This is a genomic window from Halorubrum sp. C191 (genome assembly GCF_002727095.1).
GTDB lineage: Archaea > Halobacteriota > Halobacteria > Halobacteriales > Haloferacaceae > Halorubrum > Halorubrum ezzemoulense.
In genome coordinates, this window is sequence record NZ_NHNZ01000025.1 from 54,887 (window position 1) to 165,613 (window position 110,727).

Below are 110,727 nucleotides of genomic sequence, written 5' to 3' on the forward strand. Positions count from 1 at the left end.
TCGGAGACGACCAGGTCGCCGTCCGCGAGCGCCGGTCGAACTGTCTCCGAGAGGTGGTTCGCGTGGTCGGCGGTGTAGAGGAACAGCTCCGCGAGCGGGTCGGCCTCCGAGTCGCCCATCGATCGGGCCACCGCCTCTCCGTACCAGCTGTCGGTCGGTTCTCGGGTGAACGTCGCGTCGGGGTACACGTCTTGGAGCGCCTCCCAGACCGTCGTCTTGCCGCTCCCGTCGAGCCCCTCCAGCGTGATCAGCATGGTGGCGTTCCGCCGCGGCGAGGAATAAACGGCGCGGGTCCGGTCCAGGGACCGGCCCTTCTCCCTCGCGTGCGGCGTTCGCATGCCTTTTTAGTGACCCCTCCGCGAACGGCCGCCATGAACGTGGACTCACGCACCGCCGTCGGCTCACCGGCTCGCCGCGGGCCCGGGAGGCGCGAATGGTAGCCGTCGCCGTCTCACTCTCGCGGGTCGCGGCCGCGCTGTTTCTGGTCGTCCTGAACGGCTTCTTCGTCGCCTCGGAGTTCGCGTTCGTCAGGATCCGTGCCACCTCGGTCGAACAGCTGGTCGAGGAGGGGCAGGCGGGCGCGGAGACGCTCGGGGAGGTGATGACGAACCTCGACGACTACCTCGCGGCGACCCAGCTCGGGATCACGCTCGCGTCGCTCGGTCTCGGGTGGATCGGCGAGCCGGCGGTCGCGGCGCTCATCGAGCCGGTCCTCGGCCCGCTCCTGCCGGAGGGGTTGGTCCACCTCGTCGCGTTCGCGGTCGGGTTCTCGTTCATCACCTTCCTCCACGTCGTCTTCGGCGAACTGGCGCCGAAGACGATCGCGATCGCGCAGGCGGAGCGGATCTCGCTGTTGCTCGCGCCGCCGATGAAGCTGGCGTACCTGATCTTCTCGCCCGGCATCGCGGTGTTCAACGGCACCGCGAACGCCTTCACGAGCCTGATCGGGGTCCCGCCCGCCTCCGAGAGCGACGAGACCCTCGAAGAGCGCGAGATCCGTCGCGTGCTGGCCCGCGCCGGCGAGGCCGGGCACGTCGACGAGTCCGAGGTGGCGATGATCGAGGGCGTCTTCGAGCTCGACGACACCGCGGCCCGCGAGCTGATGGTTCCGCGTCCCGACGTGGTCTCGCTGCCGGCGGACGCGTCGCTGGCGGCGATTCGCGAGACGATCTTCGAGGCCGGCCACACGCGGTATCCCGTCGTCGATCGCGACGACGCCGACCGCGTCGTCGGCTTCGTGGACGCGAAGGACGTGCTGCGCGCGACCGCCGAGGGCGACGACGGCGCCACCGCGGGCGGCCTCGCCCGAGAGATCCTCGTCGTCCCGGAGACGACGAGCGCGAGCGACCTCCTCGTCCAGTTCCGCGACGAGCGCCGACAGGTGGCGGCGGTGATCGACGAGTGGGGCGCCTTCGAGGGGATCGCGACGGTCGAGGACGTCGCCGAGGCGCTCGTCGGCGATCTCCGCGACGAGTTCGACGTGGCCGACGACCGCCACACGATCCGGCGGACCGGTGACGGGGCGCACGAGGCCGACGGGTCGGTCGCCCTCTCCGACGTCAACGACGCGCTGGGGACCGACCTCAGCGGCGACGGCTACGAGACGCTCGGCGGGTTCGTCCTCGATCGGATCGGGCGCTCGCCCGAAATCGGCGACGTCGCCGCAGCGGCGGGATTCTCCTTCGAAGTCACCGCCGTCGACGGCGCGCGCATCTCGACGGTCCGGGTGGAGCGACGCGACGATGAGGAGGATGCGGACGCCGCGACCGGCGCGGACCCGGACGACGACGCCGCGTAACGACGTGACGCACGCCGCAGGGCGACGCGACACACGCCGCGAGACGGCGTTCCGGGAACGGCCGCGACGACGCGAGCGTTTTTCACGCGCGGCCGCGACGATGGCCGTATGTTCGAACGGATCTGCGTGCCCACCGACGGCAGCGACGCGGCCGCGGCGGCCTTCGACCACATCCTCGCGATCGCCGCCGACCACGGCGCGACGGTCCAAGTGCTCCACGTCGCGGACACCACCCGCGACAGCGTGACGCGGATCGGCGGCGACGTGGTCGACGTGTTAGAGCGTGAGGGGGAATCGATTGTCGAGGAGGCGGCCGCCCGCGCCGCCGACCGCGGCGTCGACGCGGAGACGGCGGTCCGGCAGGGTGGGGTCCCGGAGACGGTCACCGCGTACGCCGAGGAGGTCGACGCCGACCTCGTCGCGATGTCGACGCGGGGGCGGCAGGGGGTCGAACACCTTGTCGGGAGCACCACCGAGCGCGCCGTCCGCCAGTCGCCGGTACCGGTGTTGGCCCTCCGTCCGGGCGACGAAACGGTCCCGTACCCGTACGAGGACATCCTGGTGCCGACCGACGGGAGCCCCGCAGCGACCGCCGCGCTCGACCGAGCCCTGCCGGTCGCGGAGCGAGCGGGCGCGACCGTCCACGTCCTCTCGGTCGTCGACACCGGCGACGTGGGCATCGGAGACCACGTCGACACCCTCTCCGAGTACGCCGACGACGCGGTCGCCGAGGGCGTCGAGCGCGTCGAGGCCGCCGGACTGGACGCGGTCGGCGCGATCGAGGTCGCCACCTCCGCCGCCCGCGGGATCCGGGCGTACGTCGACGACCCCGGGGTCGACCTCGTGGCGATGGGGACCCACGGCCGGACCGGCGTGGGGCAATACCTGCTGGGGAGCGTCGCCGAACGGACCCTGCGGAGCGCGCCCGTTCCGGTGTTGACGGTCCCGGTTCCCGACGAGGAGTGATCCGGGCGCTCGGGTCCGTTTCGGTCGCCTCTGCGCCGGATTTCGGGGGCGCGTCTGACGCCGCGGTAGGTTTACGGGCCTTCCACGCGATACGGATCGCATGAAAGTGTTGGTAGCCGGGGGGACCGGCTTTATCGGCTCGCACCTCTGTCGCGCGCTCGCGGACGACGGTCACGCGGTGACCGCGCTCTCTCGCTCGCCCGACGGGACGGCGGACGGGGTGACGGGCGCCAGCGGAGACGTGACCGACTACGACTCGATCGCGTCGACCGTCGACGGCCACGACGCGGTCGTGAACTTGGTCGCGCTCTCGCCCCTGTTCGAACCCGAGGGCGGCAACCGTATGCACGACCGGATCCACCGCGGCGGCACGGAGAACCTCGTCCGCGCCGCCGAGGACGGCGGCGTCGACGGGTTCGTCCAGCTGAGCGCGCTCGGCGCGGACCCGAACGGCGATACGGCCTACATCCGCGCCAAGGGCGAGGCGGAGGAAATCGTCCGCGACAGCGACCTCGACTGGACAATCTTCCGCCCCTCCGTCGTCTTCGGCGAGGGCGGCGAGTTCGTCTCGTTCACCAAGCGCCTGAAGGGGATGTTCGCGCCGGGCGTCCCGCTGTACCCCCTCCCGGGCGGCGGGAAGACCCGGTTCCAGCCGATCCACGTGGAGGACCTCGTCCCGATGATCGCCGCCGCGGTGACCGACGACGAGCACGTCGGCGAGACCTACGAGATCGGCGGCCCGGAGGTGCTCACGCTCCGGCAGGTCACGGACCTCGTCTACGACGCCGAAAAGAAGGGCGTCACGATCGTCCCGCTCCCCATGCCGCTCGCGAAGGTCGGGCTCTCCGTGTTGGGCGCGGTCCCCGGGTTCCCGATGGGGCCGGACCAGTATCGGTCGCTGAAGTTCGACAACACGACCGCCGACAGCGACGTCGGCGCGTTCGGCGTCGACGCCGCGGACCTGACCACGCTCGGGGAGCACCTCGGGGTCAGATGACGCGGAGCGCGAACATGTCAACTGTCATAATCTCAACGCTGGTAACGCCAACCGAAGGCTTATATACGAGATCACGCTCTGTTCAGTTCAAACGCGGAGGGAGCACACGATGAAACTCGCAATGATCGGATTCGGCCAGGCGGGGGGTAAAGTAGTTGACAAGTTCTTGGAGTACGACAAGCGGACGGGCTCCGAGATCGTTCGAGCGGCCGCCGCCGTCAACACGGCGAAGGCGGACCTCATGGGGCTCGAACACATCTCCGAGGACCAGCGCGTCCTCATCGGCCAGTCGCGCGTGAAGGGCCACGGCGTCGGCGCGGACAACGAGCTCGGCGCGGAGATCGCGGAGGAGGACATCGACGAGGTTCAGGGCGCGATCGACTCGATCCCGGTCCACGAGGTCGACGCGTTCCTCGTCGTCGCCGGTCTCGGCGGCGGGACGGGCTCCGGCGGCGCACCGGTGCTCGCGAAGCACCTCAAGCGGATCTACACCGAGCCCGTCTACGGGCTCGGCATCCTGCCGGGCAGCGACGAGGGTGGTATCTACACCCTCAACGCGGCCCGGTCGTTCCAGACGTTCGTCCGCGAGGTGGACAACCTCATGGTGTTCGACAACGACGCCTGGCGGAAGACGGGCGAGTCCGTTCAGGGCGGCTACGAGGAGATCAACGAGGAGATCGTCCGTCGGTTCGGCATCCTCTTCGGCGCCGGCGAGATCCAGCAGGGCCAAGAGGTCGCCGAGAGCGTCGTCGACTCCTCCGAGATCATTAACACGCTCTCGGGCGGCGGCGTCTCCACGGTCGGCTACGCGGAGGAGGAGGTCGAGGAGCGCTCCTCGGGCGGCCTGCTCTCGCGGCTGCGCGACGACGGCGACGACGACGAGCTCGACAGCGCGCACACCACGAACCGGATCACCAGCCTCGTCCGCAAGGCGGCGCTCGGCCGGCTCACGCTCCCCTGCGAGATCGAGGGCGCGGAGCGCGCGCTGCTCGTGCTCGCGGGTCCGCCCGAGTACCTCAACCGGAAGGGCATCGAGCGCGGGCGGAAGTGGCTCGAAGAGCAGACCGGTTCGATGGAGGTCCGCGGCGGGGACTACCCGTACCGCGGCGCCGGCTTCGTCGCGACCGTCATCCTGCTCGCGGGGGTCACGAACGTCCCGCGGATCAAGGAGCTCCAGCAGGTCGCCATCGAGGCGCAGGACAACTTAGACGAGATCCGCGAGGAGAGCGACGACAACCTCGACGAGCTCGTCAGCGACGACAGCGACGAGCTGGAATCCCTGTTCTGAGGCGCGCCGCTCCCCGCGATGGAGGTCATCGTTCCCTTTTCGACCGACCGCCCGAAGTCGCGGCTCTCTAGCGTTCTTGCCCCCGAGGAGCGCGTGGCATTTGCGCGGGCGATGCTCGACGACGTGCTCGACGCCGTCGCCGGCGCCGGCGGTGAGCCGCGCGTGCTGGCGACCGACGCGGTCGACCTCGACCGGCCGGTCACCGTCGACGACCGCCCGCTGACGGACGCGGTCAACGGGGCGCTCGACACGCGACTGGGAGCCGACGACGAGTCCGACAGCCCGCCCGAGCCGACCGCCGTCGTGATGGCGGACCTCGCGCTCGCCACGCCGGCGACGCTCGACCGGCTCTTCGCGGCCGGCCGCGACGCCGACGTGGCCGTCGCCCCGGGTCGCGGCGGCGGCACGAACGCGTTCGTCGCCTCCCACCCCGAGTTCCGCGTGGACTACCACGGCGCGTCGTACCTCGACCACCGCGAGATCGCGGCCGCGGTCGGCGCGGCGTTCGAGACGGTCGATTCGCACCGGCTCGGCACCGACGTCGACGAGCCGGCCGATCTCGCGGAGGTCCTGATCCACGGCGAGGGGCGCGCGGCGACGTGGCTCCGCGAGGCCGGCTTCGCGCTCGACGCGTCCGAGGGTCGCGTGAGCGTCGTCCGAGAGTGAGCGCCGTCGAAATTGGTCGTGCGACCGAAGGGGGCGCCAACGTAACCACTCGCGGTGTCGCCGGGGGATCCGCAACCGCGATCCTTTTTAAACATCGACCGCGAGTGACGCCCGTGTTCGCCGGGGCCGACGAGTACGGAGTCGACGTCGCGGTCGACGAGCGGGCGGTCGAGCGACTGCTCTCCGTCAGCCCGGGCGACGTCGACGCGGCCGACCGGCTCACCTTCGCGCGCAACGTCTTCATTCCCCTCACCACCGCGTGTCGGTACACCTGTACGTACTGTACCTACTACGACGCGCCCGGGGAGGCGTCGCTGCTGTCGCCCGAGGAGGTGCGCGAGCAGTGCCGCGTCGGCGCCGACGCGGGCTGTACGGAGGCGCTGTTTACCTTCGGCGACGAGCCGGACGACCGGTACACCGAGGTCCACGAGACGCTCGCCGAGTGGGGGTTCGACTCGATCCACGAGTACCTCCACCGGGCCTGCGAGATCGCCTTGGAGGAGGGGCTGCTCCCGCACTCGAACCCCGGCGACCTGACGGAGTCGCAGTTCGCCGCCCTCCGCGAGGTGAACGCGTCCATGGGCGTCATGCTGGAGACGACCGCCGACGTGGACGCGCACAGCGGCGGGCGACGGAAGACGCCCGGCCAGCGGCTCAACACGATCCGCGCTGCGGGTCGACAGAGGGTTCCGTTCACGACCGGCATCTTGGTCGGGATCGGCGAGGACTGGCGCGACCGTGCCGAGAGCCTGCTCGCGATCCGTAAGCTCCACGAGCGACACGGCCACGTCCAGGAGGTGATAGTACAGAACGTCGTCCCCAACGAGCGTTCGGACTTCCCGAAGCCCGACCTCGCGACGATGCGCCGCGTCGTCGCGATGGCGCGCGCGGCGCTCCCGCCGGAGGTGTCCGTTCAGGTACCGCCGAACCTCTCGCCGGCGGCGGACCTCGTCGACTGCGGGATCGACGACCTCGGCGGCGTCTCGCCGGTGACGGACGACTACATCAACCCGGCGTACGAGTGGCCCGACCTCCGCGGGCTCGAGGCGGTCGCCGACGCCGGCGGCGTCCCGCTCCGCGAGCGGCTCCCGACGTACGCCCGCTACCTCCCGGACGACGTTCGCCCCGCGGGCGTCGAGCCGGCGCCCGAACCGGACGGTCGCGAGGCGTGGATCCCGCCCGCGGTCCGCGAGCGGATCGCGGCGGACGACGTCCACGGTCGACGGCTGCGCGCGGTCGCCCGTGGCGACGGACCGCTCGCGGTACGGAGCGACTGACGCGGTCTCCCGCCGGCGACCGCTGCCCCGTGCGAGCGACCGGTTTCCCACGCGGCCGTCCGTCCACCGGACGTAAACAACCGCGCCGCCAGTAGCTTCTTTATATATCCTCGTGAAAGGGCGGGTGATGCTTCTCTTACAGCTCGACGCGGTCACAACCGCGGTCGACGTCGCGGCGATAGCGACCTCGGTGGTCGGGTTCGTCGCCGGGTTCCTGGCCGTGCTGCTGCTCGGCAAGTACGTCGTCATTCCGGGGCTCCGACGGATCGTCAGGTCGCGCGGCTTCGACGAGGCGGTTGTGAGCCTCGGGACGAACGTGCTCAACGCCGTGGTCTGGGTGGCGGCGATCGCCATCGGCTTCGCCGTCGCCGGCTACGGCGGCTTCCTCTCGGCGTTCGCGGTGTTCGGCGGCGCCATCGCGCTCGCGGTCGGCTTCGCGGCGCAGGACCTCCTCGGCAACTTCGTCGCCGGCGTGTTCATCCTGAAGGACAAGCCGTTCGAGGTCGGCGACTGGATACAGTGGGGCGACATGTCCGGCCGCGTCGAGGAGATCGATCTCCGCGTCTCGCGGGTCCGGACCTTCGACAACGAACTGGTCACCGTCCCGAACGGTGATCTCGCGAACAGCGCGGTGACGAACCCCGTCGCCTACGACACGCTCCGCCAGAAGTTCGTCTTCGGGATCGGCTACGACGACGACATCGAGACGGCGACCGACATCATCATCGAGAAGGCCGAGGCCCACGAGGAGATCCTCGACGACCCGGGCGTCTCGGTCCGGCTCGTCGAGCTCGGCGACTCCGCCGTCGGGCTCCAGTCGCGCTGGTGGATCGCGGACCCCGACCGCGGCGACTTCGTCCGCGTGCGCTCCGAGTACGTCACCGCGGTGAAGGAGGCGTTCGACGACGCCGGGATTGACATGCCGTACGTCCACCGGCAGCTCACCGGCAGCGTCGAAGTGATCGAGGACGTCGCCGACGAGTAGGCTCCCGATCCGCCCGCGGCCCTATCCGACCTCTTCCTCCACCTCGCCCGCGTCGGGGCGGTACTGCCGGCTGACGGCCTGCCACCGGTTCGACCGGAACCGGTAGCCGTTCAGTCCGGCGGGGACGAGCTTCTCCGCGACCAGCGCCGCGTAGAGGCCGCCGACGCCGAGCGGCGTGACGAGCCCGACCAGCGCGACGGGAAGCGCGAAGACGTACAGTCCCACCATCGACGCGAGGAAGGGCCAGCGCGTGTCGCCCGCGCCGCGGAGCGACCCCGTGATCGAGCCGTCGACGCCGAGTGGCACCGCGCTCACCGCGGCGGCGACGACGAACGCCGCGGTCGCGCTCACCGCGGCCGGATCGTCGACGAACACGCCGGCGATCGGGCCGGCGGCGGCGATCACCGCGGCCGACGCGAGGACGTAGACGACCGCCGACAGCGCGATCACGTCGCGGCCGTACGCGGTCGCGAGCGACTCCTCGCCCGCGCCGAGCCGCTGGCCGACGAGCGTGCTCGCGGCGATCGAGAACCCCCAGCTGAAGCTGCCGAGCAGCGCTCTGACCCGGCGGCCGACCTCCAGGGCGGCGACCGTCGCGGAGCCGAACGACGACGCGATCCACAGGAGCGGGAAGACCACGATCCCCTCGGCGACGCGCCGCGCGATGAGCGGCGCGGAGACGCGGAGCAGCTGCCGGGTCAGTCCGCGGTCGAACCACGGCCCGGAGCGCCCGACCGGGACCGGCGAGGCGCCGCGGCCGAAGTACGACCGCCCGGACATCCCCCACGCGAGGACGAGCCCGACGGCGGCGATGGAGACCGCGGTACCGAGCCCGGCGCCGAACACGCCCATGCCGGCCCCGAGGACGAGCCACGTCGTGAGGAGGACGTTCAACAGCGCGCCGCCGGCTCGCGCGACCATCGGAGTGACCGTGTCGCCGACGCCGGCGTACGTCCGGCTCGCGATCATGTTGAAGAACTCGAAGGCGAGCGCGGGCGCCGTGACGACGAGGTAGGTCGTCCCGGCGGACAGCGCCGCGCCGTCGCCGCCCACGAGCGCGACCAGTCGCTCCGCGCCGAGGACGTACCCCGCGACGATCGGCGCGACGAGCAGCGCGGCCACGATCAGCGACTGCTTGACGACGAGCCCCGCCCGCCCGCGCTCGTCGCCGCCGTAGTTCTGCGAGACGAGCGAGACGGTGCCGCCGGCGAGCCCGATGGAGACGAACTTCGCGAGCTGCCAGAACGCGAACGCGTACCCGAGCCCGGCGACCGCGGAGACGCCGACCGCGTAGCCGATCACCGCGAGGTCGACGGTGTTCTTCGACATGATCGCGAACCCAGTCACGATCCGGGGCCACGCGAGCCCCATCGTCTCGTCGAGCCGCGACCGGTCGATGACGCCGGCCCGGTCGAGCGCGCCCGCCACCGCCTCCGCGACGCGAGCGACGATCCGCCGGAGCCGGGGGAACATGGAACTATCGTAGGGGCCGGGCGGGCTTGTGTCTGTCCGTCGCGGGTGGGGACGCGGTCGGAGCGCAACCGTTTTCACCGACTCGCGGCCGATGATTACGCATGAATATCACTAAGTGGCGAACATACCTCGTCACCGCGGTGAGCCGGTCCGCGGGGCGGTCGACCCCCGAGGTCGTCGCGGCCGCGCTCGCCGGCGGCGTCGATGTCGTCCAGCTCAGAGACAAGGCGGCCACCGACCGCGAGCGGTACGAGACGGGGCTCCGGCTCCGGGAGCTGACCGCGGCGGCCGGCGTCCCCCTGCTCGTGAACGACCGGATCGACCTCGCCGCCGCGATAGACGCGGACGGGGTTCACCTCGGGCAGACGGACCTCCCGGTGTCGGTCGCCCGCGAGCGGCTGGGAGAAGGCGCCGTCGTCGGCGTGTCGGCCTCGACGGTGGAGCAGGCGCGCGAGGCCGAGGCCGCTGGGGCCGACTACCTCGGCGTCGGCGCCGTCTACGGCACCGACTCGAAGGACGTCTCCGGCGACCGCGACGGGATCGGGACGGAGCGGATCGCCGCGGTCGCCGACGCGGTCGACCTCCCGGTGATCGGGATCGGCGGCGTCGACGCGGGGAACGCCGCGCCGGTGGTCGAGGCGGGGGCGACCGGCGTGGCGGCGCTGTCGGCTATCACGGCCGCCGAGGACCCGGAAGCGGCGACCGCGGCGCTGCGGGCGGCGGTCGCGGAGTGAGTCGACCCGCTCAGTCCTCGCGCTCGAACTCGGGCGCGAACAGCCGCGCGGACATGGGGGCGGGGTCGCCCCCGGTGACGTTGTACGCGGAGAAGTCTGTCACGCCCGCCTCGCGGAGCAGGTCCTCGTCGTAGAAGCTGTTGCCCGTACACTCAGCGGGGTCGCGCGCGAGGATCTCGAGGACGGCGTCGGAGACGACCTCGGGGGTGCGCCAGTCGTCCTCCGTCCCGAGCCCGAAGTAGCGCGTCGCGCGGGTGTCGATCGTCGTCACCGGCCAGAAGGTGTTACAGCCCACGTCGTCGCTCGCCAGCTCCTCGGCGAGCGAGAGCGTGATGAACGACATACCGAGCTTCGACCACGCGTACGGCGCCTTCCCCGGTGAGCGGTCGGTCACGATCGGCGGCGAGTTCGACAGCAGCCACGCCTCGTCGAGCCCCGCGAGGTGGTCGGCGAACGCGTGCGCGACGAGGTGGGTCCCGCGGACGTTCACGTCGGTCAGGAGGTCGAACCGGTCGGCCGGGAGGTCCGCGACGTTCGCCAGCTGGATCGCGCTCGCGTTGTTGATGACGATGTCGACCTCGCCGAAGCGGTCGATCGCCTCCTCGACGACCGCCTCGACGCGGTCCTCGTCGCGGAGGTCGAGTTCGAGCGCGAGCGCCTCCGGCCCGCGCTCGCGCACCTCCCGGGCCGTCTGCTCGATCGACCCCGCCAGCTCGGAGTCGTCGTCGTCCGTCGTCTTGCCGGTCGAGACGACGTTACAGCCGCGGTCAGCGAGCGCGAGCGCGATCTGTTTGCCGATGCCGCGCGTCGTTCCGGTGATGAACGCCGTCGAGTCCGAGAGATCGGGGTCCGCGAGTGCCATACCCCCCGTTCGACCGACCGCGTGTTAAACCACGGCGTAATCGGTCCCACCCGCCGACACCAGCCGACCGCCGGCGTCAGTCGAACGCCGCGCCGCTAATGCCCGAACCGCGCCTCGCTAGTCGTCCAGCGAGGCGACGGCGGTGCGCTCCGCGCCGATCCGACGGTCGAGGAAGTCGTCGAGCAGTTCCAGCGAGCGGATCTTCTGGTCGATGTCGCCCGAGCCGTGGCCCTCCTCGCCGAGCTCCTCGTACTCGTAGTCGTCGCCCTCCTCGAAGCCGGCCTCGTCGAGCGCGTCGCGGAGGATCCGCGCCTGCGAGACGGGCACCCGCGGGTCGTTGACACCGTGGACGATTAGGAGGGGCGCGCCGACGTTCTCGACGTAGTTCACCGGGCTGCGCTCCCGGTAGGTCGCCTCGTTCTCGTCCGGCTCGCCGAGGTTCTTCACCATGAGCTCCGTCCGGAAGTGGGGCATGGTGTTCTCGTACATGTCGAACAGGTCGCTCACGCCGACCCACGCGATCCCGGCGGCGTACAGGTCCGGGTACTGGACCATCTGCCAGTTGGCGGAGTAGCCGCCGTAGGAGCCGCCGTAGACGGCGACGCGGTCCTCGTCGAGCCAATCGTACTCGTCGAGGACGTGCTCGGCGCCCGTCGCCACGTCGCCCTGCTCGGCGCCGCCCCAGTCGTCGTACAGCTCCTCGACGAACTCGCGGCCGCGCCCCGTGGAGCCGCGGTAGTTCACCTGAAGCACGGAGTAGCCGCGCGAGAGCAGGAACTGGACGCGGTAGCTGAACCGCCGCATGTCGTGGTGTCGCGGCCCCCCGTGCGGATTGACGACCAGTGGCGAGGGTCGGCGACCGGAGTCGAACAGCAGCCCCTCGATCTCGAACTCCTCGTAGGGGTCGTGGTCGACCGCCCGCGCCGGCGTCTCGGGGACCCCGTCGGAGACGAACGAGACCGTCTCGGGCTCGACGAAGTCGTCGGGGTCGAACGGGCCGTACTCCGCGTCGAACACCGTCTCGGCGTCGTCGGTGGCGAGATCGTACGCCACCAGCTCCGGCCGCCGGCTCGACGTGGTCCGGTACGCGAGGAGGCGGTCGTCGGCCAGCCGGCCCTCAGTGACGCTCGCGACGCCCGCGGGGAAGTCGAGTTCTTCGCTCTCGCCCGTGTCGGCATCGTAGACGACGGGCACCGTCACCGCCCCGCGCGTCCGGCTCACGACGAACCGGTCGCCGCCCTCGAGGAAGTGGCTCGGCGACTCCTCGAACTCGCCCTCGCCGAACCACGTCACCGTCGCGTCCTCGACGCCGTCGGCGAGGTCGACGATCCCGGCCCGCCCGAGGTCGGTGGTGTTGTCGACGACGAGCAGGCGGTCACCGTCAGGACCCCAGTCCGCCGGCGCGGCCTCGGCGCCGACATCGCCGATCTCCAGGTTCACGGCGTTCGACCCGTCGCCGTCGGCGACGTACACGTCGCTGTTCTCGTAGGCGTCGGTCTCGTTCGTGGTGTACGCGATCCGGTCGCCGTCGGGGGAGAGTTCGCCGGCTGCGACCGCACGCTCGTAGTCGGTGAGCTTCGTCGTCTCGGCGGTCGACACGTCGTGGCGGTAGAGGTTCATCTGCCCGTCGCGGCTGGAGCCGAGCAGGAGCGTCTCGCCGTCCTCGCCCACGTCGTGGAGCCGGATCTGGCCGTCCATCTCGACGACGGGCTCGCTCTCGCCGTCGAGCGACATCGCCCACACGTCGTGCTGCTCGTCGCCGCCCTCGTCGCGGTGGTAGAAGAGCCGGTCGCCGCTCGGGTCCCACTCGAAGCCGGCGCGGACGGAGCGCGGCACGTCGCCGTCGCTGAGCTGCTCCAACGAGCCGTCGGCGGGGTTGAGGAGGTGAAGCTCGTTGCGGCCGGTGACGTCGTAGTAGAGGGCGACCGTCTCGCCGTCCGGGGACACGCGCGGGCTCGCGATCGTCGGCAGCGAGGCGAGTTCGCGCAGTACGTCGGTCTCGTCTGTGTCAGACATCCGTGAAGTAACGGTGGCGGAACCCTATTCAACGTTTCCCGTCCCCGAGCCCGCGCCGCGTCCGAGCCCGGCCGACAGGCCCATGCGACGGGAACTCGTAACAGAGCTAACCCATGGCTCCCGGCGAGGACGCGCCGCTTCCGAGGGCTCCCAGCCCGGATGCGGTTCGGTCGATCTCTCGGTCCGACGACGCTCCCGACGAGCCGGGCACCGTCGTCTGGCACCGAGACGATCTGCGGATCGCGGACAACCCCGCGCTCGCGGCGGCCGCGGCGGACGCCGACCGGATCCTCCCGCTGTTCGTCTTCGACCCCGGCTTCTACGACGAGCGCGGCGCAGCCTGCGACGCCCGGATCGAGTTCCTTCACGACTGCCTGCGGGACCTCGACCGCCAGTACCGCGACGTGGGCGGGGCGGGGCTGACGTACGGCCACGGCGACCCGCTGGACGTGCTCGCCCGGTTCGTCGACGCCGGCTGGGAGGTCGTCGCGAGCGCGACGGCGAGCGGGCGGTACGGCCGCCGGCGCGACGAGCGCGCCCGCGAGCGGCTCGGCGTCCGCTTCGTCGCGGGCGACGGGCTCGTCCGCGACGCGGACCGACCCCGCGAGGACTGGAGCGACCGCGTCGAGTCCTGGTTCGCCGCCGACCCGTTCGACTGGGACCCCCGGTCGGTCGCGGTTGAGCGCGTCGAGACGGGCGTCGACCCGGACCGGGTGAGCGACGCCTGCGGAGTCGCCCCGACGAAGACGCGCGTCCCGACGGGCGGACGCGGTCCGGCGAAAGATCGACTCCGCGCGTTCGCGGAGCGGATCGCCGAGTATCCGGGGTCGATATCCTCGCCGGTCGACGCCCGCGAGGGGACGAGCGGCCTCTCGGCGTACCTCCGGTTCGGCTGCCTGTCGGTCCGCGAGGTCCACCGCCACGTCGACGAGCGCGCGCCGGACGGGCGCGGGAAGTCGATGTACGTCTCGCGGCTGTTCTGGAACCGCCACTACACGCAGAAGCTGCTCGACTGGCCGGGGTGGCTCGACCGCGCAGTGAACCCGGTGTACGAGGGGTTCAACGGCGACCGCCACGATCCGGACCTCGTCGCGGCGTGGAAGCGCGGCGAGACGGGGTTCCCCATGGTCGACGCGAGCATGCGCTGCCTGCGCGAGACGGGGTGGCTGAACTTCCGGATGCGGGCGCTGTGCGCGTCGTTCTACTTTCACATCCTCCAACAGCCGTGGCGGATCGGCGCCGACCACTTCTACGAGCACCTGATCGACGGCGACCCCGCGATCAACTACACCCAGTGGCAGTCGCAGTGCGGGCTGGTCGGCCGCCCGGGACTGCGCTTGTACGATCCCCGCAAGCAGGTCCGCGATCAGGACCCCGACGGCGAGTTCGTCGGGCGGTGGGTCCCCGAGCTCGACCCGCTCCCCGCCGCGCACCTCGACGCCCCCGAGAAGACGCCGCTCGCGGTCCAGCGCGAGGTCGGGATCGAGATCGGCGAGGCGTACCCGTACCCCGTCGTCGACTACGAGGCGGCCCGGGAGGAGTTCCGCGAGCGCTACGGCGCGGTCCACGGCGCGGCCGCGGCCCGCCTCGGCGACGAAGAGATCGCGCGACGCGCGTCGCTGTCGGGGGGTGTCGGGGCCGCGCGGTCGATCGCGGCCGACCACGGCGAGCCGGCCGAGGCGGACGGGGACGACGCCGACGCGACCTCGCAGACCGGCCTCGACGAGTTCGGGTGAACGCGAGAGGCGAGTCGGCGGTGGAAAGGTTCATACGGCCGTGAGCCGTATTGTGACGCATGAACCAAAACGTCGGTGCGATGGACAAGCGCGTCAGGACTGCGGTCGGTGCCGTCGCCGGTGCCGCCTCGTTAGCCACCCTCGCGGGCTCCGGGCCCCTCCCCGCGGTCGCGGCCCCGGTGCTCGGCGTCGTCGCCCTCGCGATGCTCGCGACCGCCGCGACCGGGACCTGCGGCCTCTACTCCGTGCTCGGCGTCGACACCTGCCCCGCCGACGCCGGCGGACCGCGCTGAGCCGCCGTCGCGGCCGGATCCGGAATTCGGCCGGTAACACCCTTTCGAAACCGGTTTTCTCCCTCGTTCGACGGCAGTCTCAAGTGCGCGGAATGCGTATATATGGCATGATCGACAGTGACCGGAATCGACGGCGTCTCGCGGCGGAGCACGCTCCCGCGCCAACCCGGGTGACCGTCGCGTGAGCGACGACTCGACGGTCTTGGTGATCGGCGGCGGCGCGACGGGAACGGGCATCGCTCGGGACCTCGCCATGCGCGGCGTCGACGCGACGCTCGTCGACCGCGGCGGCCTGGGTAGCGGCACCTCCGGTCGGTCGCACGGCCTCCTCCACAGCGGGGCCCGCTACGCGGAGGCCGACGCCGAGGGGGCCGAGGAGTGTATCGTCGAGAACCGGACGCTCCGCGATATCGCCGGGGCGTGCGTCCGCGAAACGGGCGGCCTGTTCGTCCGGCTCGACGGCGACGACCCCGACTACTTCGAGGAGAAGATCGCGGCCTGCGAGGCGATCGGCATCGAGACCGAACGGCTCGACGGCGACGCCGCCAGCGAGGCGGTGCCGGGCCTCGCCGACGAGGTCCAAGAGGCGTTCCGCGTGCCCGACGGCGTCATCTATCCGTCCCGGTTGGTTGCCGCCAACGCCGCTGACGCCGAGCGCCGCGGCGCGACCGTCCACCCGCACGCGCCGGTCGAGGACGTGACGGTCCGCGACGGCGCGGTCGAGTCCGTCCGCGTCGGCGGCGCGGTCGATGCGACCCTGACCCCGGACATCGTCGTCAACGCCACCGGTGCGTGGGCCGACTCGATCGCCGAGATGGCCGGCGTCGAGGTCGGAATGGCCCCGAGCCGGGGCGTGATGGTCTCGGTGGAGTACGACGGAGCGCCGCCCGTGCTGAACCGGTGTCGCGACCCCGACGACGGTGACATCGTCGTGCCCCACGACGGCGAGGTCGTGCTGGGGACGACGAGCGTGCCGGTCTCTGACCCCGACGACTACGAGACGGAAGACTGGGAGATCGAGCGCTCCGTCGAGGAGTGCGCCGCGATGCTCCCCGCGGTCGCCGACGCGACGACGGTCCGGACGTGGTGGGGCGTCCGCCCCCTCTACTCGCCCGACGAGGCGGGGTCGGACCGCCGCGGGATCTCGCGCGGGTTCACGCTGCTCGACCACGACCGCGACGGCGCGGCCGGGCTGTACAGCGTCGTGGGCGGCAAGCTGACCACCTACCGCCAGATGGCCGAGACGACCGTCGACGAGGTCTGCGACCGCCTCGGCGTCGACGCCGCCTGCGAGACGGCGACGGAGCCGCTGGCCCACGCTGACGATCCGGACCGACTGGATGAGCTGGTCGAGGCGTACGGCGGCGCGAACCCCACCGACGTGGACGTGGTCGACGCGCCGGCGGACGACTGATCCACGCCGGAGGTAGTCCCCGACGCCGCACGGGTTCGAGGCTGAACCGCGGGATTGAGGCGGCGGGCGCGCGTCCGATCGGTATGCCAGTCGCGACGGTCGGCGAGACGGCGACGCACGAAGTAACGATCACCGAGGAGACGATCGAGGCGTTCGCGGCCCTCTCGGGCGACAAGAACCCGATCCACCTCGACGACGAGTACGCCGCCGACACGATGTTCGGCGGCCGCGTCGCGCACGGAATCATCTCGGCCGCGGTCGTCTCCGCGGCGCTCGCGCGGCTCTCCGGCGACATCGTCTACCTCTCGCAGGAACTGTCGTTCGAGAAGCCGGTGTACCCGGGGGAGACGGTCGAAGCGAGCGTCAGCGTCATCGACGACATCGGCGGCGACCGGGTCGCGGTCGAGACGACCGCGACCGTCCCCGAGCGCGACGAGCGCGTCCTCTCCGGCGAGGCGACGGTGCTGTCCGTCCCGCACGGAGAGAGCGACTGACCGACGGAGGCGGACGCTCGGCCGAGCCATTTTGTAAATGACGACGCGTCGAAGCGGTGGCGCGTGCCTCCGAGCGGGCGCCGGAGGCGGCCGCGAGGAGCGGGCGAGGGAGTCGCGAACGCCCGGAGGGCGTGAGCGACGAGGCTGGGGAGGCGTGAGGTGCTGTGCGGGGCGGGAACTCAAAGGGGCAGCCGCGACGTAACAGTGTAAGTAATCGAATCGCCCGTCTCGGACGGAACCGCACAGAGATCAGTCGAGCCCCCTGTCTTGCGAGTTCTGGAGAACCGTGAGACGCTCCGCTGTTTACAAGCGGTCAGCCTCGCCACCGGATCACTGTCGCGGACCACGTGTACCCCGTCCCGGCCGCGAGCAGGCAGCCGAGGTCGCCCGGTTCGAGGCGCTCGGTCTCGGCGCCACGCTCCAGCGCGAGCGCCTGGTCGACGCTCTGGACGTGGCCGAACTCGTCGAGGTAGTAGCCGTCGCTCCTTGGATCGAGGCCGAGCTCGTCGAGGACCCGCTCGTGGAACGACCGCTTCATATGGGTGAGCGCGACGAAGTCGAGGTCGTCGCGGTCGAACCCGGACCGTTCGAGGGCCGTGTCGGCGACCGAGAGGTACGCGGGCAGCGAGACGGGCCCGAGCCGCTCTTTCATCCCGTCCGGGTCGGGCACGTCGAGGGTGTGAAGCCCCTCGCGCACGGTCTCCTCGCTCGGCGGGCGCTTCGACCCGCCCGCCGGCATCACCACGTCGCCGGCGAACGAGCCGTCGGTCTGGGCCGCGCTGGCGCGGACGGTCGCCCGCGCTCGACCGTCGAAGCGATCGGCCTCGTCGTTGACCGATCCGCCGTCGGTCGCCTCGACGACGAACGCGCTCGCGCCGCTGCCGAAGTTGAACATGAAGGAGCTGTCCTCGTTGCCGTAGTCGACGAGGTCCTCCTCGCGGCTCGCGGCGACGAGCAGCGCGGTGTCGATCGGCTCGGTCTCCAGCTGGGCGGTCACCTGTCGGAGCGCGATCGGCGCGCCCGCACACAGCGTGTAGCTCTCGGTCGCGTACGCGTTCGTCGCCCCGAGTCGGTCGGTGATCGCCGCCGCGGCCGACCAGACGACGTGGTCCTTGTACTCGGATCCGTGGTAGACGACCACGTCGAGGTCGGCCGGATCGACGTCGGCGTCCGCGAGCGCGCGCTCGGCGGCCGTCACCGACATGTCGGTCGCGTGGTCGTCGTCCGGCGGACAGACGTGCTTCTCACGGACGCCCATCTTCTCGACGACGACCTCCTCCGGGATGCCGCTCTCGGCCGCGATGGCCTCGCCGGTGATCGTCTCGTCCGGGACGTACGTCCCCAGTCCGGTGATCGAGACGGTCATCCGTCTCCTCCGCGCCGCGTTCGGTCCGGTTCGCCGCGCCGCGTTCGGTTCGCTCCGTCGTATCGCGTGATATCGGTCATGTGTCGTGTGTCTACGTCGCGGTCCGTCGCGGGACGTGCGACGGAGGCCGCGGAGCCGCGGGCCCGCGACGCTACCGGAGGTAGCGCCGCAGGTGGTCCGGGAGCCGCTTCCCGACGGTGCCGCCGAGCCGGTCGCGTAGCGTCCCGAGGATGCCGTTCGGGACGAACAGCACGAACAGCACGAAGATGATCCCGAGGTACAGCGGGGCGCGCCCGTCGACCGCGGTGTTGACGAACAGCTCCACGCTGATCCCGAACAGATCCGCTTCGAGGACGCTCGCCGGGAGCTCCTCGCGCAGCAGCGTCGCGATCCCGCCGCTCTCGGTCGAGAGCACGTCCTCTAACCCCTGCGTGAACAGGGTCCCGTACACCGGCCCCGCGAGGGTGCCGAACCCGCCGACGATCGTCGTGATCAGCGCGTCGGCGGTGACGAGGAAGTAGAACGTCCCGTCGGGCGCGACGGAGCGCGAGTAGGCGGCGAAGATCCCGCCGGCGACCGCGCCGAAGAAGCCGCTGATGGCGAACGCGGCCAGCTTGAACCGGTAGGTCGCGTAGCCGACGGCCCGGGCGCGCTCCTCGTTCTCGCGGATCGCGATCATCACGCGTCCGAACGGCGAGTGGATGATCCGCTGCATCGCGAAGTAGCAGACGACCACTACGATCCCGAGCGCGTAGTACGAGACCACGGTCGCCGACAGGTCGATCCCGAGGCCGAGCAGGTTCTCGACGCTCTCGCCCGTGAGCCGCCCCACGTCGAGGCTCAGCGCGTCGACGAAGGGGACGCCGATGGCGAGCGCGTCGCCGCTCACCGTCGCGCCCTCGGTCGGGTTCGTCGAGACGTACCCCCACGAGCGGATCAGCTCGTAGATCACCTGCGCGAACCCGAGCGTGATCATCGCGAAGTAGACGCCCGTGAGCCGGAACGACACCGACCCGATGACGAGCGCGAGCAGGCCGGCCACCACCGCGCCGAGCAGGAGCGTGATCATGAACGGCGTCCCGCCCGGGATCCCCGGCACCTGCCCGTTCGCGGCGAGGACGACGAAGTAGCCGCCGGTCCCGAAGAAGGCGGCGTGCCCGAACGAGAGGTAGCCGGTGTAGCCGCTGACGAAGTCGAAGCTCATCGCGAACAGCCCCATGTACAGCACCACGACCATGAACGTGATCGCGGGGAGGAACGTCTCCGCGAGCGGCGCCGCCGGCGTCGCGAGCAGCGCCTCGTAGCCGAGCGGATACAGCAGGAACCCGACGATCACGGCCGCGTGAACCGCGTGGTCTCGCAGGTACTCGCGGAGGCCGCCGGTTGCCTTCGACGGCGGAACCGGATCCGTCTCGTCGACGGGAGCGTCCGATTCGTCGACGTGAGCGCCGGAACCGTCGACCGGTGCGCCCGCGTCGCCGACCGACCCGTCGGAGTCCGCCGGGGCGTCCGCGTCGACACCGGAGTCGGGGTCGCTAATGGCCTCCCACCTCCTCGACGCCGTAGAGCCCCTGCGGGCGGAGTATCAGCATCACCACGAGCAGGAGGAAGATGGTCACCTCGGAGAGGCCGGGAAAAGTGACGATCCCGGTGGTGAACAACCACGTCGTCACCGAGTCGGCGATCCCGACGATACCCGCCGCGACGAGCGTCCCGGTGAAGCTCCCGAGCCCGCCGATGATCACGACGACGAACGCGTACAGCAGCACGTCGATGCTCAGGAGGACGCTGGGGCCCCAGATCGGGTCCCACATCAGCAGGACGCCGCCGACCGCGGCGAGGCCGGTCCCGACGCCGAAGACGACGGTGAACGCCTGCCGCACGTCGACGCCGAGCGCCTGGACCATCTCGGTGTCCTCGCTGCCGGCCCGGATGTAGAGGCCGTACAGCGTCTTCGTCAGGAACGCCCAGACGGCGACGGCGACGACCGCGCCGATAGCGACCTCGAAGAGGTACAGCCGCCTGACGCCGACGCCGAGCAGCTCGGTCCGCCCGAGCAGCACGTCGGGCGCGGTGCCCATCGGTGCCTGCCACTGCGGGTTCGGCTGGATCCCCCGGAGCGTCAAGACGATCCGGGCGACCTCCTCGATGATGAGCGAGACGCCGAAGGTCAACAGGATCTGGTAGGTAGGCGTCCGGTCGTAGATCGGCCGGATGAGCGTCACCTCCATCGCGCTGCCGGCCGCGGTGGTGACCGCGAACACGAGCGCCAGCGCGACGAAGAAGACGAGGATCGTCGCGACCGTCCCGGTGTTCGCCCCGACGAGCAGGACGAGCACCAAGCCGCCGAGGTACGCGCCGACCATCGCGATCGCGCCGTGCGCGAAGTTGAGCACGCCCATCAGCCCGAAGACAAGCGTCAGGCCGACCGCGATGGTGAAGTACACCGCGCCCTTGCCGATCCCCTCGGCGAGCACGCGAGTGGCCGTCTGGAGGCCGTCGACCGCGCCGCCGGTCGCGAGCAGCGCGCCCGGGTCGACGAGCGGGGCGACCTGCGCGGCGGTCCCCGCGAGCGGTCCGAGGCTCATGCGGTCAGGTACCTCCGGATCCGTTCGTCCTCGCTCGTGACGCCGGCGGTCTCTCCCTCCTCGACCACGACGCCGTGGTCGATGAGGTAGAAGCGGTCGGCCAGATCCATCGCCAGCCGGAAGTTCTGCTCGACGAGGACCATCGTCGTGTCCGCGGAGGCCGCGCGCAGCGCCTCCACCACGTCCTCGACGATCTGTGGCGCGAGCCCCTCGCTCGGCTCGTCGACGAGCAGCAGGTCGTTGTCGCCGAGCATCCCTCGGGCGATCGCGAGCATCTGCTGTTGCCCGCCGCTCAGGTCGCCCGCCTCCTTGTCGGCGAAGCGGTCGAGCGCCGGGAACAGCTCGTACGCCCCCGCGATCCGAGCGCCGGGATCGGCGGCCGAGTGGGCGGCGACGCGGAGGTTCTCCTCGACCGTGAGATGCGAGAATACGCGTCGTTCCTCCGGCACCCACCCCATGCCGCGGGCGGCGATCTCGTGGGGCTCCATCCCCGTCACGTCCGTCCCGTCGAACCGGACCGTCCCCTCGCGGGGCGGCGTGAGCCCGAGCGCGGTGCGGAGCGTGGTCGTCTTCCCGACGCCGTTCCGGCCGACGAGGGCGACGATCTCGCCCGCCTCGACCGACAGCGACAACCCCTGAAGGATGTGGCTCTCGCCGTAGTAGGTGTGGACGCCGTCGAGTTCGAGCGTCGTCACCGCGACTCACCCCCGGCGCGCACGCGTCGGCCGCCGTCGGCGGCCGCGTCGCCGTCCGAGCGCCCTCCCTCGTCGGCGGAGCGCTCTCGTCCGTCGGCGGATCCCTCGCGGCCGTACCCGCCGAGGTACGCCTCCTGAACGTCCTCGTCGCCGCGAACGTCCTCGGGCGGCCCGTCGGCGATCAGCTCGCCGCGGTGGAGGACGGCGATACGGTCGGAGATGTCCATCACCACCTCCATGTTGTGTTCGATGAGCATCACCGAGTGATCCTCGGCCACGTCCTCGATCAGCGCGACGACCTCGTCGACGCCCTCGCTCGACACGCCGGCGGTCGGCTCGTCGAGCAGGAGCAGATCCGGGTCGCCGGCGAGCGCGACCCCGATCTCGAGGCTACGCTTCTCGCCGTGACTCAGGTTCTGCGTGACGGTCTCGGCCTCCTCGGCCAGCCCGATCCGTTCGAGGATCGCGGTCGCCTCCGCGTAGTGGTCCTCGAAGTCGGTCACGTTGCGCCACAGCTTCCACGAGTCGTTCCCGCGGCTCGCCTGCGCGGCGACGCGGACGTTCTCCAGCACCGACAGCGTCGGGAAGAGGTTCGTGATCTGGTACGACCGGTGGATCCCCGCGAGCGCCGTCTCGTCCGGCGAGGCCGTCGTGATGTCGATCGCGGAGCCGGTCCCGTCGGCACCGGCGGAGGCCGCCCCCGCGTCTCTGCCGCCCGATGGGGCGAACCGGATGCTCCCGTCGGAGGGCTCCAACACGCCCGTGAGCAGGTTGAAGAACGTCGTCTTCCCCGCGCCGTTTGGGCCGATGATCGAGCAGAGCTCGCCGGTCTCCAACGCGAAGTCGACGCCGTCGACGGCGGTGATGCCGCCGAAGCGCTTCGTGAGCCCCTCGGTCTCCAGCAGCATTACAGCGAGCAGCTCGCGTCCTCTTCGGGGACCATCACGTCCTCGGCGTCGAGCCGTTCGAGGGGCTGGCCGGGCATGATCGGCGCGCCCCAGGTGTCGGCGTACTCGTCGCTGGTCGGGACCGGCCACGCGACCGTCATCTGCGAGGCGGCCTGGTTGTTGTGTTCCTGGAAGGTGTACCCGTCCGCGCCCTTCGGCGTTTCAGCGACGGTCATGCCGCGCAGCGCCTCGGCGATGTCGGCGCCGTCCGTGGAGCCGGTCTCCGAGACGGCCTGCGAGAGCGCCGAGGCGGCGGTGAACGTCCCGGCGCTGAACAGGTCCGGCACGATGCCGTACGCGTCGATGTGTAGCTGCCGGAACTCCTCGTTGATCGAGTTCTCGTACTGGTTCCAGTGGTACCGGCTGGTGAACGGTCCGAGCCCGGCGTCCTTGATATCCTGCTCGGTGAAGCCCTCGCCCAGCGCCGACTCGATGGTCCCGCCGATGAGTTGCGTCGTCAGCAGGGCGGCGAACCCGCCGAACACCTGGACGTCGTAGGAGATCGCGGAGGTGAGGAACTGCGGCAGCGTGGACGCGGTGAAGCCGCCGACGACGCCCGTCGCGCCGTCCGACATCGCCTGTTCGAAGAGCCCGTCGAACTCGGAGTACCCGACCTCGACGAAGCGGGGTTCCAAGACCTCCACCCCGTTGTTCTCCAATACCTGAGTGTAGTTTTCCGCGACGCTCTGCCCGAACGCGTTGTCGGACGCGAACACCGCGACCGTGTCGATGTCGAAGTTCTCGGCGACGTACGTGCCGCCCGCCCGCGCGTCCATCGCGGTGTGCTCGCTCGCGCGGAACGCCATCGGGTGACAGAACTCGTCGCTCACCGTGATGCCGGCGTCGGCCGCCGGCCCGATCAGGTAGGGGATGTCCGTCTCGTCGACGACGGTGTTGATGAGCCGGCGCGCGCTGTCGGAGGAGGTCCCGCCGAACAGGATGTCGACCTCCTCTTCCAAGACGAGGTCGGTCGCGACGCTCTGGGCCGTATCCGGACTGAAGCCGGTGTCCTCGACGATGATCTCGTAGGTCGGGCCGCCCTCGGGCTCGACCGTGTACGTGCCCGGCGTCGCCTCCTCGACGGGGTCGAGGTCGTGCTTGTACGCCAACCCGGAGTAGAACCCGCGGAGGCTGATCTGCCCGTAGTACTTGAGGTCGCCGGAGGTCGGCTGGAGCGCCCCGATCCGGACCGTCTCGCCGGAGAGGTCGCCGCCGTCTCCGCCGTCGCCCCCGTCCGAGCCGTCCCCGCCGTCGGAGCCATCTCCCCCGTCTCCGCCGGAACAGCCGGCCAGCCCGGTGATTCCGGCCGCGCCGACCGCGGCGCCGGTTCGTCGCAGATACGCTCGCCGTGTGTGTTCGTCTCGCATACAGTGTTCGACACCGGACACCAGCATGAAGGGCCGAGTTAAGATGTTAACAGACCGCGGGGTGTCGAGGGAATACGCCGAAAACGGGCACCGAAACCGCGGTTTCCGAACGACGAGCCGTCGGTCCGACGACCGCGGCGCCTCGGTCGTGTCGCCGCGTCCCCGGTCTACTCCAGCCCGTCGAGCGCGGCGACGACGCTGCGGAGCAACTTCTTCTCGCCGCGGCGCATGTTCTTCGAGACGGCCGCGGTCGAGACGTCGAACTCGTCCGCGAGCGTCGACAGCGTCGCCTCGCGGGGCGACTCGAAGTAGCCCGCGTCGGCGGCCGTCTCGATGGTCTCGCGCTCGACGTCGGTCAGGTCGCGGCACGCGTCCAGCATCGTCGAGGCCGCGTTCGCGTTCCGCATCGTGTCGAACAGCGCCTCCATCGAGAGCTCGGACCGGTCCTCGACGACGAACTCGTTGCCCTTCTCTAAGTCGTGGAGCGCCGCTTCCGTCGTCGCCTCGTCGTCGAACCCGACCTGCCAGCGCTCGGACCCGTCCTCGATCAGGAACGGGCCCGTGATGTAGCCGCCGTGGTCGGTTATCGTCGACATCGCGTTCGTCTCCTCGATGACGGTCCGGATGATCGCCGTCCCGTCCTGCTTCGAGAACAGCCGGTACTCGGCCATGTTCTCGTGGTCGCGGAGGGCGGTGAGCCCCTCGCCGAGCTCGTAGCGGTCCGGCGACTCGACGAGCAGCCGCGTCTCCAGCTGCTCCGCCGCGGTGTCCAGCTGCCAGTGCATAGCGGAGAAGGAGACGTCGTGGTCCGCGGAGGTGTCGATGAACGGGCAGTCGAACTGCTCCATATCCATCGTGACGTCGAGCATGACACGACCTTATCCCCCGCGTATATAACGGTTGTTCCTGTGGAACGCTCAGTGAAGACTCAAAACCTTGTTTGGCACGCCATAACAGCCGTCGCCCCCGGTGTCTCGGTCGACCTCGTCACTGCGTACGCGCGACCCCTCGCAGACGCAGATTGCGCCCGAGGAGCCTGAAACGCTGTTTGATCGCGACCCCTCTGTCACCGATCGGGTCGCCGACCGACCGATCGTCTTCGGGACACGTCGGGCGAACACGGACAGTCGGGGCCCCACGGCCGATGCGCGAGGGTGTGAACGCCTTCCTTGAGGCGCTTGGCATCAGCTTCCGACGGGACGCACGAAGCCGCGGTCCACGGATCAACAAGCTCGACGGTCAACTTGATCGCGAGCAGAAGCCCCGCGGCGAGTACTACGATGATTCCTGAACGACCGGGTGGGTCGTGATCAGGGGGTACTGACAGTGTAGCTCGCCCGATACAGTGTCCCGTCGTAGACGACCATTGCCTCACTACCCGACAGGTCAACGAGATCAACCGATTCGGGGTCGCTATCAGAGGCGAACAGGCGCACAACGAGCGTCCGGTACGCCGATGACGCGTCGTCGATCGGCTGATCGTGGCCGTACTCTTGATCGATTGCCGCCTGAAGAATATCGTGTTGGCGGTCGGTGAGCGTCGACGCTTCGAGTTTTACGGCGTCCGTCCGAGACCGCGTAAGGACATCGGATACATAGGCCTCTTCTGAGGTGGCGACCGTCGAGCCTTCGAGTCTGTAGCTGTGTAAGCGCGTCTCGGTCGCCTCGCCGGTAACTGAGAGCCGGAGCTGTCCGTCTCCGTAGCGGACGGTATCATACTCGGGAGTCGGAACGACCAGCGACTCCGTTGGTCCGCTTGGTGTCGCCGGATAGACCAGTCCCCCATCGCCGGAGACGCGTCCCTCGGTCCGGGAGAGTCTCCGCCAGAGTTCGTTTATGAGACCGGTTCGGAGGGCGCTTCGATCAACCGCCGGGAGGGCATCGAAAGAGACCGTCTCATCGTCGTCGACCGAGGTCGTCGCCGGGACTGTCGCCTCGAATTCGATCGGATAGGCCATCGCCGGCGTATGCCCCGTCGTTTCGTGAGTGAGTTCGTAGAACGCTCCGTCCTGCTGGACGATCTCTCCTTCGGCAACCAGCGTGTCGGCAGCGGTATAGGACGCCGATCCGTCGTCGAGTACACGCCGAACAAGGGTGTGTCCGTACGGGCCGAGCGCACGAACTGTCACCGGCGTGGTGGTCCGCTCGGCGACGGTCGAGGGGGTCTGGGCGCGCAATGACAGCGATCCGATCTTGTCGTGCGCGGGCCCGAATATCGGTCTCACACACCCCGCGGTCGCGATGAGTCCGCTGGTCGCAAGGAGGGCACGACGTGTGGAGGACATACACCGGTTGTCTACTCCGAGTTTCAAAAAAAATTGTTACTGCTCACTCCGAGCGAGGCGCTCTCCGCCCGCCAGCCCCGCTCCGAGCCGATCTCCTCGCCTCGCCTACTCGCCGAACCGCTCTTTCAGCGCCGCGCGGTCGATCTTCGACGGGCCGGAGGTCGGCATCTCGTCGACGAACGCCAGCGCCTTCGGGACCGCGTACCGGGCGACCCGCGAGGCGAGGTGCGACTCCACGTCGTCGAGCGAGAGCGACTCGTCGCCGACGAGTATCGCCTTCCCGACCGTCCCCCAGCGCTCGCTCGGAACGCCGATCACGACCGCCTCCTCGATCCGCGGGTGGTCGGTGAGCGCGTCCTCGACGCGGGGCGGGTAGACGTTCTCGCCGCCCGAGACGAACATGTTCTTCTTGCGCCCCTCGATGTGGTAGTAGCCGTCCTCGTCGACGCGCGCGAGGTCGCCGGTCGACACCCAGTCGCCGAACGTCTCGGCCGTCTCCTCCGGTTCGTCCCAGTATCGGTCCGCGGCGGCCGGCCCGGCGAGCTCCAGTTCGCCGACGGTGCCGTCGGGCACGGGACCGTCCTCGTCGACGACGCGCGCGTCGACCGCGAGCGCCGGGACGCCGACGCTCCCGGTCTTCTCCGGCGGGAAGTCGTCGGGCATCGCGAAGTTGTTCGGTCCGCATTCGGTGAGGCCGTACCCCTGCGATATCTCGACGCCGCGGTCCCGCCACGCGGCGATGACGCTCTCGCGGCAAGGGCCCCCGCCGCTCTTCACGAAGCGGAGCGAGGAGAGGTCTGTGGCGTCCCACTCGTCGTGGCGGGCCATCATCCGCAACACCGCCGGGACCGCGACGAGCGTCGTCGCCGACTCGCGCTCGACGTCGCGCAGGACGCGGCCGGGGTCGACCTCCGGGCTCAGGAGGATCCGCCCCCCCATCTGGAAGAAGGGGACCGTCAGCACGTTCCAGCCGCCGGTGTGGAACATCGGGAACACCATCGGCGTCACGTCGTCCTCGCGGAGCCCCCACGCGGTGATCGTGTTGAACGCGTTCCAGCGGATCGCGCCGTGACTGATTACCGTCTCCTTCGGCGTGCCCGTCGAGCCCCCGGTGTGTAAGAGGAGGTGCGGGTCCGCGAGCGACACGTCGGCGGTTTCGACGGGCGAGCCGTCCCCGGGCAGATCCCGCGTGTACGGGCGCCACGCGTCGTCGCCGTCGGTCGGGATCGAGCGGACCGCGGGCTCGACGTCCGCCCGCTCTAACGCGTCGATGACGTCGCCGCCGAACGGGGCCTCGACGAGGAGCAACTCGGGGTCGACGGTGCCCAACACCGCGGCGAGGTCGCGCTCCGCGAGGCGGTGGGAGAGCGGCGCCAGCACCGACCCGGTCTTCCCGGTCGCGAAGTACAGGTCGACGAGCTCGACGCGGTTCCGGGAGACGACGGCGACGCGGTCGCCCGCCTCGACGCCGGCGTCGCGGAGGAAGCGCGCGGTCCGGTTGGCGCGCTCGTCCAGCTCCGCGTAGGTGTACTCGGCGTTCGCGGCCGTGTCGGTGACGGCGACGCGGTCCGGCGAGAGCCGCGCGCGGCGGGCCGACAGCGAGCCGACCCAGTCGTACCCCCGGTCGCCGTGCGGGTGCGGTCGCGGGTCGGACTCGGCGCCGACCTCCTCCGTACGGTCGTCTCCCCGCGGATCGTTTCCGGTCGCCATCTCAGGCGACCCCGCCGAGGAAGGCCCGGATTCGGTCGTTGACGCGCTCGCGCTCCTCGACGAAGAAGAGGTGCGGCCCGCCGTCGAACAGGTCGACCTCCGCGTGCGGGAGACGCTCGGCGAGCAGCTCCGCGTTCTCGACCGGCAGCACGCGGTCCGCCGTCCCGTGGAGGACGAGCGCCGGGACGGACAGGTCGCCGATCCGGTCGCTCGCGTCGAACGCCGCCACCGCGGCCGCCTGCGCCTCGCGGCCGGTCGGGGTCGCGTCGCCCGTCAGCCGCCAGTCGACGATCCGGTCGACGAGTTCGGGCTCGCGGTCGTAGAAGCCGTCGGAGACCGCCGGCTCCATCAGGTAGCGGATCCGTTCGCGGGCGTCGGCGTCCTCGGGCGCGGAGAAGATGTGCTCTTGCACCTCGGGCGGGGTCGGTGCCGCGTCGTCGCCCCCGGGAGAGGTACACAGCAGCGTCAGCGAGGCGACCCGGTCGTCGGAGAGGGCCAACTCCTGCGCGATCATCCCGCCCATCGACGCGCCGCAAACGTGGGCCGCCTCTACGCCGCGGTCGTCGAGGACCGCGGCCGCGTCGGCCGCCATCTCGGCGACGGTGTACGGCCCGTCCGGCACGTCCGAGTCTCCGGTCCCGCGGTTGTCCGGCCGGAGCACCTCGTAGTCGTCGGCCAGCGCCTCGGCGAGCCACCGCCACATCCACCGGCCGTACCCGAGCCCTTCGAGCAGCAGCACGGTCGGTTCCCCGGGATCCCCGTCGACGGCGTAGTCTATCGTCACGCCGTCCCGTGTCACGGTTGGCATACTCGGATCGACCACGCCGTCCCTCATCAACCCGGGCGTTAACGTTTCAACCGTCTCCCGGTCGGACCGGCGCGAGCGACGCGGTACACACTCAAGTCCCTCCCGGGCGACCGCCCCGCATGGACGACGCCGCCTTCCTCTTCGTCTCGGCCGACGCCGCGCTGATCGCCGATCTGGCGTGGCAGGTTCACCGCGAGGGCCACGACGTGAAGTACTACGTCGAGGCCGAAAGCGACCAGTAGATCGGCGACGGGTTCGTCCCGAAGACTGACGACTGGCGCGCCGAGGTCGACTGGGCCGACGTGACCGTCTTCGACGACATCTGGGTCGGTTCCGGCGTCGGTACGTGCGAACCCGCCTAGGAACGACGCGAACAGGGGGAGGCCGTCGTCGGCGGGACGCCGAACACCGACCGCCTCGAAGAGGACCGCGGCTACGCGACGGAGGTGCTCGAAGACCACGGCGTCAACACGGTCGAACACCACGTGTTCCGCGAGTTCGACGCCGGTATCCAGCAGGTCCAACGGAACCCCGGATCTTACGTGATCAAACCGCTCGGCGAGGTACAAAACGTCAAGCGCCTGCTGTACGTCGGCGACGAGGACGACGGGGGCGACGTGGTCGACGTCCTCCGCGCGTACAAGGAGGCGTGGGGGAACCGGATGTAGGGGTTCCAGCTCCAGCGGAAGGTCGAGGGCGCCGAGGTGGCGATCTGCGGCTTCTTCGACGGGAACGAGTTTGTCGACCGCGTCAACTTCAACTTCGAGCACAAGAAGCTGTTCCCGGGGAACATCGGGCCCTCGACCGACGAGATGGGGGCCTCGATGTTCTGGGCGGGACGGAACAGGCTCTTTCGAGAGACGTTCGGGAAGCTCGAAGGGTGGCTCGCCGACGAGGGGTACGTCGGGAGCATCGACATCAACTGTATCGTCAACGAGACGGGGATCTACCCGCTGGAGTTCACGCCGCGGTTCGGATACCCGACGATCGCCCTCCAGGAGGAGTCGATCGAGTCGTCGACGGCCGAGTTCTTCCACGACCTCGCGCACGGCGACAAGCCCGAGCCCGACCTCCACGACGGCTACCAGATCGCCGTGCGAGTCGTGCTGCCGCCGTTCCCGTTCGACGACGAGCAGACGTACGACGAGAACTCGCGGAACGCCGCCGTCGTCTTCGACGCCGCGGACAGAGCGGGGATCCACATCGAGGACGCGAAGCGGGTCGACGGCCAGTGGCGTGTCGCCGGCGAGAGCGGGATGCCGATCGTCGTCACCGGGAAGGGAGAGACGATGGGGGCGGCGCGCAAACGGGCGTACGGGCGCATCGACGACGTCGTGATGCCGAAATGTACTACCGCGACGACATCGGCGAGCGCTGGATCGACGGCGACGGCGACCGGCTTCAGGCGTGGGGGTACCTCGGCCCGTGACGCGCGGGTCGGTCCGACCGGCACCCGAGACGGGGCCGCGAGGCTCCACGAGTTTTTAACGGTCCGGCGCAACTACACGTGGTATGCCGAAGTACTCGACGGGCGGCGGCGGCGGCGGCGACGACGGCGACGCGTGCGAGCTCTGCGGGCGCGAGACCGCGGACCTCCGCAAGGCGACGGTCGCCGGCGCCAAGCTGCTCGTGTGTTCGAACTGCCGCCCCCACGACGACGCCGGCAACGCCCCCAGCGACCGCGGCGGTCCGAGCGGCGGGTCGCGGGGCGGGAGCCCCGGCGGCGCCGGCTCCGAGTCGCAGCCGACGGAGAGCCGGAACAAGGAGCTCGCCCGGAAACAGGCGAAGATGTACGACTCCGCGACCGGCGACTCGAAGCGCTGGGAGGAGGAGGGGACGAGCTACGAGTCGGACCGGCTGCCGTACCTCGTCTCCGGCTACGGGGACGTCGTCACCGAGGCGCGGCAGGACGCCGGGCTGACGGTCGAGGAGGTCGCGGCCGAGTTGGAAGTCGACGAGGACGACCTCCTCGCGGTCGAGGACGGCCGGGCCGCGACCGCCAACGTCGGCGGCTCTGTCGTGCGCGCGCTCGAAGAGCGATTCGGGATCGACGTCGTCGACGAGTGACTCTGACCGAGACGCGCGGATGAAGGCGATCAAAGACAGCGTCCACGGGCACGTCCGGCTCGGCGACCTCGCCGCCGAGCTGGTCGACACCCCCGCGTTCCAGCGGCTGCGACACATCAAGCAGCTCTCCACGGTCCGGCTCGTCTACCCCTCCGCGAACCACACGCGGTTCGAACACAGCCTCGGCGTCTACCACCTCGCGGGCCGCGCGGTCGATGGACTCGGCGTCGACGGCGACACCGCCGCGCACGTCCGCGCCGCGGCGATGCTCCACGACGTGGGACACGGCCCGTACGGGCACCAGACCGAGGGGATCATCCGGCGCGCGACCGGCCGCGACCACGACGACGTGGGGTGGCTGCTCACCGACGCCGACCGCGAGGTCTGTCAGGTCCTCGAACGCAACGGGCTCGACCCTGAGCGCGTCGCCGGCCTCATCGACGGCGCGGGCGCGCTCGGCCCCCTCGTCTCGGGCGAGCTCGACGTGGACCGCATGGACTACCTCGTGCGCGACGCCCACCACACGGGCGTCCCGTACGGCACCGTCGACACCGGCCGGCTCGTCACGGAGCTCCGGCTGGTCGGCGGGGACGGGGCCGGCGGGTCGGCCGACCTCGTCTCGGACCCGGGCCACGCTGTCGACCTCGTCTTGGACGAGGGGAACGTTGCGACCGCGGAGAGTTTGCTCGTCGCGCGCTCGCTGATGAACGCCGTCGTCTACCGCCACCACGTCTCCCGCGTGGCGGGCGCGATGCTGGAGCGCGCCTGCGAGCGCTACCTCGGCCGGACCGACACCGACGCGGCGGCGTTCCGCCGGATGGCGGACCACGACCTCCTCGTCGAACTCCGCGAGCGCGTGCCGGCGCTCGGCGAGCGCATCGAGCGGCGCGACCTCTACAAGCGGGCGGTGTGGGCGGGGATCGACGAAGTGCCGGCTGGCACGGTCGACGCGGGGCGCGCCGAGGAGCGGACCGCCGAACGCGAGATCGCGGACGCCGCGGGGGTCGACCGCGACGCGGTGATCGTGGACATTCCCTCGCGACCGACCCTCAAGGAGTCCGGCTCCGCCGTCGTCGTCGACGGCGTCCCGCAGCGGTTGGAGGACGCCTCCGAACTCGTCACCGGGCTCCGCGCCGCCGAGCGCCGCCGCTGGACGCTCGGCGTCTACTGTCCCGCGGAACGCGTCGACCCGGTCGCGACCGCGGCGCGGGAAGTATTGGGACTGCGCGCGACGGAGCGGCCCGCTCCCTGACCCCCGCCGACGGCGACGCCCCGGGGCTCGGGCGCCGCGGCGTGCTCTCGCTTCCGCCGCGACCGCGCGCTCAGTTTCGCCGCCCCTGATCGCACACCGCGGGCGTCACTCTTCGTTCGGTCCCGGAACCGCCAACACGGGTCGGTCGGCGTTCAACACGAGCGCCTGCGTCGTGCTGCCGAAGACCACCTTGCCGGCCGGACTCCGCTTGCGCCCGGACACGCAGATGAGGTCTGCGTCGATGTCGGTCGCGGCCGCGAGGATCTCCTCGCCCGGATCGCCGCTGGCCTCGTAGTGGACGCAGTTCACGCCGGCGTCCTCCAGAATCTCCCGGGCGCGCCGCACGGTCCCGATCTGGTGGACCGACGCGCCTTCCGGGTTGTCTCGGAACACGTGACAGAGGTGCGCGGTCACCTCGTCGGGATCGCCCGGGAGGTCGATCACCGCCTCGGCCTGTGCGATCGCTCGCGGCTCGTCGTCGAGTCCGATGCCGAGCAACACGTCGTACATACGCGGCACTTCGCACGGTCGCCTCATAAACCGTGCCACGGATTCGCGGCTGACGGGAGCCGACCGGCGGCTTCCGGCGCCGCCGCGGCGGGAGCGACACTCACAGCCTTTTACCGGTTGCCGCCGAAGCCGGACGCATGATCACGGTCAAGGACACCGTCCACGACCACATCGAGATCGACGGTGTCGCCGCGGACCTCGTCGACACCCCCGCCCTCCAGCGGCTCCGCCACGTCAAACAGCTCGGCACGGTCCAGCTCGTCTACCCCTCCGCGAACCACACGCGGTTCGAACACAGCCTCGGCGTCTACCACCTCGCGAGCCGCGCGCTCGACCACCTCGGGATCGAGGGGAAGCGCGCCGACCGCATCGAGGCGGCGGCGATGCTCCACGACGTGGGGCACGGCCCGTTCAGCCACAACCTCGAATCGCTCACCCACCGCCGGACCGGGAAGTACCACGACGACGTCGACGAGCTGCTCGCGACCGGCGCGGTCGGCGAGGTGCTGCGCGACCACGACCTCGACCCGGACCGGATCGCCGACATCGTCGCCGGCGAGGGGCCCTACGCCGGGCTCGTCTCGGGCGAGCTCGACGTGGACCGCATGGACTACCTCGTGCGCGACGCCTACCACACCGGCGTCCCGTACGGCACGATCGACACCGAGCGGTTCGTCCGTGAGCTGACGTTCGTCGAGCGCGGCGAGGTCGCGGACGGCGGGGAGAGCGCCGCCACCGACGGCGACACCCCGGACCGCCGCGGCCCGGAGCTCGTCTTGGACGAGGGGAACGTCCAGACCGCCGAGAGCCTGCTCCTCGCCCGCGCGCTGATGAACCCGGTCGTCTACACCCATCACGTCGCGCGGATATCGAAGGCGATGCTGCGTCGGGCCGCGAGCGAACTCCTCGACGCGACCGCGACGACGGCGGCCGAGCTGCGCCGGATGGACGACCACGACTTCCTCGCCGCGATCCGCGACTGCCCGGGGACCGCGGAGCTCTCCCGGCGGTACGACGAGCGCGACCTGTACAAGCTGGCGGTGTGGGCCGAGTACGACGACGTGCCGGAGCGGGTCCACGAGGCGGACCGCGCGGCCGAGACGGCGCTCGAACGCGAGATCGCCGCGGAGGCAGGCGTCGCCCGCGACCACGTGATCCTCGACGTGCCCCCCGAGCCGACAATGCGGGAGTCGACCGCGCGCGTCACCGTCAACGGCGAGATCCGGCGGCTGGAGCGCCAGTCGCCGCTCGTCTCCGCGCTCCGGACCGCCCAGCGCAACCAGTGGCGCCTCGGGGTGTACGCCCCGGCACCGGCCACCGACCGCGTCGGCCGCGCGGCCGCGGACGTGCTCGGCCTCGACCCGGACGGGCTCGTGACCGAGGTGCGCGGCGCGATGCCGACGACGCTCGACGAGTTCGAGTGAGGTTTATGCCGTCGCCGACCGATCCGCCGGCGTGACCGACGACCACCGCGAGAACCGCCGGCTCTGGAACGAGTGGAGCGACGCGTTCCAGGCGCTGTGGAACGCCGACACGGACGAGTCCGGAGTTCCGCCGGTCCCGACGCCCTTCGACCCGGACAGCCACGCGGCGGCCGGCTCGGAGTTCCCGCCGCCGATAGCGGGCGCGGACGTCGTCGAACTCGGCTGCGGCGGCGGCCAGGGGAGCGTGGGGACGGCGCTGGCGGGCGCCGACCGCGTGGTCGGCGTCGACATCGCCGAGGGGCAGCTCGATCACGCGCGCCGGCTCCGCGACTACTACGGCGTCGACGCCCGGTTCCTCCAGGGTGACGTGACCCGGATCCCGCTCGCAGACGACGCGTTCGACGCGGCGTTCTCCGAGGCGGCGTTCCAACTCGTCGCGGACCTCGACGCCGCGGTGCGCGAGGCGCGTCGCGTCCTCCGGCCGGGCGGCGCGTTCTACCTGTCGGTGATGCACCCGTTCCGGGAGCTGATCGACCCGGAAACCGGAACGATCGACAGGGGGTATCACGCGCCGCCGCGGCGGGAGATCGAGATCGACGAGTCGTACGATGCCGACCTCGTCGCCTTCGACCGGTCGGTCTCCGAGCTCCACCGCGCCCTCGTTGACGCGGGGTTCGACGTCGAGCGCGTTGTGGAGCCGGAGCCCGCGGGCGGCGAGACGACAAGCGAGGGCGACGCCGCGTCGGCCGCCGAGCCACGGGCGCTCCTCCCGGACACGCTCGGGTTCTGGGCGCGGCTCGACGCGCCCTGACGCCCCTCCTCGGAGGTGCCGCCGCTCGGTGCCGCTCCCACGACGTTTTCCCCGCGGCGCGACGAGCCTCCGGTATGTATCTTGAAGGGACGATCCTCGTCGGCCCCGACTTCGAGCCGGTCGAGGGCCGGGTCGTCGTCGCGGACGGCGAGGTCGTCCGGGTCGAGGAGGCGACCGTCGAGAGCGACGACGTGATCCTCCCGGCGTTCGTCAACGCGCACACCCACATCGGCGACTCGATCGCCAAGGAGGCGGGCGCGGGCCTCTCACTCGACGAGCTGGTCGTGCCGCCGGACGGGCTGAAACACCGGCTCCTCCGGGCGGCCGACCGCGGGCAGAAGGTGGCCGCGATGGCGCGCACGCTGCGGTACATGGAGTCGACCGGCACGGGGACGTTCCTCGAGTTCCGCGAGGGGGGCGTCGACGGCGTCGCCGCGCTCCGCGACGCGGTCGCCGGAGCGGGCGTTCCGTTCGGCGAGCGGGCGATCGACCCGGTGGTCTTCGGGCGCGACGACCCCGACGTGCTCTCCGTCGCTGACGGGTACGGCGCCTCCGGCGCCCGCGACGCCGACTTCGACGCGGTCCGGACGGCGACGCGGGACGCAGGCAAGCCCTTCGGGATCCACGCCGGGGAGCGCGACGCCGACGACATCAACGCCGCGATGGACTTAGCGCCCGACTTCCTCGTCCACATGGTCCACGCCGAGCCGATCCACCTCGAACGGCTCGACGACCGCGGGACGCCGGTCGTCGTCTGCCCCCGGTCGAACCTCGTCACCAACGTCGGCGTGCCGCCGATCCGCGAGCTGAGCGAGCGAACGACCGTCGCCCTCGGCACGGACAACGTGATGACCGACTCGCCCTCGATGTTCCGCGAGATGGAGTTCGCGGCGAAGCTGTCCGACCTCCCGGCCCGAGCGATACTGCGCATGGCGACGGCCAACGGCGCGGAGATAGCCGGGGTGGACCGCGGCGTGATAGAGCCCGGTGCCGACGCCTACCTGCTCGTCCTCGACGGCGACTCCGACAACCTCAGCGGCGCGCGCGACCTCGTCCGCGCGGTCGTCAGGCGGGCCGGACAGGCAGACGTCTCGCGGGTCGTCATCGGCGGCAGGCAGGTCGTCCCCCGCGACGACTGAATCGCGCTCTCGCGTTCCGCCGCGACTCCTCGCTCGCTCCGCTCCCGGTCCGATTCCGCACCGCGCCGACGGGATGAAATGGCTTCCGAGCGTACGACCGCGCGATGACGACGCTCTCGTTGCTCGCCGGACTCGCGCTTGGACCGATCGTCGGTCTCGTCGCGACGCTCGCGATGGATCAGGTGATGCCTCGGCTCCCCGAGGGGACGACGGCCCCGAAGGTCGCCGCCGGCGTGCTCACGGACACGCCGGTCGACGACGCGCCCGAGCGGCTGGCGACGTGGGTCCACTACGTCGCCGGCGGCGGCTCCGGCCTGCTGTTCGTCGGGCTGGCGGCCGCGACCGGGTCGCTGCTCGGTCTCGGTCCCCTCGTGGCCGTCGCGGTCGCCGGGGTCGTCCAGCTCGCGCTGATGGTCGGCTTCTTCGCGCTCGTCCCGCTGCCGCGCGCGTCGGGGCTCCCGCGTCAGCGGCTCGGTCGGGTCCGGCGCGACTGGGTCGTCTCCGCGGCGGCGTACGTCGTCGTCGCCGCCGCGATCGTCGGGGTCGCGACCGGGATCTGAGCGGCGGTCGCCGGCGGTGACGCGGCGGCCGCGTCCCGGGAGAGAAACGGTTTAGTCGCTGGCTCCGGCCGGATCGGGTATGCACGCAATCACTCGATCCGGGTGGATCGAGGTCATCTCGGGGTCGATGTTCTCGGGCAAGACGGAGGAGCTGCTCCGCCGGCTCCGGCGGTCCGAGATCGCCGGCCAGTCGGTCGCCGTCTACACGCCCGCGATCGACGACCGCTACGGCGAGGCGACGATCGGGAGCCACACGGGCCGGCAGTGGGAGGCGACCGTCGTCGACAACGAGGGGGACGGGCCGCTCGACATCCTCGACGACGACCCCGCCGAGGTCGTCGCGATCGACGAGGCGAACTTCTTCTCGGACGCGCTCGTCGAGGTCTGTAACGCCCTCGCGGACCGCGGCAGCCGCGTGATCGTCTCGGGCACCGACCAGACGTTCCGCGGCGAGCCGTTCGAGCCGCTCCCGCAGCTCATGGCGACCGCCGAGTACGTCGACAAGCTCCAGGCCATCTGCTCGGTCTGCGGCGAGCCCGCCTCTCGGAACCAGCGGCTCATCGAGGGGGAGCCCGCCCACGTCGACGACCCGACGATACTCGTCGGCGCCGAGGAGTCCTACGAGGCGCGGTGCCGCGACTGCCACGTCCTCCTGACCGGCGACCGCCCCGACGCGGAGCGACCGTTCGACTGCCCGGAGGCGGACTCCGCGAACGACTGAGCCGGTCCCGCGACGCCGCCCCCCGACGGTGGGGACGAACCGCGGCTCAGTCGGGCCCGTTCGCCAGCCGATAGGCCCAGAGGTGGCCGCCGCCGTCCGGCAGATCGATCGGTCGGTACGTCCGAATCAGCGCGGTTCCGTCGGCGAGCGCCAGCCGCTCGTCGTCGACCGGCTGCCGGGCGTCGACGATCCGCTCGATCCCGTCGACGAACCCCGCCGGATCGGCGAACCGCCTGCTCAGTTGGACGGCGAGTTCCCGGCAGTCGCGCCCGGCGGCGGCCTCCGGGTCGCCGTCGATGTCAAACAGCTCGTACACCCGCTCGTTCGCGCGTATCACGCGCCTGTCCCCGTCCTCGACGAGCATCCCGACGGGGAGCGCGTCCAGCGCGGTCGACAGGACGGCGTTCGTCCGCTCGATCTCGCGCTTCCGGGCCTCCGCCTCGGTGACGTCCTCGAACTGTGAGAAGACGCCGATCACCGCTCCGTCCTCGTCGGTCACCACCTGGTTGTGCCACGCGCAGCGGATCCGCTCCCCGTCGCTGCGGACGTTCTCGTTGACGCTCTGGTACCCGCCCTTATTCGCGAGCAGGTCGCGTTCGAGCACCGCGACGTGTCGGCGTTCCGTCTCGGGAACGAACGGGAGCCACGTCCCGCCGAGGAGTTCGGACTCCTCGTAGCCGAGGATCTCCTCGGCGGCGGGGTTCACCCGAACGATCCGGAACTCGTTGTCGTACTCGATCGTTCCCAGCGGTGACTGGCCGATGAACCGCGACAGCCGCTCTTGGCTCGCGGCGAGCGCGGCCCGCGACCGGTGTTGGTCGACGGCGTTGCGGACGCGGTTGGCCAACACCTCGTACTGGTCGTTTCCCCCGCGCTTCTGGATGTAATCGGTCGCGCCGACGGAGATGGCCTCGCTCGCTATCTCCTCGCTCCCCTTCCCGGTGAACAGGACGAACGGGGTGTCGACGCCGTTGTCGCGGGCGCGCTGGAGGAAGGCCAACCCGTCGGTCTCGGGCATGTCGTAGTCGGAGACGACGCAGTCGATCGGCGCCGACCCCAGCGCGTCGAGGGCGTCCTCGACGCTCGTCTCGGAGCTGACCTCGAACGTCTCGTCGATCCGTTCGAGATACGTCGCGGTCAGATCGAGGAAGGCCGGGTCGTCGTCGACGTGGAGGACGCGGACCGTCGACGGGTCGTCCGACTTGGGGTCCGCTGGAGGCCCCGTCATGCGCACCCATACCGCGACCTGCGCAATATACGTTCGGATCCGTTTATCAAACGGTTCGGGCGGGCGGTCGGCTCACTCCGCGGCCGCTTGGTCGTCCCCGTGCCTGCCTGCGATCGCCGGGTCGGATTCGGGCTCGTCCGCCGCCGTCGAGTCGTCGACCGGGAAATCCCCGTCCGCGGTCGCGAGCCGGAACAACCCCACGAGCGCGCCGGCCGCGATCAGCGTTCCCTCGACCTTCGCGGCCGCGTACACCCACTCGCGCGGCTCCGCCTCGCCGGCGTTCCGGTAGAGCGCGCGGGTCCAGAGCGCGACGACGCGGCGCGGCGCGACGGCCTCGATCAGTCCGCCGAGTCCGGCCACCAACAGCAGTAGCGCTTTCATACGCCCCCTTCGTCGGGGGCCCTCAAAAGCGGCCCGGGGACTGCGGCGTCGTTCGGCGTCGGTCCCTCAGCCGTCCGCTACCGGCTCAGCGGCGTCGAGATACCGCCGACAGGTCGCGGCCGCCCACTCCCGCACCGCGGCGTCCCTCGTCCACAGCAGGGCGGCGACCCCCGCTCCGTCGATCAGCCCGACGGCCGCGCGGTCGTCGGCGAGGACGACCGCGATCGGGGACTCGCCCTCGTGGCGGTACGCGTCGACGCCGCGGTCGGCGAGCGCGCGGCGGACGACCGCCCCCGTCGTTCCGGTGAGGCGGTCGGCCGCGGAACCGGTGAACACGACGCGGCCCTCGCTCGGCGCGGTCGCGTCGGCGGCGGCGCCGGATTCGTGCGCCTCGTCTCCCGCCGATAGCGACGCGTTCAGTCGCCCGGCGAGGTCGGCGTCGAACCGCGGCACGACCGCGACGACGCTGTCGGACCCACCGATCAGCTCGGCGAGTCGGCCCACGGGCGTCGTCGAACCTTCCGGCTCGTCGGCGCCGTTCGCCGAGCCGCTCGCGCGTTCGACGATCGCGGTCCGATCGCCGAGGCCCGCGGGGTCGCAGTCGACTGCGCGCGCTACGATCGACCGGAGGACCGCCGCGGGCGACGCGGAGCCGTCGTCGCTCACGCGTCTCGCTCGTCCGCGGCGGTCGCGTCGCTCTCGCCGCCCGGCCACCTGTCCGGCGCGTCCGGGCGCGTCGGGTACGACTGCCGGCCGCCGCTCGCCTTCCGCGCGAGCAGCCGCGCGGTGGCGCGCCGGCGGTCGTCCGGGCGCTCCGCCGTGGTCTCGTCGTAGTAGCGCACGCTCAAGGCCAGTCCGGCGCGGAGCAGCTCGTTGGCCGCGAACCGGTATCGGTCGTCGCTCGGTCCCGACGGCGACGGGTCCGCCGACCGGAGGTGCCCCTCCACGAAGAGGTAGCCGCCCGGCGCGAGCGCCTCGACGAGGTCCGCGAACCGACCGAGCGCGTGGAAGAAGCTCATCGTGATCACGTCGTACGCCTCCGTCGGGAAGCCGTACGTCGAGACGTCGGCGCGGACCGCCTCGATCCGCCCGCCGATCCCGCGCTCGGCGGCGCGGTCGCGGACGACGCGGAGCCCCTCCGCCGACGCGTCGAGCGCGTCCACCTCGCGTCCGCGGTCCGCGAGGAACACGGCGTTGCGGCCGGTCCCCGCAGCCACGTCGAGCGCGCGACCGTCGGGGAGCGACGGCTCGTAGGCGCGAAGCACGGGGGACGGCTCCGGCGCGCGCGGGTACTCGCCCGACGCGAATCGCTCGTCCCAGTCGGTGTCGGTCACGGGCGCCCTTCGCCGCGCCGCGGCGTAAACCTCAGGGGCGTCTCGCCCGGACTGCGGGTATGAACGAGACCGAGGCCCCCGCCGAGCGACTGAACGCGCTCCTCGGCGACCGCGATGAGACGCTCGCGACCGCGGAGTCGCTCACCGGCGGGCTGGTCGGATCGCGGGTGACGGACGTGCCGGGCGCGAGCGCCTACTTCGACCGCGGCTTCGTGACGTACACCTACGACGCGAAACGCGAGCTGCTCGGCGTTTCCCGCGAGTCGCTCGACGCCCACGGCGCCGTGAGCGACCCCGTCGTCCGCGAGATGGCGGCGGGCGCCCGAGACCGGGCGAACGCGGACTGGGCGGTCGCGACGACCGGTATCGCCGGCCCGACGGGCGGCACCGACGAGAAGCCGGTGGGTCTCGTCCACTTCGGCGTCGCGCACGCCGCCCCGTGGGGAACCGGGGAGTCGTTCGTCCGGACCGTGCGGGCCGTCATCGACGGCGACCGCGACGCGGTGAAGCGGGGCGCCGCCGAGCGCGCGCTCGACGCGCTCGTCCGTGCGATCGAGGACGCCGACGGCTGAGCGACTGGGGACGCCGACGGCTGAGCGACCGAGGACGCCGCTCTCCTCGTCGTCGAGACGGTGTCCCGGCGATCGTCGGTGCCGGTGGCCGTCGTCCGGTGAAGCGTTCGCGCCGTCAGTCGATGTAGGCGTTCCCGACGACGGCGACGAGCAGCGCCACGATCACGATCCACGTGAGCGGTTCGACCGCGAGGAGGCGGAGCGGCCGCGCGGCCGACTCGCCGAAGCCGAAGAGGGCGCCGCCGGCGAGCGCTACCGCCAGCACGAGCGCGCCGACGATTCCGGCCACGCCGAGCAGCGCCCGGTCCGACGAGTCCATGGCGGCGATCCGCGCGGGACGTATATAAACGGATCCCGAACGCGAGACAGCGGTCGACGCGCCGTCGAGAAGGCGGCGGGCGTGAAAACCCGCGCCGCCGCGTCCGGTGTCAGTGGAGGTACTGGAAGGCGATCTCGGTGTCGTCCGACAGCTCTCGCTCCGTCCGCCACTCCCCGAGTTCGGTCGCGACGCGGCGCCACTCGACCGACTCCGACGGGATGGCCCCGACGAACCGGTCGAGTATCTGCCCGGCGTCGGCGTCGAGTTCAGCCGGCGTTATCACGAGGGTCTCGTCGCGGATCCCCCGCCCGACGCGGAGCCGGATCGCGTCCCCTTCTCGGATCTCGTGGTAGAGGTCCCTCGCGACCTTCCGGTCCGGGTGGTCGTACCTGAGGTCCTCGACCGCGTGGTGGAGCAGTCGCTGGACGGCGTCTCGGTCTCGGTTGTCGAACAGCGGGAGGGTCCGCCGGAACTCCCCGTCGCCCGTCGACTCGCTCATGGCGCCTCGTGGGACCCGTCGTCGCATAACGTCACCGGTGGACGCTGCGGGTGAGCGCGAAGATGAACAGGCCGATCATGAACGCGCCGACGAATCCTTCGGTGGCGGCGAGGAAACTGCCCGCGAAGTTCGGAACGGTCGCCGTGGGGCCGAATATCAGCGACGTGAACGACTGAACGCTCAACAGCCCGTATCCGAGCGGCGACGCGAACGGCGGGTCTGTGACGACCGCGGCGAAGAGCGCCGCGTAGACGACGACGGTGACGAGCGAGAATCCGATGGTGCGGCGCGGCTTCTCGCCGTACCCGCACGTGGCCGAGAGCGTGAGGTTCACCGCGACTAAGAACAGCAGTTTGAGCCGGCTGCGAAGCGACTCCTTGTGGGCGAACGCCCGGTCGACGTGCGTCCGGCGCCGGTAGTACATCTCCTTGATGAAAAACCGGGAGGCGGACTGGCTGTCGCCGACGCGCTCGGCCCCGTTCTTCGCCTTCAGGTACGTCACTTCGAGGTCCGACGCCTCGCCGTCGGCGAGCCAGCCCGCGAGCCGGCTTCGAACGCCGCCTCCGTCGGCCGGCTCTCCCGGACCCCCGCCCGATTCGTCGGCGGCGCCGCCGTCCGCGCCGGGCGCCTCGTCGGCGTCGTCCTCGATGGCGAACCGGTCCGCTTCGAGGCTGTACGTGTCGTCGACCGTCCCGCGGAACGTGTGTAACACCCACTCCGGAGCCAGCACGTACCGGTAGTTGGAGAAGTCGAAGCCGTCGAACTCGGTCCGGTAGAAGAGGAACCGCTCGAAGACGCCCTCCGAGTCGGCCATCTCGATATCCACGTCGCCGACCCTGCTCCGTCGGAGGTTGTAGTACACGGCGGCCCCGTTCTCCTGGACGAACCGGCCGCCGTCGACCGTCGTGCGCTCCAGGTTGATGGTGACGTCGCCGCCGGCCGTTCGCACGTTCTCGAACCGCGCCCGCTCGAACGTCGACTCCCGAAGCGTCGCGCTCGATCTGAACGTCGTCTCGACGAAGTGGACCGTCCCCCGGAACGCGGCGCTCCGGAAGTCGCCGTCGCCGACGAACGTCGCCCGCCCGAAGAAGGCCTCGTCCGTGAACTCGGCCTTCAGGAACCGCGCCGTGTCGGCGAACGTGGCATTCCGGAAGTCGCCCAGCCGGTCGAACGTCGACTTGTAAAACGACGCGTAGCTGTTGAAATCGACCGCCTTGAAGTACGTCGCGCCGCCGAACCGGATGTACGACAGCACCGCCTCGCCGTCGAACGTCGCGAACTGGAACTTCGCCTTGTCGCCGAACTCGGTCTCGGTGAACGACGCCTCGGAGTCGAAGTCGGCGTTCTGGTAGTGCGCGGGCTGCGCGAAGCTCGCCTTTTTAAACAACGCCTCGGCCGCGAACGCGCAGTTCATGAACACCGCGGCGTCCTCGAACTCGCACCGGTTGAACCGGCTCGTCCCGCCGAACTGGACGGTGCGGAAGTCGGTCCTCGCGTGGAACCGGCTGGCGGTGAAGGTCACGTCCGACCGGAACGCCGCGCGCTGGAACAGACACGCGCCCCGCCACGCCGACTCCTCGAACGAACAGGGGGCGCGGAACCGGGCCCGGTAGAAGTCGGCCACGTCGCCGAACCTGACGCGGTCGAAGCTCGCCGGCCGGGCGAACGTCGAGCCGCCGAACCGCGCGCTGTCCTCGAAGTCCGTCCCGTCGAAGACGGCGTCGCCGCGGAACGTCGCCCGCTCCGCCGACACGTCTTCGCCGAACTCAGCGTCGGTGAAGTCGGCGGCACCCTCGACCCGTATCTCGTCCATCAGGAGCGGCTGTCGGAGGACGGTCTGCTCCGCGAGGAACTCCCCATAGACGGTGACGTGCCGGAGGTCGATCGGGTGGTTGGTCACCCGGTCGAGGACTCGGTGTGAGATGTCGATCGTTCCGAACTCGGCCCCGACGAACCCGAGCGACGACGCCTCGCCGGTCGCCAGCTCCGACACCAACGATTCGCACACCGACTCGTCGTCGATGCCGAGCTCCGCGCGCCGAGCGGGAGAGAGGTGGAACCGACAGCGGTCCGTCTCTCCCTCCGCCTCTCGGGGACAGGACCACCTCTCGTCGAGCGCGGCCGAACGACCGTGTTCCTCCTCCCACGCCACCGGGTCGAAGCTGTACGCACACGTTCCGACGGACACGACGTACCGGGCCGACGACAGCGCGGATAGTAAAACTACCTCACAGCACCGCCCGACGCGACCGCCGTCCGGCTAGAGGATGGTGTACGACGTCACGGTGTCGCCCCCGACGGTCACGTCGACGGTGATCCGATCGCCGACGGTCACGTCGGCGTAGGTCCCGGTCAGAGGTTTGCCGGGCACCTCCTTGCTGAACGCGTTGACCGAGACGTGGGCCATGTTGCGGAAGTTCGCGAACCCGGACTGGTGGATGTGCCCGCTTATCGTGCCGCGTCCGGACCCGAGCCCCTCGATGACGCGAAGCGTCTCCTTTCGGTCGGAGAGGAACGCGCGCTCCGGGTAGTGTCTGAACCAGTCGTTGTCCGAGATGTCGAAGGTCCCGAGCGGGTGATGGCTCAGGAAGAGCGGGTCGTCGTACTCCGCGCAGACGCCCGCCAGCCACTCGCGCTGGTCGGACCCGAGCTCGCCGCGGGCGCCCGGCGTCGCCTCCTTCGTCGAGTCGAGGTAGACAATCGGCACGTCGTCGGTCTCGATCACGCCGTGGAAACGGTCCTGGCCGAGCAGCGACGTGAGCTCCGCGCGCGTCAGCGTCTCGACGTCGTGGTTCCCCAGCAGATACGTGACCGGGACCGGCGCGTCCGCGAATATCTCGCGGACCCGTTCGACGTTCGCCTCGTCGACCTCGGCCGAGCCGTCGTCTTCGATCAGGTCGCCCAACACGAAGATCCGGTCGAACGCGTCGGCGGAGACGGCCTCGAGCGCGTCGCGTAGCTCCCGCTCGATCTCGGCCGCGTGGCCGCTCCGCATGTGGACATCGGGAAACAGCGCGAATCGACCCATCGGTTACCAATGAGTCGACGCACCGCGGTCAAATAACTACGGATCGGCGCTCGCCGCGGGGAAAACGCCTCGCCGTCTCGGCGCCGGATCGCGTCGGGGAGTCGCCGCCCGACTCCTCAGAGAGTCGACGGCGTCCAGCAGAGCCAGGGCAGGGATTTGAACCCCGGAAGTCTCGATTACAAGTCGAGTGCATGAACCACCCATGCTCCCCTGGCGCGTGCGGCCGTACTCGGTCCTCCTATGAGTGCGTGTCGCTTTCCGCGAACCCGGCCGGAGTCATCGGCTTTCCTGATCGCCGCCGCGCTCGTCCTCGTCTTGGGGGTCCAGTGACTTCGTCAGTTCCACGCGGTGGAGGCCGTAGCCGCGGTCCGCGTAGAACGCACGGGCGCGGTCGTTGTCTGCCAGCGCCTCTAGCGCCACGCGCTCGGCGCCCGCCTCGACGAGCGCGCGCTCGGCCGCGTCGAGCAGCGCCGCACCGACCCCCTCGCCGCGCCGGTCCGGTCGCACGAAGAGGTTGCTGACGGTTCCGCGGACGGCGTCGCGGTCGTAGTCACCGCGTTCGAGCGAGAAGCCGACGAACCCGACGGGGTCCGGATCGCCGGCGTCCGCTTCGGCCGCGGCTTCAGGGTCGCGAGCGACCAGCAGGTCGCCGGTAACCACCGACTGCGCGACCCACTCGCGGACGGTCGCGCGGTTCGCCTCGCCGCGGAGCGTGGCGCCGTACTCGCGCTGCCCCGCGGCGAGCGTCACCCACATGTCGGTGACCGGGTCGACGTCGTCGGCGGTCGCCGGCTCGATCCGGGCGTCCGTCTCGGCCATACGTTCGCGTTCGGCTCGCGACGTGTTGAGACTGCCGGCCGATGACTCGGCCTCGCCGTTGGCGCATCGAACGGCGGCCCAGCGACTCAGACCTCGCGGCAGTTCGGGCAGACGGCCTGCCCGTTCGCGGTGACGAGGTCGGGGACGAGCGCGCCGCAGCTCTCGCAGACCCCTTGCGTCGAGCCCTCGCTCGGCGCACCCGTCACCGGGTCGACGTCGTCTTCGCTTCCGGAGGGGCCGTCTCCCGAGGCGGCCGCGGCGGGCTCCGATGCCGTGGCCGGGTCCATCGTCGCCGCGGCGCTCCGCTCCGCGTCGGAGTCCGCCGCGGCCGCGGTCGACAGCACGGTCTCCTCCGGGTGGGGGTCGCCCGTCGCGGGTTCGTCACCGAAGCCGTCGGCGCCGGCGCCCGTCCGCGGCGCCCCCGCGGCGAGCGCGTCGCCGTCCGTGACGACGCCGACCGCCTCCCCGTCGTCGACGGCGACGACTCGGTCCGTCCCCTCGGCGACGAGCCGCTCTTCGAGCGCGGCGAGCGAGTCGTCCGGCGAGACCGTCGGCAGCGGCGGACTCATGGCCGCGCCGACCGTGGACGGCGGCCCCTCGGGCGACTCCCCGCCGTCGCCCGCCTCCAGCAGCACCTCGAGCGCGTCGCGGGCCTCCAGCCGTCCCACCGGCTCGCCGCCGCGCACGACCACCAGACAGTTGGTCTCCTCTTCAACCAAGAGCGCGGCCGCCTCCGGCAGCGCGTCCGACTCGCTGACGCCGAGGAACTCGCGGTGCATCACGTCATAAACCGTGGTGTCTGTTCGCATACGTTCCGGATCCGCTCCGACCGGCTAAAAGGTGCCCCCGGTAGCGTTTTATCCGTGCCCGGCCTACGCTTGCGATCGGTTCGCATATCCGGCGGGGCGAGTCGCGTCCGGACGCCCTGCGGGCGCGCCCCGCCGACGAAAGGGAGCGTTCAAACCCTCCGACGTTCGAACTGGGACATGGCCATTCCCTCGATACTCACCGCGCGGATCAGGCCAATATTTTTCTCCACCGCCGACTGATCGCCGCCTATGGCGCTCACCCCACGCGAACAACTCGCGTCGGAACGCCACCGGATCGAGGACGCCGTCGGCGATTTTCTCACCGCCGACGAGGCCAATCGCATCCTTACGTTCGCCGACGCACTCGACGACAGCACCGTCAGCGAAAAATACCGCGACCCCGACGGCGAACTCCAAACCCACGCCCCGAAGACGATCAAGAGTTACATCAGCGGCATCCGCCTCACCGCCCGCGAGGGCGTCGACCTCACCGACACGACGGCCGATGAGGTCAACGAGCAGATGAACTGCTTTCACGACGACGACGGCCTCTCGAAGTCGACACTCGGCGTCCGGCAGTCGGCGCTGAAGGCGTTTTACAACCATCACGACGACCTCGGCGTCGACCCTAACGACATCGTCCGCTTCAAACCCGACAAGTCGAGTAGCGTCGACGAGACGGATATGTTCACGGCCGACGAAGTCGAGGCCCTCCGTCGCGCGGTCGGCGAGACGCAACTCCCGCTCCGCAACCGCGCGTTTCTCGAACTGTGTATCTTTACCGGCCAGCGCAAACTCGCTCTTCTCACACTCCGCCTCCGCGATGTCGATGTCGAGAACGGCTACATCTACCTCAACGACGAGTTCGAGGCCGAAAACGCCGGCCTGAAGGGCGCCCTCGAACGCGGCCGGAAGCGTCCCATGTTCGGCGCGACCAAGTACGTCCGTGACTGGCTCAACCATCATCCGCACCGCGACGATGACGACGCGTGGCTGTTCATCCCCGACCCGAGCAACGCCCAGTCGAGTACCGGCGACTACTGGTCGGAGCCGTCCGTCGAACGCCTCTTCTCGCGCGTCGCCGACACGGCCGGCATCGACGACAAGCCGGTCAAGCCCCACAACTTCCGGCACTTCTGCGCGACGGTCCTGTATCGCGACTACGATGTCGATACCGACACGATCCGGATGCTCCTCGGGCACTCCGATACGAGTCGCACGCTCGAGAAGACGTATAGCCACGTTTTCGACGAGGACTATGTGCGGAAGGCCGAGGAGGCGATGGGGTTCCGCGATGCCGACGAGGACGACCGAAAGGCGCTCACGCCCGAGACGTGTCCGACGTGCGGCACGCTGATCGAGCCGGACTGGCGCTCGTGTCCGAACTGTAACGCGGTGTTCGGACCAGAAGAGGAGGTGAAGGTTGCGGCGGATGAAGTCGAGGACGAGGCAACGGACGCTGCCCTTTCCCGCGATTTGAGCGAAGACGAACGCGAGGGGCTACGAACGCTGCTGTCTCTCGTCGACGATCCGGCCGCGCTCGCGAAGAAGCTCGACGACGTGTAACGTTATCTCTCGTCGTTCAGGAGGCGTGCGTGTTCATCGAGGCCCGCATCGATTAAATCCGCTGTCTCCGGCGTCTCGTCGTTCGCAAGGGCCAGCAACGTTCGGGCCATCGCCCCGACTTGCCCATCCCAGTCGGCGAGCGTCTCCAAGTCGGACTCCCCATCAGCCAGCTCGGCCTCGTACTCTGCGACTCGTTTGTCGCGGCTTCGATCGTTATCTCCCTCTGCGTGGGCCATCGGTACTCACCCGGTGAAAGCGGCGCATCCCGTCGCAGCCGTCGCACCAGTTCCACGTCCCGACGCCGAACGCGTTGGGGATCGCGGTCGCGGCGCCGCACTCCGAACAGCGATACTCACCCATCGACGATCACCTCGAACTCCGTTTCACCGATTCTCGTTCTCTGTTTTCGATCCAGTACCTCGTCCGCCGACGTGCCGCATTCTTGGCAGTAGAACCGCGGTGGCTCCGCCGTGGTGAAGCCCGACTGTGACCGCTCGACGACGTTAACCGAGCCGCAGTCGATACACGCGAACCGCCACGGAAACCCGTACTTGTCGCCGATCGGCGTTCGAGCCCTACCCCTCGGGCGTTCAAGACCCGGCATCGTCACCCCGCTCTGGGAAGTCATCGCGGTCGCGGTCCGAACACTCCGCACAGACGCGTTCGCCGTCGGGGCGGCCGGCTGCCACTTTCGTCGCAACGCCATCGGGGACGCGGTCGCACTCACTTTTTCGCAGGACGTGCCACTCGCCGTAGTAGATATCAGCTCCACACTCGACACACTCACCGGCAACGGCGGGTTTGTCCTGCCGCTCGATCACCTCGTCATCTATCGACAGCCCGTAGTCGAGGTCGGCGTCGATCGAGTCGTAGTTCGCGTCGAGTACCTCCACGATGTCGGCGATGTGATCGAGGACCGGTTCGATATCCTCGTGCGCCTGCTCGTGATACTCGTCGCCGATGTCGTCGAACGCCGCCGCGTCGAGTTTCGCCGCGTGTCGGCATAGGCGTCGATACTTCGCTTCGGTCGGGTGTTCTCGGGCATGATCGCCGTCAGTCATGTGTTTCACCTCGGCTGTCGCTTCCGTCGATGAGTCGTTGCCTGACTTCACGATACACGGCCCAGACCGGCGGGTAGAAAACGAAGCCGAGCAAAACGAGGAGGACACCGAAACACACCGCCGCGATCGCCGCCGCGAGTGTCGCCGCCGGACTACCGATCATCGGCAGTCACCTCCGTCTCGACGACCTCGACGATCGGATCGCCGTACTCCGCCCGGAACGTCGTCGGACACTCTTCACATACGTAGGTCTCGACGATCGTGTTTCGATGCCGTTGCGTGGCGACGATTTCAGTCGCCATCGAGTCGCACTCTGGACATCGCGGCATCAGAAAAACACCTCCGTCGGTCTGAACTCCGCTCCGATGTGGTCGGGCGTGCCGTCGTCGACCCAATCAGGCGATATCGAGAACTGCTTCACGTCGCGTTCGAGGTCGATCGCCCGAGCGTCGATATGGAAGTGATCGGCGCCGGGCGACCACTCGCGCCGGGTCGACCATCGAACCGACAGGACCGGCATCGCGCCGATCGCCTCCGCGAACGCGACAAACGCCTCCGTCTTCGCGACGCTGATGTCGATGTACTTGTCGGTCTCCGACGAGTTGTATTTCTCCTCGATCGCATACAACCGGCACAGGTCGGCCGGGAAAGCGTCGGAGGTCGGCTCCCCGACGAGGATGTCGCCGGCGTCGTGTGCGTGATGATAGCCGCCACCGCCCGTTTTGTCGACCTTCAGGCCGGTGTATCCCTGTTCCTCCAACGCGTTGAGGAGCTTTCGCTCGGTTCTACTTCCCATAGTCGATCACCTCTTTCTGCGCGTCGCGGAGCGCGGCGACGAACTGCGCGCCACACCCCCGGCACGAAAACGTCAGGTCGATGCCGTGGCTGAGGTAGTCAGTATTTTCGAGGTCGACCTCCGTCTGGTGACACTCCGGGCACTCATGAAGGTCACTCGTCATACTCGACCACCTCGTGATTCTCCGCGTTCAGTTTCGCACCGTTGAACGCCGACCGGATCACGCCGTCGCCGCCGACGTACGCGTCGAGAAAGTCCAGCGTGTTCGTCTCTTGAACGGTGACCTCGGTGCCGGCCTGACGGTCAGACGCCGTCAAAAACCGCGCTACGCGATCGTCGGCGTCATCTGCGTCAGACATCAGGCCTCACCCCCGAACACGCTGTCTTCGACCATCTCTGCCGTCTCGACGACCTCTGCCGCTTCCGGGTCATCCGCGATCGCGTAGTACTTCGCCACGTCGCGGAGCCAGCCGACCAGCGACTCGGCCCGCTCGGCGCTCATCTCGAACTCGACACGTTCGATCAGGTCGACCGTTTCCGTCCGGCCATCCCGCGACCGATCCGCCCCCGACTCGTGCGCGCTGGAGGGCTTGTTTCGGTCCTCCATCTTGATCGCCTCGTGCGCCGCCGGGTGATGCCGGTTCAGCGTCTTGTTCGCGTAGTTGCGATGCCGATGCGGCACGACTTCACGACTGAGGGCACACAGCGAGTCCCAGTCGCGGCTCGGATCGATCGCGGCCTCGATGACCGCGATCTGGTCGTCGTTAAGGTCGTCGCGATCGGTGGCCGCATCGGGCCACGTCTCAGTTGTCTCGACGCCCTCCGCGTCCTCGCCCGGCACCTCGACTTCGCCTTCTTCCGGCACCTCGATCTCCGACAGATACGTCATCGTCGCGTCGATCGCAGATCCTTCGTAGTCGCGATCCATCACCGATCACCTCCGAGCAGTTCGGCCGGGTCCGGGCGGCAGTCGGTACACACCGGTTTCGTGGTCGGCACGCCCATCGCCGTCCGCACCTTCACTTCGTTCGTCTGCGCTCGATACACCTCGCGCCCGCACTCGAAACAGTCGACCGTCGCCGCCGAGCGCGGGTTCCAGTTACACGTTTGGCAAACTGTACCGTTCAGGGGAGCGCCACAGCGCGGGCACTCCTCGGGTTCGATTTTACTCATAACCGGGGTAACAGGCCGCTAAACCGAATCGTTCAAACAGCCGATGCTACAGAAAACGACGCCGTCGTACCGCTCGACCGGGTCGTCTATCTGCCCGCCACACTCCGGACAGGACCCACCGGACGAGGGATCGACGCGGACGGCTTCCTGAAGCCACAGTTTCGACGCCGGCCAACTGTACGGCTCGCCATCCCACGCATCCGCCCCGACGAGAAACACGTCATCAACCGGCGTAACATCCGAATCGTCCCAGTAACTGGTGATCGACTCCTCGGTGCCGTCGCCAGTCGTGATCGTGTGTTCGCCGGCAGGACGCGCCGACGGCTCCACTATCGATCCGTTGACGGTCCGGTCCGTCTTCGTTTGGGCGAAGACATCCGCGTCAACTAACGGGCGGCGAGAGACCTCACCGACCTTTCGCAACTCCGCTTCTAACGACGTGTCCCACGTCAAATCGAGTCCAGTCGGGTCCCTTTTGCCAATCCCCTCAAGCTTCGGCATCCTCACCTCCCGACAGCGCCGTCAGAATCGACGCCGCCGTTTCCTCGCCGATACCGTCGACACGCTGAAGCGCCTCCCAGTCGACATCCGAGACGAACGCCGTCATCGACGGCCACCGCTCGGCCAACGCCGCCGCCGTTTTCGGGCCGACGCCGGGGAGACACGCGTACATCTGCGTCGTCACATCGGCGTCTCTGCCGGTGATGTCCGGGGAGGGCACGTACGACCGGCTCGGGTCCTCGACGTGCTTACGCGCCAATCTCACGCCGAGATCGACGAGTAATTCGGTCGAGGAACACGGGATCACCGCCTCGATCCCGTTTTCCCGCGCCGTCGTCGACGCGATATGCCCGCGAACCGACGCCGGCGACATCCCCGACTGCCATAACTGCTCGGACTCGACGAGGTCGCCGTCGATCAGGATGTACGCCGTCTCGAACGCGTCGGCGAGCTTCTCGATCTGCTCGGTAATCCGCCCGTCCTCGATTGAAGCGACGTAGTCGTCGATCGTCTTCCGCTCGACGCCGACCGTGCCGAAGACGATGTCCGCCGCGGCCAACTCCTCACGCTCGACGCCGTCGACCTCCTCGTGTTCGGCGACCAACGCCGCCACCTCGACCGGCTCGCGCGTGTCGACGACGGCCGGCACCGACTCCTTACTCATCGCCCATCCTCCTCCGTGTACCGCCACATCCGACGCCACCGCGAGTTACCCGACCGCTCCCGCTCCTCGAACCGCGAGTCCTCCTCTAACATCCAGACGACGCGGAGTTGATTGTGCGTTATTGTCTCTTCGTCGTACAGCTTGAGGATCTCGCGGGCCGTCACGTTCGTTTTCACATCGCCGTGATCGACGACGAACCGTTCGAGGAGACGCTCCGCATCGTCGATGGTGAGTTTTTCAGGATTCTGGTAAAATGCCATGTTCGACGACCTCCAGCGTCGCGGGGATCGTTTGCTCGCCATTGCTCCGTTCGACAGCGAGTCTGTCGATATGCCGACCGACGTACACCCGCGTCCGGGGCGTTCCTTCACGTTCGATGTGAAGCCGCTGCTCGTACGGCTTCGTCTGATACCACTCCGCCGTCGGCATCCGCAGGACGATGTTATCCCGGTCGGATGCGACCGCGATTTGAAACTCATGGCCAATGCCCTGACACGTCACGAACTGCTCTTCTGGCGTCAGATGCCGCTCGACATATCGAATCGGCAAGCGCACGAACGACCGCGACGCATCGATAACGGAGAGTTCCACGTCAGTCGGCACCGGCAGTCACCTCCGACAGTTTTTGCTGAATTGAACACTTCACTTCATTTTGGTGTTCCTTCTCAGTGTGTCGGAAGTAACTCGGATAGGGGTGATACTCACCTGTGCCTTGGTCGAACACCAACACCTCGGCTTCGAGGATCGTCTCCGGCAGCAGCGCCGCCATGAACCCCCACGCCCCGGACACCTGAAACGGCACGATGTACCGGTCGTTGAGCAGGTCGTCGGCCTGCGCCGCCAACTGCTCTCGATCGAGTTCGTGGTTATTGAAGTTCCAAATCGTCATCCCGGCGACGCGGCGCGGACTCAACGCCCGCCGCCTGACGAACGATACCACCTCGTCGGGCGTCGTGCCGTTCTCGACCAGCAGCGCGTCGTCGAGATACGGCGTCCCGAAGCTCTGACTCATCGTCGTTTCACCGGCGGTCGGTCGCCACCCAAACAACCGCGGGGAATTGAACCCCGCCACGGAGAGTAACTCCGTTACGCCAGCGGTTGCTGCCCGGTTTCGAGGTCTTCTAACTCGATTCGGGCGTCGTCGTTGTCTGTCTCAAGACACGCTGCGAACAGCTCCAACGCTTCTTGGGGCGAATCACCCCGCACCGGCCTGTCAAGCTCCTCGTTTTCAACTTGCCAGCCCGTTCGCTCTTCATCGGTAATCCGATCGCGGAGCCGTACCTCTCGCAACGTCAATTCTACCTCGGTTAGCTCGGTTTTCGGCATACTGACACCAGCGGTAGGTCGCCACCCAAGCGGGTGGAGGGACTCGAACCCTCGATTCAGCCGCCCCCAGTCGAACACGAGAAGCGTCGCGTCCCGGTGGCAGGATTACTCATGGCCTCGACAGCCAACTCCGGAGGAATACGCGGAGCGAATACTGGAGGATGGGCCTCGACTGATACCTTCACAGCACACCCGCAAAAATGAGAGTTAGCGCACTACGCCTGATCCGCCACGTCGTCGCGGGCATCGAGGATCGCGCCGATGAGACTCGCCTTCGACAGCCGCATCGGGTTCTCGATGCCGAGCCGCTCCGCCTTCGACTCCAGTACGTCGACCGACTGATCGGCGAGGCGGCGACGTACGACCATCCGGTCGAGGTCGCCCTCGTTGTCCTCACCCGCTGCCGTCGATGGAGCGGGCGCATCGCCGTCGCGCTCGATCCGCACCGTTCCGTCGTCGTAGACGACGGTGTACGCGTCGAGCGCGGTCGCGATGTAGTCGAGGTCGTCCTCGGTCGTCGCGGCCCGCGTTTCGCCGTACAGGACCGTCTCGCGCTCGCTCATCGTCAGTTGAAGCCGATCGTCGCCGCGTCGTCGTCGAGGCTGTCCTGGCGCACCTGTTCGGCCAGTTCCTGCCCGTCGTAGCCGTCGATGTCAACGTCGGCCTTCTCACAGATCTCGATCGCCCCGGCGGCGAGCTTCGAGAAGTTCTCCGGCGTGAACACGTAGGCGTCGCCGTTGATCTCGACGTGAATCATCTCGTCGTCCGCGACGTACTCGGCGCCAAGCGCGACGACGAACGACGGGTCAGGCATTTCTGCGGCTCCACCACTCAGCATCGCCTCAAGCGGGTTTCCACTCATCGTTTGAACACCGCCCTCTTGACTTCCGGCTCGCGCCTCGCTGTCCGGGCCGGACAGGCACACCCGACCGGGGTTCGGCAGGGCGTGATAACAGAGAGATGGACGAGACACGCGCGTCTCTCGACCGCGACATCGTCGCAGGTGGAACGCGACGCGCCTCATCCGAAACCGCGTCTACTCGCGTCTGGGGCGGAGATATTCGATGTGGGGATCAGGGAGCGTCATACCGTCGATATGCCAGCGAGCGTACTGCGCGCGGGCCGTCGTCGCCCCCTCAAGCCACGGTTGCTCGACTAACAGCTCAACCTCACCCTCGACCTCGCGAGTAAACACCGGCACCTCCATCGTCCAGTAGCCGAACTTGCCCGCGTACTTATTCGACGCCGTCGCCGAAAACACGCGGAACCCGAGTCGATACTGTTCACCCGGTTCGACCTCGTCGGGGATGTCGCGCTCGTCGGACATGGGCTTAAAACAGGATGTCCTTCACGAGAGACCGGGCGCCGGCCAGCGCCTCGTCGGCCGGGCGGTGTTCGAGTTTGTGGAAGTACTGACTCGCGTTGATTGACTGCTGGTCGAAGTCCTCGTCATCCTCGCGGATGTAGATGCCGACCACGGGGAAGTCGCACATCGCCAACTGGTCGCGGTACAGCTCCCGGTGATCCGGCTTCCCGTCCGTCAGGACGATGACGAACGGATGTCCGCCCTGCTGATCCAACCGCTCACGAGCCAGCGCGAGCGTATCCGACAGCGGCGTGCCGCCGTCGGCCCGGCCGTTGAACATCTTCTCCTTCGCGTCCGCGACGGACTCGGGGAAGTCCTTTTCCAACCGGGTCAGGTCATCGAACATCGACATCACCGCGGTCTCGACTTCGACCTCCTCCAACGCCATCGCCAGCGCGCCGGCGGCCTCCTCGGTCGGCGTCATGAGGCTGTTTCCGAAGTTCGACATCGACCCCGACCGGTCGACCGCGATGACCGCCGAGTAATCCTTCGCGTCGGGCTTGGACGTGTTCTGGAACACGTTGGTCTTGCCCTTCGACACGTTCTTCATCTGCGACGTGTCGACCTTGCCGGTCGACTTCTTCTTCTGTTTTTGCGACGCACGCTGCTTCTGGAGGCGCTGCTCCAGCTCGCGGGCGAGCGGCTTCTTCATCCGCTTCGCCTCCTCGAACGCGTCCTGATCGAACGTGCCGGGCGCCGACGTAACGACTTCCATCTCCGGATCGATGTCATCGTCATAGTCGGTCTGGATCACCCGGACCCACTCCTCCGCTGACTTGACCGACGCCTCGGTGCCAACCTCCTGCCGCTGCCGGTCGACCTCGTCGGAGTAGTCGATCCGGGCGTCCTGCTTGACCGGCGCCATCTCGAAACTGTCACTCAACTCGGCCGGCTCGCCGCCGTCGCCATCGTCGTCATCGTCCGGTGCGGCCGCCGGGGCTTCCTCGCCTTCCGAGCCGTCGTTCGCCGTTGTATCCGGTGAGATGGCCTCCATGTCGAACGTCGGCGTCGTCGTGTCGCCCGACTTCACGGTGCCCTTGATGTCGGCGGCGTGGTCGTCGACGAACTCCCGCAGGATCGCCGGCCGCTCCTCGGCGTCCGTCTCCGCGAGGTACGCCTCGATCGTGTCTTCCAACGCCGGGAGGATCGTATCGACGTACGTCTCTCGATCGTCGTCGGTCAGGAACTCGATGTCCGCGTCGGCCGGGTCGACGAGCTTCTCGTGCCACCCGAGCGGGTGCTTCTCCTCCCACAGCCGGTAGACGATCGCGTTCAGGATGGAAACCGTCTCCTCGTCGTTCTGCTTGAGGAGGTTCTCGTTGGTGATCCGGAACTCGTTTTCCATCCCGAACCGGTCGGCCGCCCGCGGCTCGATGAACGCGTCCTCGAACGCGTCGAACAGTTTCTTGAACAGCGCCTGATCCGGGTCATCGACGACCACCATCTCGGCCTCGACTGCGGGCCAGTCCGTCCACTTCAGGTGACCGATTTCGTGATACAAGTCGGTCTCCTGAACCATCAGGTCCCACTCACCCTCGGGGACCGACGTTTCCGTCTGCTCCGGCACATCGGCCCGCACGTTGATGATCTTCCGGTCGGTGTATCCGAACTCGGTATCCGCGTCCGCGAGGTCAGCGTACGCCCGATCGCCGCTGACCTGAACGAACACCTCCTGATTCGTCGACATAATCGCCCGCTTCTCGAGGTGTTCGCGACGGGCCTTTGATTCGCGCAGTTTTTCTCGGCCGCCCTCACCGAAGCGGCGCTCGACCGTTTCGACCTTCGTGTTTGTATCGAGGAACATGGTTACCAGTTCTGACTGCTGATGTGTTGTTTGATGTCCTGTCGATCCTCCGGGTCGGCGCGGCCGACAAGCACCATCTCGGCCGCCGCCTCGAAGCTGCCGAGGCGGTCGGCCATCCGCGCCACCTGAACCACGTCGCGGGTACTGATCCACGTCGACGTTTTGCCCATCCGTTTCAGTGACCGAATACCGGTGACGACGCCGCCATCGTCGCGCAACAGCGTGTCGATCGCCGGGTCGTCTCGATCGAACGGCGTCTCCATCTCGATGACGCGGCGCTCCGCGTCCTCCGACAGCGGCGGGAGCCGGACCGGGTAGAACCGGCTCGATGTCGCCGCGTCGAGCATCTCGCGGCCACCGTACCCGACCTCGTTGGGGTTCATCGTGGCCGCGAAGATGAACTCGTCGTGCGGCTCGATGACCTGGTTCGTCTCGGGGATGACAATCTCCGACGAGTCCGCGTCTTCGAGGATTTTGTTCAACATCGTCTGGACTTTGCCGCTGAGGGCGTTGAACTCGTCCAGAACGAACATATAGCCGTGCCGCAGCGCCGTCGTCAACAGCCCTTCCTCGTACTCGAACCCGCCGTCCTCCGTCGGCTGATACGTGCCGACGAGGAGGTCGACGAAGTCCGGATCGTCGTTCGCGACGAGCCGAACCATCGGCCGGTTCGTCCGCGCCGCGATGTGTTCGAGGAGCGCGTCCTTCCCGATGCCGTGCTTGCCGATCAACAGCGTCGAGAAGTCGTCGTCGGCGAGCGCCGCCGTCACGACATCCACGTCCGTCTTCTTGTGTAGCTCACTCTCGTCGTCCTGACTCATCCGGCGCCGGATGTAGCCGGTGTTCGCGTGCCGGGGGACCTCCGGGTGACCCGTATCCTCTAACACGGGGAGCGACCCGAACGTCTCCGTCGTCGCCGCACCGGCATCTTCGGCGACCAACTCGTCGCTGTCGCCGTCGAACGCGTCCGCGAGGTGGTCGCTCGGCACGACCATGTCGTCGGCGCCGGCGCGCTTCTCCTTCTCCGCGACCATGCTGTCGGCGACGTACTGCTTCGCCGTCGACTCCGCGATGTCGATCTCGGCGACCAACTCGTCGACCGCACGATCGTACGGGACTTCGCCGTCGTTTTCGTGGAGTAACCGCTTCAACTGGGCCTCGGATTTCTGGGTTGCCATATCGTTCGCACACCTCCGTTATCGCCCGCTTAGCGACCCGACCGGGGATTTTTGGTGGGTTCGGGCCGGTCTACCACGTCACGGTGGGGCGACGCAGACCGGTAAAGGAGGAGCGGTGTGCCGGCGTTACGCCTCAACCGGCTCCGCTTCGTCGTCGTCGGCCTCGAAGTCGTCGAGGTTGGCCTGTGCGATCACGTCGTCGACGATCTCCGTCTTCTCGTCATCGCTGAGCTGCTCCTTCTGCCGTTCGAGCGCGTCCTCAATACTGATCTCCGCATCGAGGAGGCCGTTGTATATCTCGGCCGTCTCGCTCGCCTCGGCGTTGATGTCCGCCTTGATCGCGTCGACCGCCTCCGCCGCGGCCTCGCCCTCGTCGAACGCGTCGAGCGCCTCCTCGACGATGTCGTCGACCGCCTTCTCCAGCGTCTGCGTGACAGCCGCCTCGACCCACGCCTGCTTGTCCGGCGTATCGAGGATCTCGAACGTCCGAATCGCCATCGGCTCACCGCGCTCCTTGTACGACTCGTTGATGCGGTCGAACAGCTCGGCGAGGTCCTCGACGAAGTCGATCATCGCCGCCGGGAAGAGGTACACCGACCGCTGAAGCTTGATGACGTTCTGTGTGTACCGCCGAACCACCCGGTAAATCATGTCCCGCATATCCGTCGCGGTGTGAGTGTGCTGGAACTCTTTGTGAAGGTTCCGCGCACCCTCCGACACGTCCTTCCAAACCGGCGCGAGGTAGTCGTCTTCGCTCAGGTCGTCGTCGGCGCGGGCGATGAGCCGGTTCGACTCGTCATCGTAGAAAATATCGCCGAGGTGGAACTGCCGCCACTCGCCGCCCTCGGTGCCGGACTCCTCCTCGTCGAAGAACACCTCACCGCGGACGTGATGCCAGCGGCGGCCTTCACCCTCTTTGATGTCGACGGTGACCCGATGCTCCTCCTCGACGCCATTATCGGCCCGCGGCGCCTCGACGAAGTAATCGTCGAGCCAATGCTTCGTCATGTGCTCGATCGTCCGGCTGTACGCCTTCCGCGGCGTCGGCTGCGGCGGCGCGATGTCGTCAGGGAGGCCGATGTCCTCCATCTGATCCATCAGCCAGTCGCGGGGCGTCAGCGCCGACCACTCGGCGCCGACCACGTACGTCACGCCGTATCCGATGACCTCATGGTCCTGATCGCCGGTGAGGTCGGCGAGTTTCGCTTTTTCGGCGTCGATGCCACTATCGAGTTGGGTTTTCCCAGACATAGTTCACACACCTCGAACCCGGTGACTTCCGCTCGGGCCGCCGCTCGGCCGTCATCGCTCGCTGATGGGCGGTCAGGCATGGCCGCGAGGCCATGATAACGACGAGACGGCGCGTGCTTGCCGTCTCTACGCGTCGAGGGCGGCGGTGCTGGCTGTCACCCTCGCGCCGCATAACGACGCTGTCTCGGCAAGTTCGGCGTCCGTCGTGTCGGACACCGCGCCGCTCGGGTATTCGATGCGGTATATCGTCGTCATATTTGAACCACCACCTTCCAAACGTCGGTGTACCGCGGATCGTTGACCTCCTCCGCGGCGATGAGCGCCCCGAGCGCGATGTTTGTATCGAACTCACGCTCCGCGCGACGCTTCGCGACGTTTTTCGCGACCTGCTCGGGCGACGACGACACACCCTCCGCGAAGCCGTACTCGCTGAGGTTGATTTCGTACGTCACGGTCGCCTGAAGGTTATCGCGTTTCACGTCAATCTCGTCGGGGATATCGGCCATTACGCCATCACCTCGACGAACTCGCCGTTCTCGTCGACCTCGGCGATCGCGGCGTCGCTCGCGGGCTGTTCGACTCCGACCGGGGTAACGCGTTCTTCGCACATATCGCAAAACACTCCGTTTCGCCGTCGTACGGCTCATCAGGCCGGCTTCAGCCGGCGACGGATTGATGCGCCCCGTCGAGTGTTACTCGCGGGGGACTCACTTGCGCGACGCCCCCTCGTTTCCATGTCCGCTACTCGCGCGTCTGGCCTAACCGCGCTTTGAAAAACGCCGCCGGAAGCTCACGCTGTACCGTCGACGGGATGACTACCTCGGTGTACGCTGTACGCCGTGTCGGCGCACGCGGTCGACTGGGCGGGGAACTCGGGGTCGCTGGCTCTCGCCTCGCCGTATCCCACGTCTAAGCCCCGTTTCCACGGACTGCCACTCAGGGCACGTCGGCGTCGGTCTGTGTCGTGACTTTACTCACACGGGCTCCGACGCTTTATCGCTCGACGCTGTCCGGCTCGCCAGCACCGCCGCTCACCGGACGAGATCGAACGCCCGCTGATCCACACCCGAGGTTCCAGAGGCTCTCTGCGGCCGGCACCGCGCCGCGTCGAACGTGGGGATCCTCGCCCGACCGGGGTAGCGCCTTGCGCCCGCTTCCACTCGGGCACTCCGAACCGGCGCTGGTTCATGGACCTCCTCTCGGAACGTGCTTGACCGGGCAACCCCGGTCACGACCTGACCCCGCTTGGCGAGGGGCGTCGGCCGCTGTCGTCGCGTGGGTTCGCACACCGCAACTGCCTTCGCCTTCTTCTCACCCGTACATACGTTCCGGGGGATAATAAAACTTTACCTGTTCAAGCGAGGTTTGCCTATAAACATCCCCTCGACCTCCGGGGACTCCGGGGCTAACTCACCCCCAAACACCCCGTCAGACGAGGCGCAGATACTCGCGCGCGCTCCGCGCCTACCACGAGGTCGAGGAGGCCGAGTCCGAAGCCGGCACGATCGTCCGCCCGCCGCTGCTATTCCACAGGACACGATACCGCCGATTCGCCGCGTCGAGGCCGTCGTCGAACGCCGTCGCCACGTATTCGAGCGCGGTATGGAGGTCGCGGAGTGTCTTTTCGTCGAAGAACGAGTCGAGAAGGCGCCAAAATTCCGTGCCGACCGGCTCTCCGCCGATCGTCACGTTCGACTCATCCTCGCGGAGCATCGCGTCGAACGTCCGATTCATGTCGAGGATCTGCTGGAGGTTGTGAAGGACGATCGGCGTCGAGTCGAGCGAGGTCTCGCCTGAGGCAATCGCGTCGAAGCCGCGATCGCGTTGCGTCCGTGTACACACCGGACATCGGCACGGGAAGAAGTCGAGTTCCGTCGGCGACAGGTATTCGTTCTCCTCTTCATCGCGCGTCGACAGGACCGTGAACCGGCGCCGCGCCGTGCGCGGCAACTCGAACCGCCGTGCCTTCGCGCCGTACGTGTGCGCGGTCGAGTCGGACGTAACCATCTGGTCGGTCCGACTGGCGTAGTACATCAGGAGCGGGAGCTGTTGCTCGCCCGACACCTGAAGGACGTGAATATACTCAGCGTCGTCGAGGTACTCGGCCGCGAACGCGAGATGATACGCCACCTGCCCGATCGACGTGGCCGGCTTCGGCGACAGCGTCCACGCACGGGGCTTTTGGAGGCCGGCGTCGGCCGCCCCATCGACCGCCCGCTTCCACCACTCGCGGGCGAGCTTGTGCGAGTCGTCGGCGCGGGGATGCGGCCGGGCTTGGATCACCGGCGCGAACAGGTACCCCGCCGCGCCGTCGGCGCCGTCGTCGCGCAACTCCTGAAGTCGATGGCCCATCCGTTCGACCATCTCGCGGTGCCGGACGGCGTGGTCGTAGAACTGCGACTCCCACTCACGGGTGAACTCGTCTTGCGCGGCGAAGTTTTGCGTCCCTTCGGTGTTACCGTACGGCGGGAAGTCGATGGTCGAGCCGGCGTCGGCGTTCCGCACCTGCCACTCAACGAGCCGCTCCGGGTTGATCCGGTACTCGTTGAAGTCGTGGTCGGCCGGGTCATCGACCATTTCCGCGTCGTCGATCGTCACGAGTTGGAACCCGCCCGAGTCGGCGAAGATGAACTGCTCACCGCGCTCGAACCGAAACACGTCGCGGAAATCGTGTTCACTCAGGTCGACGCCGCCGATCCCCCCGGCCGGATTGACGAGCGCGAACGGATGCGCCGGCATCACGGAGTCGGACTCCCACCAACTCATCTCATGGCCGTCGAGCAGGTAGTCGTGGTCGGCCTCGGTCGACGGCAGCCCGGTATCGATGTCGCGCCGGCTCCCGTATCGCTGCGCCGCGATCCGGGCGATCGAAAAGCCGAACACAGGCATGAACGTGTACCGTCCGCGCCGGAGGACCGACTCGACCGACCCCGCGCTCGTCACGGCGTCATCTGTTGACGAGACACCGTCGTCTTCGGTGCCGTCCGCGCTCCATGTAGTATCGGACGCGGGGCTCCGGTTGACCATCTCGCCGCCGTCTGACCGCGTCTCTGGCGTCGGCCCCCACGCCGAGGGATCAGGCCCCGACATCCGCGCTCACCTCCAGCAACGCCTGATTCACTTCGATGAGGCGATGCGCGCGGTGATGCGGCACGTCGACATCGCGGTTATACGGCTGGTCGTAGACGACGACCGTGCCGGGGGCATCCCGCTCCGCGACCGCGGCGGGGAGCCGTGGATCGTCGTCGACGTACACATCGTAATCGAGGGCGGCTTTCGACCCGTCGACGCGGACGAACTCATCGAACTCGATGCCGTGGTCATCGAGCCACCGACGCCGATACTGTTCAGCGCCTTTGTGGTCGGGGTACTTCGAGACGATGTCGAGCGTGTCGACCTCCGGATGCGTCTTGATACTGTACGTCTGGAAGCTCGGCGCCGGCTCCATCGGCTCGATCTCCTGATGCCGGAGCGTCCACGCGTGCCACAGCGCAGACAGGTACCGGGCCTCACCGAACTCCTCTAACCCCCACTCCCACGACTCGATATCGGCGTACGAGTAGTCGTGGTCGGGGCCGCAGATGAGGTCGAACGCGACGCGACACGTCGCCGCGATCGTCGAGTCGAGGTCGAGGGCCACTCTCATCGGTGTTCACCGTAGTCGCCGACCGTCAGGTCGTCAGGGTCCGTCTCACCACGCTTTACCTGACACGCCGCGGCGATGCCGGCGTACCCCGCCACATCGCGCGGATGGTCGATATCGTACTCGCCGACCGCGTTACGGCTCATCTTCAGGATCGCCATCATGTACGCGACATCGAGGCCGGTGAGTTCCTCGTGCGACGCGAGGATGCCTTGGCCACGGAGATACCACGTCCAACCGTCGGCGATGTGCTCTTGATTTTCGACGGCGTCGCCGTGCGTGTCCCGGTCCGAGTCGACGAGCCGGCCAACGTCTTCCAACACGTCGCGCGCCAGTTCGTCGCCGGTCGATCCGGGCGCCGGCTCCGGCTGGCCGTGCGCCACGTCCTCAACGCCAGTCGGGTCGCCATTAGTCATCGCTCGGCACCCCTGCGAACGACGACTCATCGATCAGACCGGCCCGCTCCGCGAGGCCCGACGCGGCGTAGAACACCGCGGTATCGCCGGCCGCGAACACCATCTTAATGATGTACTCCGTCGTGATGATGGAGATCGTCACGGCGAACGGCACGGTCGTTCCGCCAAACACCGGCGGCAGGATGATGAACGCGAGCCACGTCCAGACGGCCGTATCGACAAGTTGGGAGGTGCCGGTGCTGATCATGTTCCGCGCCCACTTGTGCCGGAAGCCGGTAACGCGGCGGACCGCGTGAAACACCGAAACATCGATGTTCTGCGACAGGATCAGCGACAGGACCGATGCGGTGACGATCGAGTACGACCCGCTCAGCACGGCGGCAAACTCCGATGCGAGGGAGTAATCGGCCGCGGCGGGCATCCACACCGCGAACGAAACCATCGCGAACGTCGCCGCCAACGCGATGATCGTCGCGTTCACGACTCGCCGCGCCGTCTTCTTGCCGTACACCTCACTCAGCAGGTCGGTCATCAGGAACGACACGCCGATCATGAACGCGCCGACCGATCCCGTCATCTCCCCGAGGATCGGGAAGTCGTACACCGCGAGTTTCGTCGCGGTGATGTTGGCCGTGACGAGCGACGCCACGAACAGCGCCACGATCGTCATCTTTACGAACGATGCGTCAAACGTCGTCGACAGCTTGGATTTCACAGACATGACCGGGGTAACGATGGGATTCAATTCGCGGACGATTCGCCTCGGGCGCCGGACCGCAGGATCTCGCGGTCGATCGCGCCGAACTCGACTGTCTCCTCGATGCCGCCACGTCGCGCCTGTTCGAGACGAACGTAACAGTCGACGAGGTCGGCCGTCTCGGTGATGTCGCGGTATATCTCAGCCCCGAGGTTCTCGGCGCTGATTTCCGCCTCGCGCCACGACTCGACGTATTGTTTCAGCGACTTCGACTCGATGCCGGACTCACCGGGGATGTACCGGATGACGAGCCGGTAAAAGTCTGGGCCGCCGAAGTCGAACGGGCAAAACGCCGTCAACTCCTCCGTATCAAACGACACAACACGGCCAGCGTCGATCGACGGCGCCGCGATTTCTTCGAGTAGTGCGCCACGTTCGTTCTTGACTTCGTGTTCATACATGAGTGACCGGGGTAACGGTGTCTCTCACTCAATTCACGACATCTCGCCGCGTCGAACCGTTTTCGCCGTGGCCGGGCGCCGCTCGTCGCTCAGTGGTCCGTCGCCCGACTGCCGCCGGACAACCGTGAACACCGAATCACGGCCGAGCGACGCGGTGACATCGGCGAAGATGCGATCAACGACGGCCTCAACACTCTCTGCGTCATCGACATCCAACTCGCGGATGTACTCCTCGAACGCGCCGGCCCCGATCGACTCGCCATCGGGCGTAAACTCCACCTCGATCGTGAGTCGACCGAGTTTCGTCCCCTTCTCGCGTTCAAGCAGGACACGCCGGTCGGAATCGTCTATCTCGTACGTTTCGAGCGTGGTTTCTTGGGTCATACCACACCGGTATATTACACACGGGGAGGGTTACCTCACCCGCGTTACACACTTGGCAGTTCGTAAATCACCACGCTACCACGATGTCCCGGCCGCGGACTCCGCGAGCTGTGGCTCCTCGTCTTGGTCGATGTCTTCGTCAGCCCACGCCTCCATATCGTCGGTATCGATGCCCAACGCCTCGATCGCATCTTTCGAGAGGTCGTGGTCAAGCGCCAACTCCATGCGCTCGTCTTCATCGAGGCCACGGAGGATCGGGTACACCCGCCGCTTGAACTCGTAATACGAGCCGGCGAACGTGAAACCGCGCTCGTCTTTCAACTCCTGATACACCGCCGCCTCGGGACTCGACCCGTCCGGCCCGTCCGTCGTCGACCGGAACCACGAGGGAAAGTTGACGTTGATGTAGCCGCCGTACGGCTCCGTCAACCGCGTCTCGGGCAACATCTCGACGAACGCATAGGCGTAACGTTGGAACCGGAACTCCTGCCGCTCCCACGCTCGACCCGCCCACTCGTCGGCCGCCGCGAGCGCCTGATACGCGACGCCCTGCTCCAGTCCGCGAAACTCCGTCGTGATGTTCTCATCTGCCCAGAGAATCGCGTCGTCTGGCCGAGAGAACGTGTCGTCATCCGCGGCCAGGGCATCACGCCACGTCTCGGCATCGCCGCTCAGCAACGCGTCTATCGCCGAGAACTCGCCCTCGTCCCACGTCCGGCCATCGGCGCCGGCCGACCCACCGCCGGCGACGTGCTGGAGGTCGTTGATCGCCGAGCGGAGGTCGGGCCGCTCCGCGAGCCGCTTCAGCTCCGACGGCGCGAGGTCGATCCCTTCCGCTTCGGCGATCTCTTTGAGCTTCGCCTTCCGCGACCGCACGCCAAGCGAAAACTCCCGCACTTCGGCCGCCGATGTGATCGGGTCCGGCACCTCATACTTGTCGTTGGCCGTCAGGATGACCGGGTTCGACGGGTCGCGCAACTCCTCGTACAACGGCGAGAGATCGACCGCCGAGTGTTGCGAGTCCACCTCGTCGACGAGGACGAGTTGGTGGTCGGCCGTCGTCGGCGTCGACCGCATCGTCCGCGTGAACTGCGCGATATCGTCGCTCGTCCGCGCCGCCGACGCGTTGATCTCATGAAGCGGCCAGTCAAACGTGTCGGCCGTGACGTACGCCGTCGACGTCTTGCCCGTTCCGGGCGGGCCGACCAACAGTTGCGGCGGGTCGCCGGGCGACCAGTTGGCCGCCCAGTCACGGATCGCATCGAGATCCTGATTGTTGCCCTGAAGTTCGTCGAACGTCTCGGGCCGGTACTTCTCGACGAGCTGCTCACTCATCGTTCGACCCCTCCGGCTCACCGCCATCGGTCTGCGCCGCCCCCTCGACGCTCCGCAAGTACGCGACCCACGGCACGCGGTCGTTGAGGTCGTCGGCATCAGGCATCGCCTCCCACCTCAAGCTCGAGTTGCCGCTTCTTTTGAACGACCGTCCCGCAGGACCGCGAACAGGTCACGGTGTTTCGTCGCTGTGCGGCGGTGAACTCATCGCCGCAGACGACGCACGTTCGCTGCTCGTACTTCTCGCTGTCTACCGCTTGGGCTGACATTTTGACCGGGGTAACGTGGATCGGTATTTTACCAGCCCCAATCCGAGGCCGTATCTTCGTCGGCATCCGCAACGGCGCCCTGATCGTCGGTGTTCCACTCACCCGACCAGTCGCCGCCCGCGGCGCTCGTCGTCTGTGCGCCTTGCTTGAGTTCGGTCCACCGCCATCCGACCTCGTCGAGAATCGGTTCGAGCGGACTTTCTAACGCTCGTTCGAGGTGTTTGTCGATATCGAGGTCGAAGCCGTCAGGCACGTCATCTGTCCAGTCAAGCGCCAAAACGTCGGTGCCGGGCGCCATCGTCGGCGTCGACTCTACGAAATACATCCACGGGTCGTCTCCAACACGCCAGTCAGCATCGAGCGTCTGATTCGCGTACCGACAGGCACGGGCGACCTGCGTATTCCCGTAGTCGTCGAGCGGCTGCCCGAGCGACGACGGTAACGCGATCTCGTACGGCTCGATGTCGCCCGCCTCGATGTCGTCGATCAGGCCGCGGATGTACGCCGAAACCTCGTCGAACGACTCTCCAGCAAGGATGCGGTTGATCACCTCGGGCTGTGCGCGTTCAGTCAACTCCGGCGCGTCGGACCGCTGCGCCTCGAACCCCGTCGTATCGATATCACCGTCGACACGCTTGCCTTCCGTCCAGACGATCCGGCCGGCATACCGCTTTTTACTGCCGGCTTGGATGAACCGCCGGTAAAGCTTCTCGAACTCGTACACCAGCGCGTGCCGATCGGTGCCGTGTAACTCTCCGTCCGCGTCGAGGTATGGATGGGTGCCGGTGAGGTTCGAGGCGGCGACGCATCGATCCATGCCCTCGTTGATGTGTGCCTCTAACTCGTGTCCGCGGTCGAGGGCGGTTTCGATGTCTTCGTCCGGCTCCGCGAGCGATACGAGGACCGAGTCCGTATCTCCGTAAATCGTCTCGTAACCGCGTTTTTCGGCGATTTCCTTGCCCATCCACAGCGCATATCGCGCGGCGGACGTGACGGCGTCACCGAGGCCGTACTGCCCGAGGCGCCAGTAGTTATTCGACATCACCCCGTAGAACGAGTTCATCACGACCTTGATCGCCGCCTGTTTCCGGTCGTACACGCCGTACAACTCGTCTTCCGGGTCGTTCTCGTCGCGAAGCCGCTTGAACTTCGCTCGGCGCGGGAAGAGCCGGCGCAGATACTTCGGGATGAGCCCCTCGGTCGACAGGTCCGACCACATCGTATCGAAGCCGATCGCGTCATGGCCGAACTCCCCGCCGTCGGCCTCGTCGGCGTTCGGGAGCCACGGGATATCGATCGTCTGCGGCACCGGGCCGGGTTCCATGTCGTCGTAGAAGTGCGTTGTCTCGGGGCTGATATTCCACGTAATAATGACCGAGGGATACAGCGACTTGAGGTCGACCACACCGACCCACTCCTCGATGCCGTCGGCCGGCGTCAGCACCAGTCCGCCGTCGTTCGGCGGGATGTCCGACTCCTCCATCGACGGCAGAATCTCGGCGTCGCTCGACTGCGACATGAGGTAACCGTCGACGAGCCGCATCGTCTGCGACGTATCCGACAGCTCCACCTGACACAACTCGGCGAGTTCGAGGTGAAACTCGTGGATCGCCTCGTGGCGATCGAGCGCGACCGTCAGCGCCACGTCGATAATATTGTACGCGAGCAGGTCAGACGGCCGGTTCTCGAACGCGTCGGTGATATCGACGTTCGGCATCTTCCCCACGTCCAACTTCCGCTTGGCGACGTAGTCGAGGCCTTTTGAGCGCCACTCGCCGAACGACATCGTCTCGGTGAAGCCGTCCATCATGTCGAACGCGGGGAGGCCGTCGACCATCCGCGGCAGCTTCCGCCGGCGCGACGCGTAGCCCGTATCAGACAGTTCGTGGCGAGTCACGTCGCCGAGGTCCAACTCCGCCATCCGACCGAGCAGGTAGTCCCAGTCAAACTCCACCCAGTTCCACCCGCTCGTCACATCCGGCCGCCGTTTCTCGACGAGCCGGATAAACCCGCGTAACAACGCGCTCTCGTCGTCAAACCGACGGAGGGTAATGGGCCGGTCGACTTCCTCGGCTACCGCGTCTGCGTCGAGATGCGCGTTTAACGCGTCGCTGACCGCGTCGGGTTCGACCGCGCCGTCGGGATCGAGGTACAACGCGATGTACTCGTCTTCGTACGAGTCCCACGCCGTGATATGGCTAATTGGCTGGCTATACTCATCGAGGAGTTCGGGGATCGTCAGCCCCGCGTCGAACTGTAACACCTCGATATCTGCGATCAGGAGACGGGGTTCAATCGGGTCCGACGGCATCGCCGGGTCCGTCTCAATCGCGTCGATCGAGCAGCGACGCGTCTCCGGCACGCGGATGTACCCGGAGAGGTCGTAGTCGATCGTACACCGGCGGTAGTACGGGATGTCCGCCTCATGGTCGTCATCGACTGCGTCGGCCAACTCGCCGGCGTGTTGCGGCGTCAGCGTGTCGACGCGGGAGAGCGGTTTTCCGTCGTACGACTCGAAGCCACTCGTCACGTCACGAACGCGTTTGTCGTCAGAAACAGCATCGACTTCGTCGTCAGGAACGTACAGGTACGGCACCGTGCCGTCAATTTGTATCGTCCGCCGATCTCCACACTCGTCGCGACCGGCGGCGGTCACTACGATCGTCCCGTCGTCCTCGATGTCGTGGCTCAGCGACGTGACGCGCATCAGCACGTCACGCTCGTCAGCCACGGATGAGCCCGACCGGGGTTCTTGGGCCATCGTCGTCATTATCTGGGACAATTGAATTTTAACCTCGCGTGTTACCTAATGGCTGATTCGTATATTACCGGTCAATATTGCTCGTACGGCACGGTGCCGGCGCCGGCGTCTGCCGCCGGACAGTACACCTCGTACGGGCAGACCGACCGACAGTAACTTCCCGTCGATGCCGGGAACTGCCCGGACTCTTCGGCCTCGACGAGTCGACGGGCGTAGTCGGTCATGTACTCCCACACCTCATCGCTCGGCTCAACCGACCGAACCCGCTCTTCTTTGAGGTACACGAACCGCACCGACTCGGGCGGCTCCCCGTACTCGGCGAGGTACGCGCCCATATACACCGCCCCCTGTATCTTCTCTTGGTGCGAGGTGTAGTCACGGATTGAGCCCGTCTTCCAATCGATCAGGCCGTCATCGGTCACGAGGTCCATGATCGCGGTGGTCGGTACCGGGTCGGGAATGTCGATCCCGAACTCGACCCGCTGCTCGACGCCGCGAACGCTGGGCTGATCGTTGGCGATGAACCGCGCGGCGGTCCGCATACAGTCGGCACCGGTCGACAACTTCTCGTCTGGCACGCTATACTGTGTTTTCGATTCGAACGCCGCGAGGAGCTCCGATTCGAGGATGTCCTGCCGGTCGAGCGGCGCCCGGTCCTCGGCGATCACATCCTCGATCGCCTCGTGAACACGACTACCAAACCGGAGCGGAACGCCCGGCGGCTCGACATCCTCATGATCGGAGATGTACTTGAACCAGTACGACAGCGGACACCTCGCGAACGTCTTGATACGCGACGCTGATAACTTCGTATCCCGGTCGGGCGTGTCTGAAGTCACGTCCGACTGGAAATCAAGCGTCCACGTATTTGGGTCGAGCGTCGCCGGCACGTCCGAATCTTCGGGCATTACCATGTCACCTCCGCGGCGGAGTTGAGGTCGTGGCCGTCGACCGCGAGCCACAGCTCACCGAACGACGACAGCGCGGCGAGGTAGTCATCGGGCAGGGCGTCGACGCCCCAGACGACGATCGCCGAATCAAACGTGGCGGTAAACTCCGTATTGTAGAACGATATCGCCGACTTCACCTCGCACTTCAGGTCCGCCTGCGCGTAATGTGACTGAAACCACTCCGTCTCGGCGTTATTCGGCACGAGCGCGGTAATGGAGTCGACCGCGTCGCGGTTCGCTTCCTCCCACGCCTTTCGCGCCCATCGCTCGTTAATACCGCGGCCGTACGGCGGATTCATCCAGACGTGGCCGAACCACGACTGCTTTAGCCCGTCGTCTTCCTCCGTATATCGCGTCTCGGCGTACGGCCGCGGCTCAGCTCCGCTCGCCGGATCGAGGTCGTACAACTCCTGATCGAGGGCGTCGAGCAACGGCTCAACGAGCCACGTCGGCGTTCCAAACTCGTCGCCCGAGTTAGAGTCTCCGAAGAACTCACCTCCCCGGAAGTGTTCATGTCCGTCGACTTGATCTTCAGAGTCACTCATAATTCTCTTCGGTCGGGTAACTGTCGCCGAGCGTGAGGTGACGAGCGACTCGCACGTCGGCGAGGAAACTGTGGAACTGTACCGACGGGTTCGACGCCCGGCGCACGCGCCACTCCACGTCCGCTAATTTCTCTAACAGCTTCATCTTCGCCGGCGCCGGGATGTCGTCGCGACCTTTGATCACCCGCAGGAACGACTCCGCGAGGAGTTCGACGTTGGCGCCCTCCTTCAGTAGCTTATCATCGAGGAGGTACATCGCCGTATCGACATCGCCCTCCATCGCCTTCTGGAGAATCGTTCCGACGAGGTCGTCGTCGACGATGCCGACGATACTCGACACGACATCCTCGGTCACCTCACCCTCGATCGCGGCCGACTGAAGCGCGTTGATCGCCGACCGCATATCGCCGCGGGCATCGCGGGCCAACGCCTCGATCGCGTCTGGCTCGTAGTCGACGCCCTCGGCCTCCGCGATCTCGATTAGCGTGGCGGTGACCTGCTCGTCGGTGAGCCGACTGAACCTGAACATCGAACACCGACTCTGAATCGGGCTGATCACCTGCGACGGGTAGTTGACCGACAGGGCGAAGCGCGTCACATCATGGAAGTCCTCGAATATCCGACGTAACGCTGGCTGCGCGTCTCGGCTCAACTGATCGGCTTCATCGAGGAAGATGATTTTGTGGTCTGCGCCGCCCGTCGTCCCTTGCCGCGCGATACCTTTCACTTTGTCTCGGATGGTATCGATCCCACGCTCATCCGACGCGTTCAACTCCGTGAAGTGGTTTTTCCAGTTGTCACCGTACTTCTCACGGGCGAGCGCGGTGATCGAGGCGGTTTTGCCGACGCCCGGCGGACCCGCGAGGATGAGGTGCGGCATCCCCGGATCGTCGACGTAATTCTTGAGCCGCTCAACGGCATCCTCGTTACCGACGATATCGTCGAGCGTCTGGGGTCTGAATTTTTCCGTCCACATCACTTCTCCTATTTTTGTCATGTATCGTCACCTCGGGGTTCGAGTCGGTAGGTGGTCGGCAGGGCGGTACTCTCGATGTCGCTCTTAAGCACGACAGCCTCACCGTCGGCTAACCGCTCGATCGCGGTTTCGGGAATTTGGAGTGTTGTGTCGATTTCCATGTTTACCAGTCGGCTGATGCGGCGGACGTGGTCGTCTCGATAGTCTCTACCTCCGTCTCGACTTCGTGCTCGATGCGGGGCGGCGTCTCAACGACATAAAACTCCTTCACGTCGCGTAATGGATTCGTGCTGATGTTCAGTTGCGGAGACGTCTGCGCCAACGTTTCGACCGCGGCATACACCGCGTTCTTCCGCGAGTCGGTGATCATCGAGGCGATCGCGGCCAGCCCACGGACGAAACCGCGGGTTCGGGCGGCTCGATACTCGCCGTCTTCGACGACCGGCACCGGCGCGTTTACCATCCGGCTCCCGACCGCCTCGCTGATCGCGTCCCCGCTATGACTCGTCGCCCCGCGGATCGTCTCGAACGTCGACCGTGGATCGTCGATGCCGGCGACGACGATGTTCGCCGCGCAGATATCGATCGTCTGCGCCGTCTCGCCGAGAGACACGGTCATCGTCGTGTCGTCGGCGTCGGCCACCGCATCCAACTCCGACGGAGAGACGACCGTGTCTGCGTCGTCTAACAGGGCCTCGCCGACGCGGGCCGCGGCGTTTGGCGAGAAGCTCATCGCGACTCACCTCGAGGAGTATCTCCACCGGGGTAACCGTACATCGGGCAGGATTCGGGATCATCAGCCCGAGTACAGAGACCTTTATTCATAAGCGTCGAACAGCTCCATGTTCCGGTATTGTTCTCATACAGGCTCTCTAACTGGTATTCCGTCACGTCACGGTCGTAGTCCGCCCAGCCCAACTGCGCGATCAACTCGCCCGCCTCCGCCGGTGTCATGCCCGACGCCAACAGCAGCGTGCCGAGTTGAACACGCACGTCGTTCGGCGGATTCCGACCGAGCGCCCGCTCGTAGACGCACGGCATCTCGGTCATCTCGCGGATCACCCGCTCGGCGACCTCGTTATCGACCGCCGTGACCTCCGGCACTTCTCGCATCTGCTCTTGGCCGAACTCGTCCGCGTCCGGCCCCTTGTACGCCTCTCGCACCGTCAACTCCGGCCGTTCCTCCGCCCCGATCGACAGCGACGGCCGCGGCGAGTCCGCGAGGTCGAGCAGCTCCTCGGGCGTGATGTCCGCCAACTCCTCGCCCGTCAACGGCACCTGAACCGCCGCCGTCGGGATCGACGTGCCGCCGCTGTGATCGACACGCCGGAGGTTCGGCACGCGGAGGATCCGGTACTCACGGCCCGTCGCCCGCGAGTCGACCGTCGGCAACTCCAACTCGCTCACCCACCGCCGGGCGTTGGTCTGAACCTTCAGCCCCGGCCGGGAGGCGGTCGACTCGTACAACTGGTGTACGTGGAGGCCGAGGCCAGAGAACACGCCACACACGGGGATGTCGGCGTCCCGTGAGGCGCGGGCCAACTGCCGGGCATCATCGCACACGTCGCCCAGCACGGCGTCTCGCACGTCTGCGTCGGTCCGCATCCGTTCGATGATGTCGCCATCGCGAGCGTCGTCGGGGATGAGCGGATGCGCCCAGCGCCGATCGGCGTCCGGCGCCGCTTTCGCCGCTGAGTCGAGGTCGAACGACACCTTATCGATCGCGACGGCGTTGCCGACATATTCGCCGCCGTCGACAAGCGGCTGATACGACGCGACCGAGGCGTAGAGGTTCCGTTCGTTACGGACCTGCTCGATGACGCCTTTCATTTCTGACGCTGAGTTCACGAGGTACTGGCGAAGGCCGCCGTCACCGTACGGGTCAGACACCCCCACGGCCCGCGGAAATTCGCCGAACAGCGTTCGGGTCGGCGCGGTAAGCGCATCCATCACCGATCACCTCACGCCGAGACGGAGCCGACGATGTGGCGGATCGTATGGTCCTCGCGGTCAGCGACGAACGCGAGCGGGTTATTCCCCGGCGCCGTCTGGAGTTCGACTTGCCCAGACAGCACGTTCAACACCTCCTCGAAGCCGTCGTGATAGGTGTTCTCGACATCGGGGCCGCTCACGCTCCGCGTCGGCAGCGTCCCGCGAGCGCCGGAGCCGGACTCGTCGCCAACGTCGACGCGAAGCTCGCCGTCTTCGACGACGATCGGGTAGAACTCCGCCTGCGCGTCTTCTTCGACGAGGTCGACGATGCGGTCGAGCGTCTCGGCTTTCAACTCAACCTGCGTCGGCGCCGGATCGCCGGCCGGGTTCGTGTACTGCTCCTCATCGTTGAATCGGTCGGCCAGCCAGAACGGCACGTCTTCGAGGGCCGCCTCCGAACCGGGCAGTTTCGTCCAGGTGTTGAGCGACGGGCCGACCGCCCGGATGTGCGACGCGAGCCGCGTGTCCGAACTGCCCGTCAACTCGACCTCGACCGTATCGCCCGCATCGCCGGCGAAGTCGAGGTACGTCAGGGTATCGGCCACGTTCCAGATGGCCTCGGCACCCGTCTCGAACTCGAACTCGTCGCCGCTCGTGTCGATCGCCGTCTGCGTGGTCGCGTCGGCCGCGACTTCCAACTCCGTGAAGTAGTCCTCACGGAAGGTCGCGTACGTCAGCACGACTTCACCGGGAGCCGCCTGAAACACGTCGAGCCGATCCTCATGTACGTCGATGTAGAGGTCGGAATGTTCGGTTTCGCCGCTGAGCGACGTTTTCTCGATAATCTGTGCGATTTCGCTAAGCGTAGCTCGCAGGGTCGCGAGCGTCTCGTTCTGACTCATGTGTGACCGGGGTATGTCGGGTTACTCGTCGTCGCTGTGCGCCTCGTCGATCGCGTCGATGTCGTCGTCGCTCGGCTGGTGTTTGAACACCCACCACGGCGTCTCACCGCCCTGCTGTTGGATGAATTGCGCCGCGAACGTGAGAATCGCCCGTCGCTGACTCACGCCGCGGCCCGTCACTTGTTCGACGCGTTGTTTCGCCCGATTCGAACGGACATACAACCGCGTCCGCTCTTCCGGGGGCAACTCTAACGGCTCCGCGTCTTCGGGGATAATCGTGCGGAGTAGCTCGTCAAACGACAGCTCTCCGCTGTGCGTCTCGTCGATAATCCCCAACTCCACCGCCCGCTGTTTGACCGCCGGAAGGCGTTTCATCGCCTCCAACAGGCGTTTATCGGAGTCGTAGACGCGAATCGACGATTCATGGCTCATTCTTGGACGTAGACCTGTGGGTCATGGTCGATTATTGTTTCGGCTTCGATCGCGTCGGCCAATTCATCGACTGCGACTGGCTCGTCTGACGACTCGGCTTCCTCGATTCGGTTGACGGCGTCCCGAACCTTCGGGAACGTCGGCTTTTCCATGCCGACAAACACGTTATCCGTGAAGTTGGAACCGACGAGGTCACCGACCTTCCCGCTATCGTCGTCTTTCCGAGCGCGGAGAATCGTGTCCGCCTTGTACGGGTTATTCTTCTCGCCTTTTGGCTCGTAATACTGCCGGTCCTGCTCATCCTCGAACGTCTCCTCGAAGTCGACGCGTTCCATCGCCGTCCAGTAGAAGTGATACGGCGAATCGACGATGCGGCCGCGGAACTCGCCGTTGTGATACTCCTTGATCACCTGCCAATCGGACTCCTGCGACGAGTTGAAGTTGGCCGACAACTCCACTTCCTCGGGGTCTTTCAGCTTGTAGTTTTCGAGGATGTGGTGCGTCTGCGCCCACTCCCACATCAGCGACATCGAGTCGACGACGATCGACCCGGTGACCCCGCGCTTCTCACGGTGCCAGTCGAGCCACTCTAACGCTTCATCGAGGGCCTTGCGGGTGCGCCGGAACTTCGTATCCGGTTCGGCCGTCATCGACTTCGGCTGCCAAATTTGGACCTCGCGATTCGTGAACTTGTGCGCGATATCGTCGGCCTTTCCCTCCAAGTCGAGGAACGCCACCGGCTCGGGCATGGTAAAGCCCATATGCGTCTTGAACAGTTTTGGCGGTCCCCACGCCATTATCTTCCACCGGCGATCCCGCTCGGCGGCCTGCTCGACGCTGATCGCACTTGATGGCGTCGGAGGTTCGGGCGCACCGTCCGCTGTCTCGCCAGAGACGCCGTCGTCTGCGCCGTTCGACTCGTCGTCGGGGGTATCGGTCATGTCGACCGCGCTCGTCACAGACGGCGTCATCTCGTCCGTCTCTTCGCCGCCATCGCCGCCGTCGTCATCGGCATCGGCCGGCGCCACATCATCGCCGTCGTCGTCATCGGGCGCCGTCGCGTTCTCCGGCTCGGGCGCCCCCTCCGCATCGGGGAGGTCACCCGTCTCGTCGATGTCGAGTTCGTCGCCGTCGTCGTTGAGCGTCTGCTGCTTCTCGATGTCCTCCGCACGGCTGTTACCGTCGTCGTCGCTCGCCGGCTCGTCCGTGTCGTCGGACTCGTCGACCGGGGAGCCGCCCCAGCCGCCGGCACTCTCGTCGCCGTCGCCGCCGTCGGAGGTGCTTGTTCCGCCCCAGCCGCTCGCGCCACCGTCGTCGTCGGTGGTCGAGCCGCCGTCGGCTTTCGGTTCGTCCGCGTCGTCGCTGACTTCGTCTTTCCAGCCCATCGTTAGATGGTGTCTTCCTCGATGGCTTCGTCATCGGCGCCATCGGAGCCGGCGTCTTCGTAGCGATCCCCGTCGTAGGGGAACTCGACGATCGGGATCGCCCCGAACGCCATCATGCGATACTGGCCGTCGTCGCGTTGGATGAGATAGCCGTACACGTCGAGAACCGACCCCTCGCCGTACATCAACTCGTTTACCATGTCGACTTGAAGGCCGGGCGTCCGCATCTGGTCGGAGACCAGCTCGTCTGGCACGTCGGCCTCGGTCATGATCGTGTCGTCGGACAGCGTCAACAGCCCACTCTCCTCGAACTGAACGCCGTCGACGACGTTGCCCCGGAACCGCTTGATGTCGACCCCGAGGCCCGCCGCCCAGCCGTTCGCGTTTTCCGTCGCGACATGGTCCGCGAAGTTTTGGAGGGTGACGGCGTCGGCCTCCGTAATGAAGTTCTGATGGATCATCTCCCGCTTCGGCTCTCGATCGGCCGGGAGGTCAGCGATCGGGTCGCCCGCCCCGGCATCGGCCGGATCGACCTGCTCTAACACCGTATCCTCAGTCGACTCCATCACGTAGGCCGGGGCGCCGCCTTTCTTGATCGTCGGCGTATTATCGTACGTCCCGCACCGCCGGACATCGGCCGCTACACGGCACGTCTCAAGCGGCCGCATCGACCGTTTCGCGTGGTCGATGTCGACGCCATCGTCACCGTCGATCAGAAAAGTGGCGACGCCAGCCGGCCCGTCGTCGGGGTTGATGACTCCGGCGGCCCGGATCCCGTAGTCGGCCAACCCCGTCTCCATGCGATAGCCAAGCGCCAACATCGGCACCGTTTCGGTATCAGCCGACCCGCCGCCCGAGAGGTTGATGTCGGACTTGACGACGTTAAACGCCTGCTGCCGCATCTCGTCGGCCGGCTCCTCCGACACGACGAGCCCTTCATCGTTCCACTCGGCGAGCTTCGCCTCAATCGCGTCGCTGATTTCGGCTTCTGTTTTCTCGCTCGATTCTGCCAACGCCGCGATTTGTTCCGCTAAGTCACTCACACTTGACCTGCCGCCCGACCGGGGTAGGTAGGCGACACCCGACCATACACGGTGGGTAGGGAAATAACACCCCCTGAACGTCTCGGGCCAGACGTAACACGGGAGGGCAAACCCTCGCCGGCCTTTACACATCGACGGACCGATGTCCGACCTTCAATCCCTATCCGGCGTCGGGCCGGGCAAGGAGTCGAAGTTGCGAGATGCCGGTATCGAGTCAGTCAACGAGCTGGCGAACGCCGACCTCGACACGCTCGAGAACGCCGGTATCCGACAAGCCGAAACGATCCTCGACCGCGCTCAGCGTCAGGGAGTCCAGATACAGAGTGGCGTGGCGGTCGAAGAAGAGCAACAGGAAGCCGCGAAAGTGACGACTTCGCTTCCCGAGGTTGACGCCATGATGGGCGGCGGCCTCCGCGGCGGGTTCATCGTCGGCGTGAGCGGAGAGTCGAAAGCCGGCAAGACGCAGTTCGCCTTACAGTCGCTTGTCGCTGCCGCTCAGTATCATGTCGGTGAAGCGGTGTATATCGAAACTGAGCCAAACCGTTTTCAAACTGAGCGGCTTCGCTCTCTCATCCGTGACGATGGGGAAATGGGGGAAAACATACGAAAGGGGGTAAATGGGGAAGACGGTCTAGACGGTCTAGATGATCAAGACGATCGAGACGATCGTCATGAAGAATATCTCGACGATCCTCGAACCGATCCACGAGACGTATTGAGTCATATCCATAAGATCGAGGCATATGAGCCAGACGACGATGTCGACAACCTTCGTGTTCAACGCAACTCATACGATGCGGTTCGAGAGACGTTCGATGAAGTATCGATCGTCGTCGTTGACTCGTTCATCGCGAACTTCCGACTAAGTGGAGAGTTTACCGATCGATCAGACCTCCCCGATCGTAACGCAGTTATCGCCGATCACCTCGAAGCGATACAATCACTCTCCAACGACTTCGATTGTCCTGTTCTACTCACACTTCAGGTTCAGGGTGACCCCGATGCGTACTCCGGTTCGGACTTCAGCTTATGGGGACCGGTCCTGATGGATCATACGATCACTCATCTGCTCCACCTGACGCACGGTAAAGGCGACAAGAAACAGGTAGAACTGAAGGGACATCCGTCTCAGCCCGACGACGAGGTAACTTTACATATACCGGAAGACGAACCGCTTATCTCGGCATAAGTTAAACAACTCGACGTTCGTGTGCCAAGCGATAGACATCTGTCCGATTTTCTCTGAAAAAGTTTTATTAGGCCGGCCGGTTAATGGTCGGATGAGACGGTTTCCACCGTCTCGTCAGGCACTCAGCCCGACCGGGGTAACGATTGGGCCTTGGAGGGGAGGTGTGTCTTCCACACTTCGCACCTTCCCCGCCTGTCTTTCTACGGAGTGACTTCAGTAATTCCACCCGCCATCGATGTGGTGCCACTATTCATAGGTGTTAAGGTGTAATTATCAGATGCCCCACGCGGCCCTTCCCTTACCCCGGTCGGGCGACTGCGTGGGCTGCCCAACACGACGGGGAGAGTGTAGCATAAGTCCCCGGACAGCCCCCACGCCATGTCAATCTTCAAGGACATCCAACGCGACCCGGATGTGTGTAACAACTGTTTCAGACGGACCCACACCCGGTATTCGCGGGAGTACGCAGTTGACTGGGTGTACGACCCATCAGAGCGGGACTACGACTTCTGGCCTCGCCTCGTCGACCACGGCGAAGAGGTACGGCGACGGCGTGGGGAGACGACAAAGGTGCCTGACGAGACGCCCGCCGGTGGCATGACAACGACGTGTAAGTGTGGCGTCCAGTACGTGCCGCCGGAGGACCTCGCCGACGATGAGACGTGGAAGATTCGCCCGATGCCGAAACGGCTGTTTTTCGAGGCGGCCGAGCGGCTGGCGGATCGAGTGAGCGAACATGATGCCGTCGCGTCGTTGGATCGCGACGACTTTCTGGCCCTGCTCGACGAGTGGAAGTCAGACCCGGATGAACAGTTTCGCGACGATCGCCTGTTTGAGCGGGCGGTCGAGCGAACCGTAACGAAACACGCCGCCGACGATGGGAGTCAAGATGCCGCTCGAAACGTGCCCTAACTGCGATTGGCCGGTTTCGGAGTATCACGAAACCTGCCCGCGATGCGATACCCCGGTCGAGCATGAGTAATTTATCGAACCTCCTTACCGACGCACAGCTCGAACTCCTGAGTGAGTTGCCCGAAACGCCGTCGGAACTCGCTGACGAACTCGGCCTCAGTCGGTCGGGCGTTCAGAGTCGGGTGACCCGTATCCGCGACCGTCTTGCGGAGTCCGACGCCGACGCCGCCGTGAAACATGATGGCGAGGCGTACTACCTGACCGGCGAGGATACCGAGAACGTCCGCCGGCTGTCGACGCAGGCGAAATCGACCATCACACGCCGCGCTAACGAGTTCCGCACCGAACAGGAAGCGGCGGTCCTTCGACGCCTCAAACGCCGAGAGCCGTTGCGTGCGACGCCAGACGCCGACCCAGACGCCGAGTCCCTCGTCGTCGCATTCGGCGATGTTCACATGGGCGACCTCATCACGGCCGGCGGTCGGGAGGTGTATAATCCCCGGATCGCCTACGGCTCCGTCCTCGAAATCACTCGCCGGACGCTCGAAATCAAGGACATGATGGAGTCGATGACCGACATCGACACGGTTCATGTCCTCTGGCTTGGCGACATGGTCACCGGCGAGCGCGTCTACGACGGGCAGGAGTACAATATCACCCTCCTGCTCGCCGACCAACTCGCGATGTCGGTCGAGGTGTTGACCCACCAAATCGAGACGTTCAGCGAGCACTTCGATACGGTCACCGTGACGGCCGTGCCGGGCAATCACGGCCTCGATAAAGCGTCGGCGAAGTCACAGCAGGCGAATCAGGACCTCAACTGTTACCGCTGGACGGTCGATCGGCTCCATGAGGCCGGCGTCGATAATGTCGACTTCCGTATCTCGAACGGCGGGCACTACGCGAACCGCGAGATACGCGGTCATAACTACCATATCCGACACGGACAGGACGAGCAGATTCACGCCGATGCGACCGCTCGATCGGAAGCCGATCAACGCGGTCTCCTGTACGCTCACGACTACGACGTACAGGTCCGCGGGCACTTCCACACGAGCCGGCAAGAGGAGGTTCTGAATACGGCGGATGTCGTGACGCTGCCCTCGCCGAAACCCGGCGACGACTTCGCGGAGCGGATTGGCCGGCCGGATGTCCATGAGTTCCGGGCGCTCGGCAAACTGTGGCGCGTCTCGGATCGACGGCCGATGGCCGGAGTTCACAAGATCGACGATATCGACATGGACCTCGACGCGCTCGATGTGCCGTCGATCGACGATATCCGGCAGCGGTATAACAAGGCGAAGGCGGCCGGTCCGCACGTTCACCCTGTCAGTTGACGATGAGCGCGGTTGACAAGTACACGCGTATCGGTGACATCGAGAACCCTGAGCGGCGCGATGTGTTGGTTCAGGCGATCGCCGAGCGTCGGGGGTGTGATGTCGCCGAAGTGAGCGAAGAAGTCGAGTCGATACTGTCGAACTTCGATGTTGATGCGGTTTACGTTGAGTAAGGAAGTGATCAGACGTGGTCGTTGGAACGTCGATAGGGTTGTTTCAGGCAGTCGTCGGCGATTACATCGCGTGGGTTCTTGGTTCACTCACACTCACAATCGCCGCGTTGGGGCGTGAACTGTACCGCGACCGCCAGCGAGTGAACGAGCTGTGGGATGAGTTGGAGATGAGCGCAAACAAGAGTCGGCTGGAGTATCACGAGGAACGCCTCGACCAACTGGAGGAGTCGCAGGCGCGTCTCGAACGGTACTTCGAGGGCGACCCGAAGGATCCCGGTGATGCCGGTCTCCTTCAGGACGTACACGACATCAAAGACGAGGTTCACAAAATAAGCGACGGTGAGTCAGACGATGAGTAGCGACGCAACTGAGCTAACCGACCTCCAACGTGTCGGCCCGAGCATCGCTGAGTCACTTCGCGAGGCTGGGTACGAGACGGTCGACGAGGTTCTCGACGCTGATCCTGATACGCTCGCCGACGAAGTCGACGGTATCGGCGAAACGTCGGCCCGCATCATTCAGGGCGACGAGGAGGACACCAGCGGCCGGCCCGACAAGTTGGAACAGTATCGCGACTCGATCCTCGATGCGGCCGAACGTGGCCTGACATACGAGGGAATCGCCCGTGTCGCCGGGATTGGGAAGTCGACGTTATACGAGTGGTTCGAGCGATATCCCGAATTCTCGGACGAAGTCAAACGCGCACGAGCAAGAGCAGAGCGTGAGCTGATTCGCGACTGCTCGCCCGAGTTCGTGTTACAGACCTCGTACGGCTACACCAAGACCGAGGAGAAGCAGGTCAGCATGGACGCGGACGTGTCGGTCGATGCCGAGGAAAACGTGACGGCCGATTTCGTGACCTACGATTCGGAGGACGAAACCGATGAGTGACGACGACCTCGTTCCGGTTCGGCTTCAGGCGTACGAAGACGAGGCGGACCTCGATATCGGCGATAATGGCACAGTCCAGAACCACGACGAACTCGTCAACTCCGGGCAGACGTACACCGAGGTTCGGGCGTTGACTCGGGCGTCGGCTGTTCGTCACGACCTGATGGTCGTCGAGCCGGGCGATTCGTTGTGGGACGATCGACTGGCCGACCTTGATGTCGGAGACGCGTGGCGTGCGGAGGAGCTACGCGGAGATGATTGAAGCGGAAGACCCATCGACCGCGTACACCTTCGACACGCCAGACGTCCGCGTCTTCGCCGTCTCTGGCGACCCGGACAAACTCGCGTTCTACGAACCGCCGGGGCGGGAGACGTACCTCGCGATGGAAGAGCCGATCGACCTTCACGAGTACCGATGAACGAAATCGAAGCCCTACTGCTCGGTTTTGCGCTCGGCTCGATCCCGTCGTTGGAGTCGGCGCGGATCATGGTCGCAACGCTCGGTAAGCGTCTCGGCGTCAAACCGGCTGAAATACAGGAGTACAACTCGACGACCAACGACCCCGACGACGGATGACTGACAAGACGCTCAAGCTCACGACTGACGAACAGCGCGCGGCGTTCGACGATGTTCTTGAACTCCTCGACGCGGACATCGAGGCCGGCATCGTCGATGGCGAACAGGCGAGCCGCGGGCGTCGTGCCGGTGAGGTGACGTACGGCGAGGCGGTGCGGATCCTCGCCGAGGCGTATCGCGGGACTCTCGATATTGACCCGGCCTCGTAACGATGAGTGCCGCCACGGCAAATCGACAGCCCCTCACGCCAGCTCCGGCGTTCGAGACGCACGAGAAACAGCAAGAACTCGTGGCGTCGCCCGAGCGGTTCCGTGTTGCCTCGTGGGGCCGCCGGGCAGGCAAGAACATCTCGGCGGTAATCGACCTCGTCGAGCACGTTCGGTATCCGTGGCGGTTTGAGTGGGGGACCGACGATCCTGATGACTACCTCATCTGGTGGCTCGGCCCGTCGTACGACCAAGCGAATAAGTACGGGTTCCAGACGTTCATCGCTGCGATCCCCGACTCATGGATCGACGATGTCAACCGGACAAAGCCGTACGTCGTTGTGCTGTCGAACGGCGTTACAGTCGAGTTCCGGACGTACGACCGCCCCGACTCGCTTCAGGGCGCCGGCGTCGACCACATGATCGTCGACGAGGCATACCAGATGCCCGAGGAGGTGTGGTATTCGGACCTCGACCCCATGCTCCTCGACACGCGGGGTTCGGTCCTGTTCATCTCGAAACCCAAATCCCGGTTTTTCAAGAAGCTGTATGAACGGGGAGAATCCCCGGACTTCGAGGAGTGGGCGTCGTTCCACGCGACGAGCGCAGATAACCCGTTCATCGACGAAAATCCGGAGGATAAACGGGGCGAAGTCCCCGACATGGTGTTTCGGCAGGAGTATCTCGCCGAGTTTGTCGACGACGAGGGCGATGTATTCGGGGCAATCGACGATCTCCTGTTCACGCTCGACGGGCCGCCGGACGAGCCGACCCCGCCGTTCGTTCATGGCTGGGACCTCGCCCGCCACGACGACTACACCGTCGGCGTCGTCTTGGACGCAGACGGGCGTCTTGTCGAGTTCGAGCGGATGCGGGATAAGTCGTGGCCGCAAATCGAGGACGCCATTAGAACGGCGGCACGGCGCAGAGACGGCATCGTGGCGATGGACGCGACCCGCGATAACAAGCTCGTCGCGGACATCGGCGCCGACCACGCCGTCGAACCGATCAAGTTCACGCGGCAGACGAAAACGGACCTCGTCGAGAACCTCGCGACCCGAGTAGAGAACGGCGAGTTGTCGGCGTACGATGTGCCGCAACTCCGGCACGAGATGACGGTGTTCACGTACGAGGTGACGCCGTCGGGCAACGTCCACTACGCGGCGCCGGAGGGGTACAAAGACGACTGTGTCGACGCGCTGGCGATGGCGGCCGATCAGTTGTCGCAGGTACAGGCGATGAAGCGGCGCAAGGATAACCGCGACGACGATCGCGGTGGAGTGACCTACATATGAGTGACGACGGCATCGAACGCCGGAAGTTCGGCATCGACGGCGGCGCATCGGTTGTGAACAAACTCGACGCTGACGACGACGGAGACGATGAGGCGGACGGAGACGGATAGCGACGTGTTCGAGAAGTCGGTGCGCGAACTCGCACAGGAGAACCTCGTTTCTTGCGGGATTTGCGGGCGACCCTTCCCGTCGGAGCGAGCGATGAAAATCCATAAAAACGACCAGCATGAGCGCGAGTGACGATTCAGCCGGACAGGCAGACCTCAACGTCTACTATCCCGGCGCCGACGGAACACTCGAAAAAGCCGCCGAGTCGCAGCAGCTCGACGAGCGGCACGTCGGCCGAACGATCGGCGGCGGCATCAGTCCGCCGTATCCGCCGGCGAAGCTCGCGACGTTACAGGAGATTAACGGCACCCACGCCGTCGCGATTAAGAAGAAGTCCGTTCGCGAGGTCGGCTTCGGCTTCGACATCGTGCCTCATCCCGAGGCCGAGGATCCGAGCGAGGACGAGAAAGAGGTCCTACAGGAGTTCTGGCACGGTCGGGAATCGATTTGGAAAACCGGGCCGCAGGGCACGCCCGCTTCGACGCCGACTGAGGTATTCGAGGTGAGCCGGCGTGACTGGCACGGCGTTGGCTGGCAGGCGATCGAGGTGATGTATTCGGCCGACGATCAGCCGGTCGGCCTCGCGGCGGTGCCTGCCGAGGAGATTCGGGTTCGGAAAGGCAGTTCCTCTCCCGTTTCGGTCGGCCACGGCTACGTTCAGGAAGATGACGGCCTTACGGTGTATTACGGCGAGGCCGGGGATCGGGGGCAGCGCGTTCAAATGGAGTCTGACGAATCCCCCACGTACGTCGATCGGAAGACGGGCGAGACGGCGGAGGATCCGAACGACCTGAAAAACGAGCCCGCCAACGAACTCCTGTTTATCCCGAACCAGCACCCGTTAACGAAGTACTACGGCATCCCTGATTGGGTCGCGGAGGTCGAGACCATGATGGCCGACCAGTCGGCCAAGGAGTTCAACCGTCGGTTTTTCGATTACGACGCGATGCCGCAGTACGCGGTTATCGTTGAGGACGGCCGGCTGACGGAGCAGTCTCGTAAGAGCCTCCGTGAGTTGGTGGATCGGCTTCGGAAAAGCGAGGATCGTCGCATGGTCGTTCTTGAGGCGGAGGAACTCGCCGACTACGACATCGACACGGCAGACGGTGGGACGCCGAAAATCCGCATCGAACCGCTTAGTTCGCAGGGAGAGGAGGATATGGCGTTTACCGAGTTCCGCCGGATGAACGAGCATGACATAGCGAAGGTTCACGAGGTGCCGCACGTCCTGATCAACCGGTTGGAGTCATCCAATAAGGCCAACTCGCGCCAGCAAATCCGCGATTTCACCGAGGAAGTCATTAAGCCTCAACAGAAGCGGTTTGCGGAGCGTATCTACCGTGTCATCCACCAAGAGGTTCTTGGCGTCGACGACTGGACAATCGAGTTCCATACAAAAGGGACGGATCAACTCACCGAAGCGGAGTTAGCACAGACCCGGATCGCGGCGTCCAACGGGTCGATGTACGTCAACGAAGCCCGTGAGGAACTCGGCCTCGAACCGAAAGACGAGTTGGAGGGCCTGTTGCTCGCAGAGTTAAACAATCCGAAAATCGGCGATGGGGCGCCGACCAACGCCCCGGTTCAACAGCCGCCGGCCGGAGAGGGCGGTAACGGCTCCTCGTCTCCGTTCGGAGAATGATCAAACGCTCGTCGACGGGCAAGCCGGTCGTCGTTCATAAAGTCGAGGACGCGCCGGAAGTGGAGTCGGTGATGCGGTCGTTCCGTCGGCAACTCCGCGACGTGTTCGACGACCTCCGTTCAGAGATCGAGCAGACGGTGCGAGACGCCGTTGCTGACCCGGAGGGTGACTGGCAGGCGGTAGTCGACAAACTCGCCAGAGCCTACCGAGACGCGATTCTCTCGACGTTTCTCTCCGGCATCGGCGATGGCCTTACGGCCGGGCGACGGGCGACGGCCCGGCGCTACGGCATGGCGATCGACTTCGACATCACTCCAGAGTCGGCGATCGAGAACGTCGACGAGTATGTTGAGAGAGTCACCGACGAAGTCATCGACACGATCGGCGGTCGCCTCGGGCCGCGGCTCCGTGATTGGTTCGAGAACGGACTAAGTTATGACGAGGTCGCCGAGCGCATCCAGCAGGAGTCTCGCGACGTGCTTGGCGAGTACGCGCTCGAACGCCACGCCCGGACTCTCGTTCATGGCGCAGCGGAGCGCGGCAATCAGTCGGCAATCGAGGATAGTTCGGCGATCGGCAAAGAGTGGATCGCGACAGACGACAACCGGACGCGGCTTACACATCGACGCGCCGACGGTCAAATCGTGCCGGTCGAAGGCCAGTTCGATGTCGGTCAAACGGACCTGTTTCATCCCGGCGATCCGACGGGGCCGCCCGGAGAAATCGTGAATTGTCGCTGTACCTGTGTTCCCGTATTTGAAAGCGATTTGACCGAAGAACAGGCGCGACGGCTCAAACGGGGCGAGCGGCTGTACCTCTAACTCGCGGCGGTGTTCGACTTGTCTTCGTCGCCGTTGAGCGCGTTACGGATCGCCTCGTCTGGCGCGGTGCGAAGTGTAGCAATCGGCCAAGCGTACGGAAGCGCTCGCATACCGAACGGGAAGCCGACGATTGAGGCCATGAGCGCGATCGACATCACAGCCCAGACGAGTCCGAATACCCAGCCGAGCGTGAGGAACCATACGAGCCGTTTCACGAGGGCCATATGCGCGAATACTCGGACAGTTGACTAAAAAGTGACGGCAAAACGACTGATTCGGTTATCAAAGTGAAGATATGACGGACACACTACAGAAGTCGGTTAAAATCGAGAAGGTCGACACCGAGGCCCGAACAGCGACCGGGGCGGTCATGATCCCGAACGAGGTCGACCGCCAGCGCGACTTCGCTCGGCCCGATGCGATTCGTCGCATGGTCGAGCCGAACCCCGACGACGGCGTCCTTCACGTCGCCTTCCCTGACGACGCGGCGGAGTTGACTCGCTACGAAGTCGTCGACGAGCCGACGACGATCGGCGAGACGGAGTTTCCCGCGGGGACGCTAATCGCGACGCGGAAGTACCACGACGACGCGCTTTGGCAGCTCGTTCGCGACGGTATCCTCGACGGCTTTTCGATCGGCGGTGCCGTGTTCGACGAGCGTGAGTACGGCTCCGCGGCGGAGGTGCCGCGCGATGTGCGCTTCCCCCCGGCGATCGAAGAGGGGCCGGCGACGGAGATCGTCGACGGTCGGATCAGCGAAGTGTCGGATGTCGACGTGCCGGCGGTGCCGCGGGCGACGTTCCGCGAGTTGGGGAAGCTTGGAAAGAGTGTCATCGACGACATTAGCGGGAAGTCGGAGTTCGTCGACGTGTTCACCGAGCGGGGACATGACCCCGACGATGCGCGGCGTCTCTGGCGGTATTTGGACGAACAGACCGACGCGAACGTTTCCCCCTCCGGCGTCCCTGAACCCGCAGAGACGGCAGAGACGCGCGAGCAATCGCCTGTCAATCGCGCCGCGGGCATGATCCTCGACGCGCTCCGGACGCTGACCCGCGCCGCCGATGGCGACGGCGGGCAGTCGGACATCGACGCCCTCGCCGAGCAGGTCGACGTCTTGCCGCCGGGCCTCGATTCGATCAGCACGGCGTGGCTCAACCGTTGGGCGGAATGGATTGCCGCCGGCCGCCCGGAAATCACCGAGACGGCGACCGAAGCCACGAAGGTCGAGAAAGACTTCAACCCCGCGCTTCATCCGCGCGACCCGGATACCGGCCAGTTCGTCGAGCGTCGGTTCGACCTGCCCGACGACGCTCCTAACTTCGGTGAGATGTCGACCAAAGAGACGCTCGCGTACATCGAGGAGAACGGCGGGCCGGTCGATCCGATATTCGACCCCGATGCGAACGTCACCGTTGACGGTGTGCCGAATAACGCTACGTCGGTCGAGGAGATACCCGAAGAAGCGGACGAGGCCGACCCCGGCCGCCTCCTCGATGTCGACGCGTTGAGTGGCGGCGACGAAGTCGTGATCGACACCGAGCAGGGCGTGACGATGCGCGGCACCGTCGAAGGTAGTACCGACGACGGCTGGATCGACCTCGATCAAGGTGACGACGGAATCAACATGGTTCAGGTCGGCGATGTCGCCGAGGTCCGCGCCGACGGCGAGGTGTCGGATGAGGCGGTCGTTGATGCGTCGACGGTGGACACGGACGAGTTCGAGGAGTTCGATCCCCACGTCATCGACGATATCGAGGAGGGCATGACCGTCGAGGCTGATGTGCCGTCGAAACCGGAAAACCCGACCGGTGAGGTGACCGACACGGGAGACGGCTGGATCGAAATCGACGGCGAGGAGGCCGTGTTCGAGTACCAGTCCGAAGGCGTCCGTGTTTCGCCCGACGACCTCGATGACCTCGACCCGTCGATTAACTTCGACGAGTACGACGACATCACGGAGCTGCCGGACGATGCGAGTGTTTCCCTCTACTCGCCCGAGGAAGGCCTCATCGACGATGCCGAAGTTGCGTACGCCGGTGACTTCTCCGTCGCTGTTGAAAACGAGAACGGCTATTACACGTTCAACGCCGAGGATGTCGACGGGTTCGGCGATCCCGACGAGTTCGACCCGACGATCGACGAGCAGCTCACCGAGCAAGTGAGTCAGGGCCAAGTAGTGCGCGTCGATACCGCGACAACTGGATCAATTGAAGGGTCCGTCGTCGCTGTTGGCTCCTCAACGGTCGGCGTCGACCTCGGACCGGGAGACGGTGTTCACACAGTCGATGACCTCGATGTCGTCGATTACGATGTCGTCGATTCCGGCGACGATGAGGACGAGATCGATACCGGCGATATCCCTCCAGTCGTTCCGGACTCCGCAACGCCTGTTGAACCTGCGGATGTCTCCACCGGCGATCGTGTCGGTTTGTTCACCGCCGAGGGGGCGTTCGACTACGAGGAAGACGAATATCACGAAGGCGAAGTTGTGAATACGTTGGACGGCGGCGGCCTCGTACTTGACGAAGGCGGCGAGGACACCAATCACTTCTCTCCGTTTGAAATCGATGAGGCATACGACCTCGGCGATACCGATGACGAACAGGACCTCGTGTTTGACACGGTGGTCGAGCCTCAGGATGTCGATGAAGGCGATCGCGTCGAGATCGATATTTCCGAGGGCGTGATGGAGCCCGGCGTCGAGCCGGGCGATACGATCCGGGGTGAAGTGACGAATCAAGGCGGAACTAATCTCGACATCGAAACTGACGACGGCCAGTCATACTCGCTGGTCGGATTCGAGCAGGAGGAGATACGCCTCGGAACGCCCGAAGATGATGGAGACACCAGCGATACCGGTGAAACCGCAGAGACGGCCACAGATGCGGCGGTGTTCGGCCCTGGTGAGGAAATCGACGACCCCGCATCCCTCGATGTCGGTGACACCGCGTATATCGACGCCGATTGGATGGATGAGCCAAAGCAGGTCGAGGTGACGTGGAGCCCCGACTATACGGACGGGATGGAAGTCGACACGGAACTCGGCGGTGAATTGACGGTCAGCGATGAAGAGTACACGTTTTACGAGGACTCGTCGAGCGGGTTCGTCGGCGGCTACACGATCCCGTCGACCGAAACGCTGGACACGAACGTCGACCACGACGAAGCGGTCGCGTTCAACGAGGAACTCGCCGAACGCGTCGATAGCGGTGATCCGACCGACATCAACGCGACGACGTACAACACCTACGCCGGGTCGATTCAGGACCCGAACCTCGTCGAAGACGCGTACGAGCAGGTCGTCGAGAACAACGGCGCGAAGACGACCCGGAAACGCCTCGAACAGCGGCTCCGTGGGATGCCTGAGGCGAGCGATCCCGAGGATATCCGCGATGTCGACTTTGATGAGGTTCCGGAAACGCGGCAGAATACGGTTTGGAGTGACTTTGACCGTGAAACGGCCGTCGAAGTCGCGGCGCACGTCGAGGCGCGAAACGGCGACTTCAACGAGTGGGGCGCGTGGAACGACTTTCTCGATAACCTCACCGACGACGAGATCCGCGACGCGTTGGAGAAGGCGGTGTTCGAGAAAGACGAGCGCAACTTCAACTCGTTCGATGACCCGCATGACTACGTCGACGGCGTCGACCACGACGAGGACAGCGTCAACCCCGGCGAGTTGAATAACGGCGCCGCGGCGTTGCTGTCGCGGGCGCCAGAAGGGACGGCCGACGACCTCATCGAGCAGCTCGACGAACGAGCGATCGGGCAGCAGCGCGAATACTCGGTGTATCGGATGGGCGCGTCGTTCCTGTCCGACCCCGAGGATCGCCGGCGGATGTACGAAGAGGGAAACGTCGACCACAAAGCGGCGAACCTCCAGTTCGACGAAACGATGACGCCGATGGATCGGATGCGAGCCATTGGTAAAATCCACACCCGAACGACCTCCTCGAAAAACTCCTACGCGGTGCGAGCAATGATGGCGGGCATCGAAGACGGGCCGCACGTCAACTACTACAACGACAAAAAGCCGATCGCCCCGATCGAACCGCCGGACTCAGTCAAAAACGCGCTGGGGGATCATCAGGACCGCATCGCCGACCAGATCGAGGCGGCTAACGAGGGCGGCTCGCCGATGATGAACTCAAACATCGCTGATGAGGTCAACCCCGACGGCACGATCACCATCTACCGCGGCGCGTCGTCGAAGTACACGGGGATGTCGTCGGTTCAGTCGTGGTCGACCGACTACACGACGGCCAGCAGCGGGATGTTCAACGGGCAGGGCGTTATGGAGTATGACGCCGACCCCGAGGAAATCGTCGCGGTTCAGGGCCTGACCCACGATCAGCACCCGACCGAGGAGGAAGTCACGATGCTCGGCGGTGCGATTGACCCCGAGGACATCCGCGTCGCAGAGGGTGACCCGATCGACGAGGACGAGCTGCTGGAGAAGCTCTTCAAAGTCGACCCGTCGACGCCGCGGTTCGGGGTGCTTGGCCCCGAAGGCGTCCATGCGGCGGCCAGCGACGGCACGCTCGATCCGGGGATGTTCGAGCGGTATCGAATCACCGAGAACGGCTACATCTTCGACGCCGAAACCGAGGACTACGTCGGTATTTGGAACGACGACGGCGGGCAGGCGGACTTGACTGAGTCGGCGGCCGCAGAGGTCGCGGGGTGATCGACGATGAGTGTGCCGGAGTCCGTATGGAAAGCGCGGAGCGCTGTCAAACAGCAGTCCCTCATCGATGCCGCGTCGAGCCGTGAGGAGTTGATCGAGGCGATTCCCGTCTGGCCGGACTCACTTGACCGCATCACGGAGGCGTGGCTGAACCGATGGGCCGAGTGGGTCGCGGCGGGGCGGCCGCTTGTCGAGAGTTACGATGGCGCCGAAGTCGAAAAGTTCGATCCGGCACTCCACCCGCGCGACCCCGAGACGGGGCAGTTCGTCGAGCGGCCGTTCGATGTGCCGAGTGATGCCCCGGACTTCGGCGGGATGTCGACGAAGGAGACGCTGACGTACCTCGACGAAAACGATGCCAACGTCTCGGCGGTGTTCGATCCGGAGTCAGAGGTAACCGTCGACGGGGTGCCGAACCGCGCGACGAGTATCGACGACGTGCCGGACGATCCGGAGGAGGCGAATCCGGAGCCGGTCGGTGATACGGCGCCCGATGACGCGCACTTTACTCGCGACGATCACGAAGAGTGGGAGTCGACGACGCTCGACGACATCACAAGCCGGCAGTCGATATACGACGCCGACGACGCGTCTACGGGCGTGACGGCCACGTCGATGGAAGTTGTCGAGTTGGAGGATGGAACGACCGGCTTCGTTACGCACTACGGAGACGACGCCGATCTGCCGGCAGACGCGGATGCCGTCGACGGGGCCGACCCCCGAACGGCCGACCGGCAGATGATCGCGTATGAGGGCAGTCGGCGCATCGGTGCCGAGTTAGACGACGAGTTGGCGGCGTTCATCGGAAATACGGTGCCGCCGCACACCCACATCGACGGCGACGGCTCCCACGAGGCGGTCATCGGCGAAGAGTTCGACGGCGATCGCGTGTGGGGCGCCGCCGGCCAGTCGGTCGACGAAGCGATGGCGATCGACGCCGCCGCGGTTCAGATGATCGTCGGAAACAACGACGCTCACGGCGATAACGTGATGGTCGACGACGACGGCAACCTCGGGTTCATCGACATCGATCACTCGGCCGGACGGCTATCGAACGAGGATCCCGGCACCGGTTCGGGGAATAACGCCGATCGCGCTCTTAATCGCGCCGCGAAGTCGTTAGAGGTCGTTACATCGCTAAGTCACAGCGAGTTGGAGCGGGACATCCTGAATCGGAGTCGGGCGTTGGCTCGTGAGTTGGATACGGAGGCGTTCAAGTCGGAGTTACGCGAGGAACTGTCGGCGTGGGACGATGAGTTGGTCGAGAACGTCGTCGTGAATATTGAGGAGCTTGCGGACCCAAACATGACGGTGACACGATAATGCTGCTCATCAAACACCGAACGGACGGCGGCGAGTACGAGCCGACTGCGGTGTACGTCGACGGCGAGTTGCGTGGCGAGTCGGCGTTCGTCGACGCGATGGCGTTCATGGAAGGCGACGACGAAGACGCGGTCGCGGAGTCGTTGGCGGACGGATACACGAAGGTCGTGTCGCATCCGGACGGCGAACCGCTCCCGAGTGAGTGGCGTTCAGTTATCGTCGAGTGAGTTGGTGGCGTAGCGTTCGCGAAGTGATACTCATTAGTGATACATGGATGCCGAGGACCTAGAAAAGCCGTTTACAGGGCCAGACGGACAGGAGTTCGATGATTTCGGCAGTTGTGTAATGACGCTGACGGAAGACGGCGACATGAGCCGCGACGAAGCCGAGCAGATGTGCGGCTCGTGGATGGAAGGCAAGTCCGCCGATGACGCCGGTAATGCGGCCGAGGACACGGACAAGGGCGACGACATGGATGGCGACGATGATGAGAGCCCGTATTACGACAACTGGATCGAACGCCTCGATGAGGGCGAGGATCCGTGTTGGGACGGGTATGAAATGGTCGGCCTGAAGCCGAACGGAAACCCGCGGTGTGTGCCGGTCGACGAGAAGGAGTCGGCCGTCGCGGAAAAGGTCGGGCAGACGCTGTCGAAGGAGAACGTTCGGCGGGCGAAGGCCACGCACGACATGGCCGAGAAGATGTTGAAAGCGCAGGGTGTGAGTTGCCATAAAGGCGACTCGCGGATGTACGACGAAGACAAGAGCGACGATTTCTCGCTCGGTGATGTCGCGAAGGCGATGACCGGAGTACCGGATAGCGCGTCAACTGACGCTGCGGATGTGTTCAAACAAATGGACGGAGACGCACCTGAGTGGGCCACCGGCCTGCTCGACGACGTGGAACAGATCAGCAAGAGCATGGACGAGATCGAGGACCGCGTCGATGCGGTCGAGGCGGAAGTCGAAAAGGCCGACGCCGGCGACGGTGAGGAAACGCCGGAGTGGGCTGACGGCCTAACGGAGAAGGTCGAGTCGCTCCGCGAGGACGTGGAGGCGCTCGATGACCGTGTCGATCGCGTGTCGAAGGCGACTGCCGGCACGCAGCAGGTCGGCGGTTCCGAGGAGTCGGGCGGCGAGGACGGCGACGATGAGCTGTCGGAGACGGAGAAGGCCAAGCGAAAGCTGTTCCTCGGCGCGTAACGCGGTAGCGGCGATCAACTGACGGTTTTCTCAACGATAACGATGAGCGACGTGTCTCGTAGCGACGCACGGAGTATCGACAAGCAGATCGACCTCGACGGCGAACTCGCCGGCGGCGTCCTGCCCGAGGACCTTTTCGATGAGTTCTACGAACTCGTTCAGAACGAGTCCGTACTCCTCGACGAGGTCCGGACGGTGGACCTCCCTCGGCCGCAGATGAAGATCCCGCGGATCGGCGTCGGCGAGCGGATGATCCGCGAATCCGGCGAGCGGGTCGACAACTCGGAGACGGAAGACGTGACGACTGACACGGTGCCGATGTCGGTCACCAAGATCGACCTCAAGTGGTCGCTGCCGCAGGAGGCGGTCGAGGACACGATCGACGACGTGCCGGACATCGTCATGGAGCAGATGAGCCAGCAGTTCGCGGTCGACACCGAGGAGCTGGCCCTGAAGGGCGACGAGGCGGAGTCTGACCCGTTTATCGGCATCGAGGACGGGTGGTTCACTCTCGCGTCGGCTCGCGGGGCGCCCACCTACTCGCTGGCGGACTCGAACGGTAACCCCCAGCCGGTCAGCCCGGAGAAGCTCAACGAGGCGATGCGGGCGCTGGAGCCGAAGTACCTGCGTGACGAGCCGGCTTTCCTCGTGAACACCCATCACGTTAACCAGTACTTCGGTGAACTGGTCGACCGCGAGGACGGCCTCGGCGTGGCAGTCATCCGCGGTGAGGAGGAACACAATCCGTTCGGTCACGACATCATCGCCTCCCCGGTCTTCCCGCTCGATAAGGCGATGTTCACGACGACGGATAATCTCATCTACGGGCTCCACCGCGACGTGGAAGTCGACGTGCTCGACGAGTCCGACGAGGTCTTCGACAAGGACCTCTTCGCCAAGTACGCGATCCGCGCTCGCCTCGACTTCCAGATCGAGGACGAGAACGCGGCACTCGTGATGACCGACATCGAGGACCCGACGATCAACGCCTAACGGCGTAACACACCTCACGTCAAACCATGAGTGATCGAGGTCACGGGTCGAGTACGGACGCACGGATTCGCGATTTATACGAGGACGGCCGGCCGCTTTCGATGGCGGTCGAGCGCCTCGCGTCGGATCCTGATCCGGCCGACCTGGACGGCGGTGAGCTGTGGTATAACACGTCGGCCGACGAGTATCGCGGCTACGAAGCCGGCACCGGCATCGTCTCGATCGGAACGACGGCGGTGTAACGCTTCGATAGCCGCGGGACGCCCTCAACCCCGAATTTATGGCGAACGACGTACTGACTGTTGAAGAACTCAAGCGCGAAGTACCGTACGATGCGGCGTCGCTCGGGATGACGGATGCCGAGTATCAAGCCGTCATCGAGAAGGCTGGCGACGCGGCGGTCGAGCGGGTGACCGAGTGGGTCGGGGGTGACTTGACGCGATCGACGACGACGGAAACCCTCGCTCGACCGCCGAACGTGCCGGCGACGGATCTGCCGTTGTCTAACGTCCCTGTCTCCGATGTCTCTGCGGTTTCGATCGATACGTGGCGTGTAGACGGTGCCGATGTTGAAATCGCAGAGACGGTCGTTACGCCGACGCATCTGGAGTTGACGCCTGACGCTGAGCGCGACGCATGGCCGACGAAGCGCCGGTCGATCGAGGTGACGTATACACATGGCCTCGACGACGTGCCGGGGCCGGTGGAAGAGGCGATCGTTCGCCTCACGCGCCGGCGGCTCCATAACCAGTATGCCGACGGCGTCACCTCGGAGTCGATCGACGGCTCCACCTCTTACGAGTCGGATCAGGCGTTGTTGCGGGCGATCCGGAACGATGTAAAGCAGTTCGAGGTCGACTCGTACTACGAAGGCGCGATGCTGATATGACCCGGCATCGCCACACGCTGAATCGCCCGCACCGGGCGGTGATCAAGCGGCGGTCGCAGACCGGCACCAACGAGATCGGCGAGCCGCTGTACGAGACACAGGTCGTCGCCGAGGACGTGCCGTGTTCGTTCAAGTCGGAGTCGACCGAGTTCATCCGCGAGGACAGCGGCGAGGAGGTTCAACGTCCGGCGTCGGCCCGCTTCGCCCCGGATGTCGACCTCCGTGAAGGCGACACAGTCGAGATTGATGCCGCGCCGACGGCGTTCGAGGTGCGTGGGATCGAGGAGAACCGGATGCCTCGGTTCGGCACGGTCGCGTCGATCCGCGCGACGTTAAACCCGGTTGACTGACGATGGCTGAGTTTCGGATGGACCTCGGCGACCTTTCGGTCGACGAGTTGGTGCGTGCCTTAGACCGCGCGCCGGACGCCTTAGCGGAGGAGATGGAACAGGCCGCGGTCGACATCGGCGAACGGATCGCCGGCGAAGCACGGCGGAACGCGCCGACGGGCGTCTCGAACGACCTCGAATCGAGTATCGAGGCCGCCGTCATCGAGACGGGGCAAGAGAAAGTCGGCATCGCGGTCGGGTCGAACCAAGACCACGCGGCGCCGCAGGAGTACGGCACCGATCCGGGCCACTTTCCCCCGCCGTCGGAACTCCGGCGGTGGGCTGAGGTCGTGTTAGACGCCGATGAGCCGGAGACGGCGGCGTTCCTCGTCGCACGGAGTATCTCGCGAACGGGGCTCGAAGCGCAGCCGTACCTTCGGCCGGCGTTCGAGGATAACATCGACTGGGCGATTGACCGCATCGATCAGGCGATCGAGGACGCGCTTGACAGAGTCGGACTATGACCCTGCGCGCTGACGACGTACAAATCGAGGCGATCGGTCGGTTAGAGTCGGCGCTGTCGGTCCCGTCGGAGCATATCGTGCCGGTCGCGGTGGCGCAGAGGAACGACGACCTCGATCCCCGTGTCGCGGTCGGCGCCTCGCTCACCGGCACAGACCGAGAGAACTTGCGGCAGAGCGGGTCCGCGACGGTTCGCGTGGTAGTGGACGGCACCGAGGAGTACGTCGAGAACAACGGCACGCTCGCGTTGACGCGGTTGCTCTCTGACGTGGTCGATGAGTTGACGCAGCACAGCGACGGCTGGCGCTCGACGGGCGTGAGCCGGCAAGAAGAGGTCGCGTGGTCGGACGCGATAAACCGCTACCTCGGCGTCGTCGAGATTGGCGTCGAGGCGAGCGGGCTTCATCCGACATATCAGAATTAACGATCCATGAGTACGACTGAAACTTCCAGCAGCAGCGAAGTTGAGGGGAGTATCGTTAATGTCATCCATGTCGATGACTCGGGAAGTGATCCGGTGCGGACGGTTCTCGCGTTGGCGACGAAGGATGACCTTTCCGTTTCCATCGACGAGGGAACGGACTCCTTCGACCCGGCGAACGCTCGCCGGACGCAGCGGTACAGGACGAACAATCAGATCGACATCGAAGTGACGCAGGCGCTGTCGACGGATCAGTCGGCGCTGAACCTGCTCGGCATCGTCGACGACAGCGGGGCGCTCGACTTCTCGTCGGATGCGCGCGAACTCGGTTCGGACGCCTACCTCGAGATCGCGTACTCGAGTGATGAACTCGACTACTCCAACGATCCCGGCCCCTCCGAGTTCGAGTTAGTCCATCGTGCCAGCGATGTCGAGGTGCTGGTTAACGACATCGACCCGAGTACGACGCCGCCGACGATCGCGTTTACCGCGATGGTCGAGGGCGACTTCATCGTCAACGCCGCTTCGATCGGCTCGACCGCCTAACGCCATCCCATGAGTATTGAAAACCCCGATTCTGCGACCGAGGCACTCGACACCCTCACCGACGAACAGGAGGCCGCCGAACAGCAGCGTGAGGAATACGCGACGACGAAGGCACGGCTCGAACAGAAGCGGTCGCAGCGCCGCCGCATGGTCGAAGTTCTCGATGAGCCGGTCGAGTTCCGTCCCGTCGGCGTCGGCGTTGCCCGCCGCGCGATGCGGCTGCGAAGTCGTGCGATGGACGGCTCGGCCGACGCGGAAGAAGCGCTGATCGATCTCGTGTTCGAGACGCTGGCCGATCATGCGGTTGATGACGAGATGGATGAGGAGTTCTGGGAAGGCTTCTCGATGTCGACGGTTCAGTCGGCGTTCGAGGAGCTTGTAATGGCCGAGTTGGACATCGAGGATCAGGAAGCGATCGAGGACTTTCGCGAGGTCTGATCACGGCGTCGGCTACGCGCAGATGCTCCAGTCGTACGGCAAAACAGCCGACGAGTGGGGCGACCTGCCGCCGGAAGTTCGCTATTTCCACGAGCAGGCGTGGATCGAACAGGGCGAACGAAACCAGTCGAACGGCCAAGCCAGCGGCGATTTTTCGGAAGGTGAACTGACATGGTAGACCGCGATGCGTTCGATTTAGAGGGCTTTCTGTCGCTCAGTTCTCGTGAGTTCGTCCGCGGAGCGAATCGCGCGGGCGACGCAGCCGAGGAGATGGGCGACGAGTTCGATAGTGCCCGCCGCGAGACGGAGACGCTTCAGCGTCGGATCGGTCGGGCGGCGAACTCGATGCTCACCTTCCGGAACGCCTCGATCGCGGCGTTCATCACGACGCCGATCAGCGGGGCGATTCAGTCGATGGCCGCTGGCCTTGCGGGCATCGCCGGGGCGTCGACGGCGGTAGTTGGCTCCGGACTCGCCGCGTACACCGAGGAACTCACGAAAAAGAACGAGAAGCGGCTGAAACAGACCCGAGCGAAAATCCGTCAGCTCGAACAGTTAGAGGACAAACAGGGTGAGCTGACGAAACAGCAGCGTGAGCGTCTAAAAACCCTCGAAGAGCAGGAGAAGAAGCTCGAAGACGGGACGGAAATGGCTGGGGCGCTCGCGATGGCCTTTCAGCCGGTGACGAAAGCTGCGAAAGAGACCGTTACTGCGTTCGGTGAGCAATTTATTCCGTTGATCAAGGATGGCATCGGGGCGCTGCCGCCACTCATCCGATCGTTCGGCGATACGCTGGAGTCGATTAACTTCGACCCGATGGTTCAGTTCCTCCGAACGAGCGGGTCGGGCCTCGTTGACTACCTCGAAAACACGGGCTTCCCCCTCATCAAGGACTTCCTTCAGTTTGGTATCCGGTCGGGACAGCGGCTTCTGGACGTGCTGGGGCGCGATCAGTATCAGCAGAACATGGCTGCTCTCGGCACGTTGGTCGACCGGGTGGTTTCCGGATTTAACCGCTTGACGACGGCTCTCTCGGCGTGGGTTGAGACGTTCCTCGCGGAGTTTTCCGAAATCGGTCCGATGCTCGGATCGTTCACTCGGTTGCTGTTGGGTGCGGCCGCGGCGGTCGTCGAGGCGCTTAACCCGGCGATCGGGAAGCTCATCGAGTTGGGTGGCGAGCTGTCTGCGTGGTTCAACGACCTCAGTACTGTCGGAAAGGGTGCCATCGCCGGCCTCGCTGCTGCCTTGTACGTTTTAACAAGTCCAATCTCGACTGTCGGGGCTGCGATTGCTGGCCTCGCCGCGCTCTGGACCTCGAACTTCGGTGGGATTCAGGAGAAGACTGAGGAAGTCGTCGAAGCTGCTGTTGGTGCGTTCGAGGACCTGCGTGCGGAGTACGGCGACGATGTCCGTGCCGTGTTCAAGGATGTGACGGACTTCATCGCCTCGTACGCTCTGCCGATATACGAGGACCTGACGGCGTTTATCGAGCGAAGAGTCGTTCCGACGGCCCGGCGCCTCGCTCGCGTGTATAGCCAGCGTGTCGAGAAAGGTGTTCGTACGACGGCGCGGGCGTTCCAGCGTGAAGTTGTCCCGATACTTCGCGGCGCGGTCGACGTGATAGTAAATCGCGTCATACCTGCGGTGGTCGACCTCGGCGAGTGGTTCGTCAGTACGTTTGGCGGCCGGATTCTCTCGCTTTACGAGGAGTTTTATGAGACGTTCATTACGGTCGTTCAGAACGCCATCGGTCTCTTGGGCGACCTGTCCGATGCGGTTACGGACTTCTCTACAACGCATGAAGCCGAGATAAGCGCGGTTCAGCGCGTCACACAGCGGGTTTTCGATCAGATCGTCCCTGTCGTTGAGTCCGCAGTAAAATCGATCATCGACGCCGTCTCGTTCGGTCTCTCGGTGATTCGTGGCGATTGGGACGCGGCGTTCTCCGATATCGAGTCGATCGCAACGCGAACGTGGAACGGCGTCGCTGATGTCGCCGGTTCTGCGCTCGATACGGTCGCCTCAAAGGTTCGTTCGGGTATCAACCGCGTCGTCTGGTTCGTAACTGGCGTCGGCAAGCGTGACGTTCATAACGCGTTCGAGGCGGTCGGAAGTGCGATCCGCTCGGTGTTCGTGATGCTGTTCGGCGTCGGAGGAAAACTGTTCACGATCATCGCCGGCTTCGTCGGCCGCCTCGTTCGCTACATCGGGAGCGGCGAGGCGTACTCGGACGTGAAGGCGGTGTTCCGGTCCCTGATGAACGGGATTACCTCGGTCGTCAGGGCGACGCTCGGCATCGGCGGTGAGGTGTATCGGATCGTCCGGTCGTTGATCGGCGACATCGCTACCTACATCGGAAGCGGCGAGGCGTATCAGGATATCAAGGCCGCGTTTAACGCACTCGTTGGGGTCATCCTCTCGGCGTTCCAGGGTCTATACGATGGCCTCATCGGAAACTCCCTAATTCCGCAGCTAATTAGCGATATCGCCGAGTACCTGAGAACCACGGCGGCACAGGTGCTTGAGAACGCCGCGGAGGTTATCGTCGATAGTGTCGAGTCGGTGTTCACGGCAATCAGTTTCGATATCGACTGGCCGGAGCCGCCCGACATCGTCGAGGAGGCGTTTAACGGTAACCTCGATATCGACTGGCCGGACCCGCCTGACTTCATCAGCGACAATACGTCTGGTGGCGGATCGTCTGACGACTCATCTGACGGCTCCTCTGACGGTTCCTATGATGGCGGCGATGACGATGACGGGGGAAGCGTCGGCGGGCGTGATCCGAACGATCCGAGCGACGCCCCGAGTGCGACCCCTCCCGGTGATGTAGGCGATGACGATGACGACGATCCCTCCTACGATCCCGGTGATGGTCCAGTTGGCGGCATCGGAAATCCGGGGTACGGAACCGGGCTTGCGACCGGCGGGTTCGTCGAAGAGGAAGGCAGCGCCGTCCTTCACTCGGGCGAGCGTGTTCTTCCTGACGCGCAGGTCGACGATCGGGGGCGTGCGTCGTTCGATCCCGAGTCGGTCGCGGACGGCTTCGATACGTCCGACGCTGTTCGTGAGTTAGCCTCGAAGTTGGATCGTGTCATCGCGTTGCTGGATGAACTCAACGCCGGCGACGTATCGCAGAAAGAGGTGCTTCGTGCGCTCGACATCGCGGAAGACCGGCGCGCTGGCCGCGATCCGTATAACCAATAATGAGTTCCGTATCTGACCTCACCCTCCGCATCGAACACCAGTCCGGTGGGGTGTCGGAGCTTGTCGTGCCGACGCCCGTCGCGATCGACGAGGAACTCGTCACGCTTGCGAGTATCCGGATTGAGCGGTCGTTAGACAAAGTGGAGCGGTGTACTGCGGTCGTTTTCCGCGATGAGTGGCTCAACGTCGTCGGCCGGCTCGATCGGAGAAATGACGAGTTGTATGTCGTCGATGCGGATGGAGCCGACATCTTCGGCGGTCGGCTCGACGACTGGCAGTTCCGGGGTGAAACGGTGGAGGTTCAGATCGACTCGTGGGAGCGCGATCCGCGAGAGATGGAACCGCCGCCGTCGTTCAGTCGGTCAGATGCGTCAGACGCGTCGATAGCGGCGGATCTCGTCGACGTAATGCCATCGACCATCACCGCGGGGACAATCGAAGAGACGACCGCGTCTCTCGGATATTCGGCCGAGCATGTCGCTCCGGCCGTCATGTTGCGCCGCCTGTCGCGATCGACGGCGGCCGACATCCAGTATCACCCGGATGGAACGGTCGACTACCTCGAACGCCGGGGGACAGACCAAAACGAAACGCTGTCGCCGTCGTCAGGAGCGATCATCGGGGAGCCGCGAATACGGCGGTCGGTCCGCGAAGACACGACACACGTTCGGGCGGTGTCTCAATCGGACCCGACGGTGTATGAGGAGGCCGAAGCGGTTTCCGTGGCGTCGGACGAGCGAGAAGTTTGGAAGGTCGATCGGATCAACTCGACGAACTCATCCCGACTTCAAGCACGGGCGACTCGGCTCGCCAACGAAGTCGCTGAAGCGCCCAAATACCTCGAAGTTGAGGTTCAAATCGACCCGTCAAAACTCTCGTCAAATCCGCAAATCGGTGATACATACCATCTCTCGATCCCCGCGTCAGGGATCGATGAAGAAGTTCGACTCATCGAGGTCGATCGAACAATTGACGATCGCGGCGACATCCTTGATCGCGTCATTCTGTCGAATCGGAAGCTAACCGTCCGGAGCAGAGTGCCGTACGCAGACGAGTGAATCCAAACCATGAGCGACTTCAACGCCGCTGGCTACGAAGACCTGCGCGAACACATCGTCTCGGCCTCGGGCTGGGCGTACATCGCGCTGATCGACGACGCCGGCAACGAGGAGACACGCATCGACATCCACAACGACGGCCGTGCGTCGTGGGGCGACCCGTCGACGAACCCCGTCACGCTGACGGTCGACATCTCGGGGGGCGACTCCGACATCTCGACGCCAGTCGAACTTTCGGAGTCGGAACTCCACACGGGAAGCGGAACGTCGTCGTCAGTCCACGACGACCAGCTCCGCGACGAGAGCGGCGACCCGGCGAACGCCATCGTGGGAAGCAGCGATGCGCTGACGATCGAGCACACGGTCAACCTGCCGCAGTAACACGATGAGCGAATCAGCGCCGTCGGCAGAGGTGTCAGCCGTCACGACGTTGCCGCCGCCCGTGTCGGTCACGCCGCAGTACCAGCCGGACGCGGGTGAGGTGGTCGTCACATGGACGCTTGCCGACGACGCGCCCGACGGGAGTATCGGGGTCGAGCGGTCCGACGATGGCGGTGCGACGTGGACGACAGTCGCGACGGGCCTCGCACTCGCTGACACGGAGTTCGTCGATACGTCGATCTCGCCGGGCGACCCGATTTACTACCGCATCGTGCGGTCGACAGCCCACGCGACCACGCGGAGCGACCCCGCGGAGCTGCTCGGGCCGGCGGTTGAGGTAGCGATCCAGTCGACGAACAGCCCGGTCGAGGCGGGCGAACCGCTCGAGATCCCGGTCGAGGTCACGAACCTCGGCGGCGCAGGCACAGAGACGCTGACGCTCGAGATCACCGAACAGTAACCACCCATACATGACACTCATCGATGACTTCGAAGAAGACGGCCTGTCGACCAAATCACCGTATTGGAGCGACTGGAACTCCTCGGATGTTTCTCATGTTCAGACGAATAATTTAGAGGGGTCGCAGGCTGGAGAGATTAGTGAATTTGGTTCGGCCTTCGCTCAGACGTTTAGAGACTCAGGTGGGTATCAGCCAGACACGTTCTCATTCTTAGTGCGGTTGTTTGAGTATGATATAGATGTTTATCTGAAAGAGGAAGGAACGGGTGCCCCTGAATTAGCGCAACTCCGAATCGGAGAAAGCGGTTTAAAGCTTCAGTCTACCGGCTTTTCGACGGTGACACCAAGTCTCTCATATGAAACGACATATGAAATCAAACTCACAAATATTGATTGGCAATCAGAAACGTACGACCTTCGGGTGAGGCGAATTTCCGACGATGCTGTCATATATGGACCAACTTCTCAGAATTTCTATAATAGCCCTAACGAACTTACAGAGGTTGGTCTTGGTGCTGGTGGCGGTAAGGTCCAATTTGATTACTTCAACGCTATCGAATATGTCGACGGATCGCCCTCGTCACTCGCTGTTTCGTCGACGACAGAGTCGACTGTCGATCTGACGTGGAGTGACGACGTGGCGAACGAGGACGGCTATCGCGTCTATCGCGATACCTCAGCTGGCGTCAATCGAACACAAGCGAACGAAGTTGCGGACCTCTCGGCGAATACGGAATCATACACCGATACTGGCCTCACCGACAGCACAGAGTATCATTACGTCATCGAGGCGTACACCGTCGATGACACGGCAACGACAGCGGAGGCATCCGCGACGACCATTCCCGCTGCGCCGAGCGGGACGGGCCTCGATACGTCCACTCGTGGAGAGGTCACTGTCTCGTGGACCGACAACTCGCAAAACGAAGACGGCTACCGCATGTACCGCTCGCAGTCCGATAGCGGTTATACGCAGGTGGCCGACCTCGGGGCGAACACCACTTCGTACACGGATACTGGCCTCGAAGACGGTGAGGAGTACTGGTACTACGTCGAGGCGTACGTGGGGTCAAAGACGGCAAGCGGGGCGTCCGTGTCGGCGGTTACGCCACTCCCGAGCGCGTCGTCGCTCGCGGCCGTCGAGAGTGCCCAGGATGAAGCGACGGCCTCGTGGTCGAACGAGGATAACTCATCGGACGGCTCGATCGCCGTCGAGCGGTCGACGGACGGGTTTAGCTCGGTGACGACCGTCGCGAGCGGCCTGTCGCCGTCGACGACGAGCTACGTTGATACCACGGTCGAGGGGACCGAGACCTACGCGTACCGGATCGAGCGCTCGACGGACCACGCGACCGCGACGAGCGGGACGGCCAGCGTCACGATCAACGGCCCGCCGTGGTTCACCGCCGACGCCGAGCAGCCCGCCAACGGCGCGACGGGTGTGTCGCGAAGTCCAACGCTCGCCGTCGAGGTGAACGATCCCGACGGCAACCCCGTCGACGTGACGTTCTACGACGCGAGCGACGACACGCAGATCGGGCAAACCCAGACCGACGTGCCGAGCGGCAGCTCGACGAGCGTCGAGTGGAGTGGGCTCGGGTTCGCGACGGTGTGCGAGTGGTACGCCGTCGCCGACGACGGGCTCGAAACGACGACCTCGCCGACGTTCTCGTTCACGACTGCCGACGGGGTGCCACAGAACGTTGCCGTGTCGGCGACCGCCGAGAACGAGCTGACCGTCGAGTGGGATCCCGTCGACGTTGCGGCGGGCTACTACGTGTATCGGGCCGAGTCGTCGGGCTCGACGGCGAGTGACTACACGCAGGTCGCTGACGTGGCGAGTCCGCCGTTCGTGGATACCGATGTCGTGGACGGCGAGCGATACTACTACCGCGTTAGTTCACACGACTGATCATGGCTGAATCCAACCTGTCGACAGAAGTCGACGCAACGACAGTCCTGCCCGCGCCGACCGACCTGGAGGTCGTCGACGTTCGCGACCACGAGGCGGACATCCAGTTTCAGGACCACGCCGATAACAAGCAGGGGTATCGGGCGTACGTCGGGGAAGACGGGTATCTGGAGTTTGATAGTGGCGGGTTTGTCGAAGTCCCTAACGCAAATCTGACTGAAGATGGCGCTCTCTACGCTCGTGTATCGGCAGAACCGACGGGAGACTTTCAAATGATCATCGACAGATATGATGGTGAATATGGATATGCGCTGTTTATGAAAAACGGAGAATTCTATCTGCGGTGGGGCGATTACAGCGCGGATGGCGTCGGTTCGGGGTTCAACGACGGAGAGGTCCACGACGTGATCCTAAATGGAGCTGAAGGGGCGATTGCTCTATACGTTGATGGCTCCGAAGTTTTTAGAGAAGGTAACTTATCACTTGACCCTTCACTCCAAAATACTATCACAACTATCGGCGCACGCGAGGGCAGAGGCCTACCACTTGGTGGGAGTGTATATCGTGTCGGAATAAGTAACTACACATATGGCCCCTCCGAACGAGATGCGATTTCCCAAGGAAGATGTACATCATCAGAGGTGTGGTATGAGTTCAATCAGGGTTCGGGCGACACGCTCGTCGACTATTCGGGCAACGGCAACGACGGTACGCTTCAGAACAGCCCGACGTGGGTCGGCGGCGGCGACCTGACGCAGAACGGCGGTGATCTCGCGCCTGTGAGCTTCCCTCGATATTGGGATAAAACAGGTTTTCAATCAGATGTGGAAAATGTTGGCCCGCAGGATGGATTTGAAATTGTAGGTCGTTTGGAACGGATTGATGGACGGTTTGACGACTTGTTCACGAATCATTTTACGACCGACGATTTTCCTGACTTTGAAGGTGAAGGGAACTACATCCACGTCGGCTTCTATGCGAAGTGGGACCAAGTTGTTGGTTGGGGCGTAGGGCAATTTGAAGGGGAATGGGTAGTGAAGCCTGATCCTGACCCGAATAAATATCAGTATTATGAAGCCCGTTCAGACGGTCAGAATGGCGACCCGGGCGAATACTTCAGAATGTACTACAGTACACAAACATCTGGGCCAGACATCTACGTGGCAGATCCTGACGTTTGGAAAGAGGGTGTTGACTCGCCATATCGGACCATCAACCATACCCTCACGGGCCTCGAAAACGGCGAGTCGTACGTCACCCGCGCGAGCGTGTTCACCGACCACGAGGAGGTGTTTGATCGGTAATGCCCGCGACCTTTACGACTGACCTCCCACCGCCGAGCGCCCCCACACTCGACGCCGACAGCGGCGATGTCACCCTCACTTGGACGAATCAGGACAACTCCACCGACGGCGGGATCGACGTGGAACGCTCGACGGACAACTTCGCGACCGTCACGACTGTCGCGTCCGGCCTCGCCCCGTCGACGACCACGCACACCGACACGCCGCCGAGCGAGACGAACTACGACTACCGGGTCGTCCGCTACACCGATCACGCCACGGCGACGAGCGGGGTCGGAACGTACCACCAGCGAACCGCTGTCGCCGATGGCACGCCCGGCGCCGCGACCGTCTCGCGAACGGCGACCCTGACGCGCTCGCCGACGGCCAGCGGCGCCGGCGCTGCGACCGCGACGCGAAGCGGCGACGCGACGCGGACGGCGACTGGCGCCGGACAGGGCGACGCGATCGTCCGTCGGACCGCGACCATCGCCCGATCGCTGACGGCCGACGGACGCCGCGGCGACGGCGCCGTCACCCGCTCGATCGGGATGACACGAGCCCCGATCGCCACGGGGACAGGGTCCGGCACAGCGACGTGGGCGGCGCCGACGGCGTGGGCACTCCCGGCGTCGCCCGGTTCAGCGACCGACGTGCTGATCACGCCGGCGAATGTCGAGACGACACACGATTCGGTATCGCTTACAGCGGTAATCGAGGAAGCGAAACTCGACTTCCTGTCACACTATCGTCGAGCGGGTGATGTCGAACGTCAAGATACAGCGTTTGGCGCGTTTCGTCGGTTACGACGCGATGGTTTCGACCTCGTGACGATACGACCGCCTGCGTCCATCTCTCCGCCGTGGAGTGAGCTTCGTGTCGCACCGCTTGATATGAGTGTCGAGGAGGTTTCACCTCCAGCGTCTCGCGTGGACTTGTCGCTCGGTCTTGAGGAACCCCGCGCCCGGAGTCCGATCGAGTCGAGTCCCGACGCGGTGACGGTGGATGTCAATCAAGTCGAACTCGGCGCCGGCGAAACGACGACGCAGACGCTGACATGGACACCCGACGGGTCGCAACTTGGCGACTGGATCGCGACGGTTGAGACGGCGAGCGATACCGAATCTGAACTCGTGTCGGTCGTTGATGCGCCGTGGGTGTTCTCGTGGCCGGCCGGCACTCTGCCGCTCGTCGACGAGCAGGTCGGAGACGAGACGCGTAGCCAACAGAACGGCGTGCCGACGGTGACGGTCCCGATCCAACTCGACGCCGAGCAGTTTGCCGTCCTGAAGGCGGTCGGGAGTCGTGTCGAGGCGGCGGAGGTTCGGACGGTGCCGGACGCGCCGAATCAGTTCGTCGATACGCTCCCAAACGGAGAGTTGACCTGTGACGTGTCGGTGCCGGCCGATGCGTCGCTCCCGGCTGGCACCTACATCCTGACGGCGTGGGACATCGAGTATCAAGGGACGCGAGAATACCCGTACGTTGGCGAGATAGAGTTGGCAGAGGTTCTGTAATCGAGTTTACAGTCATCGAGTTATGAGACGACACACGATCCGATTAGCGGCCGCTCGCCTCTTGGAGGGGGTGTTGCCGTACACGTCGTACGAGGTGAGGGAGGCCGAATATCTCGGTCGATATGACGGCGAGACGGCGGCGCTGAGGGCATCGCTTCGTGAGCGGGGGTATTCCTACCGCCTGCTCGCCGCGACGAAGAGACACCCGAGACGCGGCGAGATCGACGCCGGTTCGTTTGCCCGCATCCCCGATCGGCATCCCGACGCGGCGGGCGGCACCGGCCTCGACGACCTCGATCCGCGGGAGTGTCAGTATCATGTTCACCTGTTCGACGGCGGCGACGGCGTCGAGGTGTACGGACATTACGAAGTCCATCCGCTTCCGCACGTTCCGACGTGGGACCTCAGCCGGCCGTATCCGCGGCACTACTATCCGACGTGGGATGACCCGGGCGTACCGCGCGGGGAGTGGACGTACCTGCGCGGGGTAACCGATCCACGACTCGAACCGCTTCTCACCGGCGAATCATGAACACCGAAACCAAGAAAAAGTCGTTACTGGCTGTTGGTATCGCTGTGATCAGTACCGCTATGCCGCTTCTCGTCGAGGGCGTGTACCTCGAAGGCGGGATTCTCCTCGCAATCGGCGCCGGCCTCGTGGTCGGCTACGATGTGCTCGATGACCGGATGAAGGGTACGCCGCAGTTGCCCGCCGGCATCGATGAGGAGTATTTCCGAAGCGTGGCTGATTATCTCGCGGATGAGGCCCGCGACCCCGACGACGAACGCGACGCGTAGCGCCCCGACTGCGGTGCCTCCTTCTCACACCGTCGTCTGACGTAGCTCTCGGCGTGGCGGGTTTTGCGCCGAGGCGCACATCACCTCTCGCCCGCACGCGAGAGACGCGCGTGTCTCTGGCGTTTCTGGTGTGCGGATTGATCAGCGAAACGACCCCCGACCGTCTCGGTCGAGGGGTGGATAGTCGTGAGTGCTGTTCGGGGTGGGGCAGTTCACAGGCGTTTTCACGTCGCCCGGTGTTTCGTCGGGTATGAGTGGACGTGAGACAGATGAATAACGACACGGCGACTGGGCATATTCCCTCGTTCGTGATCGGGATCGCGGGGGGGACGGGCGCCGGGAAGACGACGGTCTCCCGGCTCGTCACCCGCGACCTCGGCGACAGCGTCACCCGGATCCCGCTGGACAACTACTACGAGGACCTCTCGCACCTCGAGTTCGAGGAGCGCAAGGAGGTCAACTACGACCACCCCTCGGCGTTCGAGTGGGAACTCCTCAGGGAGCACCTCGAAGCCCTCCTGGAGGGCCAGTCCGTCGAGATGCCGCAGTACGACTTCGAGATTCACAATCGGAAAGACGAGCGGATCACTGTCGAACCCACCGACGTCATCGTGCTGGAGGGCATCCTGGCGCTGTACGACGAGGACATAAACGACATGATGGACCTGCGGCTCTTCGTCGAGACCGACGCCGACGTGCGGATCCTGCGCCGGATCCGCCGGGACGTGATCGACCGCGGCCGCGACCTGGAGGGCGTCATCGACCAGTACCTCTCGACGGTGAAGCCCATGCACGAGCAGTTCATCGAGCCCTCGAAGAAACACGCCGACGTGATCATCCCGGAGGGCGCCAACAGCGTCGCGGTGAACCTCTTAGAGGAGAAACTGCGCGCCGAGGTCGAGGGCGACGCGGTCAGGAGTTGGGAGCGCGGCAGCCTCGAATCGGAGCTGGGCGAGAAGCGCTCGCTCGACATGGACGGCGACGATTAATCAGTTCGAAACGGTGGGTCTCTGGGCGTAGACGCCGGAGCGACGGTATCTGTCGCCGAAGCCCGTTCGTTTGCTTATAAACCGCTGCTCGTAGATCGACGCTGAACGCTTCCTAAGCCCCAGCCGCGAGGACGCCGTACGCTCGCTGCGTTCCTCGTCGCTCGTGTTGCTCGCTCCTGCGGTCCTTACGTCGCCTACGGCGTCCTCGCGGCTGCCCCTTTGAGTCCCGTCCCGCGACCGCACCTCACGCCTCCCCAGCCTCGCCGCTCGCTCCCTCCGGTCGCTCGCGGCGTCCCTCGCGCGTGCTCCTCGCGGCCGCCTCCAGCGGCCACTTGGAGGCACGCGCCACCGCACGGTCATTTACAAGCGATCGTCGCAGCCGCTCACGGGCATTTAACCGTCGTATCTCGACCGTTCCGGCTCATCGCCGCCGGCTCGCCACCCGCTCCTCGGCGGTCTCGGCGCTGACGAGCTCGTACAGCGTCGCGCGGCCGCCGTCCTCCTTCGGGCGGAGCACGCGGCCGAGCCGCTGGGTGAACTCCCGCTCGCTGCCCGACCCGGAGAGCAGGACCGCCACGTTGGCGTCCGGCACGTCGACCCCCTCGTCGAGGACGTTCGCGGCGACGACCCGGCCGTAGGTGCCGTCGCGGAAGCGCTCCAAGATTTCGCGGCGCTCCTTCGCGCCCGTCTCGGCCGTGATCGCGGGCAGCAGGAAGCGCTCGGAGAGGCGGTAGACGAGGTCGGTGTGGGCCGTGAACACGATCACGCGGTCGTCGCGGTGGCGGTCGAGGATCTCCGCGAGCCGCTCGACCTTGCGGTCGGCGTTCATCATGACCTCGCGGGCGTCCTGCTTCGCGAGGAGCGCCTCGCGGGCCGCCGGGTCGTTTCCCGAGCGCTTGACCAGCTCCTGGTAGTCGCTCCCGCTCGAAAACGTGATCCCCGCGTCGCGGACGTACTCGACGAAGGTGCCCTGTTTCTCGTCGTAGCGCTCGCGCTCCGCCTCGGTGAGCTCCACCTCGATCCGCCGGATGTCGTAGGGGGCGAGGTGGTCGCCCGCGAGGTCGTCGACGTCGAGCGCGTAGACGCGGTCGCCGACCAGCTCCGCGACCGCCTCGTGGGCGCCGTCCGGGCGCTCGAAGGTGGCCGTGAGCCCGAGTCGCGCGGGCGCGGCGAGGAGGCGCGCGGCGTCCCGGTACCCCTCGCCGCCGAGGTGGTGGACCTCGTCGAAGACGACGAACTCGAAGGCGTCGCCGACGCCGTCCGCCTTCAGGTACGCGGAGTCGTACGTCGACACCGTGATCGCCTCCCGACGCTGCTCGCCGCCGCCGAACCGGCCGATCGGGGCGTCGAACTCGCGCTCCAACTCTCGTTGCCACTGGTCGAGCAGGTCGACCGTGGGGACGACCACGAGCGTCGGAACGCCGAGTTCGACCATCGCGCGGATCGCGATCACGGTCTTGCCGGCCCCGGTCGGCAGCTCGAGGACGCCGCGGTTGCCGGCGTCGCGCCACGCGTCCAACGCCTCGCGCTGGTACTCGCGGAGGTCGTAGTCGGTGGCGAGC

The 110,727-nt window shown here is 66.1% G+C and carries 126 protein-coding genes, 1 tRNA gene and 1 pseudogene (2 of these 128 only partly in view); 59 read left to right on the top strand and 69 right to left on the bottom strand.

Annotated elements, in window-relative coordinates; all coding sequences use genetic code 11:
- Positions 1-254, bottom strand: partial view of a dTMP kinase gene (tmk, locus tag Z052_RS01560; protein ID WP_094521407.1) — the 5' portion only. The gene continues 340 nt to the left of window position 1, outside the view; 254 of the gene's 594 nt are visible here — the first part of the coding sequence; the start codon lies at positions 252-254; its stop codon lies beyond the left edge, outside the window.
- 179 nt (positions 255-433) lie between these two features.
- Here tmk and Z052_RS01565 point away from each other — a divergent pair, with 179 nt between their 5' ends.
- The 7 genes from Z052_RS01565 (at position 434) to Z052_RS01595 (ending at position 7,977) form a co-directional block, all read left to right on the top strand.
- Complete coding sequence (locus Z052_RS01565) at positions 434-1,798, top strand: hemolysin family protein (RefSeq protein ID WP_049932931.1); 1,365 nt, start codon at positions 434-436, stop codon at positions 1,796-1,798.
- Positions 1,799-1,906: 108 nt separating this feature from the next.
- Positions 1,907-2,764 carry a universal stress protein gene (locus tag Z052_RS01570; RefSeq protein ID WP_094521408.1) on the top strand — a complete coding sequence of 286 codons (858 nt, stop codon included), beginning with the start codon at positions 1,907-1,909 and terminating at the stop codon, positions 2,762-2,764.
- 100 nt (positions 2,765-2,864) lie between these two features.
- Entirely contained in the window at positions 2,865-3,761 is an 897-nt protein-coding gene (locus Z052_RS01575; RefSeq protein ID WP_049932933.1) for a complex I NDUFA9 subunit family protein, read from the top strand.
- Between the two features lie 109 nt (positions 3,762-3,870).
- Positions 3,871-5,049 (top strand): tubulin/FtsZ family protein, encoded by a 1,179-nt coding sequence (locus Z052_RS01580; protein ID WP_176450647.1) that lies wholly within the window; start codon positions 3,871-3,873, stop codon positions 5,047-5,049.
- 18 nt (positions 5,050-5,067) lie between these two features.
- Positions 5,068-5,715, top strand: a complete 648-nt coding sequence (gene cofC / locus Z052_RS01585; protein WP_094521409.1) for a 2-phospho-L-lactate guanylyltransferase — start codon at positions 5,068-5,070, stop codon at positions 5,713-5,715.
- Between the two features lie 113 nt (positions 5,716-5,828).
- Entirely contained in the window at positions 5,829-6,992 is a 1,164-nt protein-coding gene (cofG, locus tag Z052_RS01590; protein WP_049932936.1) for a 7,8-didemethyl-8-hydroxy-5-deazariboflavin synthase subunit CofG, read from the top strand.
- A 127-nt stretch (positions 6,993-7,119) separates the two neighbouring features.
- Positions 7,120-7,977 carry a mechanosensitive ion channel family protein gene (locus tag Z052_RS01595; RefSeq protein ID WP_049932937.1) on the top strand — a complete coding sequence of 286 codons (858 nt, stop codon included), beginning with the start codon at positions 7,120-7,122 and terminating at the stop codon, positions 7,975-7,977.
- Positions 7,978-7,998: 21 nt separating this feature from the next.
- Here Z052_RS01595 and Z052_RS01600 read toward each other — a convergent pair whose 3' ends face one another.
- Positions 7,999-9,450 (bottom strand): MATE family efflux transporter, encoded by a 1,452-nt coding sequence (locus Z052_RS01600; RefSeq protein ID WP_049932938.1) that lies wholly within the window; start codon positions 9,448-9,450, stop codon positions 7,999-8,001.
- 101 nt (positions 9,451-9,551) lie between these two features.
- On the opposite strand from Z052_RS01600, the gene thiE reads away from it, so the two are divergent.
- Complete coding sequence (gene thiE / locus Z052_RS01605) at positions 9,552-10,184, top strand: thiamine phosphate synthase (protein WP_094521410.1); 633 nt, start codon at positions 9,552-9,554, stop codon at positions 10,182-10,184.
- Between the two features lie 10 nt (positions 10,185-10,194).
- On the opposite strand, the gene Z052_RS01610 is transcribed toward thiE, so the two are convergent.
- Positions 10,195-11,046, bottom strand: coding sequence for an SDR family oxidoreductase (locus Z052_RS01610; protein WP_094521411.1), 852 nt, complete (start codon positions 11,044-11,046; stop codon positions 10,195-10,197).
- Positions 11,047-11,163: 117 nt separating this feature from the next.
- On the bottom strand, positions 11,164-13,062 hold the full coding sequence (locus Z052_RS01615; RefSeq protein WP_089308746.1) for a prolyl oligopeptidase family serine peptidase: 1,899 nt from the start codon (positions 13,060-13,062) through the stop codon (positions 11,164-11,166).
- 113 nt (positions 13,063-13,175) lie between these two features.
- Between Z052_RS01615 and Z052_RS01620 the strand changes: the two genes are divergently transcribed.
- From Z052_RS01620 to Z052_RS01635, 4 genes are all read left to right on the top strand, one after another.
- The gene (locus tag Z052_RS01620; protein ID WP_094521412.1) at positions 13,176-14,798 is read left to right on the top strand and encodes a cryptochrome/deoxyribodipyrimidine photo-lyase family protein; all 1,623 of its coding nucleotides are present in this window, start codon (positions 13,176-13,178) and stop codon (positions 14,796-14,798) included.
- 59 nt (positions 14,799-14,857) lie between these two features.
- Positions 14,858-15,091, top strand: coding sequence for a YgaP-like transmembrane domain (locus Z052_RS01625; RefSeq protein WP_049932943.1), 234 nt, complete (start codon positions 14,858-14,860; stop codon positions 15,089-15,091).
- 181 nt (positions 15,092-15,272) lie between these two features.
- Entirely contained in the window at positions 15,273-16,505 is a 1,233-nt protein-coding gene (locus Z052_RS01630) for an FAD-dependent oxidoreductase (protein ID WP_094521413.1), read from the top strand.
- 83 nt (positions 16,506-16,588) lie between these two features.
- Entirely contained in the window at positions 16,589-16,999 is a 411-nt protein-coding gene (locus tag Z052_RS01635) for a MaoC family dehydratase (protein WP_094521414.1), read from the top strand.
- A gap of 313 nt (positions 17,000-17,312) precedes the next feature.
- Here the strand turns inward: Z052_RS01635 and Z052_RS01640 are convergent, their stop codons facing one another.
- The 10 genes from Z052_RS01640 to Z052_RS01685 form a co-directional block, all read right to left on the bottom strand.
- Positions 17,313-18,365 (bottom strand): 3-oxoacyl-ACP synthase, encoded by a 1,053-nt coding sequence (locus Z052_RS01640; protein WP_094521415.1) that lies wholly within the window; start codon positions 18,363-18,365, stop codon positions 17,313-17,315.
- Between the two features lie 151 nt (positions 18,366-18,516).
- Complete coding sequence (locus Z052_RS01645; protein WP_080508617.1) at positions 18,517-19,701, bottom strand: branched-chain amino acid ABC transporter permease; 1,185 nt, start codon at positions 19,699-19,701, stop codon at positions 18,517-18,519.
- A gap of 199 nt (positions 19,702-19,900) precedes the next feature.
- Complete coding sequence (locus Z052_RS01650) at positions 19,901-20,953, bottom strand: branched-chain amino acid ABC transporter permease (RefSeq protein WP_049932948.1); 1,053 nt, start codon at positions 20,951-20,953, stop codon at positions 19,901-19,903.
- Entirely contained in the window at positions 20,950-21,648 is a 699-nt protein-coding gene (locus Z052_RS01655; RefSeq protein WP_049932949.1) for an ABC transporter ATP-binding protein, read from the bottom strand. The genes Z052_RS01650 and Z052_RS01655 overlap by 4 nt, the downstream gene beginning before the upstream one ends.
- The gene (locus Z052_RS01660) at positions 21,645-22,556 is read right to left on the bottom strand and encodes an ABC transporter ATP-binding protein (protein ID WP_049932950.1); all 912 of its coding nucleotides are present in this window, start codon (positions 22,554-22,556) and stop codon (positions 21,645-21,647) included. Before Z052_RS01660 ends, Z052_RS01655 begins: the two co-directional genes overlap by 4 nt.
- Positions 22,556-23,962: an ABC transporter substrate-binding protein gene (locus Z052_RS01665; protein ID WP_094519709.1), complete on the bottom strand. Its 1,407-nt coding sequence runs from the start codon at positions 23,960-23,962 to the stop codon at positions 22,556-22,558. Before Z052_RS01665 ends, Z052_RS01660 begins: the two co-directional genes overlap by 1 nt.
- Positions 23,963-24,129: 167 nt before the next feature.
- Positions 24,130-24,831 carry a helix-turn-helix domain-containing protein gene (locus Z052_RS01670; RefSeq protein WP_049932952.1) on the bottom strand — a complete coding sequence of 234 codons (702 nt, stop codon included), beginning with the start codon at positions 24,829-24,831 and terminating at the stop codon, positions 24,130-24,132.
- A gap of 441 nt (positions 24,832-25,272) precedes the next feature.
- Positions 25,273-26,247: a hypothetical protein gene (locus Z052_RS01675; RefSeq protein ID WP_099288621.1), complete on the bottom strand. Its 975-nt coding sequence runs from the start codon at positions 26,245-26,247 to the stop codon at positions 25,273-25,275.
- 105 nt (positions 26,248-26,352) lie between these two features.
- Positions 26,353-27,957 carry a class I adenylate-forming enzyme family protein gene (locus tag Z052_RS01680; protein ID WP_080508618.1) on the bottom strand — a complete coding sequence of 535 codons (1,605 nt, stop codon included), beginning with the start codon at positions 27,955-27,957 and terminating at the stop codon, positions 26,353-26,355.
- Between the two features lies 1 nt (position 27,958).
- Positions 27,959-28,765 (bottom strand): alpha/beta fold hydrolase, encoded by an 807-nt coding sequence (locus tag Z052_RS01685; RefSeq protein ID WP_049932954.1) that lies wholly within the window; start codon positions 28,763-28,765, stop codon positions 27,959-27,961.
- A 119-nt stretch (positions 28,766-28,884) separates the two neighbouring features.
- Here Z052_RS01685 and Z052_RS20825 point away from each other — a divergent pair.
- The 3 genes and pseudogenes from Z052_RS20825 (at position 28,885) to Z052_RS01700 (ending at position 32,084) form a co-directional block, all read left to right on the top strand.
- Positions 28,885-30,194: pseudogene (locus Z052_RS20825) on the top strand (phosphoribosylamine--glycine ligase).
- 83 nt (positions 30,195-30,277) lie between these two features.
- Positions 30,278-30,832 carry a transcriptional regulator gene (locus Z052_RS01695; RefSeq protein WP_049933122.1) on the top strand — a complete coding sequence of 185 codons (555 nt, stop codon included), beginning with the start codon at positions 30,278-30,280 and terminating at the stop codon, positions 30,830-30,832.
- A 19-nt stretch (positions 30,833-30,851) separates the two neighbouring features.
- Positions 30,852-32,084: an HD domain-containing protein gene (locus Z052_RS01700; RefSeq protein WP_049933120.1), complete on the top strand. Its 1,233-nt coding sequence runs from the start codon at positions 30,852-30,854 to the stop codon at positions 32,082-32,084.
- Between the two features lie 105 nt (positions 32,085-32,189).
- On the opposite strand, the gene Z052_RS01705 is transcribed toward Z052_RS01700, so the two are convergent.
- Complete coding sequence (locus tag Z052_RS01705; protein WP_049933119.1) at positions 32,190-32,594, bottom strand: universal stress protein; 405 nt, start codon at positions 32,592-32,594, stop codon at positions 32,190-32,192.
- Between the two features lie 137 nt (positions 32,595-32,731).
- On the opposite strand from Z052_RS01705, the gene Z052_RS01710 reads away from it, so the two are divergent.
- The 5 genes from Z052_RS01710 to Z052_RS01730 all read left to right on the top strand — a co-directional run bounded on the left by Z052_RS01710 (position 32,732) and on the right by Z052_RS01730 (position 37,249).
- On the top strand, positions 32,732-34,018 hold the full coding sequence (locus tag Z052_RS01710; RefSeq protein ID WP_086216030.1) for an HD domain-containing protein: 1,287 nt from the start codon (positions 32,732-32,734) through the stop codon (positions 34,016-34,018).
- Positions 34,019-34,049: 31 nt separating this feature from the next.
- A complete protein-coding gene (locus Z052_RS01715; protein ID WP_049933116.1) occupies positions 34,050-34,829 on the top strand; it encodes a class I SAM-dependent methyltransferase in 780 nt (259 codons plus the stop codon).
- A gap of 74 nt (positions 34,830-34,903) precedes the next feature.
- Positions 34,904-35,968 (top strand): amidohydrolase family protein, encoded by a 1,065-nt coding sequence (locus Z052_RS01720; protein WP_094519711.1) that lies wholly within the window; start codon positions 34,904-34,906, stop codon positions 35,966-35,968.
- 104 nt (positions 35,969-36,072) lie between these two features.
- Positions 36,073-36,528 (top strand): hypothetical protein, encoded by a 456-nt coding sequence (locus tag Z052_RS01725; RefSeq protein ID WP_094519712.1) that lies wholly within the window; start codon positions 36,073-36,075, stop codon positions 36,526-36,528.
- Positions 36,529-36,607: 79 nt separating this feature from the next.
- Positions 36,608-37,249, top strand: coding sequence for a thymidine kinase (locus Z052_RS01730; protein WP_089308757.1), 642 nt, complete (start codon positions 36,608-36,610; stop codon positions 37,247-37,249).
- Positions 37,250-37,295: 46 nt separating this feature from the next.
- Here the strand turns inward: Z052_RS01730 and Z052_RS01735 are convergent, their stop codons facing one another.
- The 4 genes from Z052_RS01735 to Z052_RS01750 all read right to left on the bottom strand — a co-directional run bounded on the left by Z052_RS01735 (position 37,296) and on the right by Z052_RS01750 (position 40,192).
- Positions 37,296-38,477 carry a PAS domain S-box protein gene (locus tag Z052_RS01735; RefSeq protein ID WP_094519713.1) on the bottom strand — a complete coding sequence of 394 codons (1,182 nt, stop codon included), beginning with the start codon at positions 38,475-38,477 and terminating at the stop codon, positions 37,296-37,298.
- A gap of 72 nt (positions 38,478-38,549) precedes the next feature.
- Positions 38,550-38,858 carry a hypothetical protein gene (locus Z052_RS01740; protein ID WP_094495383.1) on the bottom strand — a complete coding sequence of 103 codons (309 nt, stop codon included), beginning with the start codon at positions 38,856-38,858 and terminating at the stop codon, positions 38,550-38,552.
- A gap of 66 nt (positions 38,859-38,924) precedes the next feature.
- On the bottom strand, positions 38,925-39,524 hold the full coding sequence (locus Z052_RS01745; protein WP_094519723.1) for a hypothetical protein: 600 nt from the start codon (positions 39,522-39,524) through the stop codon (positions 38,925-38,927).
- Positions 39,521-40,192, bottom strand: a complete 672-nt coding sequence (locus Z052_RS01750; protein ID WP_049933107.1) for a bifunctional 2-polyprenyl-6-hydroxyphenol methylase/3-demethylubiquinol 3-O-methyltransferase UbiG — start codon at positions 40,190-40,192, stop codon at positions 39,521-39,523. The genes Z052_RS01745 and Z052_RS01750 overlap by 4 nt, the downstream gene beginning before the upstream one ends.
- Before the next feature lie 59 nt (positions 40,193-40,251).
- Between Z052_RS01750 and Z052_RS01755 the strand changes: the two genes are divergently transcribed.
- Positions 40,252-40,764, top strand: coding sequence for a CinA family protein (locus tag Z052_RS01755; RefSeq protein WP_049933106.1), 513 nt, complete (start codon positions 40,252-40,254; stop codon positions 40,762-40,764).
- Between the two features lie 115 nt (positions 40,765-40,879).
- Here Z052_RS01755 and Z052_RS01760 read toward each other — a convergent pair whose 3' ends face one another.
- The 7 genes from Z052_RS01760 to Z052_RS01790 form a co-directional block, all read right to left on the bottom strand.
- The gene (locus tag Z052_RS01760; RefSeq protein ID WP_049933104.1) at positions 40,880-41,083 is read right to left on the bottom strand and encodes a hypothetical protein; all 204 of its coding nucleotides are present in this window, start codon (positions 41,081-41,083) and stop codon (positions 40,880-40,882) included.
- Between the two features lie 109 nt (positions 41,084-41,192).
- Positions 41,193-41,582: a hypothetical protein gene (locus Z052_RS01765; protein WP_049933103.1), complete on the bottom strand. Its 390-nt coding sequence runs from the start codon at positions 41,580-41,582 to the stop codon at positions 41,193-41,195.
- Between the two features lie 31 nt (positions 41,583-41,613).
- Positions 41,614-43,770: a pentapeptide repeat-containing protein gene (locus Z052_RS01770; RefSeq protein WP_094519714.1), complete on the bottom strand. Its 2,157-nt coding sequence runs from the start codon at positions 43,768-43,770 to the stop codon at positions 41,614-41,616.
- Between the two features lie 72 nt (positions 43,771-43,842).
- The gene (locus Z052_RS01775) at positions 43,843-44,610 is read right to left on the bottom strand and encodes a metallophosphoesterase (protein WP_049933101.1); all 768 of its coding nucleotides are present in this window, start codon (positions 44,608-44,610) and stop codon (positions 43,843-43,845) included.
- Between the two features lie 141 nt (positions 44,611-44,751).
- Positions 44,752-44,825, bottom strand: a tRNA-Thr gene (locus Z052_RS01780).
- Between the two features lie 61 nt (positions 44,826-44,886).
- Entirely contained in the window at positions 44,887-45,429 is a 543-nt protein-coding gene (locus tag Z052_RS01785; RefSeq protein ID WP_094519715.1) for a GNAT family N-acetyltransferase, read from the bottom strand.
- Positions 45,430-45,515: 86 nt separating this feature from the next.
- Entirely contained in the window at positions 45,516-46,238 is a 723-nt protein-coding gene (locus tag Z052_RS01790) for a CBS domain-containing protein (RefSeq protein WP_094495388.1), read from the bottom strand.
- Positions 46,239-46,487: 249 nt separating this feature from the next.
- On the opposite strand from Z052_RS01790, the gene Z052_RS01795 reads away from it, so the two are divergent.
- Positions 46,488-47,804, top strand: coding sequence for a tyrosine-type recombinase/integrase (locus Z052_RS01795; protein WP_099288622.1), 1,317 nt, complete (start codon positions 46,488-46,490; stop codon positions 47,802-47,804).
- Between the two features lie 2 nt (positions 47,805-47,806).
- On the opposite strand, the gene Z052_RS01800 is transcribed toward Z052_RS01795, so the two are convergent.
- The 41 genes from Z052_RS01800 to Z052_RS01970 form a co-directional block, all read right to left on the bottom strand.
- The gene (locus Z052_RS01800) at positions 47,807-48,040 is read right to left on the bottom strand and encodes a hypothetical protein (protein WP_099288623.1); all 234 of its coding nucleotides are present in this window, start codon (positions 48,038-48,040) and stop codon (positions 47,807-47,809) included.
- A 116-nt stretch (positions 48,041-48,156) separates the two neighbouring features.
- Entirely contained in the window at positions 48,157-48,432 is a 276-nt protein-coding gene (locus Z052_RS19610) for a hypothetical protein (protein ID WP_144049959.1), read from the bottom strand.
- Positions 48,395-48,865, bottom strand: a complete 471-nt coding sequence (locus Z052_RS01805; RefSeq protein ID WP_144049960.1) for a hypothetical protein — start codon at positions 48,863-48,865, stop codon at positions 48,395-48,397. Before Z052_RS01805 ends, Z052_RS19610 begins: the two co-directional genes overlap by 38 nt.
- A 152-nt stretch (positions 48,866-49,017) precedes the next feature.
- Positions 49,018-49,194, bottom strand: coding sequence for a hypothetical protein (locus tag Z052_RS20040; RefSeq protein ID WP_158228642.1), 177 nt, complete (start codon positions 49,192-49,194; stop codon positions 49,018-49,020).
- Positions 49,194-49,661, bottom strand: a complete 468-nt coding sequence (locus Z052_RS01810) for a hypothetical protein (RefSeq protein WP_099288625.1) — start codon at positions 49,659-49,661, stop codon at positions 49,194-49,196. The genes Z052_RS20040 and Z052_RS01810 overlap by 1 nt, the downstream gene beginning before the upstream one ends.
- A complete protein-coding gene (locus tag Z052_RS20045) occupies positions 49,651-49,824 on the bottom strand; it encodes a hypothetical protein (RefSeq protein ID WP_158228643.1) in 174 nt (57 codons plus the stop codon). Before Z052_RS20045 ends, Z052_RS01810 begins: the two co-directional genes overlap by 11 nt.
- Positions 49,814-50,020, bottom strand: a complete 207-nt coding sequence (locus Z052_RS01815) for a hypothetical protein (RefSeq protein WP_099288626.1) — start codon at positions 50,018-50,020, stop codon at positions 49,814-49,816. Before Z052_RS01815 ends, Z052_RS20045 begins: the two co-directional genes overlap by 11 nt.
- On the bottom strand, positions 50,020-50,589 hold the full coding sequence (locus Z052_RS01820) for a hypothetical protein (protein ID WP_099288627.1): 570 nt from the start codon (positions 50,587-50,589) through the stop codon (positions 50,020-50,022). Before Z052_RS01820 ends, Z052_RS01815 begins: the two co-directional genes overlap by 1 nt.
- A complete protein-coding gene (locus Z052_RS19615) occupies positions 50,589-50,834 on the bottom strand; it encodes a hypothetical protein (protein ID WP_144049961.1) in 246 nt (81 codons plus the stop codon). Before Z052_RS19615 ends, Z052_RS01820 begins: the two co-directional genes overlap by 1 nt.
- Positions 50,835-50,852: 18 nt before the next feature.
- The gene (locus tag Z052_RS19620) at positions 50,853-51,164 is read right to left on the bottom strand and encodes a hypothetical protein (RefSeq protein ID WP_144049962.1); all 312 of its coding nucleotides are present in this window, start codon (positions 51,162-51,164) and stop codon (positions 50,853-50,855) included.
- Positions 51,165-51,321: 157 nt separating this feature from the next.
- Positions 51,322-51,999, bottom strand: a complete 678-nt coding sequence (locus tag Z052_RS01830) for an ERCC4 domain-containing protein (protein ID WP_099288629.1) — start codon at positions 51,997-51,999, stop codon at positions 51,322-51,324.
- Positions 51,996-52,259 (bottom strand): hypothetical protein, encoded by a 264-nt coding sequence (locus Z052_RS01835; protein ID WP_099288630.1) that lies wholly within the window; start codon positions 52,257-52,259, stop codon positions 51,996-51,998. The genes Z052_RS01830 and Z052_RS01835 overlap by 4 nt, the downstream gene beginning before the upstream one ends.
- On the bottom strand, positions 52,237-52,602 hold the full coding sequence (locus Z052_RS01840; RefSeq protein WP_099288631.1) for a hypothetical protein: 366 nt from the start codon (positions 52,600-52,602) through the stop codon (positions 52,237-52,239). Before Z052_RS01840 ends, Z052_RS01835 begins: the two co-directional genes overlap by 23 nt.
- Positions 52,592-53,011: a hypothetical protein gene (locus tag Z052_RS01845; RefSeq protein WP_099288632.1), complete on the bottom strand. Its 420-nt coding sequence runs from the start codon at positions 53,009-53,011 to the stop codon at positions 52,592-52,594. Before Z052_RS01845 ends, Z052_RS01840 begins: the two co-directional genes overlap by 11 nt.
- A 74-nt stretch (positions 53,012-53,085) precedes the next feature.
- On the bottom strand, positions 53,086-53,325 hold the full coding sequence (locus Z052_RS01850) for a hypothetical protein (RefSeq protein ID WP_144049963.1): 240 nt from the start codon (positions 53,323-53,325) through the stop codon (positions 53,086-53,088).
- A gap of 215 nt (positions 53,326-53,540) precedes the next feature.
- Positions 53,541-53,888 carry a hypothetical protein gene (locus tag Z052_RS01855; protein ID WP_099288634.1) on the bottom strand — a complete coding sequence of 116 codons (348 nt, stop codon included), beginning with the start codon at positions 53,886-53,888 and terminating at the stop codon, positions 53,541-53,543.
- A gap of 2 nt (positions 53,889-53,890) precedes the next feature.
- Positions 53,891-54,187, bottom strand: coding sequence for a hypothetical protein (locus Z052_RS20050; protein WP_158228644.1), 297 nt, complete (start codon positions 54,185-54,187; stop codon positions 53,891-53,893).
- A 174-nt stretch (positions 54,188-54,361) separates the two neighbouring features.
- Positions 54,362-54,652 (bottom strand): hypothetical protein, encoded by a 291-nt coding sequence (locus Z052_RS01865; RefSeq protein ID WP_099288638.1) that lies wholly within the window; start codon positions 54,650-54,652, stop codon positions 54,362-54,364.
- Between the two features lie 4 nt (positions 54,653-54,656).
- Positions 54,657-56,495 (bottom strand): VWA domain-containing protein, encoded by a 1,839-nt coding sequence (locus Z052_RS01870; RefSeq protein ID WP_099288640.1) that lies wholly within the window; start codon positions 56,493-56,495, stop codon positions 54,657-54,659.
- 2 nt (positions 56,496-56,497) lie between these two features.
- The gene (locus tag Z052_RS01875) at positions 56,498-57,673 is read right to left on the bottom strand and encodes an AAA family ATPase (protein ID WP_144049964.1); all 1,176 of its coding nucleotides are present in this window, start codon (positions 57,671-57,673) and stop codon (positions 56,498-56,500) included.
- Between the two features lie 126 nt (positions 57,674-57,799).
- Complete coding sequence (locus Z052_RS01880) at positions 57,800-58,924, bottom strand: DUF6744 family protein (RefSeq protein ID WP_099288644.1); 1,125 nt, start codon at positions 58,922-58,924, stop codon at positions 57,800-57,802.
- A 126-nt stretch (positions 58,925-59,050) separates the two neighbouring features.
- A complete protein-coding gene (locus Z052_RS21180) occupies positions 59,051-59,179 on the bottom strand; it encodes a hypothetical protein (RefSeq protein ID WP_275094152.1) in 129 nt (42 codons plus the stop codon).
- Positions 59,176-59,430: a hypothetical protein gene (locus Z052_RS01885; protein ID WP_099288646.1), complete on the bottom strand. Its 255-nt coding sequence runs from the start codon at positions 59,428-59,430 to the stop codon at positions 59,176-59,178. The genes Z052_RS21180 and Z052_RS01885 overlap by 4 nt, the downstream gene beginning before the upstream one ends.
- Positions 59,431-60,388: 958 nt before the next feature.
- Entirely contained in the window at positions 60,389-62,014 is a 1,626-nt protein-coding gene (locus Z052_RS01890; RefSeq protein WP_099288648.1) for a hypothetical protein, read from the bottom strand.
- Positions 62,001-62,570 carry a hypothetical protein gene (locus Z052_RS01895; RefSeq protein ID WP_144049965.1) on the bottom strand — a complete coding sequence of 190 codons (570 nt, stop codon included), beginning with the start codon at positions 62,568-62,570 and terminating at the stop codon, positions 62,001-62,003. The genes Z052_RS01890 and Z052_RS01895 overlap by 14 nt, the downstream gene beginning before the upstream one ends.
- Positions 62,567-62,983, bottom strand: a complete 417-nt coding sequence (locus tag Z052_RS01900) for a DUF6378 domain-containing protein (protein WP_144049966.1) — start codon at positions 62,981-62,983, stop codon at positions 62,567-62,569. Before Z052_RS01900 ends, Z052_RS01895 begins: the two co-directional genes overlap by 4 nt.
- Complete coding sequence (locus Z052_RS01905) at positions 62,976-63,653, bottom strand: queuosine precursor transporter (protein ID WP_158228645.1); 678 nt, start codon at positions 63,651-63,653, stop codon at positions 62,976-62,978. Before Z052_RS01905 ends, Z052_RS01900 begins: the two co-directional genes overlap by 8 nt.
- A 71-nt stretch (positions 63,654-63,724) precedes the next feature.
- Complete coding sequence (locus Z052_RS01910; RefSeq protein ID WP_099288656.1) at positions 63,725-64,141, bottom strand: NADPH-dependent 7-cyano-7-deazaguanine reductase QueF; 417 nt, start codon at positions 64,139-64,141, stop codon at positions 63,725-63,727.
- A gap of 33 nt (positions 64,142-64,174) precedes the next feature.
- The gene (locus tag Z052_RS01915; protein ID WP_099288658.1) at positions 64,175-64,525 is read right to left on the bottom strand and encodes a hypothetical protein; all 351 of its coding nucleotides are present in this window, start codon (positions 64,523-64,525) and stop codon (positions 64,175-64,177) included.
- A 75-nt stretch (positions 64,526-64,600) separates the two neighbouring features.
- The gene (locus Z052_RS01920; RefSeq protein WP_158228646.1) at positions 64,601-65,860 is read right to left on the bottom strand and encodes an AAA family ATPase; all 1,260 of its coding nucleotides are present in this window, start codon (positions 65,858-65,860) and stop codon (positions 64,601-64,603) included.
- Positions 65,861-66,157: 297 nt separating this feature from the next.
- Entirely contained in the window at positions 66,158-68,860 is a 2,703-nt protein-coding gene (locus tag Z052_RS01925) for a DNA-directed DNA polymerase (protein ID WP_158228647.1), read from the bottom strand.
- A 101-nt stretch (positions 68,861-68,961) separates the two neighbouring features.
- On the bottom strand, positions 68,962-69,798 hold the full coding sequence (locus tag Z052_RS01930) for a PD-(D/E)XK nuclease family protein (protein ID WP_158228648.1): 837 nt from the start codon (positions 69,796-69,798) through the stop codon (positions 68,962-68,964).
- Entirely contained in the window at positions 69,798-70,385 is a 588-nt protein-coding gene (locus Z052_RS01935; RefSeq protein ID WP_099288666.1) for a DNA N-6-adenine-methyltransferase, read from the bottom strand. Before Z052_RS01935 ends, Z052_RS01930 begins: the two co-directional genes overlap by 1 nt.
- A complete protein-coding gene (locus Z052_RS01940) occupies positions 70,378-71,382 on the bottom strand; it encodes a replication factor C small subunit (RefSeq protein ID WP_099288668.1) in 1,005 nt (334 codons plus the stop codon). The genes Z052_RS01935 and Z052_RS01940 overlap by 8 nt, the downstream gene beginning before the upstream one ends.
- Positions 71,379-71,522, bottom strand: coding sequence for a hypothetical protein (locus Z052_RS20055; protein ID WP_158228649.1), 144 nt, complete (start codon positions 71,520-71,522; stop codon positions 71,379-71,381). The genes Z052_RS01940 and Z052_RS20055 overlap by 4 nt, the downstream gene beginning before the upstream one ends.
- 2 nt (positions 71,523-71,524) lie before the next feature.
- A complete protein-coding gene (locus Z052_RS01945; protein ID WP_099288670.1) occupies positions 71,525-72,094 on the bottom strand; it encodes a hypothetical protein in 570 nt (189 codons plus the stop codon).
- Positions 72,091-73,311 carry a hypothetical protein gene (locus tag Z052_RS01950; RefSeq protein ID WP_099288672.1) on the bottom strand — a complete coding sequence of 407 codons (1,221 nt, stop codon included), beginning with the start codon at positions 73,309-73,311 and terminating at the stop codon, positions 72,091-72,093. Before Z052_RS01950 ends, Z052_RS01945 begins: the two co-directional genes overlap by 4 nt.
- Positions 73,312-73,322: 11 nt before the next feature.
- Entirely contained in the window at positions 73,323-74,195 is an 873-nt protein-coding gene (locus Z052_RS01955; protein WP_099288674.1) for a hypothetical protein, read from the bottom strand.
- Between the two features lie 21 nt (positions 74,196-74,216).
- On the bottom strand, positions 74,217-74,627 hold the full coding sequence (locus Z052_RS01960; RefSeq protein ID WP_099288676.1) for a hypothetical protein: 411 nt from the start codon (positions 74,625-74,627) through the stop codon (positions 74,217-74,219).
- Entirely contained in the window at positions 74,624-76,012 is a 1,389-nt protein-coding gene (locus Z052_RS01965; protein ID WP_099288678.1) for an AAA family ATPase, read from the bottom strand. Before Z052_RS01965 ends, Z052_RS01960 begins: the two co-directional genes overlap by 4 nt.
- Positions 76,013-76,014: 2 nt before the next feature.
- A complete protein-coding gene (locus tag Z052_RS01970; RefSeq protein WP_144049967.1) occupies positions 76,015-77,055 on the bottom strand; it encodes a hypothetical protein in 1,041 nt (346 codons plus the stop codon).
- A gap of 142 nt (positions 77,056-77,197) precedes the next feature.
- On the opposite strand from Z052_RS01970, the gene Z052_RS01975 reads away from it, so the two are divergent.
- The 14 genes from Z052_RS01975 to Z052_RS02020 all read left to right on the top strand — a co-directional run bounded on the left by Z052_RS01975 (position 77,198) and on the right by Z052_RS02020 (position 86,206).
- A complete protein-coding gene (locus Z052_RS01975) occupies positions 77,198-78,244 on the top strand; it encodes a helix-hairpin-helix domain-containing protein (protein WP_099288682.1) in 1,047 nt (348 codons plus the stop codon).
- A 378-nt stretch (positions 78,245-78,622) separates the two neighbouring features.
- A complete protein-coding gene (locus tag Z052_RS01980) occupies positions 78,623-79,156 on the top strand; it encodes a hypothetical protein (RefSeq protein WP_099288684.1) in 534 nt (177 codons plus the stop codon).
- A 62-nt stretch (positions 79,157-79,218) separates the two neighbouring features.
- Complete coding sequence (locus Z052_RS01985; protein WP_144049968.1) at positions 79,219-80,493, top strand: hypothetical protein; 1,275 nt, start codon at positions 79,219-79,221, stop codon at positions 80,491-80,493.
- Between the two features lie 2 nt (positions 80,494-80,495).
- Entirely contained in the window at positions 80,496-80,666 is a 171-nt protein-coding gene (locus Z052_RS20060) for a hypothetical protein (protein ID WP_158228650.1), read from the top strand.
- A 14-nt stretch (positions 80,667-80,680) separates the two neighbouring features.
- A complete protein-coding gene (locus Z052_RS01990; protein WP_099288688.1) occupies positions 80,681-81,025 on the top strand; it encodes a hypothetical protein in 345 nt (114 codons plus the stop codon).
- Positions 81,018-81,557, top strand: a complete 540-nt coding sequence (locus tag Z052_RS01995) for a helix-hairpin-helix domain-containing protein (protein ID WP_099288690.1) — start codon at positions 81,018-81,020, stop codon at positions 81,555-81,557. Before Z052_RS01990 ends, Z052_RS01995 begins: the two co-directional genes overlap by 8 nt.
- Entirely contained in the window at positions 81,550-81,819 is a 270-nt protein-coding gene (locus Z052_RS02000) for a hypothetical protein (RefSeq protein WP_099288692.1), read from the top strand. Before Z052_RS01995 ends, Z052_RS02000 begins: the two co-directional genes overlap by 8 nt.
- On the top strand, positions 81,812-81,976 hold the full coding sequence (locus tag Z052_RS20065) for a hypothetical protein (RefSeq protein WP_158228651.1): 165 nt from the start codon (positions 81,812-81,814) through the stop codon (positions 81,974-81,976). Before Z052_RS02000 ends, Z052_RS20065 begins: the two co-directional genes overlap by 8 nt.
- Positions 81,973-82,134 (top strand): hypothetical protein, encoded by a 162-nt coding sequence (locus Z052_RS20070; protein WP_158228652.1) that lies wholly within the window; start codon positions 81,973-81,975, stop codon positions 82,132-82,134. The genes Z052_RS20065 and Z052_RS20070 overlap by 4 nt, the downstream gene beginning before the upstream one ends.
- A complete protein-coding gene (locus Z052_RS02005) occupies positions 82,131-82,343 on the top strand; it encodes a hypothetical protein (RefSeq protein ID WP_099288693.1) in 213 nt (70 codons plus the stop codon). The genes Z052_RS20070 and Z052_RS02005 overlap by 4 nt, the downstream gene beginning before the upstream one ends.
- A 2-nt stretch (positions 82,344-82,345) precedes the next feature.
- Entirely contained in the window at positions 82,346-83,635 is a 1,290-nt protein-coding gene (locus Z052_RS02010) for a terminase large subunit domain-containing protein (RefSeq protein WP_099288694.1), read from the top strand.
- Between the two features lie 87 nt (positions 83,636-83,722).
- Entirely contained in the window at positions 83,723-83,875 is a 153-nt protein-coding gene (locus Z052_RS21340) for a hypothetical protein (RefSeq protein ID WP_144049969.1), read from the top strand.
- A 235-nt stretch (positions 83,876-84,110) separates the two neighbouring features.
- Positions 84,111-85,385, top strand: coding sequence for a phage portal protein (locus Z052_RS02015; protein WP_199058220.1), 1,275 nt, complete (start codon positions 84,111-84,113; stop codon positions 85,383-85,385).
- Positions 85,382-86,206: a phage minor head protein gene (locus tag Z052_RS02020; RefSeq protein ID WP_099288696.1), complete on the top strand. Its 825-nt coding sequence runs from the start codon at positions 85,382-85,384 to the stop codon at positions 86,204-86,206. Before Z052_RS02015 ends, Z052_RS02020 begins: the two co-directional genes overlap by 4 nt.
- Here the strand turns inward: Z052_RS02020 and Z052_RS02025 are convergent.
- The gene (locus Z052_RS02025; protein WP_099288697.1) at positions 86,203-86,430 is read right to left on the bottom strand and encodes a YccF domain-containing protein; all 228 of its coding nucleotides are present in this window, start codon (positions 86,428-86,430) and stop codon (positions 86,203-86,205) included. The two genes, Z052_RS02020 and Z052_RS02025, sit on opposite strands and share 4 nt — an antisense overlap.
- 71 nt (positions 86,431-86,501) lie before the next feature.
- Between Z052_RS02025 and Z052_RS02030 the strand changes: the two genes are divergently transcribed.
- From Z052_RS02030 to udk, 23 genes are all read left to right on the top strand, one after another.
- Positions 86,502-90,896: an XkdF-like putative serine protease domain-containing protein gene (locus Z052_RS02030; protein WP_099288698.1), complete on the top strand. Its 4,395-nt coding sequence runs from the start codon at positions 86,502-86,504 to the stop codon at positions 90,894-90,896.
- 6 nt (positions 90,897-90,902) lie between these two features.
- Complete coding sequence (locus Z052_RS02035; protein ID WP_144049970.1) at positions 90,903-92,219, top strand: hypothetical protein; 1,317 nt, start codon at positions 90,903-90,905, stop codon at positions 92,217-92,219.
- Positions 92,219-92,446 (top strand): hypothetical protein, encoded by a 228-nt coding sequence (locus Z052_RS02040; RefSeq protein ID WP_099288700.1) that lies wholly within the window; start codon positions 92,219-92,221, stop codon positions 92,444-92,446. The genes Z052_RS02035 and Z052_RS02040 overlap by 1 nt, the downstream gene beginning before the upstream one ends.
- Before the next feature lie 118 nt (positions 92,447-92,564).
- Complete coding sequence (locus tag Z052_RS20075; RefSeq protein WP_158228653.1) at positions 92,565-93,422, top strand: hypothetical protein; 858 nt, start codon at positions 92,565-92,567, stop codon at positions 93,420-93,422.
- Between the two features lie 42 nt (positions 93,423-93,464).
- Positions 93,465-94,415, top strand: coding sequence for a phage major capsid protein (locus Z052_RS02050; protein ID WP_099288701.1), 951 nt, complete (start codon positions 93,465-93,467; stop codon positions 94,413-94,415).
- Positions 94,416-94,516: 101 nt separating this feature from the next.
- On the top strand, positions 94,517-94,657 hold the full coding sequence (locus Z052_RS20080; RefSeq protein WP_158228654.1) for a hypothetical protein: 141 nt from the start codon (positions 94,517-94,519) through the stop codon (positions 94,655-94,657).
- A 38-nt stretch (positions 94,658-94,695) separates the two neighbouring features.
- The gene (locus Z052_RS02055) at positions 94,696-95,304 is read left to right on the top strand and encodes a hypothetical protein (RefSeq protein ID WP_099288702.1); all 609 of its coding nucleotides are present in this window, start codon (positions 94,696-94,698) and stop codon (positions 95,302-95,304) included.
- Entirely contained in the window at positions 95,301-95,654 is a 354-nt protein-coding gene (locus Z052_RS02060; protein ID WP_099288703.1) for a hypothetical protein, read from the top strand. Before Z052_RS02055 ends, Z052_RS02060 begins: the two co-directional genes overlap by 4 nt.
- A gap of 2 nt (positions 95,655-95,656) precedes the next feature.
- A complete protein-coding gene (locus tag Z052_RS02065) occupies positions 95,657-96,157 on the top strand; it encodes an HK97 gp10 family phage protein (RefSeq protein WP_099288705.1) in 501 nt (166 codons plus the stop codon).
- Complete coding sequence (locus Z052_RS02070; protein ID WP_099288707.1) at positions 96,154-96,579, top strand: hypothetical protein; 426 nt, start codon at positions 96,154-96,156, stop codon at positions 96,577-96,579. The genes Z052_RS02065 and Z052_RS02070 overlap by 4 nt, the downstream gene beginning before the upstream one ends.
- A gap of 6 nt (positions 96,580-96,585) precedes the next feature.
- Complete coding sequence (locus Z052_RS02075; protein ID WP_144049971.1) at positions 96,586-97,122, top strand: hypothetical protein; 537 nt, start codon at positions 96,586-96,588, stop codon at positions 97,120-97,122.
- A gap of 9 nt (positions 97,123-97,131) precedes the next feature.
- Positions 97,132-97,560 carry a hypothetical protein gene (locus tag Z052_RS02080; RefSeq protein WP_099288711.1) on the top strand — a complete coding sequence of 143 codons (429 nt, stop codon included), beginning with the start codon at positions 97,132-97,134 and terminating at the stop codon, positions 97,558-97,560.
- Between the two features lie 22 nt (positions 97,561-97,582).
- Entirely contained in the window at positions 97,583-97,738 is a 156-nt protein-coding gene (locus Z052_RS20085) for a hypothetical protein (protein ID WP_158228655.1), read from the top strand.
- A gap of 167 nt (positions 97,739-97,905) precedes the next feature.
- Positions 97,906-100,767 (top strand): hypothetical protein, encoded by a 2,862-nt coding sequence (locus Z052_RS02085; protein WP_206746941.1) that lies wholly within the window; start codon positions 97,906-97,908, stop codon positions 100,765-100,767.
- Entirely contained in the window at positions 100,767-101,825 is a 1,059-nt protein-coding gene (locus tag Z052_RS02090; protein WP_099288713.1) for a hypothetical protein, read from the top strand. Before Z052_RS02085 ends, Z052_RS02090 begins: the two co-directional genes overlap by 1 nt.
- A gap of 9 nt (positions 101,826-101,834) precedes the next feature.
- Positions 101,835-102,206, top strand: a complete 372-nt coding sequence (locus Z052_RS02095; protein ID WP_099288714.1) for a hypothetical protein — start codon at positions 101,835-101,837, stop codon at positions 102,204-102,206.
- A 4-nt stretch (positions 102,207-102,210) separates the two neighbouring features.
- Positions 102,211-102,666: a hypothetical protein gene (locus Z052_RS02100; RefSeq protein WP_144049973.1), complete on the top strand. Its 456-nt coding sequence runs from the start codon at positions 102,211-102,213 to the stop codon at positions 102,664-102,666.
- A gap of 10 nt (positions 102,667-102,676) precedes the next feature.
- Entirely contained in the window at positions 102,677-104,578 is a 1,902-nt protein-coding gene (locus Z052_RS02105) for a fibronectin type III domain-containing protein (protein ID WP_394338377.1), read from the top strand.
- A gap of 2 nt (positions 104,579-104,580) precedes the next feature.
- Positions 104,581-105,882, top strand: coding sequence for a LamG domain-containing protein (locus Z052_RS19630; protein WP_144049975.1), 1,302 nt, complete (start codon positions 104,581-104,583; stop codon positions 105,880-105,882).
- On the top strand, positions 105,882-107,378 hold the full coding sequence (locus Z052_RS02120) for a hypothetical protein (RefSeq protein WP_099288719.1): 1,497 nt from the start codon (positions 105,882-105,884) through the stop codon (positions 107,376-107,378). The genes Z052_RS19630 and Z052_RS02120 overlap by 1 nt, the downstream gene beginning before the upstream one ends.
- 22 nt (positions 107,379-107,400) lie before the next feature.
- Complete coding sequence (locus Z052_RS02125) at positions 107,401-107,910, top strand: hypothetical protein (protein ID WP_144049976.1); 510 nt, start codon at positions 107,401-107,403, stop codon at positions 107,908-107,910.
- On the top strand, positions 107,907-108,176 hold the full coding sequence (locus Z052_RS02130) for a hypothetical protein (RefSeq protein WP_144049977.1): 270 nt from the start codon (positions 107,907-107,909) through the stop codon (positions 108,174-108,176). The genes Z052_RS02125 and Z052_RS02130 overlap by 4 nt, the downstream gene beginning before the upstream one ends.
- A gap of 269 nt (positions 108,177-108,445) precedes the next feature.
- Positions 108,446-109,165, top strand: coding sequence for a uridine kinase (udk, locus tag Z052_RS02135; RefSeq protein ID WP_049932649.1), 720 nt, complete (start codon positions 108,446-108,448; stop codon positions 109,163-109,165).
- Positions 109,166-109,586: 421 nt separating this feature from the next.
- On the opposite strand, the gene Z052_RS02140 is transcribed toward udk, so the two are convergent.
- Positions 109,587-110,727: the 3' portion of a DEAD/DEAH box helicase family protein gene (locus Z052_RS02140; RefSeq protein WP_094519716.1), read on the bottom strand. It continues 242 nt past the right edge of the window; 1,141 of the gene's 1,383 nt are visible here — the last part of the coding sequence; its start codon lies off the right edge, out of view; its stop codon occupies positions 109,587-109,589.

Excerpts from the sequence above, each read along its gene's own strand:
- Z052_RS02080 (WP_099288711.1), top strand. The coding sequence starts at position 97,132 with ATGAGTATTGAAAACCCCGATTCTGCGACCGAGGCACTCGACACCCTC.
- Z052_RS01985 (WP_144049968.1), top strand. The coding sequence starts at position 79,219 with ATGAGTAATTTATCGAACCTCCTTACCGACGCACAGCTCGAACTCCTG.
- Z052_RS01625 (WP_049932943.1), top strand. The coding sequence starts at position 14,858 with ATGAACCAAAACGTCGGTGCGATGGACAAGCGCGTCAGGACTGCGGTC.
- Z052_RS01920 (WP_158228646.1), bottom strand. The coding sequence starts at position 65,860 with ATGAGTGAGCAGCTCGTCGAGAAGTACCGGCCCGAGACGTTCGACGAA.
- Z052_RS01720 (WP_094519711.1), top strand. The coding sequence starts at position 34,904 with ATGTATCTTGAAGGGACGATCCTCGTCGGCCCCGACTTCGAGCCGGTC.
- Z052_RS02130 (WP_144049977.1), top strand. The coding sequence starts at position 107,907 with ATGAACACCGAAACCAAGAAAAAGTCGTTACTGGCTGTTGGTATCGCT.
- Z052_RS19615 (WP_144049961.1), bottom strand. The coding sequence starts at position 50,834 with ATGAGTAAAATCGAACCCGAGGAGTGCCCGCGCTGTGGCGCTCCCCTG.
- Z052_RS01775 (WP_049933101.1), bottom strand. The coding sequence starts at position 44,610 with ATGGGTCGATTCGCGCTGTTTCCCGATGTCCACATGCGGAGCGGCCAC.
- Z052_RS01935 (WP_099288666.1), bottom strand. The coding sequence starts at position 70,385 with ATGAGTGACTCTGAAGATCAAGTCGACGGACATGAACACTTCCGGGGA.
- Z052_RS01850 (WP_144049963.1), bottom strand. The coding sequence starts at position 53,325 with ATGCCGAAAACCGAGCTAACCGAGGTAGAATTGACGTTGCGAGAGGTA.
- Z052_RS20050 (WP_158228644.1), bottom strand. The coding sequence starts at position 54,187 with ATGAGTGGAAACCCGCTTGAGGCGATGCTGAGTGGTGGAGCCGCAGAA.
- Z052_RS01800 (WP_099288623.1), bottom strand. The coding sequence starts at position 48,040 with ATGGCCCACGCAGAGGGAGATAACGATCGAAGCCGCGACAAACGAGTC.
- Z052_RS01650 (WP_049932948.1), bottom strand. The coding sequence starts at position 20,953 with ATGAGCCTCGGACCGCTCGCGGGGACCGCCGCGCAGGTCGCCCCGCTC.
- Z052_RS02050 (WP_099288701.1), top strand. The coding sequence starts at position 93,465 with ATGAGCGACGTGTCTCGTAGCGACGCACGGAGTATCGACAAGCAGATC.
- Z052_RS01570 (WP_094521408.1), top strand. The coding sequence starts at position 1,907 with ATGTTCGAACGGATCTGCGTGCCCACCGACGGCAGCGACGCGGCCGCG.
- Z052_RS01695 (WP_049933122.1), top strand. The coding sequence starts at position 30,278 with ATGCCGAAGTACTCGACGGGCGGCGGCGGCGGCGGCGACGACGGCGAC.
- Z052_RS01910 (WP_099288656.1), bottom strand. The coding sequence starts at position 64,141 with ATGTATGAACACGAAGTCAAGAACGAACGTGGCGCACTACTCGAAGAA.
- Z052_RS01900 (WP_144049966.1), bottom strand. The coding sequence starts at position 62,983 with ATGACTAATGGCGACCCGACTGGCGTTGAGGACGTGGCGCACGGCCAG.
- Z052_RS01615 (WP_089308746.1), bottom strand. The coding sequence starts at position 13,062 with ATGTCTGACACAGACGAGACCGACGTACTGCGCGAACTCGCCTCGCTG.
- Z052_RS02095 (WP_099288714.1), top strand. The coding sequence starts at position 101,835 with ATGAGCGACTTCAACGCCGCTGGCTACGAAGACCTGCGCGAACACATC.
- Z052_RS01700 (WP_049933120.1), top strand. The coding sequence starts at position 30,852 with ATGAAGGCGATCAAAGACAGCGTCCACGGGCACGTCCGGCTCGGCGAC.
- Z052_RS01955 (WP_099288674.1), bottom strand. The coding sequence starts at position 74,195 with ATGAGTCAGAACGAGACGCTCGCGACCCTGCGAGCTACGCTTAGCGAA.
- cofC (WP_094521409.1), top strand. The coding sequence starts at position 5,068 with ATGGAGGTCATCGTTCCCTTTTCGACCGACCGCCCGAAGTCGCGGCTC.
- Z052_RS01665 (WP_094519709.1), bottom strand. The coding sequence starts at position 23,962 with ATGCGAGACGAACACACACGGCGAGCGTATCTGCGACGAACCGGCGCC.
- Z052_RS01870 (WP_099288640.1), bottom strand. The coding sequence starts at position 56,495 with ATGTTCCTCGATACAAACACGAAGGTCGAAACGGTCGAGCGCCGCTTC.
- Z052_RS01660 (WP_049932950.1), bottom strand. The coding sequence starts at position 22,556 with ATGCTGCTGGAGACCGAGGGGCTCACGAAGCGCTTCGGCGGCATCACC.
- Z052_RS02085 (WP_206746941.1), top strand. The coding sequence starts at position 97,906 with ATGCTCACCTTCCGGAACGCCTCGATCGCGGCGTTCATCACGACGCCG.
- Z052_RS20040 (WP_158228642.1), bottom strand. The coding sequence starts at position 49,194 with ATGCCGCGATGTCCAGAGTGCGACTCGATGGCGACTGAAATCGTCGCC.
- Z052_RS01885 (WP_099288646.1), bottom strand. The coding sequence starts at position 59,430 with ATGGCCGATATCCCCGACGAGATTGACGTGAAACGCGATAACCTTCAG.
- Z052_RS01705 (WP_049933119.1), bottom strand. The coding sequence starts at position 32,594 with ATGTACGACGTGTTGCTCGGCATCGGACTCGACGACGAGCCGCGAGCG.
- Z052_RS21180 (WP_275094152.1), bottom strand. The coding sequence starts at position 59,179 with ATGACGACGATATACCGCATCGAATACCCGAGCGGCGCGGTGTCCGAC.
- Z052_RS02030 (WP_099288698.1), top strand. The coding sequence starts at position 86,502 with ATGACGGACACACTACAGAAGTCGGTTAAAATCGAGAAGGTCGACACC.
- Z052_RS01845 (WP_099288632.1), bottom strand. The coding sequence starts at position 53,011 with ATGAGTCAGAGCTTCGGGACGCCGTATCTCGACGACGCGCTGCTGGTC.
- Z052_RS01610 (WP_094521411.1), bottom strand. The coding sequence starts at position 11,046 with ATGGCACTCGCGGACCCCGATCTCTCGGACTCGACGGCGTTCATCACC.
- Z052_RS01795 (WP_099288622.1), top strand. The coding sequence starts at position 46,488 with ATGGCGCTCACCCCACGCGAACAACTCGCGTCGGAACGCCACCGGATC.
- Z052_RS02070 (WP_099288707.1), top strand. The coding sequence starts at position 96,154 with ATGACCCTGCGCGCTGACGACGTACAAATCGAGGCGATCGGTCGGTTA.
- Z052_RS01805 (WP_144049960.1), bottom strand. The coding sequence starts at position 48,865 with ATGACTGACGGCGATCATGCCCGAGAACACCCGACCGAAGCGAAGTAT.
- Z052_RS21340 (WP_144049969.1), top strand. The coding sequence starts at position 83,723 with ATGAGGCGGACGGAGACGGATAGCGACGTGTTCGAGAAGTCGGTGCGC.
- Z052_RS01670 (WP_049932952.1), bottom strand. The coding sequence starts at position 24,831 with ATGCTCGACGTCACGATGGATATGGAGCAGTTCGACTGCCCGTTCATC.
- thiE (WP_094521410.1), top strand. The coding sequence starts at position 9,552 with ATGAATATCACTAAGTGGCGAACATACCTCGTCACCGCGGTGAGCCGG.
- Z052_RS01915 (WP_099288658.1), bottom strand. The coding sequence starts at position 64,525 with ATGACCCAAGAAACCACGCTCGAAACGTACGAGATAGACGATTCCGAC.
- Z052_RS01740 (WP_094495383.1), bottom strand. The coding sequence starts at position 38,858 with ATGAAAGCGCTACTGCTGTTGGTGGCCGGACTCGGCGGACTGATCGAG.
- Z052_RS02105 (WP_394338377.1), top strand. The coding sequence starts at position 102,677 with ATGACACTCATCGATGACTTCGAAGAAGACGGCCTGTCGACCAAATCA.
- Z052_RS19630 (WP_144049975.1), top strand. The coding sequence starts at position 104,581 with ATGGCTGAATCCAACCTGTCGACAGAAGTCGACGCAACGACAGTCCTG.
- Z052_RS01565 (WP_049932931.1), top strand. The coding sequence starts at position 434 with ATGGTAGCCGTCGCCGTCTCACTCTCGCGGGTCGCGGCCGCGCTGTTT.
- Z052_RS01930 (WP_158228648.1), bottom strand. The coding sequence starts at position 69,798 with ATGCCCGAAGATTCGGACGTGCCGGCGACGCTCGACCCAAATACGTGG.
- Z052_RS01875 (WP_144049964.1), bottom strand. The coding sequence starts at position 57,673 with ATGGCAACCCAGAAATCCGAGGCCCAGTTGAAGCGGTTACTCCACGAA.
- Z052_RS02010 (WP_099288694.1), top strand. The coding sequence starts at position 82,346 with ATGAGTGCCGCCACGGCAAATCGACAGCCCCTCACGCCAGCTCCGGCG.
- Z052_RS01595 (WP_049932937.1), top strand. The coding sequence starts at position 7,120 with ATGCTTCTCTTACAGCTCGACGCGGTCACAACCGCGGTCGACGTCGCG.
- Z052_RS01815 (WP_099288626.1), bottom strand. The coding sequence starts at position 50,020 with ATGTCTGACGCAGATGACGCCGACGATCGCGTAGCGCGGTTTTTGACG.
- Z052_RS01880 (WP_099288644.1), bottom strand. The coding sequence starts at position 58,924 with ATGTCTGGGAAAACCCAACTCGATAGTGGCATCGACGCCGAAAAAGCG.
- Z052_RS01685 (WP_049932954.1), bottom strand. The coding sequence starts at position 28,765 with ATGCCAACCGTGACACGGGACGGCGTGACGATAGACTACGCCGTCGAC.
- Z052_RS20075 (WP_158228653.1), top strand. The coding sequence starts at position 92,565 with ATGACGCTGACGGAAGACGGCGACATGAGCCGCGACGAAGCCGAGCAG.
- Z052_RS01865 (WP_099288638.1), bottom strand. The coding sequence starts at position 54,652 with ATGTCCGACGAGCGCGACATCCCCGACGAGGTCGAACCGGGTGAACAG.
- Z052_RS01895 (WP_144049965.1), bottom strand. The coding sequence starts at position 62,570 with ATGAGAGTGGCCCTCGACCTCGACTCGACGATCGCGGCGACGTGTCGC.
- Z052_RS20080 (WP_158228654.1), top strand. The coding sequence starts at position 94,517 with ATGGCGGTCGAGCGCCTCGCGTCGGATCCTGATCCGGCCGACCTGGAC.
- Z052_RS02060 (WP_099288703.1), top strand. The coding sequence starts at position 95,301 with ATGACCCGGCATCGCCACACGCTGAATCGCCCGCACCGGGCGGTGATC.
- Z052_RS01725 (WP_094519712.1), top strand. The coding sequence starts at position 36,073 with ATGACGACGCTCTCGTTGCTCGCCGGACTCGCGCTTGGACCGATCGTC.
- Z052_RS01810 (WP_099288625.1), bottom strand. The coding sequence starts at position 49,661 with ATGGGAAGTAGAACCGAGCGAAAGCTCCTCAACGCGTTGGAGGAACAG.
- Z052_RS20070 (WP_158228652.1), top strand. The coding sequence starts at position 81,973 with ATGAACGAAATCGAAGCCCTACTGCTCGGTTTTGCGCTCGGCTCGATC.
- Z052_RS01905 (WP_158228645.1), bottom strand. The coding sequence starts at position 63,653 with ATGACGATCGTGGCGCTGTTCGTGGCGTCGCTCGTCACGGCCAACATC.
- Z052_RS01710 (WP_086216030.1), top strand. The coding sequence starts at position 32,732 with ATGATCACGGTCAAGGACACCGTCCACGACCACATCGAGATCGACGGT.
- Z052_RS01730 (WP_089308757.1), top strand. The coding sequence starts at position 36,608 with ATGCACGCAATCACTCGATCCGGGTGGATCGAGGTCATCTCGGGGTCG.
- Z052_RS20045 (WP_158228643.1), bottom strand. The coding sequence starts at position 49,824 with ATGACGAGTGACCTTCATGAGTGCCCGGAGTGTCACCAGACGGAGGTC.
- Z052_RS20085 (WP_158228655.1), top strand. The coding sequence starts at position 97,583 with ATGCTCCAGTCGTACGGCAAAACAGCCGACGAGTGGGGCGACCTGCCG.
- Z052_RS02120 (WP_099288719.1), top strand. The coding sequence starts at position 105,882 with ATGCCCGCGACCTTTACGACTGACCTCCCACCGCCGAGCGCCCCCACA.
- Z052_RS02020 (WP_099288696.1), top strand. The coding sequence starts at position 85,382 with ATGATCAAACGCTCGTCGACGGGCAAGCCGGTCGTCGTTCATAAAGTC.
- Z052_RS01680 (WP_080508618.1), bottom strand. The coding sequence starts at position 27,957 with ATGGCGACCGGAAACGATCCGCGGGGAGACGACCGTACGGAGGAGGTC.
- Z052_RS01945 (WP_099288670.1), bottom strand. The coding sequence starts at position 72,094 with ATGAGCTTCTCGCCAAACGCCGCGGCCCGCGTCGGCGAGGCCCTGTTA.
- Z052_RS02065 (WP_099288705.1), top strand. The coding sequence starts at position 95,657 with ATGGCTGAGTTTCGGATGGACCTCGGCGACCTTTCGGTCGACGAGTTG.
- Z052_RS20055 (WP_158228649.1), bottom strand. The coding sequence starts at position 71,522 with ATGGAAATCGACACAACACTCCAAATTCCCGAAACCGCGATCGAGCGG.
- Z052_RS02005 (WP_099288693.1), top strand. The coding sequence starts at position 82,131 with ATGACTGACAAGACGCTCAAGCTCACGACTGACGAACAGCGCGCGGCG.
- Z052_RS02100 (WP_144049973.1), top strand. The coding sequence starts at position 102,211 with ATGAGCGAATCAGCGCCGTCGGCAGAGGTGTCAGCCGTCACGACGTTG.
- Z052_RS01975 (WP_099288682.1), top strand. The coding sequence starts at position 77,198 with ATGTCCGACCTTCAATCCCTATCCGGCGTCGGGCCGGGCAAGGAGTCG.
- Z052_RS01835 (WP_099288630.1), bottom strand. The coding sequence starts at position 52,259 with ATGGCATTTTACCAGAATCCTGAAAAACTCACCATCGACGATGCGGAG.
- Z052_RS20060 (WP_158228650.1), top strand. The coding sequence starts at position 80,496 with ATGAGCGCGGTTGACAAGTACACGCGTATCGGTGACATCGAGAACCCT.
- Z052_RS01995 (WP_099288690.1), top strand. The coding sequence starts at position 81,018 with ATGAGTAGCGACGCAACTGAGCTAACCGACCTCCAACGTGTCGGCCCG.
- Z052_RS02025 (WP_099288697.1), bottom strand. The coding sequence starts at position 86,430 with ATGGCCCTCGTGAAACGGCTCGTATGGTTCCTCACGCTCGGCTGGGTA.
- Z052_RS01830 (WP_099288629.1), bottom strand. The coding sequence starts at position 51,999 with ATGAGTAAGGAGTCGGTGCCGGCCGTCGTCGACACGCGCGAGCCGGTC.
- Z052_RS01785 (WP_094519715.1), bottom strand. The coding sequence starts at position 45,429 with ATGGCCGAGACGGACGCCCGGATCGAGCCGGCGACCGCCGACGACGTC.
- udk (WP_049932649.1), top strand. The coding sequence starts at position 108,446 with ATGAATAACGACACGGCGACTGGGCATATTCCCTCGTTCGTGATCGGG.
- Z052_RS02090 (WP_099288713.1), top strand. The coding sequence starts at position 100,767 with ATGAGTTCCGTATCTGACCTCACCCTCCGCATCGAACACCAGTCCGGT.
- Z052_RS01965 (WP_099288678.1), bottom strand. The coding sequence starts at position 76,012 with ATGGGCTGGAAAGACGAAGTCAGCGACGACGCGGACGAACCGAAAGCC.
- Z052_RS01640 (WP_094521415.1), bottom strand. The coding sequence starts at position 18,365 with ATGACCGTCTCGATCACCGGACTGGGGACGTACGTCCCGGACGAGACG.
- Z052_RS01790 (WP_094495388.1), bottom strand. The coding sequence starts at position 46,238 with ATGCGAACAGACACCACGGTTTATGACGTGATGCACCGCGAGTTCCTC.
- Z052_RS01575 (WP_049932933.1), top strand. The coding sequence starts at position 2,865 with ATGAAAGTGTTGGTAGCCGGGGGGACCGGCTTTATCGGCTCGCACCTC.
- Z052_RS01960 (WP_099288676.1), bottom strand. The coding sequence starts at position 74,627 with ATGAGCCATGAATCGTCGATTCGCGTCTACGACTCCGATAAACGCCTG.
- Z052_RS02040 (WP_099288700.1), top strand. The coding sequence starts at position 92,219 with ATGCTGCTCATCAAACACCGAACGGACGGCGGCGAGTACGAGCCGACT.
- Z052_RS01600 (WP_049932938.1), bottom strand. The coding sequence starts at position 9,450 with ATGTTCCCCCGGCTCCGGCGGATCGTCGCTCGCGTCGCGGAGGCGGTG.
- Z052_RS02075 (WP_144049971.1), top strand. The coding sequence starts at position 96,586 with ATGAGTACGACTGAAACTTCCAGCAGCAGCGAAGTTGAGGGGAGTATC.
- Z052_RS02055 (WP_099288702.1), top strand. The coding sequence starts at position 94,696 with ATGGCGAACGACGTACTGACTGTTGAAGAACTCAAGCGCGAAGTACCG.
- Z052_RS02035 (WP_144049970.1), top strand. The coding sequence starts at position 90,903 with ATGAGTGTGCCGGAGTCCGTATGGAAAGCGCGGAGCGCTGTCAAACAG.
- Z052_RS01890 (WP_099288648.1), bottom strand. The coding sequence starts at position 62,014 with ATGTCGGGGCCTGATCCCTCGGCGTGGGGGCCGACGCCAGAGACGCGG.
- Z052_RS01635 (WP_094521414.1), top strand. The coding sequence starts at position 16,589 with ATGCCAGTCGCGACGGTCGGCGAGACGGCGACGCACGAAGTAACGATC.
- Z052_RS01820 (WP_099288627.1), bottom strand. The coding sequence starts at position 50,589 with ATGGATCGCGACTACGAAGGATCTGCGATCGACGCGACGATGACGTAT.
- Z052_RS02125 (WP_144049976.1), top strand. The coding sequence starts at position 107,401 with ATGAGACGACACACGATCCGATTAGCGGCCGCTCGCCTCTTGGAGGGG.
- Z052_RS01755 (WP_049933106.1), top strand. The coding sequence starts at position 40,252 with ATGAACGAGACCGAGGCCCCCGCCGAGCGACTGAACGCGCTCCTCGGC.
- Z052_RS01580 (WP_176450647.1), top strand. The coding sequence starts at position 3,871 with ATGAAACTCGCAATGATCGGATTCGGCCAGGCGGGGGGTAAAGTAGTT.
- Z052_RS01765 (WP_049933103.1), bottom strand. The coding sequence starts at position 41,582 with ATGAGCGAGTCGACGGGCGACGGGGAGTTCCGGCGGACCCTCCCGCTG.
- Z052_RS01620 (WP_094521412.1), top strand. The coding sequence starts at position 13,176 with ATGGCTCCCGGCGAGGACGCGCCGCTTCCGAGGGCTCCCAGCCCGGAT.
- Z052_RS19610 (WP_144049959.1), bottom strand. The coding sequence starts at position 48,432 with ATGACTTCCCAGAGCGGGGTGACGATGCCGGGTCTTGAACGCCCGAGG.
- Z052_RS01855 (WP_099288634.1), bottom strand. The coding sequence starts at position 53,888 with ATGAGCGAGCGCGAGACGGTCCTGTACGGCGAAACGCGGGCCGCGACG.
- Z052_RS01980 (WP_099288684.1), top strand. The coding sequence starts at position 78,623 with ATGTCAATCTTCAAGGACATCCAACGCGACCCGGATGTGTGTAACAAC.
- Z052_RS01735 (WP_094519713.1), bottom strand. The coding sequence starts at position 38,477 with ATGACGGGGCCTCCAGCGGACCCCAAGTCGGACGACCCGTCGACGGTC.
- Z052_RS01760 (WP_049933104.1), bottom strand. The coding sequence starts at position 41,083 with ATGGACTCGTCGGACCGGGCGCTGCTCGGCGTGGCCGGAATCGTCGGC.
- Z052_RS01950 (WP_099288672.1), bottom strand. The coding sequence starts at position 73,311 with ATGGATGCGCTTACCGCGCCGACCCGAACGCTGTTCGGCGAATTTCCG.
- Z052_RS20065 (WP_158228651.1), top strand. The coding sequence starts at position 81,812 with ATGATTGAAGCGGAAGACCCATCGACCGCGTACACCTTCGACACGCCA.
- Z052_RS01675 (WP_099288621.1), bottom strand. The coding sequence starts at position 26,247 with ATGTCCTCCACACGTCGTGCCCTCCTTGCGACCAGCGGACTCATCGCG.
- Z052_RS01940 (WP_099288668.1), bottom strand. The coding sequence starts at position 71,382 with ATGACAAAAATAGGAGAAGTGATGTGGACGGAAAAATTCAGACCCCAG.
- Z052_RS02000 (WP_099288692.1), top strand. The coding sequence starts at position 81,550 with ATGAGTGACGACGACCTCGTTCCGGTTCGGCTTCAGGCGTACGAAGAC.